The sequence below is a fragment of the Streptomyces sp. NPDC046977 genome (assembly GCF_040644455.1).
In the GTDB taxonomy this organism is placed as follows: Bacteria; Actinomycetota; Actinomycetes; order Streptomycetales; family Streptomycetaceae; genus Actinacidiphila.
In genome coordinates this window covers 55,262-166,854 of the sequence record NZ_JBEYWO010000020.1, presented here as the reverse complement: position 1 = coordinate 166,854, position 111,593 = coordinate 55,262, and the positions used below count along the sequence as shown (strand labels likewise).

The window sequence follows — 111,593 nt, the reverse complement described above, 5'->3', positions numbered from 1 at the left end:
GCCGGCCCCCTCGCACGGGGGGCCGGCCCGGTCCGCGCCGGCGCCCGTGGCGGCGCCGGTGCCGTCCCGCGGGTCAGGCCACGCAGACGCCCGGGACCGCGAGCCGCTCGTACAGGTGCGGGAGGGCCACCGTGCCGTCCGGGTAGCGCTCGGCGGCGTCGCCGAACTCGGGGCTGGTCAGCGCCGCGTGCAGATGCCCGGCGGACTCCCAGACCGCGATGTTCATCAGCGCGCGGCTACCCCCGACGCCCTTGTGCATCTGGGCGGAGATGAAGCCGGGCTGGCGCTTGAAGTACGCGGAGTCCTCGGTCCAGGCGGCCAGCACCTCCGCCATCTTGCCGTCCGGCGCCACGATGGTGTTGACCAGGACCACCGGCCCGGTCTCCTCCAGCAGCTGCTTGGGGTAGGGGGACGTCTCGTCGACGTCGGCGAGCTCAATCACGGCTGTTCCTGTCGTCGGGGAGCGGTGAGGGGTCGAGCGTCACGGGGAGTTCCGCCAGTCCGCGGAACGCGGGGAAGGGCACGGCCAGCCAGCGCGCCTCCTGCGGCGGCGTGACGGGCGCGACGTGCGGGAAGCGGCCGAAGAGCGTGGCCAGGGCGATCCGCGTCTCCAGCCGGGCCAGCGGAGCCCCGACGCAGTAGTGCGGCCCGTGCCCGAACGCCAGGTGGGAGCCGGCGTCGGCGCGGGTGACGGCGAAGCGGTCGGGTTCCCCGAAGGCCGCGGGGTCGCGGTTCGCGGAGGCGAGCGCGATCTGCACGAGCGCCCCCTTGGGGACGAGGGTGCCGCGGATCTCCACGTCCTCGGCGGCGTAGCGGAACGTGGCGTTCTCCACCGAGCCCTCGAAGCGCAGCACTTCCTCGACGGCCCGCGGCCAGAGCTCCGGGTCGCGCAGGACCGCGGCCGACTGGTCCGGGTGGGCCAGCAGGTGGTGGACGGCGTTGCCGATCAGGTAGGCGGTCGTCTTGTGTCCGGCGAAGAGCAGCACCCAGGCCGTCGAGACGAGTTCGTGGTCGGTCAGCGCCCCGCCCTCGTCCTGCGCCCGGACCAGCGCGCTCATCAGGTCCTCGCCCGGGTGCGCGCGCTTGCGCGCGACCAGCTCCACCAGGTAGTCGCGCAGCGCCCCCTCGGCCTCCTCCAGCGCCTTCCTGGCCTCGGGGCCGAAGCCGGTCTGCGCGACGGTGGCCGACCAGTGCCGGGCCTGCTCGCGCTCGGACTCGGGGACGCCGAGCAGTTCGCAGATCACGTTGAGCGGCAGCGGGAAGGCGAACCGCGGAAGCAGGTCGACGGGCTCCCGTGCCGGGCACCGGTCCAGCAGTTCGTCGGCGATGCGCTGGATGCGGGGGCGCAGCGCCGCCACGCGGCGCGGGGTGAAGGCGCTGTTGACGATCCGGCGCAGGCGGGTGTGCTTGGGCGGGTCGGAGAAGAGCATGTTGTCGTCGAGCGCGACGGAGGAGTCCCCGAAGATCCGCTGGTAGGCGTCCATCGCGCCGTACATGTCCTTGCTCAGCCGCGGGTCGGCCAGTGCCGCGCGGGCGTCGTCGTACCGGGTGATCAGGTACGTCTCCACACCGTGCGGGGGCCGCATCGGGCACACCGGTGCGGCCTGCCGCAGCGCGGCGTACACCGGGTGCGGGTCGACGCGGAACTCCGGTCGCCCCTCGGCGACGGCGGCCGCCGAGTCACCGGGGGTGGCTGCGTGGGTCATGGCTGGTCCTGACATTCGGGCTGCCGTCGGTCACTGCGGCACGTCGCGTCCGCCGGGTGCTCGGCGGACGCATCTTCGGAAACGCCACTTCGGCCATCGTAGGAAGACTCCCCGGGGTCCAAATCCGGGAGGAGCCAAATGGATGACGCACGCGAGCGGACCCCTCACGCCACCTCCGCCTCCCCCGTCACTTCCGTATCGGCGACGGGCACTTCGGAAAAGGCCCTACCCAGCGATGAGTGAAAGTTGTACGGTCCACGGGGCCACGTGTCGCCAGGGAGGTATGTCATGGCCCCGCCAGCATTAACCGCTGTACCCGCTGTGCTCAGTCGCGCCCGCACCACAGCCCCGCCCGGCTGGAGCCGGTGGCTCGTGCCGCCCGCGGCGCTCTCCATCCACCTCGCGATCGGCCAGGCCTACGCCTGGAGCGTGTTCAAGCCACCGCTGGAGGGCGCCCTCCACCTCAGCGGCACGCAGTCGGCGCTCCCCTTCCAGCTGGCGATCGTCATGCTGGGGCTGTCCGCGGCCTTCGGCGGCACCCTCGTCGAGCGCAACGGCCCGCGCTGGGCGATGTGCGTGTCCGCGCTCTGCTTCTCCTCCGGCTTCCTCATCTCCGCGCTCGGCGCCGCGACCAGCCAGTACTGGCTGATCGTGCTCGGGTACGGCTTCGTCGGCGGGATCGGCCTCGGCATCGGCTACATATCCCCGGTCTCCACCCTCATCAAGTGGTTCCCCGACCGCCCCGGACTGGCCACCGGCATCGCCATCATGGGCTTCGGCGGCGGCGCCCTGATCGCGTCGCCCTGGTCGACCCAGATGTTGTCGTCCTTCGGCACCGACACGTCCGGCATCGCCCAGACCTTCCTGGTGATGGGCCTGGTCTACGCCGTCTTCATGTCGTTCGGCGTGCTGCTGGTACGTGTACCGGCCGACGACTGGAAGCCGTCCGGCCTGCCCCCCGCCACCGAGTCGGCGCGCCCCCTGGTCACGACCGCCCAGGTGTCGGCCCGCACGGCGCTGCGCACGCCGCAGTTCTGGTGCCTGTGGGTCGTGCTCTGCATGAACGTGACGGCGGGCATCGGCATCCTGGAGAAGGCCGCGCCGATGATCACCGACTTCTTCGCGGACACCTCGACGCCGGTCGCGGCCACGGCCGCCGCGGGCTTCGTCGGCGTCCTGTCGCTCGGCAACATGCTCGGCCGGATCACCTGGTCGGCCACCTCCGACCTCGTCGGGCGAAAGAACATCTACCGCGTGTACCTCGGCGTGGGCGCCCTGCTCTATCTGCTGATCGCGCTCGTCGGCGACTCGTCCAAGCCGCTGTTCATCCTGGCGGCCGCGGTCATCCTGTCCTTCTACGGGGGCGGGTTCGCGACGATCCCGGCCTACCTGAAGGACCTCTTCGGCACGTACCAGGTCGGCGCCATCCACGGGCGGCTGCTCACCGCGTGGTCCACCGCCGGCGTGCTCGGGCCGCTGATCGTGAACGCGATCGCCGACCACGAGAAGTCGGCCGGGCGCACCGGCCCGGACCTCTACACGACGTCCTTCGTCATCATGATGGTCCTGCTGGTCATCGGCTTCGTCGCCAACGAACTCGTACGTCCCGTCAACGCCCGTCACCACGACGGCCCGTCGCAGACACCGGCCGTCGAGGCGGCCGGGCCCGAGTCGGAAGGAGCCGTCCGATGACCGAACCGTCCACGCCGGCCGGTACGGAAACGCCGGACCGCCGTCCCCTGATGGCGCTCGCCTGGCTGTGGGTGGGCGCGCCCTTCGCCTACGGGGTCTACGAACTGGCCCTCAAACTCAAGCAGTTGTTCGGCGGCTGAGGCGCGGCGGGCCGGAGCCCGCGGGCGCGCTCCTCCGCCCGCGGGCACGCCCGCCTCCCCGACCACTTCGCCGCCCGCGGGCGCGGGCGGCGGTGACGGAAACCGGGACGACATCGTGATCCAGTGCCCCCTAGGGTCGGCCCATGACCGTTGACCTCGCGCATCTCACCCGCCGTCCGATCGCCCCGGCGGACGCCGCCACCCTGGCCGAGCTGCTCAACGCCATCGAGGCAGTCGACACTTTCGGTGAGTACTACTCCGAGGAGGATGCCGCCGACCAGATCAACGCCCCGCTGCTCGACCTCGACCGCGGCACGGTCGGTGTCTTCGACGGCGACACCATGGTCGGCTACTCCTCCGCGGCGCACAGGCCGCTCGCCGAAGGGATCCACCGGGTGACGGTCAGCGGAGGCGTGCACCCGGACCACCGGCGCCGGGGACTCGGCGCGGAGCTGCTGTCCGCCGGGATCGCGAGTGCGAAGGCGCTGCATGCGATCCATCACCCCGTCCTGCCGCTTGCCGTCGACGTCCAGAACAACGCGCGCAACGCCGGCGCGCTCGCCTGCTACCAGGCCGCGGGCATGACGCCCGTGCGCTGGTACTCGCACCTGCGGCATCCGCTCGGAGCCGCCGTCGCCGACGTGCCGACGCCCGACGGCCTCGTCCTCGAGGGCTATTGCGCGGACAACGACGCCGATTTCCTCGCCGTCAGGAACGACGCCTACCTCGACCGCTGGGCCGCGATCCCGACGTCGGAGGACCAGTGGCGCGCGTCGCTCGGCTGGCGGGCCTTCCGTCCCGGCATCAGCTTCCTGCTGCGCGATGCGGACAACGGCACCGCTGTCGGCATGCTGCTGACCTTTTCGTGGGACGCGGACACCGAGGCGACCGGCGTCCGTGACGCGCACATCATGACCCTCGCGACCCGCCGCGCATACCGCAAGCGAGGCGTCGCCGGCGCACTCGTCCGCCACGCGCTGCGCTCCGCACAGGACGAAGGCTTCGACCGGGCGAGCATCGAGGTGGACGCCGACAGCCCGGCCGGCGGACACCGTCTGTACGAGCGGGCCGGATTCACCGTCGCCCGCACCGAGGTCCGTTACACCCTCGGCACGTGAACCCGATTCGGTCGATCAGGGATCGCCGGGTGCACATTCCGCAGCGCGACTCATCGTGAAACGATCAGTAAGCGGCCGTCGAGCGGGGTAACCGGATTCCGAACGAACGCGCGCCCGCACCGTCGAGCGCCCACCACGGAGGAAGCGAACCATGCCCCACAGCCCCCGGACGAGCACCCGCACCGACCGCGGCACGCTCGGCGTCATCGGTCTGATATGCGCCGTCGCCGGCTTCTTCGTCCTCGGCATCCTGCTCGGCCCGGCCGCCGTGATCTGCGGCTGGCTCGCCATGGGCCGCACTTGGCGGGGCGCCAAGCCGCTGCTGCCGCTCGTCGCCGTGGTCCTGGGGGCGATCGACACCCTCGTGGCACTGCTCTGGATGACCGGCCCGCACTGGAGCGGCGGCAGCGGCATCCTCTGACCCGGCGTCCGCCGCCCGTCCCCACCGTCCCGTCGCCGCGCCGGACGGCGGCTCTGCTGACCGCGGTGGTACTGGCCGCCGGATGCGGCACCGGCCAACGCCCCGGCGGGGGCGCCCCGGTCGTCGACGAGGAGTGGGACGAGGTGCTGTTCGACATCTCGACACCCGCCCGGCGCACCGCGTCGCGCGCGGTTTCCAGGCCGCCGAACCGGACAACCTCGACTCCTTCGAGCGCTCCCGGGGCCCGCTGACCCCCGCTCAGAACGCCGCGTACGCCCGGCTCCTGGTGGCACGGGCGCACGCGGCGGGACTCGCCGTCGCGCAGAAGAACACCGCCGAACTCCTCCCCCGGCGCGCCGATGTCGGCTTCGACGTCGCCGAGGAGTGCGGCGACCACGCCGCCGCGTACGCGAACCGCGTCCTGGTCGTCGCCCGCACCGCGGCCGGCTTCGGCCGGACCTGCCGCCGCCGGGGCGGCCGCCTCTCGGTGGTGCCGCGGGACCGGGACGTCAGGCCCGCCACCTGCTGAGCGGCGGCGGCCGCTTCACCCCGCGGACACCGCGTACCAGCGGCCGTCGCGCTGGTGCACGAGCTCGGCGGCGACCAAGGTGTCGATGTGGCGCACGATGGTGGCCGGCTGGTACCCCACGGTGGCGCTCAGGTCGTCGATGGTCGTGCCGTCGCCGCCCGCGGCACGCAACTGTTCCAGGGTCTTGAGCGCTGTGCGGGGCAGCGCGGGTTCGGGCTGGGGCTCCGGCCGGCGTTCCGGGCTCTGCTCCGACCGTGGAGCGGGAGCCACCGGCACGGCCGCCTCCACCGGCGCCGGACCGCGCGCGGGAGCCGCCGCGGGGGCGCTGGAAGGCGAAACCGGGCGGGCGACGGGCCGTCCGGCGACCGGGGCGGCGGCCGCGACGGGGCGGGGGGTGCGGTTGACCGTGCGGTGCTTGCGGCCCTTTTGGTTTCGTCGGGTGCTCATCTCACGCTCCTCCTTGGCTGCGATCTTGCAGGGCCAACGGGCGAACGCGGTTTCGGTCACGCGGATACGTGCATGCGGGGGACACCGCCCCGGGGAATGGGTTCCCCGTGAGCGGGGTTCCATCACGAGAGCCGAGTGAAAAGGGGAGCCTCATGGCGTCCACCGACAGCACGCGTGGCCACACCGTCACGGCGGTGCCCGGTACGCAGCACGTGACGGTCGAGATCGACGGACAGGTGGTGGCCGACACCCGGCGTCCGCTCCTCGTCCACGAGACGGGCCTGCCGGTCCGCTACTACATCCCGCCGGAGGACGTCGACCTGGCGCGGTTCCGGCCGACCGACACCCACACCACCTGCCCGTTCAAGGGCCTGGCCTCGTACTGGTCGTTCGGCGACCACACCGACGTGGCCTGGGCCTACCCGGAGCCGATCGCCACGGTGCCGGAGATCAAGGACCACCTGTCCTTCTACGACACGATCGCGGAGATCAAGGTCGCGGACGGCGCCTGACCGACCGGCCCGCCGGCGCCCTCCGACGGGGCGGCGCCGGCCGTGGCCGGCGCGGGCGGCGGCCGTGGCGGTGCGTGACAGCGCGCCACGGACCGTGATGCATCGCCCCACCAGGCACGAGTGTTCGTTTTGGGGCGCGCGGCGGGCTCCGGGGAGCAATGATGGTCACATGGCGAATCCGACCATCCTGACCGTCGACGACGACCCGGCAGTCTCCCGGGCGGTGGCCCGCGACATTCGCCGCCGGTACGGGGACCGGTACCGTGTGGTGCGTGCGACCTCCGGCGACGAGGCCCTGAGCGCGCTGCGCGAGATCAAGCTGCGAGGCGAGCAGCTGGCCGTCATGCTGGCGGACTACCGCATGCCGCAGATGAACGGCGTCGAGTTCCTCGAGGCCGCGATGGACCTGTTCCCGCTGGCCCGGCGCGTGCTGCTGACCGCCTACGCGGACACCGCGGCGGCCATCGACGCGATCAACATCATCGATCTGGACCACTACTTGCTCAAGCCGTGGAGCCCGCCGGAGGAGAACCTCTATCCGGTGATCGACACGCTGCTCGAATCCTGGCTGTCCACCCCCGACCCGACCGCCAGCGAGACCCGGGTCGTCGGGCACCGCTGGTCCGCGCCCTCGTTCAAGGTGCGCGACTTCCTCACCCGCAACCTGGTGCCCTACCGCTGGCTGCCCTCGGAGGACCCGGAGGCCGTCCAGCTGCTCACCGCCGCGGGCCTCACCCCGGACGACGTGCCGCTGGTGGTCACGGACGACGGTTCGACGCTGGTGCGGCCGAGCGAGGCCGAACTCGCCGCGCACGTCGGCCTGAGCACCACGCCGTCCGCCGACTTCTACGACCTGGTGGTGGTCGGCGGCGGCCCGGCCGGCCTCGGCGCCGCCGTGTACGGCGCGTCCGAGGGCCTGCGCACGGTGCTCGTGGAGCGCAGGGCCACGGGCGGGCAGGCCGGCCAGAGCAGCCGGATCGAGAACTACCTGGGCTTCCCGGACGGTGTCTCCGGCGCCCAGCTCACCGACCGGGCGCGCCGGCAGGCGCTGAAGTTCGGCGCGGAGATCCTGAGCACCCGCGAGGTGACGGGGCTGGAGGCGGCGGGTGCCGGACGGGTGCTGTCCTTCGGGGACGGCTCGGCGATCACGGCGCACACCGTGGTGCTCGCCACCGGCGTGGCGTACCGCAGGCTGGACGCGCCGGGGCTCGCCGAGTTCACCGGCGCCGGCGTCTTCTACGGCTCGGCCATGACCGAGGCCATGAACTGCGCCGGCCAGGACGTCTACATCGTGGGCGGCGCCAACTCGGCTGGGCAGGCCGCCGTGTACTTCTCGCGCAACGCCCGCCGCGTGCACCTGCTGATCCGCGGTGCCGACCTGGGCCGTTCGATGTCGCGCTACCTGATCGACCAGATCGCCGCGATCGACACCATCGACGTGCACCCCTGCACCGAGGTGGTCGGCGGCAAGGGCGGCGACCACCTGGAACAGTTGCTGCTGCGGGACGCGAAGACGGGCGCGGTGACGACCGTGGACGCGGAGTGGCTGTTCGTCTTCATCGGCGCGGAGCCGCGCACGGACTGGCTGGAGGGTGTCGTGGAGCGCGACGCGCGCGGCTTTGTCCTGACCGGCCCCGATCTGCTGACCGGCGGGCGGCGGCCGGGCCGCTGGCCGCTCCCCCGCGACCCGTACCACCTGGAAGCCAGCGTGCCCGGGGTCTTCGCGGCGGGCGACGTCCGCGCGGAGTCCGTCAAGCGGGTGGCGTCGGCCGTGGGCGAGGGCGCGATGGCCGTATCGCTCGTGCACCGTTATCTGGAGGCGCAGTGACCACCACGCCGGACCGGCTCGGACCGGAGCAGCTGAAGACCCTGTTCCTGTTCGAGGCGCTCGGGGACAAGCAACTCGCCTGGCTCGCCGAACAGGGCTCCGTGGAGCGGACGCCCGCCGGCAGCGACGTCTACTGCGAGGGCGAGCCCGCCACCTGCTTCTACATCCTGCTGAGCGGCACCGTGGCGATGACCAGGCTGCTCCACGGCGACCAGGTGGAGGTCAACCGCACCGACCAGCGCGGGGTGTACGCGGGCGCTACGCAGGCGTACCTCGGCGACCGGGTGGAGCAGGTCTACCCCAACTCGCTGCGGGCGATCACCGACTGCGAGTTCTTCGTGGTCCCGGCCGGCGAGTTCGCCGGGGCGATGCACCGGTGGTTCCCGATGGCCGTGCACCTGCTGGAGGGGCTGTTCTTCGGCGTACGCCAGCAGAACACGATCATGGGCGAACGCGAACGGCTGCTGGCGCTCGGCTCCCTCTCCGCGGGCCTGACGCACGAGCTGAACAACCCGGCCGCGGCCGCGGTACGGGCGACCTCCGCGCTGCGCGACCGGGTCGCCGGCATGCGGCACAAGCTCGCCCTCATCGCGGACGGTCGGCTCGACACCCGGCAGCTGCACGAACTGGTCGAGCTCCAGGACGCCGCGATCAAGCGCCTCGCCTCGGCACCGGAGTTGTCGGCGCTGCAGGCCTCGGACGCGGAGGACGAGCTGACGGACTGGCTGGAGGACCACGGCGTCAACGGCTCCTGGGAGCTCGCCCCGACGCTGATCGCGGGCGGCGTGGACGTCGAGTGGCTCGGCACCGTGGTGGAGACGGTCGGCGAGGACCGCCTGGAGGCGTCCGTGCGCTGGCTGTCGTACACCCTCGACACCGAACTGCTCATGGGCGAGATCGACGACGCCGTCACCCGGATCTCCGGGCTGGTCGGCGCCGCGAAGCAGTACTCGCAGCTGGACCGCGCCCCGCAGCAGACCGTGGACGTGCACGCGCTGCTGGACGCGACGCTGACGATGCTCCACGCGAAGATCCCCGGCGGGGTGCGGGTGGTCAAGGAGTACGACCGCACGCTGCCGCAGATCCAGGCCTACGGCGCGGAGCTCAACCAGGTGTGGACCAATCTGATCGTCAACTCGCTGGACGCCATGGCCGGTTCGGGCACCCTCAGCATCCGCACCCAGTGGGACGGCACGGAACGGCTGCTGGTCGAGATCGGCGACACCGGAGCGGGCATCCCCGACGAGATCCGGCCGCGGATCTTCGAGCCGTTCTTCACCACTAAACCGGTCGGCGAGGGTACCGGGCTGGGCCTCGACATCTCGTACCGCATCGTGGTCAACAAGCACCACGGCGACATCCGCGTCGAGTCCACCCCGGGCGACACGCGCTTCACCGTGTGCCTGCCGGTCGCCCTGAGCCACCCGGGCGACGCCTCGGTCCCGGACTGAACCGGCGGGGCCGTCAGCCGAGCGTCTTCCGCGACTTCCCGAAGCCGGTGGTGGGCAGCTGCTGGTCCGCGGCGCTCTTGAGCGACCGCAGGGCCAGCAGCAGCACCCCGATGTCGTCGATGAGGATCGGGTCGGGCAGCAGGTCCACCGGGCACACCAGGTAGATCAGCGCGGCCCAGAAGGCCAGCTTGCCCGAGCGCGGGACGTCGGCGCTGCGCAGCAGGTTCCTGACCCGTGCCATCTTCACCACCAGCACCACGGCGACCGCGAGCATGATCGCGACCGCCACCCCCGCGATGACCAGCGCTGTCGTGGACCAATCACCCATGGCTGCCTCCCTCGTTCGCGTCTACCCCTGACGGGTGCGCAGAAACGGTACCCGACCCGGCACGAAAGGCCGTCCACCGCATGATCGCGTCACACCGGATCGCCGACACCAGCGACATCCGCGACCGCCGGCTCGCCGGCCTCGCGCTCAATCCCGCGGCCCCCGAGGACGTGTTGCTGCGTCTGCTGTCCGACGGGCCGACGGTGGCGCGCCTGACACTGAGCGAAGGCCGGCCGCTGCCGGACGCCGTCGTCGAGGCGGTGATCACGCACCCGGACCGATCGGTGCGCGGCCGCTTCGCCTGCAATCCCCATGTCGACCCGGGACTGCGCCTGCGGCTGATCGACGACCCCGAGTGGATGGTACGGGCCCTGCTCAGCGACGGTCCCGCCCTCCCGCTGCACACGACCCCCGCACCGCTGCCGGACTGGGCCGTCCTCCACATGATCCGCACCTACGGGGACGAGCTCCAGGGCGGGTTGGGGTTCACCCGCCAGGTGTCCACCGGCTTCATGTGGTCGGCGCTCTCCCACCCGGACCCCAAGGTGCGGCGCATGGGCATCAGCTGGCGCGGCGTACCGGACGACGTCAGGGAGGCGCTGTTCGCGGATCCCGACGAGAAGGTCCGGAAGCGCGCCCGCGACTGGGTGCGGGACGAGGACCCGCAATGGGTGGAGCAGCAGTTGCCGGCGCACAGCTGCCACGGCCGCACCCACGGGCTCCTGAACGGCGCCCTCAGCCGGAGCGTCATCGAGAGCGTGCTCACCGCGCCGGCGGCCGAGGACGAGCGCGCCACGATCGCGCACAACCCCACTCTTCCCGCGGACGTGGTGGCGCTGCTCTCCGCCGATCCGGACGCCGAGGTCCGCCGGCTGATCGCCCGCCACCCCCGGCTCCCGAAGGAGCGGCGCCGGGCGCTCGGAACGGATCCCGACCCGGGGGTGCGGGTGAGTGCCGCCCACCGCCGCGACCTGGAACCCGACGAACTGCGGGCGCTGGCTGCCGACCCCGATCCCCGCGTGCGGCTCGCCGCGTCCATGCACCCCGCGCTGACCGACGCCGAACGGGCCGCCATCGACTACGAGGTCCCCATGGAAGAGCCGTTCGTTCCGGGGATCCCCTCACGGGTGCCCGGTGATCCGGCCGAGTTGCGGCGCGACGCCCTGTCCGGCCATCCGATGCTGCGCCGTCGGGCCGCCCGGGACCGCTTCCTGCCGTCCGACCTGGTCGCGCGCCTCGCCGCCGACGACGACCTCGGCGTCCGTGTCCTGCTCGCGCAGAACCACCCGGAGGCACCGGCGGCGCTGCTGCTGCGCAGCTTCCTGGAGTACACCGGTCGTGAGCGCGAACACCTTCTGCACCGGGCGGACTTCCCTACCGCCGGGCTGGCCCGGTACGCCGGCGACGAGGACCCGGCGGTGCGGGCGCTGGCCTGCCGGGACCCGGAGACCGCCGCGGAGACCGTGGACGGGCTCACCCGCGACCCCGATCCTCGGGTGCGGGCCGCCGCGGCAGCCCACCCGAAGCTGCCTCCCGCCCGGCTGGCGGAGCTCCTCGACGACGGGGAACTGGCCCATCACGCGGCGGCGAACCCGGCGCTGGACCCCGTCGTCATGCGTCGACTCGTGGCGTCCGCTGCCGGATGAAGGGGGTCAGCCGGTCGTACGCGGCGCGCAGTTCGGCGCGGGTGTACGCGTCCCGGACGGCGATGAGGGCGCCGTGGGAGGCGGAGTGGTCGACCGTGAAGCGGTCGTGCCAGCCGCCGCCCGAGGCGATGATCACGGGGGCGTCCACACCGTCGAACTGGTCGGCGGTGATGTCGACACGCAGGCCGTTCTTCTCGATCCACGCGTGGGAGGCGCCGTTCTCCCAGGCGCTGACGTACCTCCACACGCCCATGCCGTTCTGGTGGAGGTACTCGCCGAGAAGGACCGACGCGTCACCGCAGGAGCCGTGGGGGAAGCGCTCCAGGGAGACCAGGCCGGGGTCGGGGCAGTCCAGGATCGCCTGCCGGAGCTCCAGGGCGAGTGTGCGGAGTTCGGACACCCGCGGAGTGTAACGCGTGAAGATCATTAGTACGAGAGGTGGCGCGGGGGCATCCGCCACCGGGGGTCGGCCGGTTGCCGGAGCGGGCTCCGGTTGCCCGGGGCCGCAGTCAACCCAGCGGGGCCCGGACCGTCAAGAGTTCACATCAGCCATCCTGCGGGGACGTTTCGGCGGGCCGAGAAGCCCCCTTCATGTTCAACAAACGAAGGAAACGAACTCCTCGCAGGTCACGGACCGTTCGGGGCTCTCAACCCTTGAACGACTGTTGACCCGCCGGAAACAGTTCCTGTCGGAGCTCTTGACCGCGACTTCTCTCACGTCTTAACTCACGCCCTGAATTAAGTTGTGCGGCCGAGACAGGAGTTCCGATGAGACCCCACGTCAAGGAAGCCCACCGCAGACACTTAGGGCTGATAGCCCTGCTGTCCGTCCTACTGGCCCTGATCGCCGTCCCCGCCGGCCCGCTGGCCAAGGCCCACGCGGCGGCCTGCGGAACCGCCAACGTCGCCCAGGGCAGGACCGCCACCGCCTCCTCCACCGAGAACGCCGGCACCGCAGCGTCCAACGCGGTCGACGGCAACGCCGGCACCCGCTGGTCCAGCGCCTTCAGCGACCCGCAGTGGCTCCAGGTCGACCTCGGCAGTGCGCAGACGCTCTGCGAGGTCGTGCTCACCTGGGAGGCCGCCTACGCCAGCGCCTACCAGATCCAGATCTCGTCCAACGGCACCGACTGGACCACCGTCGCCTCCACCACGACCGGCACCGGCGGCACCGAGACCCGCGCCGTCAGCGGCACCGGCCGCTACGTGCGCATGAACGGCACGGCCCGGCACACCCAGTACGGCTACTCGCTCTGGGAGTTCGCCGTGCACACCACCGACGGCGGCACCGGCCCGATCCAGGGCGGTGGCGACCTCGGCCCCAACGTCCTGGTCTTCAGCCCCTCGACCACGGGCATCCAGGCCAAGCTGGACCAGATCTTCCAGCAGCAGGAGTCGGCGCAGTTCGGCACCGGCCGCTACGCGCTGCTGTTCAAGCCCGGCACGTACAACAACATCAACGCCAACATCGGCTTCTACACCTCGATCGCCGGGCTCGGCCTCTCCCCCGACGACACGACCTTCAACGGCGACGTGACCGTGGACGCCGGCTGGTTCAACGGCAACGCCACCCAGAACTTCTGGCGCTCGGCGGAGAACCTGGCCCTCAACCCCGTGAACGGCACCGACCGCTGGGCCGTCGCCCAGGCCGCGCCCTTCCGCCGCATGCACGTCAAGGGCGGCCTCAACCTCGCGCCCAACGGCTACGGCTGGGCCAGCGGCGGCTACATCGCCGACAGCAAGATCGACGGCACCGTGGGCCCGTACTCGCAGCAGCAGTGGTACACCCGCGACAGCTCGGTCGGCGGCTGGACCAACGGCGTGTGGAACATGGTCTTCTCCGGCGTCCAGGGCGCTCCCGCGCAGAGCTTCCCCAACCCGCCGTACACCACGCTCGACACCACGCCGGTCTCCCGTGAGAAGCCCTTCCTCTACCTCGACGGCAACGACTACAAGGTCTTCGTCCCGGCCAAGCGGACCAACGCGCGCGGCACCACCTGGGGCGCCGGCGCGCCGCAGGGCTCCTCGATCCCGCTGAGCCAGTTCTACGTCGTCAAGCCGGGCGCCACGGCCGCGACCATCAACGCCGCGCTCGCCCAGGGCCTCAACCTGCTGTTCACGCCCGGCATCTACCACGTCGACCAGACCATCAACGTCGACCGCGCCAACACGGTCGTGCTCGGCCTCGGCCTCGCGACGATCGTCCCGGACAACGGCGTCACCGCGATGAAGGTCGCCGACGTCGACGGAGTGAAGCTGGCCGGCTTCCTCATCGACGCGGGCACGGTCAACTCCCCGGTGCTGCTCCAGGTCGGCCCGCAGAACGCGGCCGCCGACCACTCCGCCAACCCGACCACCGTGCAGGACGTCTTCATCCGGATCGGCGGCGCCGGCCCGGGCAAGGCGACCACCAGCATGGAGGTCAACAGCGACGACACCATCATCGACCACACCTGGATCTGGCGCGCCGACCACGGGGCCGGCGTGGGCTGGGACACCAACGCGGCCGACTACGGCCTGCGCGTGAACGGCGACGACGTGCTCGCCACCGGCCTGTTCGTCGAGCACTTCAAGAAGTACGACGTCCAGTGGAGCGGCCAGAACGGCAGGACGATCTTCTACCAGAACGAGATCGCCTACGACGCCCCCAACCAGGCGGCCATCCAGAACGGCGCGACGAAGGGCTGGGCCGCCTACAAGGTGGACGACTCCGTCACCACGCACGAGGCCTGGGGCGTGGGCAGTTACTGCAACTTCACCACCGATCCGACGATCCGCATGGACCACGGCTTCGAGGTCCCGGTGAAGCCGGGGGTCAAGATGCACGACGTCCTGGTGGTGTCGCTCGGCGGCATGGGCCAGTACGACCACGTCATCAACAGCACCGGCAGCGCGACGTCGGGGACCTCGACCGTCCCGTCGAACGTGGTCTCGTTCCCCTGATCCGCGCATGAGGCATGCCTGAGCCACACGAAGGGGTGCCCCGCCCGCCGGCGGGGCACCCCGTCCGTCTCAGGCGGCCGGCCGGCGCCGGGAGTGCAGGAGCTCCCCCGCGGCGACCGCCGCCGCCATCGCCAGCCCGGCCGTCGGCACCGCCCAGGTACCGCAGAACGTGGCGGCCAGCACCAGCGCGGCGCAGAGCGGGAGCACCGCGTGCTCGGCGAACCCGCGCTTGGCCCGCCGGGAATGGATGAGCCAGACCATCAGCAGGAAGAGCGCGGTCGGCAGCGTCACCGCGGACGCGGCGGCCGTCTGCGAGATGTGCGCCTTGTGCACGGCCTGCTCGACCACCACCTCGATCCCCGCTCCGATGGCGGCGGCCGACCCGAAAATGACGTAGTGGCCGTAGCCCCACACGAACGACTGGACGCCGGTGGTCAGATGCTGGTGGACGGGGATGGCGAAGTAGAGCCAGTACGCCGTGAAGACGATGAGCAGTCCGCCGAAGGCGATGGGCAGCAGTTCGCCGAGCGCGGAGGACTCGTCCAGTGCGGACTGCACGGCCACCGTGGCGGCGGCGACGGACTCGCCGAGCACGATGATGGTGAACAGCCCGTAGCGCTCGGCGATGTGGTGCGGGTGCCAGGTGGTGCGCTCCGACCGCTCCGCCAGGACGGGCACCGCCAGCTCCGCGGCGGCCAGGATCACGAAACCCCAGGTGAACACGGTGCCGGGCACCAGCAGCAGCGCGACCCAGCCAACCTGGACGGCCACCAGACCGGCGACGTAGCGCAGCGCCGTCTTCCGCGCGGTCCCGGTCTGGTTGCGCGCCGCGCGCAGCCACTGGAAGGCGAGCGCGACCCGCATGATGACGTAGCCGGCCACGGCGACGGTGAAGTCGTTGCCGTCGAAGGCGCGGGGGACGCCGGCCGCCAGCACCAGGACGCCGGTGATCTGGACGAACGTGGCGATGCGGTACGGCACGTCGTCGGTGTCGAACGCCGAGGCGAACCAGGTGAAGTTCAGCCACGCCAGCCAGATCGCGAAGAAGACGAGGCAGTAGCCGAGGACCCCGTGCCCGGGACGGCCCTCGGCGACCGCGTGCACCAGCCGTACCCCGGCCTGGGCGACCGCCACCACGAAGCAGAGGTCGAACAGCAACTCCAGCGGGGTGGCGACCCGGTGCGGCTCGTGCGGGTCGCGGGCCGTCATCCGGACCAGCGGACGGAATCGGCGGTTCGGCGACACGTGATCGTGATCGGTCATCCGCGCATCGTAGGGCGACCGCCGTGGCCCGCGCACGGCTGTGCCCGCGCCCCGGCGGGGGCGCGGGCACCGAGAGGGGACGGCGTCAGCCGGCGGTACCTTCCTGGAGCATTCCGGCGCGCAGCCGCGCGATGGTCCGGGACAGCAGGCGGGAGACGTGCATCTGGGTGCAGCCCATGATCTCGCCGATCTGGGCCTGCGTCAGCTCCTCCACGTACCGCAGGTGGAGCAGTCGCCGGTCGCGCTCGCTCAGCTCGCTCATCAGCGGGGCCAGGGAGCGCAGATCCTCTATCAGTTCCATGCCCGGATCGGGCGCGCCGATGAAGTCGGCGAGCACGGTCTCGCCGTCACCGTCGTCGTCCGTGGTCAGCGCCGCGTCGAGGGAGGACGCGGTGTAGCCGTTGGACGCGACCTGCGCCTCGACGACCTCCTGCTCGCTGAGGTCCATGAGGGCGGCGAGTTCGGCCACCTTCGGGGCCCGGCCGAGCCGGGAGGACAGCTCGTCCCGGGCGCGCGCCAGTTCGACCCGGCGCTCCTGCAGCCGGCGCGGCACGTGCACGGCCCATGTGGTGTCGCGGAAGAAGCGCTTGATCTCCCCGACGATGTAGGGCACGGCGAAGGTGGTGAACTCGACCTCGCGCGAGATGTCGAAGCGGTCGATGGCCTTGATCAGGCCGATCGTGCCGACCTGCACGATGTCGTCCATGTCGTCGCCGCGGTCGCGGAAGCGCCGCGCCGCGAACCGGACCAGCGACATGTTCATCTCGATGAGGGTGTTCCGCGCGTACTGGTGGTCGGGCGTGCCCTCCTCGAGAACCGTCAGCCGGTCGAGGAAGAGTTTCGACATGGCCCGTGCGTCCGAGGGCGCGACACTGCTCGGGTCGCTGATCTGCGGGAGTCCGTCCACGACGGCCTTCTCCACTCCCGACCGGACCACCGTCCTGCTGACGTCCGCGATCACGATGCCTCCTCAACCCCTCGAACGGCGTGTACCCGTGTGCTGCGGTTCGGGTACCCGGTCCCGCGCCGGGCATGCCACCTGATTCCGGGGTGACGTAAATCTGTGGGCCGGGTCGCGTAGGACCGGCACGTCCGGGCAGACACACAGGGACCAGTGAGGCCTACGGGGTGATCGTACGTGTACAGCCTTCAAACGGGTGACGAAGGACAGGTACCCATCGCCGCACACGGCGGCGGGACCCTTCCCGCGTCCATCGGCGAGGCGCGTGACATGGCCCGTGCCCGTCTGACCGGACTCGATCCCGAACGGGTCGAGGACTGCCTGCTGGTGGTCTCCGAACTCGTCACCAACGCGTTCCGCTACGGCGACGGCGTCGCCGGCTTCGAGGTCCTGCCCGAGCCGGACGGCATCCGCGTCTCGGTCGGCGACCACAGCTCCCGGCTGCCCACCACGCCGCAGCCGGACGGCGGCTTCCTGCCCGGCGGCTACGGCTGGCGCCTGGTGCGCCGGCTGGCGCGGGACATCCGCGTGACCCTGCTCGCCCGGGGCGGCAAGGTCATCCAGGTCGTACTGCCGCGCTGAACGCGCGCGCCGCTCCGTCCCGTCCATCCCGCCTCCCCTCCTGTGCGCCTCGTCGTCCGGACACGTGTGCGTGGACCCACGGATCGCGGATACACGCACCGTAGACACGACAAGGGACCCGAAACAAGGTCAGATCCCCATTCCAGGACCCCCATGGGTCCCCAGGAGGCACACCATGACCACGGGCATCATCATCGGGGCGGTCGTCCTCGTACTCCTGATCGCCGCCGCGGCGCTGTACCTGACGCGCCGCGGGCAGGGGTCCGGACATCTGAGGCGCCGTTTCGGCCCCGAGTACGAACGGACGCTCGCCCGCCACGACGGCGACACGGCCGCCGCCGACAAGGAGCTGCAAGAACGCGTCGACCGCCACGGGCACCTGACGCAGCGCCCGCTGGAGGCCCGCAGGACCGAGGAGTACCGGGCCGAGTGGGCGGCCCTCCAGGAGCGGTTCGTGGACTCCCCCGCCCAGTCCGTGCGCGAGGCCGCCGGGCTGCTCGACCGGCTGGCCCGGGAGCGGGGATTCCCGGCGGCCGACTCCGGCGAGCAGATCGACGCGCTGTCGGTGCACCGCCCCCGCCACCTCCAGGCGTACCGCGACCTGCGCGGTGCCGCCGGTCCGGGGCGGCAGGACGGCGAGCGCCCCACGACCGACACCGAGAACCTGCGCGCCCGGCTGCTGGAGGCCCGCGCGCTCTTCGACGACCTCGTCGCGGAGGGCAAGGAGCCCCGGCACCCCGCGCGCGGCCGCCGCGACACCGCCCCGCGGGCCGGCACCCCGGCCGCGGGCACCGAGTCGGAAACCGAGACCGAGACGGGGAGCCACGCCTCCCACCGTTCGCATCTGCCCTCCGGGAGTGCCCGATGAAGCCCATGAACGAGACCGGCCACGACGACGCCACCGAGCCCAGGACCGTCGAGAAGATCGACGTCAAGAGCAATGACGTCACCCCCGGCACGGACAGGACCGGCCGGCGGCCCGAGCAGCCCTCGCAGGCCTCACAGCCCTCGCAGCCCTCGCAGTCCGGACGGACGAGCGAATCCGGTGCCGCGCGCGGTCCCGTGACACCTGATCGGACCGCCGAGCCGCGCGAGCCCGCCGAGCCGGAGCGTCCGGCGCGGGCCCCGCACACCCCGCGGGAGCCGGGTGCCCCCAAGGCGACGGCCGAGGACACCGACAAGCTGCGGCGCCGGCTCCAGCAGGCGGTCGGCGGCTTCGTCGACGAGCCGCGGCACGCGGTGGAGGAGGCCGACCACGTCCTGGAGGAGGCCACCGAACGGCTCGTCCGGGAGCTGGAGACCAAGCGCCACGAACTGCGCGCGGGCTGGGACGGCGGCCAGAGCCGCACCGACTCCGACACCGAGAAGCTGCGGCTGGCCCTGCAGGGCTACCGCGAGCTGGTGGACCGGGTTCTGCACGTCTGACCCCGCGTCACCCGTACGGAGGAAAGCCGTCGCGCATCGCGGCGGCTTTCGCCGTGCCCGCCTCCTCCCACGCCGTCAGTCGCCTTTGGCGTGGCCGGTCCGCGCCCACAGCGGCAGCCCGTACCAGCAGGCCAGATACCAGACGGCCACCCCGGCCACGACGTAGGGGACGTAGGCGCCGTGCGTCGCCACCCGCAGCACGAGCAGCACCGCCGAGGCCATCGTGGCCAGCAGGAGGACGAGCCCGGCGAACGTCAGCCGCGAGGCCCAACGCACGCTCTGCGGCTTGATCCGCCGGCCGGCCACGATCCGATGGAAGGACACCGGGCCGATCAGCGCCCCGGTCGCCGTCGCACCGAGCACCACGGTGACGATGTAGATGGTGTGGTCCACGACGCCCAGCCGCTGGTAGTGCGGGGTGAAGACCACGGTGAGCAGGAAGCCGAAGAGGATCTGCACGCCGGTCTGGGCGACCCGGACCTCCTGGATCAGCTCACTCCACATGCGGTCCGCGCGTTCGTCCTCCGTCTCGTGCCGGCCTCGTCCTTCGTGTCCGTCCCCGGTGTCGGCCATCGTTCCCTCCCGGTTCCTCTGCGCGCGGCTTCGAGCGATATGTGCTTAATATGCGTTTCGCTGAGCTATGTAACATCTCATCAGATTGGGACGACCGATGGCGAAGACGTACCTTCTCCGCGGCACCGCCGCCGCCTGCCTGGCGGCCGCGGCACTCGCGTGGCCGGCCTCGGCCGCGGCCGCCACCACCCCGGCCCGCCCGGCGGCGGTCCCCTCCGTCGTGCAGGACGACGGAAACGGCAACGGCGACGGCCGGGATCGGGGTGACGACGACAACCGCGGCGACTACAACCGCGACGACTTCGGCCGCGACGACGACCGTGGCGACGGACGTGACGGCGGACGTGACGGTGGACGCGGTGACGGCCGGGGCGGACGCGACGACGACCGGGGCGACGGACGCGACGGCGGACGCGGCGACGACCGCGGTGACGGCCGAGGCGGACGCGACGGACGCGACGGCGGACGCGGCGACGACCGGGGCGACGGGCGCGACGGACGTGGCGGACGCGGCGACGACCGCTGCGACGACGACCGCGGCTACGGGCGCGACGGACGTGACGGCGGACGCGGTGACCGGCGCGGTGGACGTGACGACCGCTGCCGCGACGACCGCGGCGGACGCGGCGACCACGGCCGGCACCACTGCAAGTGCGGCCGGCACCACCACGGCCGGGGCGGCCACGGCGGCCACGGCGGTGGCGGCAACTACGGCGGTGGCGGCGGCGGCAACTTCGGTGGCGGCGGCGGTGGCGGCATCGGAGGGATCGGTGGCGTCGGCGGCGTCGGCGGCTTCCCCGACAAGGACGCCGCGGTCGCCCCGGTCGCGGCCGGCCAGGGTGTCAGCAACCGCTCGCTGTTCGACCCGAGCCTGCTCGACGTGCTCTGAGCCGCCCGGCACACGACGGTCCGGCCGCCCCCTCGCGGGGCGGCCGGACCGTCGTGCTGTCACCACTCGATCCGGTCCACACCCTCGGTGTCCGTGGCGCCGGGAAGCCCGGCGACGATCCCCGCAACGACCGTCCGCGCCCGGCGCGTCCACGCGGGCCGGCCTCCCGGACAACGGCCCGCGCTGTTTCACCGGCCGGGTACGGGGCAGCCGACGGCTGCCGGGGGACCCCGGTACACAGGCCCGGTTCAGGGAGGTCGGCCATGGGGACGACGGGAGCGGCCGCCGCGGTGCGGCCCGGCAGTGCGGGGCGGCGCGCGATCCGGGCCGGCGCACGCGCGGGACTGACGGCCCGTGGGGTCATCTACGCACTGACCGGTGTGCTCGCCCTGCGCATCGCCTTCGACGGTTCCTCGCAGCAGGCCGACCGCGGTGGCGCGGTGGCCGAGCTGGCGGCCCAGCCCCTCGGCGGATTCCTGGTCTGGGCCCTGACGGCGGGACTCGCCGGAATGGCCCTGTGGCGGCTGTCGGAGGCCGCCTTCGGGGCGGCCGGGCCGGACGGCGGCAAGGCGTCCAAGCGCGCGCAGTCGGCGGCCCGCGCGGTCTTCTACGGCTTCGTCACCTACTCGGTGGCCAGCTTCGCGGTGAACGGGGGGTCGGGCGGTTCCGGCGGCGGGGCCGGGGGGTCGAGCGACCGGACGTCCAAGGACGTCACCGCCGAGGTGCTGGGTTGGCCGATGGGCCGCTGGCTGGTCGGCGCGGCGGGCCTGGTCCTGGTGGGGGCGGGTGGCTGGATCGCCGTACGGGCGATGATGCGTCGCTTCCGCAAGCACCTGCGCATCGGCGCCATGTCGCCGCGCACCCGCCGGGTGGTCGAGGCCCTGGGCGTGGGCGGGGGCACCAGCCGCGGGGTGGTGTTCGCCGCCGCGGGCTGCTTCGCCGTCGTCGCCGCGGTGCGCTTCGACCCCGGCCGGGCCAAGGGGCTGGACGACACGCTGCGCACGTTCCGTGAGACGCCCGCCGGGCCCTGGCTGCTGGCGGCGGTCGCCGCGGGCCTGGTGCTGTTCGGCCTCTTCTCCGGTGCGATGGCGCGCTGGCGCGAGGTCTGAGGGACGGCCGGGGCACCGGCCGCCGGCCGGTCAGCGCCCCGGCAGTTTCACCACGGTGACGAAGAAGTCGTCGATCTGCCGGACGACCTCGATGAACCGCTCGAAGTCGACGGGCTTGGTGACATAGGCGTTGGCGTGCAGCTTGTAGCTGCGCACGATGTCCTCCTCGGCCTCGGAGGTGGTGAGGACGACGACCGGGATGTCGCACAGCGAGGCGTCGGCCTTGACGTCGGCCAGCACCTCGCGGCCGTCGTAGCGCGGCAGGTTGAGGTCGAGCAGGATCAGGCCCGGCCGGGGAGCGTCGGCGTGCTGCCCGCGGCGGTGCAGGAAGTCCAGCGCCTCCTCGCCGTCCCGCACGACGTGCAGGACGTTGCGGATCTTGTGCTCCTCGAAGGCCTCACGGGTCATCAGCTCGTCCCCGGCGTCGTCCTCGACCAGGAGGACGACGATCGGTTCCGGCTGGGGCGGCACGGTCATGGCGTCATTCCTCCAGTGCGGCGGGCCGCGTGGCGGCGGGCAGGGTGAAGCGGATGCGGGTGCCCTCGCGCGGCGCGGGGTCGAGCCAGATCCGGCCGCCGTGGTGCTCCACGATCTTCTTGCAGAGTGCCAGACCGATGCCGCTGCCGTTGCTCCCGGGCTCCCCCTCGCGCGGGCGCGGCACGACGCCGAAGACCTTCTCGGCGTAGGCGGGCGGTACGCCGATGCCGTTGTCGGTGACGGCGAAGGCGAGCAGGCCGTCCTCGTCCGGCCCGTCGGAGGTGATCGCGATCCGCGGTGCGCGCTGCGGCGAGCGGAAGGCGACGGCGTTGCCGAGCAGGTTCTGCCAGAGCATCGTCAGGAGGGTCGCGTCGCCGATCGTGCGGGGCAGGGACGACGGCCGCTCGACCGCGGCGCCGCACTCCCCGATCGGCCCGGCGAGGTTGGCCAGTGCCCGGTCCAGCGCGTCGTCCAGGGCGACCACGACATCGCCCTCGTCGGGGCGGCCCGAGCGCGCGAAGGCCAGCAGGTCGCCGAGGAGTACCTGCATGCGCTTGGCGCCGTCCACCGCGTAGGCGATGTACTGCAGCCCGCGCTCGTCGAGGCGGTCGCCGTAGCGCTTCTCCAGCAGCTGGCAGAAGGAGATGACCTTGCGCAGCGGTTCCCGCAGGTCGTGCGAGGCGACGTAGGCGAACTGCTGGAGCTCGCTCCCGGCGCCGCGCAGCTGCTCCTCCCGCTGCCGGGCCTGCGCCAGTTCGGCGGCGGCGGACGAGCGGGAGCCCTCCAGTTCGCGCAGTGCCTCGCGCAGCGGGGCGAGCTGCCGCAGCGCCCTGCGGTGCACGAGGACGGCGAGGCCCGCCGCGGCGAGCAGGAGGACGGCGAGCACGGCGGCGACGGCCCAGTACGGCACAGTGATTCCGGCCCGGTCGTCGCCCGCGGCGGCGGTGGTGCGCGGCGGGGCGGCCACGGCCCGGTGGCGTACGGCGGTGCCGATCGGGGCCCGTGCGGGGGCCGGGTCGCCGGCGGCGGCCGCGTACCCGGCCGGCCGGTCCGCCGCCCCGGCGGGCGAGGGCGGGAGGGCGGTGACACCGGCGACCGCGCCCGCCACCACGAACAGGGCGGCGGGGGCGAGGGCGATCCGGCAGGTACGGGTGGGCCGTGCGGGCCGTGCGCCGGTCATGACGCGGTGTCCCAGTCGAGGCGGACGACGGCGACGTCGTCGTCGAAGCCGCCGTGCCCGGCGGCCAGCGACTCGGCGCGGTCGATCAGGGTGTCGACGAACTCCGGCGCCGGAAGCCCGGCGTGCTCCCTGGCCAGGGTGAGCAGTCCGGTCTCACCGAGCCGCCCGTTGCCGGCCCGGCCCTCGAACAGGCCGTCCGTGAAGAGGGTGAGGGACTGCCCGGGGCGCAGGTCGAGCCGGCCCTCGGGCCAGTGCCCGGCGCCGGGGATCATCCCGAGGGCGGGGCCGCCGGGGGGTTCGGCGTACTCGACCTCGCCGTCCGGTGTGCCGCGCAGCAGCCCGTGGTGGCCGGCCCGCCACACCGACGCGCCGCGGCGGTCCGGGCTGAGGGTGAGCACCGTGGCGGTGGCGAAGATCTCGGGCGCCGCGCGCTCGGCGACCAGCACTTCTTCCAGCAGGGAGAGCTGGCGTGCGCCCTGGACGCCGCTGAGTACGAGGGTGCGCCAGGCGATGCGCAGGCCGACGCCGAGCGCGGCCTCGTCGGGGCCGTGGCCGGACACGTCGCCGATGACGGCGTGGACGACGCCCTCCGCGGTCTCCACGACGTCGAAGAAGTCGCCGCCCAGCAGGGCGTCGGCGCGGCCGGGGCGGTACCGCGCGGTGACCGTGACGTCCTTGGTGCGCAGCATCGGCAGCGGGAGCAGGCCGCGTTCCAGCCGGGCGTTCTCCTCGGCCCGCATCTGGCTGGCGCGCAGGGCGACGGCGGCGCGTTCGGACTGCTTGCGCTCGACGGCGTACCTCAGCGCCCGGCCGAGCAGCTCCGGGTCCACGCGTCCCTTGACGAGGTAGTCCTGGGCGCCGGCGGACACCGCCGCGAGGCCCGTGCGCTCCTCGGCCAGGCCGGTGAGCACGACGACCGCTGCCCGCTGGGTGAGGGCCAGGGCCCGGCCGAGGGCGGCCAGCCCCTGGCCGTCGGGGAGATGCAGGTCCAGCAGGACGCAGTCGGCGGGACGGGCGCCGAGGGCGTCGCCGGCCTCGGCGAGCGAGCGCACCCAGCGCAGGTCGACCGGCACACCGCTGTCGGCCACCAGTTCCTCGACCAGGAGTGCGTCGCCGGCGTCGTCCTCGACCAGGAGCACGGCGAGCCGCCGGCCCGTGCTGTCACCCGGTCTGGGGATCAACCCCCCAGGCGGAGTCAGGGTGTTGCCTTCCACATCGTCTCCCCACCCCAGCGATGCCCCTTGCGGGGCGATGGGATCGTACGCGAAGGACACCCTGGCCGGGCGGCCTTTGCCACACTGCGGATCATCTTCGATCATTGCCGTTGGGCAACAGTAATACCCTGCAACGGATACACGGCACGCACCCGGGTCGGGAACAGCCCGTTCAAGAAGTGAGGATGCCGTGCGCGGCTACGCGCTGTGGCTCCGCCCGTCCGTCACGGCCGGGACGGCGGCCAGGCCCGTGGCGGACGCCGCGCTCCGGAAGGCCGCCAGTCCCTCCAGCAGGGCGCGCCGGGCCCGCTCGGGCATCGCGGCGACGACGGTGGCGAGCTCCCGCTCACGGCGTTCGCGCAGCTCGGTCAGGAGCGCGGCCCCCCGGGGGGTGAGCCACAGGCGCACCTCGCGGCGCGAGGTCGGGCTGATGTCCCGGGTGAGGTACCCCACTGCCTGCAGCCGGTCGCAGAGCCGGCTCATCGCGGGCGGCGCGGCGCCCAGCACCTCGCACAGGGTGCGCAGGTTGGCGCCCTCGTTCCCCTCCAGCGCGAACAGCAGCCGCAGCTGCGAGGGCGGGACAGGCGGGTCCCCCGCGTCCCTGCCCCGGCCCCAGAGCACCTCCAGCGCCTCGACCATCGACGACGCCTCGGCGACGACGTCCCGGTCGGGCGGGCGGCTCGCGGACAAGGTCATCTCCTGGGCGTCATGTCCTGGGCCCGGAGCGGGCAGGAAACGGATATAGGGGTACACATCACGGCTCCCCTCGGCCCTGCCACCGTAACCGACCCTCCCCTCCTCCCAGAAGGACCCCCGCGAACCGGTGAACACCTCCGCTCTCCACGCCGCCGAGCGCGCCCTGCGCGCCGCCGCTCCCCATGCCCTCGCCGACACCGTCCGCCGGATCCTGCGGCAGCACTACGGGGCGGGCGCGGTGGACGTCCTGCTGGCCGACTACGGCCAGACCGTGCTGCAGCCGGTGGCTGCCCAGCCCGGCGGCGACGGCCTCGTACCGATTGCCGGCAGTCCGGCGGGCCGGGCCTTCGGGGCGCAGGAGCCGGTCACCGAGGCCGTCGCCGGCGGTGTGCTGCTGCACCTGCCGGTGAGCGTGCGCGGCGACCGCATCGGCGTGCTGAGCGCCGGGTTCCCGGCGGAGACCGGCCCGGTGGACGCCGGGACGGTCGCGGACCTCGGCGAGATCGCCGAGATGCTGGGCCATCACATCCTGGTCGCCGACCGCGACACCGACCTGTATCTGCGGGCCCGCCGCCGCGACCGTCTCACCCTCGCCGCCGAGATCCAGTGGCAGCTGCTGCCCGGGCACTCGCTGGCCCGCCCGGGGTACGCGCTCGGCGCCCAGCTGGAACCCGCGTACGACATCCACGGCGACAACTTCGACTGGTCGGCGTCGGAGGACGACCTGACGCTCACCGTCACCAACGGCATGGGCCAGGGGATCGACGCGGCCCTGCTGACCAGTCTCGCCGTCAGCGCGCTGCGCAACGCGCGGCGGGCCGGTGTCCCGCTGGCCGACCAGGCGGCCCTCGCCGACCAGGCGGTCTTCGCCCGGTACCGGGGCGAGAGCCATGTGTCGGTGCTGCTGATGCGCTTCGAGCCGGCCACGGGCACCGTCGACGTGGTCGACGCGGGATCGCCGCGCGTGTACCGGCTGCGGGACGGGGCCGTGGACACCGTCCCCTTCGAGCCGCAGATGCCGCTCGGCATGTTCGAGGACACCCCGTACGTCGTCCAGCGGTTCGAGGTGCGCTCGGGCGACCGGCTCCTCGTCGTCAGCGACGGGGTGTACGAGACCGCTTCCGCGTCCGGCGAGAGATACGGCGAACAGGCCCTGGCGCGGGCGATGCTGGCCACCCGGCTGGTGCCGCCGGCCGATGTGCCGCGGGCCGTGCTGCGCGAGCTCCCCGGCTACCGGGCGGTGGCCGACGCCGAGGACGACGCGCTCGTCCTGTGCCTGGACTGGGACCGGGCCGGGCACCCGGCTCCGTGAAGGGGGCCGTACGCTGCGGCAACGGCCGACGGCGGCACGCGCGACCGGTCATACTGGTGTCATGACCAGGGCGGCGAGCGAGAGAGCGAGATCCCGCGCATGACGCAGTCCCGGGCCGCACGCCAGGAGGCGCCCGCAGCGGACGAACCGCGCCTGACGGTCGACGAGTTCGCGGCGCGCGCGGGGACGACCGTCCGCACGGTCCGGTTCTACAGCGCCAAGGGCCTGCTGCCGCCGCCGGAACTCGGCTCGCGCCGCGTCGGTCTCTACGGGCCGGACCATCTCGCGCGGCTGGCGCTGATCGAGGAGTTGCAGCACCAGGGGCTGACCCTCGCCGCCATCGGCCGCTACCTCGACCAGCTGCCCGGCGACATCACCCCGCAGGACCTCGCCCTGCACCGGGCGCTGGTGGCCACCTGGATGCCGGACACCGCGGAGGAGGTCCCGCGCGCCCGGCTGGAGCAGCGGGCCGGACGGGAACTGAGCGGCCACGACCTGGACCGGCTGGCCGCGATGGGGGTGCTGCACCCCACCGCGGACCCGGAGGTCCTGCTGGTCAACCCGGCGATGCTGCACCTGGGGGTGCGTCTGCTGGACGTGCCGATCCCGCTGGAGACGGTGCTGGCCACCCGGGAGATCGTGCTCAAGCACGCCCGCGCGGTCGCGCACGAGCTGCACCGGCTCTTCCAGCGCGAGGTGTGGCAGCCGTACGTGGCCGGGGAGCCCGACCGGGAGGACCGGGCGCGGATGCGCAGCCTCACCGAGGACCTCCAGCCGATGGTCGTGCAGGCCCTGGTCACCGCCTTCCAGCGGTCGCTGGCGGAGGAACTGCGGGCGACGGCGGCAGGGTTGGGCGGCACGGAGAGATGAGCCCCCGGGGGCGGCGGGCGCCGCCCCCGGAGGTGTGCGGGTCAGCCGTCGGTGAAGGTCCCACCGCGTTCGGCCGTGCGCACCAGCAGTCCGGGCGCCGCGAAGCGCTCGCCGTACGCGGCCCGCAGCTCCTCGGCGCGCGCGAGGAAGCCGGCCGGGCCGCCGGGGTAGCCGTTGATGTACTGCAGGACGCCGCCGGTCCAGGCCGGGAAGCCGATGCCGAGGATGGACCCGATGTTGGCGTCGGCGACTGAGACGAGGACGTTCTCCTCCAGGCAGCGGACGGAGTCCAGCGCCTCGACGAAGAGCATGCGCTCCTTGAGGTCCTCGAAGGGCACCTCCGCGGCACCGGGCCGGGTGAAGTGCTCGCGCAGCCCGGGCCACAGGCCCGTCCGCCTGCCGTCGGCATACTCGTAGAAGCCGGCTCCCCCGCTGCGTCCGGGACGGCCGAACTCGTCGACCATGCGGTCGATGACGGCGTCGGCGGGGTGCGGCTGCCAGCTGCCGCCGGCCTCCTCCACCGCGCGCCGCGACTCGTCGCGGATCTTGCGGGGCAGGGTGAGCGTCAGCTCGTCCATCAGCGACAGGACCTTGGCGGGGTAGCCCGCCTGGGCCGCGGCCTGCTCGACGGTGGCGGGGTCGACACCCTCGCCGACCATGGCGACGCCCTCATTGATGAAGTGCCCGATGACGCGCGAGGTGAAGAAGCCGCGCGAGTCGTTGACCACGATCGGGGTCTTGCGGATCTGCCGCACCAGGTCGAAGGCGCGGGCCAGCGCCTCGTCGCCCGTGCGGGCGCCCTTGATGATCTCCACCAGCGGCATCTTGTCGACCGGCGAGAAGAAGTGCAGGCCGACGAAGTCCTCGCGGCGCTGCACCCCTTCGGCGAGTAGCGTGATCGGCAGCGTGGAGGTGTTGGAGCACAGCAGGGCGTCGGGGGCGACGATGCCCTCGATCTCCTGGAAGACCTTGTGCTTCAGGGCCGGGTCCTCGAAGACCGCCTCGATGACGGCGTCGCAGCCCGCCAGGTCCTGCGGATCGGCGGTGGGGTGGATCCGGGCGAGCAGCGCGTCGCGCTTCTCCTGCGTCGTACGGCCCTTCGCCAGGGCCATGTCGAGCAGTCCCGCGGAGTACGCCTTGCCGCGCTCGGCGGCCTCGGCGGTGACGTCCTTGAGGACGACCTCGATACCGGCCTTGGCGCAGGTGTAGGCGATGCCCGCGCCCATCATGCCCGCGCCGAGGACGGCGACCTTGGTGACGGTGCGGGACGGGACGTCCTTGGGGCGGCTGGCACCGGAGTTGACGGCCTGCATGTCGAAGAAGAACGCCTGGATCATGTTCTTCGCGATGGGCCCGGTGACCAGCTCGGTGAAGTAGCGGGACTCGATGGTGAAGGCGGTGTCGATGTCGACCTGGGCGCTCTCCACGGCGGTGGCGAGGATGTTGCGCTGGGCCGGGTAGGGCGCGCCCGCGAGCTGCTTGCGCAGGTTGGCCGGGAAGGCGGGCAGGTTGGCGGCGAGGGCGGGGGTGCTGGGGGTGCCGCCGGGGATGCGGTAGCCCTTGGTGTCCCAGGGCTGCGCCGACTCGGGGTGCGCGTCGATGAAGGCGCGCGCCTTGGCGAGCATGTCCTCGCGGTCGGCGGCCACTTCGTGGACCAGGCCGTTCTCCAGGGCGCGCTTCGGGTCGTACTGGGTGCCCTGGAGCAGCACCTTCAGGAGCGCGTCGGTGATGCCGAGCAGCCGGACGGTGCGGACGACGCCGCCGCCTCCGGGGAGCAGGCCGAGCGTCGCCTCCGGCAGGCCGATCTTCGAGCCGGGCGCGTCGAGCGCGACGCGGTGGTGGCAGGCGAGCGCGATCTCGTAACCGCCGCCGAGGGCCGCGCCGTTGACGGCGGCGACAACCGGCTTGCCGAGGGTCTCGATGCGGCGCAGGTCGCGCTTGATCGCCATGCCGGCCTCGAAGATCTGCGGCGCGTCCTCGGGCCCGGCCTTGATCATGTCCTTGAGGTCGCCGCCGGCGAAGAAGGTCTTCTTGGCCGAGGTGACGACGACGCCGCGGACGGAGTCGCGCTCCGCTTCCAGGCGGTCGGCGACGGCCCGCAGGGACTCCCTGAAAGCCTGGTTCATGGTGTTCGCGGACTGGTTCGGGTCGTCGAGGACGAGGGTGACGACGCCGGTCTCGTCCTGCTCCCAGCGGATGGTGGTGTTCGTCGGAAGAGCGGTCATGTTCGGTCGGCTCCGTTGCGGGGTGCGGGACAGGAGGTCAGAGGCGTTCGACGACGGTGGCGATGCCCATGCCGCCGCCGACGCACAGCGTGGCGAGTCCGTACCGCTGGTCGCGGCGCTCCAGTTCGTCGATCAGGGTGCCCAGGATCATGGCGCCGGTGGCGCCGAGGGGGTGGCCGAGCGCGATGGCGCCGCCGTTGACGTTGACCTTGTCGTGGCTCAGGCCCATCTCCCGCATGAAGCGCAGGACGACGGCGGCGAAGGCCTCGTTGATCTCCACGAGGTCGATGTCGTCGATGGTGAGCCCGGCCTTGGCGAGCGCCTTGCGGCTGGCGGGAGCGGGGCCGGTGAGCATGATGGTGGGGTCGGAGCCGGAGACCGCGGCGGAGAGGATCCGGGCGCGCGGGGTCAGCCCGTAGCGCTCGCCGGTCTCGCGGTTGCCGATGGCGACCAGGGCCGCGCCGTCGACGATGCCGGAGGAGTTGCCCGCGTGGTGGACGTGGTCGATCTTCTCGACCCAGTGGTACTTCTGCAGGGCGACGGCGTCAAAGCCGCCCGCCTCGCCGATCGTGGCGAAGGAGGGCTTGAGGCCGGCCAGGCTCTCCGCGGTGGTGCCGGGGCGGATGTGCTCGTCGCGGTCGAGGACGACCAGCCCGTTGCGGTCCAGGACGGGGACGACGGACCGGTCGAAGCGGCCCTCCTTCCACGCCTCGACGGCGCGGGCCTGGGACTCGGCGGCGTAGCTGTCCACGTCGTGGCGGCTGAGGCCCTCGAGGGTGGCGATGAGGTCGGCGCCGACGCCCTGGGGGACGAAACGGGTGGTCCAGCTGGTCATCGGGTCCATGGCCCAGGGGCCGCCGTCGGAGCCCATGGGGACGCGGGACATCGACTCCACGCCGCCGGCCAGCACCAGGTCCTCCCAGCCGGAACGGATCTTTGCGGCGGCCATGTTCACGGCCTCCAGGCCGGAGGCGCAGAACCGGTTCTCCTGGACCCCGGCCACCGTCTCCGGCAGACCGGCGGCGATCGCGGCGGTCTTGGCGATGTCGGAGCCCTGGTCGCCGATCGGGGTCACGACGCCGAGGACGACGTCGTCGATCGCGGCCGGGTCGAGACCGGGCAGGCGGCGCCGCAGCTCGTCGATGAGCCCGGTGACCAGGTCGACGGGCTTGGTGCCGTGCAGGGAGCCATTGGCCTTGCCGCGCCCGCGCGGGGTGCGGATGGCCTCGTAGACGTAGGCGTCGGTGCTCAACGTCGGATGCCTTTCGGTGAGGGTGGTGGGGGGGGGCCGGGCGGGTCGGTGCCCGGCGTGCGCGCCCGCGGGTCGTGCGGGTCAGTCCAGCAGCGATCGGCCGATGATCTCCTTCATGATCTCCGTGGTGCCTCCGTAGATGGTCTGGACACGGCCGTCGGTGAATGCCCTCGCCACCGGGAACTCGGCCATGTAGCCGTATCCACCGTGCAGTTGGAGGCAGCGGTCGGCGACCCGCTTCTGCAGTTCCGTCGCCCACCACTTGGCCATCGACGCGTGCACGGCGTCGAGCCGGCCGGCGGCGTGCTCCGTCACGCAGCGGTCCGTGAACGCCCGGGTGACCGCGCACTCGGTCGCCATCTCGGCTATCTCGAAGCGGATGTGCTGGTGCCGGGCGAGCGGGCGGCCGAAGGCCTCGCGCTCCTTGACGTACCGGGTGGTGATCTCCAGCAGGTGCTCGGCGGCGGCCGCCGCGGCGACGGCGATGCCCAGGCGCTCCTGGGCGAGGTTCGCCATCAGGTGGAAGAACGCCTGGTTCTCGGCGCCGAGCAGGTTCTCCTTCGGCACGCGCACATCGGTGAAGAAGAGCTCGGCGGTGTCCTGCGCCTTCTGCCCGATCTTGTCGAGGTTGCGCCCGCGCTCGAAGCCGGGCATGCCGCGTTCGACGACCAGCAGGCTCAGGCCCCGCGCCCCGCCCTCGGGCGTGGTGCGGGCGACCACCACGACCAGGTCGGCGAGGATGCCGTTGGAGATGAAGGTCTTCGCGCCGTTCAGGACCCAGTGGTCGCCCGCGTCCACCGCGGTCGTGCGGATGCCCTGGAGGTCCGAGCCGGCGCCGGGCTCGGTCATGGCGATCGCGGTGATCAGCTCGCCGCTGCAGAACCCGGGCAGCCAGCGGCGCTTCTGCTCCTCGGTGGCGAGCCCCGTCAGATACGGGCCGACGACGTCGTTGTGCAGGCCGAGGGCGAGACCGTGCGCCCCGGCACGGGCGAACTCCTCGGCCAGGACGACCGCGTAACGGAAGTCGTCGGTGCCCCCGCCGCCGTACTCCTCGGGCACGGCGATGCCCAGCAGCCCCTGGCGGCCCGCCGCGAGCCATGCCTCGCGGTCGACGATGCCCGCCTTCTCCCACCGCTCGTGGTGCGGCAGGACCTCCTTGGCGAGGAACGTCCGCACCGTCGCCCCGAACGCCTCGTGCTCGGCCGAGAAGAGCTCGCGCTGCATGCTGCCCGCCTTCCGGGAGGGACGTCGTGGTCGGTCAGGGGTCAGGGCCGGGTGGACCGGTCGGCCTCGGTGGCCAGCGCCGGGACGTCCCAGTCGCGGGCGACCTCGGCGGTGTGGGCGCCGGGCCGCGCCGGCGGCCGGCGCAGGCTCGCGGGGGTGGCGGAGAAACGGGGGGCCGGCGCGGGCTGGGTGATGCCGCCGGTCGTGACAAAGGTGGTGCGGGCGGCCAGGTGCGGGTGCTCGGCCGCCTCGTACAACGACAGTACCGGCGCGACACACGCGTCGCTGCCCTCGAACAGCTCGGTCCACTCCTTGCGGGTACGCGTGGCGAAGCGCTCCGCGATCAGCGACCGCAGTTCGTCCCAGCGCGCGAGGTCGCCGCGGTCGGGCGCGTCGTCGGGCAGCCCGAGCAGCCGGGCGAACTCGGCGTAGAAGGCGGGCTCCAGGGCGCCGACCGTCATCCAGGCGCCGTCGGCGGTCTCGTAGACCGCGTAGTACGGGCAGCCGCCGTCCAGCAGATTGGCGGCACGGCGGTCCTGCCAGGCGCCCGCGGAGAGCATGCCCCAGATCATCGCGCCGAGGTGGGCGGCGCCGTCCACGATGGCGGCGTCCACGACCTGGCCCGCCCCCGTGGCGCGGGCGTGGTGGAGCGCGGCGAGCACGCCGGTCACCAGGTAGAGGGAGCCGCCCGCGTAGTCGCCGAGCAGATTGGCCGGGACGGCGGGCGGGCCTCCCGCGGAGCCGATCATGCCGAGGGTGCCCGCGGTGGCGATGTAGCCGATGTCGTGTCCCGCGCTCGCGGCCAGCGGCCCGTCCTGGCCCCAGCCGGTCATCCGGCCGTAGACGAGGCGGGGGTTGCGGGCATGGCAGGCGGCCGGGCCGACGCCCAGGCGCTCGGCGACGCCGGGGCGGTTGCCCTCCAGCAGGATGTCGGCCCGCTCGGCGAGACCGAGGACGAGCGCGGCACCGCCCTGGTCCTTGAGATCGATCACGACGGAGCGCTTGTTGCGATTGGTGAGATCGTGGTCCGGGTCGACGCCGAGGCGCGCGCCGCCGGGCCGGTCCACGCGGACGACGTCGGCGCCCAGGTCGGCGAGGAGCATCGAGGCGAAGGGAGCCGGTCCGATCCCGGCGAGTTCCACGACGCGCACCCCGGCGAGCGGGCCGCCCGCGTCCGGTCCGGGCGGATCGTTGCGTCCCTCGGCCATCGTTCCTCCGGCCCCGTCGACGGGACATGACAGTAATGGTGTAACACTGACGATGCTATGGAGACCCGGAGCGGGTGACAAGGGGTGACGGACGTGGCACGGCCGGATGACGACGTACGGGTGAAGGACCTCTGGCGGGAACTGGGGCTGCCGGGGATCGTCGACGTGCACACGCACTTCATGCCGGAGCGCGTGCTGGCCAAGGTGTGGGCGTACTTCGACGGCGTGGGCCCGCTGACGGGGCGGCCGTGGCCCATCGCGTACCGGGCGGACGAGGAGGAGCGTGTCGCCGCGCTGCGCTCGTTCGGCGTCCGGGCCTTCACCTCGATGCTCTACCCGCACAAGCCCGCCATGGCCGCCTGGCTCAACGCCTGGGCGGCGGACTTCGCGGCGCGCACGCCGGACTGCCTGCACACCGCGACCTTCTTCCCCGAACCGGAAGCGGCGCACTATGTGGGGCAGGCGCTGGAGTCCGGCGCGCGGGTCTTCAAGTGCCACGTCCAGGTGGGCGGCTTCGACCCCAACGACCCCCTGCTGGACGACGTGTGGGGGCTGCTCGCGGAGACCGGCGTCCCCGTCGTCACGCACTGCGGATCCGGCCCGGTGCCCGGCCGCCACACCGGCCCCGAGCCGGTCCGCCGGCTGCTGGCCCGGCACCCGCGGCTGCGCCTGGTCGTCGCCCACATGGGCATGCCCGAGTACGGGGACTTCCTCGGCCTGGCGGCCCGTCACCCCGGCGTGCACCTCGACACGACGATGGCCTTCACCGACTTCGCCGAGGCCGACGCCCCGTTCCCGGCCGCGCTGCGCGGGCAGCTGGCGGACCTCGGCGACCGCGTGCTGTTCGGCAGCGACTTCCCCAACATCCCGTACTCCTACCTGGAGGCGGTGGAGGCGATCACCCGGCTCGGCCTTGGCGACGCCTGGGTCCGGGGTGTCCTGCACGACAACGCGGCCCGTCTGTTCACCCTCGACTGAGCGCCCTCCGGGCCCCCTGACCATGGGGCGGCGGCGTGGAGGGCGGGCCCGCCGGGTGGCCACTCCATGTCGTCGAGGCCGGTGGCGGTGCCGCGCAGTGTGCTGTGGCGGATTCCGCGGTTGGCCAGGTAGGCGGCGGCTCTGTCGCAGGCCCGCTGGACTGCGGCGGCGGGTTGCCGGACGACGCAGCGGTAGGTGGAATTGCGTGCCTGCAGCTCGTAGATGAGGGTTCCTTCGTCGGTCAACGTGGCGTTGAGGAGGTTGTGTTCGGCGGCGTTCCCGATGAGTGCTGCACTCGGGCTTCGTTCTCGGTGAGCAGGGTGGCCAGTCCGTCGAGGAGGCGTTCGAGGCCGAAGGTGAAGCGGTCGTCCATGGACGGGGCGGTGAGGTCGCCGGCCAGGGCGACGAGGTTCGGGAAGGTCGTTTCCGGCAGTCCGCGCAGTCGGTCGGCCGCCGCCTGGGCGACTTCGGAACGGCTGGCGCCCTCGGTCTCGGATGCGGAGATGGGTGACTGTTCCTGGAGCACGAAGCCTTGGACGAAGGCACCGAGAAGGTAGTTGGCCAGGGCGGCGTCGGCGTCGGTGAATCCGGCTTCACGTAGCCGGTCCAATTGCTCTTCCATGAGACGCAGCAGGTTCGGGCCGAGTGCGAGCCGTCCTGCGACGACCTTGGCGGAGTCGCGTTTGGCCAGCAGGTGCCGTCGGTAACGCAGCGAGTACTCGCGGAGCTGCTCCCGCCAGTCGCCCTGTCTGGGGGGCGCCTCGGCATCAGCCATGAGCTCGTCGGTGAGTAGGTCCAGTAGCTGTTCCTTGTTGCGGACGTGCCAGTACAGGGAGGCTGCCTTCACTCCCAGTTCGGCGGCGACCTTGCGCATCGACAGCCCGCTGATGCCTTCACGTTCCAGCACTCGCAGGGCCGCCGCCACGAGGGTCTGGCGGGTCAGCCCCGGCTGTGCAGCGCCCTCGGCTGCGCTGTCCCGTGCCATCGGCCACCTCCGTCGAAGAAATCCGGCTTGCAATCTAACACCGTTAGGGGCAAGCTTTCGATTCCGATCGGCAAACTAACACTGTTAGGGTCTGTGATGGAGGAGTTCACCTCCCGGCGCAAGGGGCTCGTGCTTGCCACCTTGTGCGCCACGATGTTCATGGCGATGCTCGACAACGTCATCGTCAACAACGCCCTGCCCCGCATCGGGCAACAGCTGCACGCCGGTGTCAGCGGACTGCAGTGGGTGGTCGAGGGCTACAGCCTCGTCTATGCCGCCATCCTGCTCACCGGCGGCACACTCGGCGACCGATACGGCCGCAAACTGATCTTCCTCACCGGACTGGCGCTGTTCACGGCAGGGTCAGCGGCCGCGGCACTGTCCGGGACAGTCGGCCTACTGATCGCCGCACGGATGCTGCAGGGACTCGGCGCGGCACTGCTCACCCCGGGCAGCCTGTCGATTCTGCGGCACGTCTTCACCGATGAAAAGGAGCGGGCCCGGGCGGTCGGGCTCTGGTCCGGCGTCTCCGCCCTGGGCCTGGCGATCGGCCCGGTCCTGGGCGGGCCGATGGTGGATGCGTTCGGATGGGCCAGTGTGTTCTGGATCAACGTCCCGATCGGAGTGGCAGGGCTGCTGCTCGCCGCCCGAGCGCTCCCGGAGTTCGCAGGCAGGGCCAGGCGAGTGGACCTTCCGGGCCAGCTGCTCTCGGTGCTCGGCTTCGGCGCCCTGGTCTACGCACTCATCGAAGGACCGGCCCGCGGCTGGACCGACACCCGTGTCCTGACCCTCGCAACAGTGGCGACAGCGGCCCTGACGGCCTTCGTCGCGGTCGAACTCCGCACCACCGACCCCATGCTCGACCTGCACTTTTTCCGGGACCCGGTGCTCAGCGGAGCCGGGGTGACCGGATTCGTGATCAGCTTCGGCATGTTCGGGGCGTCGTTCTTCCTGCCGTTGCTCATGCAGGACGTGATGGGATGGGCGCCGTCGAGCGCGGGCCTGGCAGGGCTGCCCATGACCGCGATGATCGTCGTCGCCGCGCCGTTGTCCGGCACACTCACCGCGCGCTGCGGCCCCCGGATTCCGCTGGTGACCGGCCTGACCCTGTGCGCGGCGGCTCTCGCCGGCCTCTCGCTCTACGGTCAGCACGCCCGCTACCCGGAGTATCTGTGGGTGTTGCTCGCCATGGGAACCGGCATGGGAATGACCTTCACACCGGTGTCCGTCACCGTCATGAAACGCGTCCCTCTCACCCAGGCCGGTATGGCCTCCGCGACCCTCAACATGCTGCGCGAGATCGGCGGCGTCGTCGGCGTCGCCGCCCTGGGAGCCGTTCTCACCAGCCGTCTGGCCGCCACGTTGACCGGATCGCTCGACCGGCTCGGCGTTCCCCCTGAAGCCCGCCAGGGCATCGCAGACTCGGCCGCCGGCACCGGTGCAGACGCAATCCAGATCCTGCCCGCACCCGTCCACGACGCCGTGAACGCCGCCTTCGTCGAAGGGCTCCATCTGGCGCTGCGCTGCGGCGGCGCGGCCATGGCCACCGCAGCTGTGCTCGTGGCCGTCCTGCTCCGCTCGACATCGAGCCAGGTCACCGAGCCCGCCGACGAACCGGTACAGCAAGACGAACCGGCTTATCGGTAAGAGGAGGACAAGCGGGGGGATGGGGCGGGCGACGGCGGTTGTGATGCTGGACGAGGCCACTCGCAGGCGGTTGGAGCGGACCGTCGCGTCCGCATCCGGGCAGGTCCGGCAGGTACTACGGGCCAGGATCGTGCTGGGCGCGGCGGACGGACCGACGAACAGCCAGATCGCTGTTGCCTGCGCCACCAGCCCGACAGTAGGCAAGTGGCGTGGACGGTTCGCGGCCCGCGGCATGGACGGCATGCACGATGCCGAGCGGTCGGGACGGCCGAGATCGTACGGACCCGAGGTGCGGGTGGCGATCATGGCCACAGCGAGCGGCGCGGGCCCCATCCGGAGGCGACCTGGTCGCATCGGGCCATCGCCCGGAAGGTGGCCGGCACCTGCTTCGCGCCCGTCTCCGCTTCCCGGCTCGGTCGGATCCTGGCGGATCTGGACCTGAAGCCGCGCAAGGTCCGCGGCCGGCTCACCCGCCGGGACACCCCCGACTTTGGCAGCGCGCCGAGAGACCCACCTGTCAACAACCTTCGTCAGTTTTAGACGTAGACCATGGCCAGAAGGTGATCCGTCGGTCCGTAGTCGATCTTCCAGTCGGCGTAGATCCCGCAGAATCCGTCCTTGATACACCGAAGGCCCAGGGTCACCCAGCGCACCGAGCCGTCGTCGCCGAGCGAGAACGCGACCGCGGCCTCGAACTCCTCGCTTCCACACGGGCAGCCGGCCGCACCGGGCTCGTCGTCCTCCCAGGACTCCTCGTTCCAGTACTCCTCACTGTCAGCAATGAACGCGCGGGCGCCACAGCCCGAACACTCCCGTTCCGCTCCGGACTCGTTGACCAGCGCGAAGAACACGCGCACGCCACACCCCTCGCAGACGCAAGGAGCGATCTTCGCGGGGCGGCCGTCGACCGCACCCCGCAGGAACGCGGCGAGCTCAGCGGAGACACCCTCGCCAATCCGATCACCAACATGCACGGACACATCGTTGCAGGCACCCGACCAGCTTGACCGAACGCATGAGGCCCCCGCACGGCGGAGAGCCGCACATGCCCGGGGCCGGGGCGGGATCGCCCCCGCGCGACACGTTCGGGCGGTGCGGCGCGCGGGTGGGGGGTCGGGCGGCGCACGATGGGGTGTCACGATCGTCAGGCCACCCCCGGGAGCCCAGCCCGATGACACGCCGCACGCCCCGTCCGCACTGGCTGTTCGGCGACCAGTTGGGGCCGCATTTCCTCGACCCCGCGGGCGGTGGGCCCGATCCCGGGGCGCCCGTGGTGATGATCGAGGCGCGCTCGGTCCTCGCGCGCCGCCGCTTCCACCGGGCCAAGGCCCACCTGGTGCTCTCGGCGATGCGCCACCGCGCCGCGGAACTCGGCGACCGGGTCCACTACGTGCGGGCCGAGACCTACGCCGAGGGACTGCGCAAAGCGGTCGGCAAGGGGCCGGTGACCGTCTGCCGTCCGACCTCGCGCGCCGCGCTCGGCCTGGTGACCTCGCTGGACGGGGTCGAGGTGCTGCCCGACCGCGGCTTCCTGGTGCCCGCGGCCGACTTCGCCGCGTGGGTGGACGGCAGGGAGGGCGGGCGGCTGCGGCTGGAGGACTTCTACCGCTGGGTGCGCCGCTCGCACGACCTGCTCATGGACGGCGACCAGCCGGTCGGCGGCCGCTGGAACCTCGACCACGACAACCGCGAGCCCCCGCCGCGCGACCGCCGTGGCGCCGCGCTCGGCGCCCCGGAGCCGTGGCTGCCCGGCGAGGACGCCGTCGACGAGGAGGTGCGGCACGACCTGGACCGCTGGGAACGCGACGGCCTGGTCCGCTTCGTCGGCCGGGACGGGCCGCGGCGCTTCGCCGCCACCCGCCGGGAGGCGCTCGCCGCGCTGCGCCGGTTCACCACCCACCGGCTGCCGGACTTCGGCCGCCACGAGGACGCGATGCTGGCCGGCGACCCGGTCATGAGCCACAGCCTGCTCTCGGCGCCGCTCAATCTGGGCCTGATCCATCCGGCCGAGTGCCTGGACCGGGCCGAGCGGGCGCTGCGGTCCGGAAAGGCGCCGCTGAACAGCGTGGAGGGCTTCGTCCGGCAGATCGCCGGCTGGCGGGAGTATGTCTGGCACCTGTACTGGCACTTCGGTCCCGACTACCGGCACCGCAACGCGCTGCGCCACCGCGCCCCGCTGCCGGACTGGTTCCTCGACCTGGACGCGGACGCGGTGCGGGCCCGCTGCCTGGCGACGGTGCTGGCCCAGGTCCGGGACACCGGCTGGACGCATCACATCCCGCGGCTGATGGTGCTGGGCAGCCACGCACTTCAGCGCGGCTGGGACCCGGAGCAACTCACCGACTGGTTCCACCGCTGCTTCGTCGACGGCTACGACTGGGTCATGGCCCCGAATGTGACCGGCATGTCGCAGTTCGCGGACGGCGGCCTGATGACGACCAAGCCGTACACCTCCGGCGGCGCGTACATCCACCGCATGAGCGACCTGTGCGACGGCTGTATCTACCGCCCGACGGAGCGGACCGGGGAGCGGGCCTGCCCGTACACCACCGGCTACTGGTCCTTCCTGCACCGGCACCGCGCCCGGCTGGCGTCAAACCACCGCACCGCGCGGGCAGTTCAGGGGCTGGACCGGCTCGGCGACCTCCCCGACGTGCTGGCCCGGGAGGCCGGGCGCGGCGACGGGCCTCCGTAACGGGCCCCGTGACCGACATCGCACGGGGCGCACCCGTGACGGTGCGCAACCTTCGCCGCGCAGTGGGTACGCGAAGGGGGATGCGCCACGGCGCCCTCTACCCACCAGAGTCGAATTGTCACGGAGAGTAGCGAACTCAATGCACTCCAGGCACGTATAGTTACCTGCGTCACACCGGTAACAGGGAACGGTTAGGACTCCTGAGCGAGTCTCATACGTAGAGCCGCAGTTGGGCGCAGGGCCCGGAACCCGCCCGGCCCGGAGTGACAGTGAGGAGAAGCCATGCGACCGTTCGCGCTGATTCATGCCCGGCCGGCTACACCGGAAACGTTCACACCCAACTACACCTACGACTCCGCGCTTCAGCTGAACGTCCTGCCCGACGGACGTCCCGTCATCAGCGACCAGGGCCTGCTGCTGGCCACCGGCGCCACCGTCTCCACCGCGGGGTCCAAGACGCACTTCGACGACTGACCGCGCCTGCCCACCCGCTGCCCATGACCGTCCTGATCCTCACCTCCCCCGAGGACGTGACAGCCGACCTGGTGGTCGCCGCGCTGCACGACCTCGGGGCTCCTGTCGTGCGCCTGGACCCCGCCGAACTCCCCGGCGAGGTCTCCATGTCGGCCGAGTACGTCCGCGGCGACGTGCACGGATATGTGTCCGTCCAGGAGCGCATGGTCAGCATGGGCAGCGTGCGCTCCATCTGGATCCGCAGGCCGGGCACCCCCGGCTCCGGCGCCGTCGAGCAGTCCGAGTGGCTGTCGGCGGAGGCCGGGCGGGCGCTGTACGGGGTGCTGCGCTGCGTGCCGGCGCGATGGATGAACCATCCCTCCGCCGCGGAGCAGGCCCGGTACAAACCCTGGCAGTTGTTCACCGCCCACCAGGCGGGGTTCGCGGTCCCGGCGACGCTGATCACCACGTTCCCGCAGGCGGCACGGGAGTTCGCCGAGCAGCATCCGCAACTGGTGGTCAAGTCCGTCTCCGGTACGCACCCGGGCAATCCGCCGATGGCCCTGCCGACCACCCTGGTCGCCCCCGACGCCGACTTCTCCGCCGTCGCGGCGGGCCCCACCCTGCTCCAGGAGTACATCCGCAAGGCCGCGGACATCCGGCTGACCTGCGTGGGGGGCCGGTTGTTCACCGCCCGCAAGAAGTCCGGCCCCGATCAGGTCGACGGGCGCTTCGGCAGCCCGGACGACGCGCGGTGGGAGCCCGTCACGGCCCCCGCCCGGATCGCGCGCGCCGTGCGCGCGTACATGGACACCGCCGGACTGGCGTACGGCGCCTTCGACTTCGCCGAGGACGAGGACGGCACGTGGTGGTTCCTGGAGTGCAACCAGGGCGGCCAGTTCGGCTTCGTGGAGCTGGCGACCGGGCTGCCCATAACGGACGCGATAGCGGGCTGGCTGGCGCCCGAACCGGGCTGACGTATCGTCAGCATGTCGGGTCAGGACTCCCGGATGCCCCAGGGTGAGCCGTAGCCGGTCAGCAGGTCCAGGAAGGGCCGCGGCGCGAACGCCTCGGGCCCGAGCACCCCGGTGCCGGTCCAGGCGCCGGAGGCCATCAACTCCAGCGCCACCACGGGATTGACGGCCGTCTGCCAGACGACGGCCTGGGAGCCGTACTCGCGCATCGACCACTGGTTGTCGACCACGTGGTACAGGTACACCTCACGCGCCCGGCCGTCCCTCGTCCCCGTCACCCATGTCCCGGCGCACGTCTTGCCGTGCATGCGCTCGCCCAGCGCGGCGGGATCGGGCAGGCAGGCGGCCACGACGTCCCGAGGACTGACCCGGACCGGGCCGTCCTGCCCGGCGACCGTGACGGCCCGCGTGCGGTCGAGGCCCAGCTGGTGGAGCGTTTTGAGGGTGCCGATGAACTCCTCCCCCAGCCCGTACTTGAAGGTCACCCGCCGCGCGTCGACCCAGCGCGGCATCAGCAGCGCCTCCTCGTGCTCGACGTTGACGCAGCTGACCGGGCCGATGCCCTCGGGGAAGTCGAAGACCTCCGGCTCGCTGAAGGGCGCCGTGGTGAACCAGCCGCGGTCCTCCTCGTAGACCACCGGGGGGTTCAGGCACTCCTCGATCGTCGTCCAGATGCTGAACGAGGGCGCGAAGTCGTAGCCGTCGACGGTGAGGTTCGCGCCGTCACGCACCCCGAGTTCGTCGATGGTGTCGAAGAGCTCGTCGGCCGCGTAACGGGCGAAGACGTCCGACAGCCCGGGCTCGACGCCCATGCCGACCAGCGCCAGCCGTCCCGCGCTCTCCCACTCGGCGGCCCGCTCGAACTGGGCGTCGCCGAGCTTGACCCCGCACTCCTCGTACGGGCGCTCCGGATGCGGCCGGGACAGCGACATCGCCATGTCGAGGTAGTCCGCGCCCGCGGCGAGCGCCGCGCGGAACAGCGGCATCACGAAGCGCGGGTCGGTGGCGTTGAGCAGCACGTCGCAGCGGTGGGCGGTGAGCAGCGCCGTGACGGCGGCCTCGTCGGACGCGTCGACCCGGGCGGCGGTGAACCGGCGGTCGCCGGCGGCCGACACGGTGGCGACGGCGGCCTCCGCGCGCGCCGGGTCGTGGTCGGCGACCACCATCGCCTCGAAGAACTCCCGCCGGGCCGCGATCCGCGTGATCGCGGTGCCCACGCCGCCGGCTCCCACAAGCAGTACCCGCATGGCTGTCCAGTCTCCGTTTCCGAGGCGGTGCCGCCTCTGGCAGGGGCGCCCCGTTGAATCCGATGCACCCGATCGAACGCCCTGCCCGCTCCTACGGTCAATGGCGTTGGCATAAGCTCGGCTCAGCGTCCGGGAAGCGTGCGAGGGAGGCGGCCGTGCCGAAGAGACCGGTGTCCGAGGCGGAGCGCAGGCGCCGCCGCCCGACCCGCGGCGGAGCCGTCCTGTCGCACCGGCTGATCCTGGACACAGCGCTGCGCATGCTCCACGAGCACGGCAGCGCGGGACTGACCGCGCGGCGGCTCGGCACGGCTCTCGGCGCGGACCCCAGCGCCCTGTACCGCTACTTCCGCGGCATGGACGACCTGATCCTGGCCATCGCGGACGACCTCATGGGCCGCGCCGCGGACGGCTGGCAGGGCACGGGTGCCTGGCGCGACGACCTGCGCGACCTGGGCCTGCGGGTCCACGCCGCCTACCTGGCGCACCCGCAGGCGGCCGTGCTGACCGCCGGGCGCGTCTCCGGCCGCCCCCATGAGACCGCCGCGGACGAGACCATCCTCGGCATCCTGCGCACGGCCGGGTTCCCCGACCCCGACGCGGTCGCGGTCTACCAGGCCTTCATCGACCAGGCCCTCGCCTTCGCCGCCCTCGACGCGGCCACCCTCGCCCTGCCCGCGGCGGCCCGCGAGGCCGACCACGCCGTGTGGGGCGCCACCTACGCCCGGCTGCCAGCCCGCACCCACCCGCACATCGCCGCCACGGCGGGCCTGCTGGTGGCGCGCATGAACCGCAGCGCCTACCCCACCGCGCTGGAGATGTTCCTCGACAGCGCCGAGGGCCGCCTGACGCGGGCGCGCGCCGCCGCGGCGCAGGTACCGCCCGGCCGCCGTCCCTGAGACCGCGGCGGGGGCCGCGCGGGACTCACAGCCGGTTCACATCGCCTTTGCATACTGGGAGGCCCGGGAAGGCCGACGAAAGAGGTTCGCCGCGTGCGCGTGCTGGTGGTGGAGGACGAGGAGCTGCTCGCGGACGCGATAGCGGAGGGCCTGCGGCAGGAGGCGTTCGCGGTGGACGTGGTCCACGACGGCGAGGCGGCACTGGAGCGGCTGGCGGTCAACGAGTACGACGTGATGGTGCTCGACCGGGACCTGCCGCGGCTGCACGGGGACGAGGTCTGCCGGCGCACGGCCGCCTCGGGTGCGGACGTACGGATGCTGATGCTGACGGTGTCGACGACGGTCGCCGAACGCGTCACGGGGCTGAGTCTCGGGGCGGACGACTACCTGGCCAAGCCGTTCGCCTTCGCCGAGCTCGTCGCCCGGATCAGGGCACTGGGCCGGCGCGTCCGCCCGGCGGCGCCGCCCGTGCTGGAACGGGCCGGCATCCGGCTGGACCCGCATCTGCGGGAGACCTACCGCGACGGGCGGTACGTGCCGCTGTCGCGGAAGGAGTTCGCGGTGCTGGAGGAGCTGCTGCGGGCGCAGGGCGGCCCGGTGTCTGCCGAGGACCTGCTGGAGCGGGTCTGGGACGAGAACATCGACCCCTTCACGACCATCGTGCGCGTCACGATCCGCGGGCTGCGCCGCAAGCTCGGCGAACCGGGCGTCGTGGAGACCGTCACGGGAGTGGGGTACCGGATCCGTTGAGCACCGCACCCGGCCGCACCGCACCCGGCCCCCCGACCGGCCGCTCCTGGCGCGGCAGCCTGCGCGTCCAGCTCACCCTGGTCTTCGGTCTGCTGTTCTTCGTGGCGGGCGGCGCCGTGCTGGCGGGGTCCTTGATCCTGGTCCGCCACAGCATGCGCTTCAGCCTGGACCTCGCCTTCAGCCCGAAGGTCTTCCCGGGGTCGGAGGTGACGAAGACGATCATCGTGGAGTCGATGCAGTCGAACCTGCTCGCCAAGGGCGGGCTGACGGTGCTGGCGGTCGGGCTGCTGGCGACGACCGCGGGCTGGCTGGCCGCGGGCCGGTTGCTGCGGCCGCTCAACCAGATCACGTCCACCGCCGAGCGCATCGCCGGCCGGACCCTGCACCGCAGGATCGCCCTGGACCTGCCCTCGGGCGAGGTGAAGCGGCTGGCCGACTCCTTCGACCGGATGCTGGACCGCCTGGACGGCGCCTTCGCGGGGCAGGAGCGGTTCATCGCCAATGCGGCCCACGAGCTGAAGACCCCGCTGGTGATCAACCGCACCCTGGTCGAGGTGGCGATGAACCGCCCCGGCGCCACCGAGGAACTGGTGCGGCTCGGCGAGAACCTGCTCGCCGTCAACGCCCGCCACGAACGGCTCATCGACGCCCTGCTCACCCTGGCCCGCGCCGAGGACGCGCTCACCGACCGGGTGCCGCTGGACCTCGCGGACGTCGGCCGCACGGTGCTGGCCGCGACCGCGTCCGAGGCCGAACGGGCCGGTGTGCGGCTGGAGTCCGGCCTCGACCCGGCGCCCGTCGTCGGCGACCCCATCCTGCTGGAACAGCTGGTGCGCAATCTCGTCGAGAACGCCGTCCGCTACAACGAGCCCGGCGGCCTCGTGCGGATCACCTCCACCGATCTGCCGGGCGGCCCCCGGATCGTCGTCGGCAACACGGGTGCCGTGATCTCGGCGCACGAGATCCCGGTGCTCTTCGAGCCGTTCCGCCGGCTCTCCGACCGGGTCGGCTCCGCGCGCGGCAACGGCCTCGGCCTGTCGATCGTACGGGCCGTGGCGCAGGCGCACGGCGGCGACGTGACCGCCGAACCGCGTACCGGCGGCGGCCTGACGGTGACCGTCGCCCTGCCCGCCCAGCATCCCCGCGGCGGTGTGAGGAGGGCGTGAGCTCCGGCGCTCACCGCCGGTTCACCTGCCGGCGTGTGGAGTGGGGCGCATGAAGCCCAGTGCGAGCAGTGAGCGACGAACACCGGGGACCGCACGCAGTGTCGTGGTCCGGCGGCTGGCCGTGGGGGCGGTGTGCGCGGCCGGCCTGGCGCTGGCCGTGGCGCAGCAGCCGCTGCGCGAGTGGGCGGTGGCCGTGGCGTCGGGGCACGGGAGCTCCTCGTCGCTGGACGGCTCCGCGTCGTCCCGCGTCCCGCAGCACGGCGACGGCAGGTTCACCGCCGCCCCCGCCGGGACGGGGAGCATCGGGCACGGCACCTGGACGCTGCGCTACGCCGTGGAGGTCGAGGACGGCACGGGGTACAGCGCCGCGTCCGTGGCCCGCGAGGTCGACCGGATCCTCGGCGACCGGCGCGGCTGGACCGCCGAGGGCATCGTCTTCCGCCGCGTGGCCGGACCGCCGTACGACTTCGTGGTCAAGCTGGCCACCCCGGACACCACCGACCGCCTGTGCGGCTCGTACGGACTGGACACCGGAGGGGAGGTGAACTGCAGCGGCGGCAAGGACGTCGTGGTGAATCTCAGGCGCTGGGTGCTGCTCAGCCCGTTCTACGAGCACCGGACGGCCGACTACCACGCGCTGATCATCAACCACGAGGTCGGTCACCGCCTCGGGCACGGCCACCAGGACTGCCCGGGGCCGGGCCGGCCCGCACCGGCGATGATGCAGCAGATCAAGGGGCTGCACGGCTGCGTGCCGAACGCGTGGCCGTACGACACCAAGGGACGGCCGATCTCGGGCCCGGCGGTCCCGTGAGCGGGCAGCTGGTGCAGGTGCTGCGGGCGATGCCGCTGTTCTGGCCGGGGGCGCTGCTGTCGTCGGTCGCCGCGGGTGTGTGCGCCCCCCGGGTGGCACGGCGGCTGGGCACGGGGCCCGTCACCGCCTTCTGCCTGGTGCTGGCGCTGGGCGGCATCGCCGTGACCACGCTGCTGGCGGACATCACGACGGACCCGAACGCCATGCGGCGGTTCGGGGCGGGCACCTTCGCGACGGACTGGACCCCGCCGGGCCCGGCCGACCTCGCGGGGTTCAATCAGCGCAGCCTCAATGTGCTGCTGTTCGTACCGCTGGGGCTGGCCGTCGCCCGGGCGCGCCCGGCGCGGCGGGCCGTGGGCCTCGCGGCGGCGGCCGCCGTGCTGCCCTTCGTGATCGAGGCCGTGCAGTACGAGGTCGTGTGGCTGATGCGGGCCGCCGACGCCCAGGACATCGTCGACAACCTCTGCGGCCTGCTCGCCGGCCTGCTCCTGGGCACGGTCACCCGCCGCCTCGTCCGCAGGACCTCCCACCTTCCCGTCCCGCCCGACGCGGCCGCCGATCCCGCGGCCCCGCGCGGCGAGTTCCCGTCGAGGGCGTGACACAAGACACGTACGAAACGGTTTCGTTTCGCTGAGCACTCCCCTAGGCTCAGTCGAGTACGAAACCGTTTCGTTTAGATCGGTGGGACCCCATGTCCGAAGCCGCCGTGGAGCGCCGCTCCCGCCTCACCCCCGAGCGGGAGGCGGAGCTGTACACCAGCACGCTCGACCTGCTCCGCGAGGTCGGCTACGAGGCGCTCACCATGGACTCGCTCGCCACCCGCTCGCGCTGCAGCAAGGCGACCCTCTACCGCCAGTGGGGCGGCAAGGCCGAACTCGTGGCCAGGGCGCTGCGGCACCAGAAGCCGGTGCACGCCGCCGACATCGACACCGGGAGCCTGCGCGGCGACTTCCACGCGATGATCACCGTGGAGGACGACAGCGGACTGGCGCGCGACTTCGCGCTCATGCGCGGACTCGCGATGGCGATGCACGCCAACCCCGACCTGCTGCGCGCCTTCCGCGAGCTGATGGTCGAACCCGAGCGCAGAGGCCTGGACGTCGTCCTGCGGCGGGCCGTCGACCGCGGGGAGGTCCGTGCCGACAACCCCGCGCTCGGCTACCTGATGCACATGCTCGTGGGCGCCTTCGTCACCCGCGCCCTGATCGATGACCGGCCCGCGACGGTGGCCTACCTGACCGCGTACCTGGACGCGGTGATCCTGCCCGTGCTCGGCGTCGGCTCCGCGAACAACGGCCCGCCCGCCGGCTGACCCGCCGCACGCACATCCCCCGCCCCCTTCCACGACCCGACCGGGAGTACGTCCTCGTGGCCACTTTCCTCTACCGCATCGGCAGACTCGCCTATCGGCGACGGCACTTCGCCGTCCTGATCTGGGTGGCACTGCTCGCCCTCGCGGGCGTCGGCGCCGCCAACGCGCCCTCGGCCGGGAATTCGTCGTTCTCCGTGCCCGGGACGGAGTCCCAGAAGGCGTTCGACCTGCTGGACCAGCGCTTCCCCGGGTCCAGTTCCGACGGGGCGACCGCCCGCGTGGTCTTCAAGGCCCCCGCCGGCGGGCGGATGACCGACCCGGCGAACAAGAAGGCCGTCGCGGCGACCGTCGCGGAACTGCGCCGCGGCTCCGAAGTGGCCTCCGTGGACAACCCGTTCACCGCCAAGGCGGTCAGCAAGGACCGTACGACCGCCTACGCCCGGGTCGCCTACGACGTCCCCGGCATGCAGTTGAAGGACTCCTCGCGCGACGCGCTGGAGAAGGCGGCCGACCACGCCCGCGCGGACGGGCTGACCGTCGAGATCGGCGGTGACGCGCTCCAGGCCGCACCCGAGACGGGGGCCACGGAGGTGATCGGCATCGCGATCGCCGCCGTCGTCCTCGTGATCACCTTCGGCTCGCTGGTCTCCGCCGGCCTGCCGCTGCTCACCGCCCTCGTCGGCGTCGGCATCGGCGTCAGCTCGATCACGGCCCTGGCGAGCGCGCTCGACCTGGGCTCGACCACCTCCACGCTCGCGATGATGATCGGCCTCGCGGTCGGGATCGACTACGCGCTGTTCATCGTCTCCCGCTACCGCGCCGAACTCGCCGAGGGCCGTGAGGGCGAGGAGGCCGTGGGCCGGGCCGTCGGCACGGCGGGCTCCGCCGTGGTCTTCGCCGGCCTGACCGTGGTGATCGCGCTCGTCGGCCTCTCCGTCGTCGACATCCCCATGCTGACGAAAATGGGCATCGCCGCCGCGGGCACCGTCGTCATCGCGGTGCTCATCGCCCTCACCCTGATCCCGGCGCTCATCGGCTTCGCCCGGCGCCGCATCCGGCCCGCCGGCGCGCCCGGCGGTCTCGCCCGCCGCCGCGCGAGGACGGCCGAGCAGCACGCCCACCGCAAGACGCGCGACCTGGCCGCGCGGGGCACCGGACGGCCGAACATGGGCACCCGCTGGGCGCGCTTCGTCGTGCGGCGGCCCGTCGCCGTCCTGCTGCTGTGCACCGCCGCGCTCGGCGCGGTCGCCGTGCCCGCCGCGTCGATCGAACTCGGCCTCGGCGACGACGGGTCCCAGCCCGTCTCCACGACGCAGCGCCGCGCGTACGACCTGCTCTCCGACGGCTTCGGCCCCGGCTTCAACGGCCCGCTGGTCGTCGTCACCGACGCCCGGGGCGCCGCCGACCCGAAGGACGCGGTCAAGGAGGTCGGCACGAGCCTGGAGCGCCTCGCCGACGTCGCCACCGTCACCCCGGCCACCTTCAACGAGGCCGGGGACACCGCGGTCATGAACGTGGTGCCGGACTCCAAGCCGAGCAGCACCGAGACCGAGGGGCTGGTCAAGGCGATCCGCGCCACCGGCGACGGGATCACCGCGGACACCGGCGCGCGGATCTCCGTCACCGGCACCACCGCGCTGAACATCGACACCTCGCAGAAGCTCACCGACGCCCTGCTGCCCTACCTGGGCCTCGTCGTCGGACTGGCCTTCCTCCTGCTGATCGTGGTCTTCCGCTCGGTGCTCGTGCCCCTGAAGGCGGCCCTGGGCTTCCTGCTCTCGGTGATGGCCGCCCTCGGCGCCGTCGTCGCGGTCTTCCAGTGGGGCTGGTTCGCCTCGCTGATCGGGGTCGAGCAGACCGGCCCGATCATGTCGATGATGCCGATCTTCCTCGTGGGTGTGGTCTTCGGCCTGGCGATGGACTACGAGGTGTTCCTGGTGACCCGGGTCCGTGAGGCGTACGTCCACGGGGAGCGGCCCGGCCAGGCGATCGTGACCGGTTTCCGGCACGGCGCCCGGGTGGTCACCGCCGCCGCGGTCATCATGATCGCGGTGTTCGCCGGCTTCATCGGGTCCGGCGAGTCCATGATCAAGTCCATCGGCTTCGGGCTGGCGATCGCGGTCTTCTTCGACGCGTTCATCGTGCGCATGGCCATCGTCCCGGCGGTGCTCGCCCTGCTCGGCCGCCGGGCGTGGTGGCTGCCGAAGTGGCTGGACCGCGTCCTGCCGAACGTCGACGTCGAGGGCGAGGGGCTGCGGGCACCGTCCGCGGACGCAGGCCGCCACCAGGCGCCCGACCGGGAGGACGAGGGCGAGGGCGACCGGCTCCGGCCCGTGCGCGTCTGACCCCTGCTCGCCCGGCGGCGAAGCCCGCAGACCGACGCCCCCGCTGCGACCGCGCGGGGGCGTCAGTAGGTTGGTGGTGCCGGAGTCCGGACGACCACGAAGGGGACCGCACATGGCAGCGGAGGAGGACTCACCGCAGTTCCCGGTGCACGCCGCGGCGCGGGCCCCGGGTCTCGCCGCGCTGGACGAGGCGCTCACCGGCTGCCGCGCCTGCCCGCGCCTGGTGGCCTGGCGCGAGGAGACGGCCCGGGTGCGGCGCCGGGCGTACGCGGACGAGGAGTACTGGGCGCGGCCGGTGCCGGGCCTCGGCCCGGCCGACGCCGCCCTGGCCGTCGTCGGGCTGGCCCCCGCGGCCCACGGCGGCAACCGGACGGGCCGGATGTTCACCGGCGACCGCTCCGGCGACGTGCTGTTCGCCGCCATGCACGCGGAGGGGCTCGCCTCGCAGCCGACGTCCACCGCGCGCGGCGACGGACTGGAGCTGTACGGGGTGCGGGTGACCGCGCCCGTGCACTGCGCGCCACCCGCCAACAAGCCCACCACCGACGAGCGGCTGACCTGCCGCCCCTGGCTCGTGCGCGAACTGGAGCTGCTGCGGCCCACGTTGCGCGCGGTCGTCGTGCTCGGCGCCTTCGGCTGGCAGGCCCTGCTGCCGGTGCTCGCCGACTCCGGCCGCCGCGTGCCGCGCCCGCTCCCCCGCTTCGGGCACGGCACGCACGTCGAACTGCCGGGCCCCACCGGCGCGGAGCCGCCGCTGCACCTGCTGGGCTGCTACCACGTCAGCCAGCAGAACACCTTCACCGGACGGCTCACCCCCGCCATGCTCCGCGAGGTGCTGGCCCGCGGCGCCGCGTACGCCGGGCTGCGGCCCGGGGTGTGAGACCCGCGGCCGTCAGCGCCGGGCGGCTGCCACGATCGCCTCGGCGACCACGGGCATCGAGGCCGGGTGGAGGCCGAGGAAGAGGTTGGGCTCGATCAGTTCCAGCTCCATGACGCGCGGCGCGCCGTCCTCGTCGTCGACCAGGTCGACCCGCGCGTACAGCAGCTCCGACGCCTCGGGAACGGTGGCCAACGCGGCCTCGGCGGTGGAGAGTTCGGCCGCGGTCGGGGTCCAGGGGCGCACGCCCGGGTGGGCGACCTTGGTCGCGTCGTAGGCCGTTCCGTGGGAGAGGACGGCGTTCTTGGCGACGGCGTGCAGGAAGCGGCCGCCGATGAAGACCAGCGCCCGCTCCCCGGTGGAGTCGATGGCCGGCATGTACGGCTGGACCATCGCGGTCAGGCCCTCGGCGTGCATCCGCGCGATGTGCGCCCGTGCCGCATCGTCGCTGCCCGGGCGGTAGCGGCCGGCATAGCGCGCGCCCGCGCCGGCGGCCGGCTTCACCACGTACTCATGCTCGGCGGGAAGGCCGTCCGGCTCGGTCCCCGGCGGCAGATAACGGGTGGCGACGGTCGGGACACCGCGTGCGGACAACTCGCCGAGATAGCGCTTGTCGGAGTTCCAGCGGACGACGTCCGCCGGGTTGGCGAGCGTGGTCGCCGCCGCGCATCGGTCGGCCCACGGCAGGAACTCCCCGGTCCGCCAGGTGTAGTCCCAGGTGGAGCGTATGACCGCCAGATCGTGCGAGGCCCAGTCCACGTCGGGGTCGTCCCAGCGGACGACGGCGGCGTCGGCGCCCGCGGCGGCGACGGCGTCCCGCAGGAACGGCAGGTCCCGGTCGGTGGTGGCGCCCTCGCGCGGCGCGCACGTCACCAGCGCGACCCTCGGACCGCTCGTGCGGGTCGTGCGGGTCGTGCGGGTCGTGCTGGGCGGCACAAGGACTCCTCCGGGTCGGCTGCGTGACCCCGGCAGCGTATCCGGGCCGGGTCGGCACCGGCCGGGGGCCTCCCGCACGGCACAATTGCGGGCATGTCCAAGTCGCGCCCCGGCCGCCGTTCCGCCCCCCGCCCGCACACCCGGCCGGTCCTCCACTCCCCCGGCGCCCCCTGCCCCTGCGGCCTCCCCGCCGGCTACGCCGACTGCTGCGGCCGCTACCACGCGGGCCACGCCGCCGCGCCCACCGCCGAGGCACTGATGCGCTCCCGCTTCACCGCGTACGCGGTCCACGACGCCGCCTACGTCCTGCGCACGTGGCACCCCGACACCCGCCCCGCGGAGCTCGACCTCGACCCCCACCTGCGCTGGGAGCGCCTGGAGATCCTCGGCACGACCGACGGCAGCGCCTTCCACACCGAGGGCACCGTCACCTTCCGCGCGCACTATGCGCTGCGCGGCGAGCGCGACGCCATGGAGGAGCAGAGCCGCTTCGTCCGCCACGACGGGGCCTGGGTGTACGTCGCGCCACTGCCCTGAGCGCCGGCAGGGTCCCCGCCGGGCACCGCGAGCACCCAGACCGTGGTCCGCCAGTGGGCGGGCAGCAGCGCGGCCCGGTCACCCGCTGGGCGCCGGGCTCGTCCCGGATGAGGCCGACACGGGGTCAGGGCCGAGCGACGTCCACGCCCGGCGCGACGCCCCGTGCCACTCCGTGCGGCGTCAGCGCGAGCACCCCCGTGCCGCGCACGGGGGTCTGCGGGGTCAGGGTGAGGGGGGTGGGACCGAAGGTGGCGGCGATGTCGGGTGCCATGTCGAAGGCGGCCCGCTTCCACTCCTGTTCGTCCTCGTCGCTCTCCTCGGCGGCGTCCCATTCCGGTGACAGGCCCAGTTCCACCCGGCGGGCCCGCTCGTAGGGCAGCGGATCCCCGAGGGTCAGCAGTTCGTCCTCGCCCTCGCCCGTCTCGCAGTAACGCCGGACGACATCGCCGCCCTCGGCGACCAGCCACGCCGATCCGTCGTTCCGAGCGCCGTAGTAGTAGGCCTGGGCCCGGCCGTAACGGGCGCTGAGCATCGTGCAGATCCGCAGGACTTCCTCGCTGCGCTCCTCGTCGCAGGGGTTGCACCAGTCGCCGACGACCAAGGTCCAGCCGTCGAGCTCGGGCGACACGTAGACCCGCGTTCCGTAGGCCGCGTCCTCGCCGACCCCGTCGTGGGTGTCGGAATCGAGCACGTTGACAGCGTCGGCAAAGGTCACCGGGCTGGGGTGGACAAGGCCGAGAAGCTCCATGAGCCCGGACTGGTCGCCGGTGGGTACGGCCATCCAATAGTTCCAGCACGTCGTCAACGGCCCGGGGACGTCACCCTCGTTCACATGCACGAGCACACCCTCCCAGGTCGCCGTGCCGCTCCGGAACCGGGGTGCGGCGGGGTACGGGCACTTCCCAGGGAGCGGCGTACACGGCATCCTGCCGCGGGGGCCGCCGGACGAGGGGGTGGGGTGCGTGCGTCGGGGGTGGGTGCTCGGCGGGCTGGCGCTGACGTCCGGGCTGGTGTCGGCACTGCTGGCGGTGGCCGTCAATGTGGCGACCGGTGGCGTGCTGCCGGGCGGTCTGCGATGGCTCGCGCCCTGGTCCTGGCCGCTGGTCGGGGTGGGCACGCTGGCCGCGGCGGGGCTCGCCGTGTGGCAGCAGCGCCTGCAGACGGCGGAGGCCGCGCCGGTGGACCCGCCGGCGTCGCGCCGGCCCGTTCCCGGGCAACTTCCGCCGCTGGTGGCGGACTTCACGGGCCGGGAGGCCGACCTGACCGCGCTGCGGGCGGCCGTCGCGGGCGGCGCCCGTGTCGTCGCCGTCGCGGGTGCGCCGGGTGTCGGCAAGTCGACATTGGCGAACCAACTGGCCCACGAGCTGCGACCGGACTACCCGGACGGCCAGTTGTACGTGAACCTCGGCGCCGGCCGCGGCGACCCGATGCCGCCGGAGACGGCGCTCGCCCGCTTCCTCGGGGCACTCGGCGACGACGATCCGGACCGGGCCGGCGACACCGACACTCTGGCGGCCCGCTACCGGAGCCTGATGGCCGACCGGAGGGTCCTGGTCGTCCTCGACGACGCCCGCGACGCCGACCAAGTACGCCCGCTGCTGCCCGCCGGCGCCGGCTGTCTGACGATCGTGACGAGTCGTCCGCTGCCCGCCGACCTGCCGGAGGCCGCCGCGCACGAGCTGACGGCGCTCGGCACCGACGACGCGCTCGACCTGCTGGCCCGGGTCAGCGGGACGGGCGGTGCCGCCGCGGATCCGGAGGCCGCCGCCGCCGTGGTCAGGGCCTGCGAAGGCCTGCCGCTCGCGATCCGGCTGGCGGGCGCCAAGGCCGCCCGCTCCCGGCTCGGCATCGCCGAACTCGCCCGGCGGCTGGAGGACGAACGGTCCCGGCTGGACGAACTGCGCTTCCGCAACTGGGCGGTGCGCGCGACCCTCGCCACCGCCTACGAGGACCTGGCCGCCGGGGACCGGCGCCTGCTGCGGCGGCTCGGGGCGTTCCCGGGCGGCGATTTCGGGCCCGGGGCAGCGGCAGCGGCGGCCGGCCCGGCGGGCGGCGTCGACGACGGCGTCGACCGCCTGGTGGACGCGCAACTCGTGGAGTCCGTCGGCGGCGGCCGGCACCGCCTGCACGACCTGACCCGGCTGTTCGCGAAGGAACGTCTGGCGGAGGAGGAGCCGGACGAGCCGGAACGCGTCAGCGAACGGCTCCTGGACTGGTACGCGGCCGCCGCCCGCGGCAACCCGCCCGGCTGGATCGCCGACGAGGCCCCGAACATCGCGGCCGCCGCCCGGCAGGGCGCCGCCCACGGCGCATGGGAGCGGGTGTTCCGGCTCGCCGATGCGGCGGACCACGGCTGGCACCTCCAGCACTACCACGCGCAGCGGCTGCGGGTCTGGCTCGCCGCCGCGGAGAGCGCCGAGGCGCTCGGCGACCTCCGCGGGCAGTCGCGCGCCGCCCTGACCGTGGGGTCGATCCACGCCGCGGACGGCGACCTGGACCGGGCCGCCCCACTGCTGCTCGACGCGGTGGAGCTCGCCGGGGCGGCGGGCGACGGCGCGGGCGAGGCGCGGGCCCGCCTCCACCTCGGGGACGTCCTGCGCCAGAGCGGCCGCCACAGCGGCGCACAGGCGCAGCTGCGCCGGGCGCTGGAGCTCTGGCGGACGCTGGGGCGGACCGCGGAGGAGGCCGACACGCTGGGCAAGCTCGCGACGCTCCACCTCGTCATGGGCGAGTTCCGGCAGGCCGCCGACGACGCGGAGCAGGCAATCGCCCTCGTGGCCGACGGCGCCGGCTCCCCCTCCGACCGGGCCCACCTGCGAGGGCTGGCCGGGGCGGCCTACCTCCGGCTGGGACGGCTCGCGGAGTCCCGGGCGGCGACGGAGGAGGCCGTGGCGGCGCACCGCCGCGCCGGAAACCGGCTGAGCGAGGCCTACGCCCTGGGCGGTCTGGCCGCGCTGGCCCAGGAGGAGGGCGATCCCGAGGCGGCACTTCGCGCGCACCGCGCCGCGCTGCGGTTGTTCGAGCGGCTCGGCACCGTCCCGGGCATCGCGGGTGCGCACGGGGCCATCGGCGACCTGCTGCTCCTGCGCGGCGACGTCCCGGGGGCCAGGCGCGAACTGGAGGCGGCCGTGGGCCTGTTGAAGGACCTGGGCCACCCGGTGGCCGAGGGCACAATGCGGCTCAGGCTCGCCGCGGCCCTGGCGACGGCATCCGACGTCCCCGCGGCAGCCGAGCAGCAGCGCCTCGCGGACGCCCTGCTCACCGGCACGAGCACCGGCCCGGAACTCCACGCCCTCAGAACCCGCCTCACCACCCTCGGCCTGCCGGCCCAGGAGGCCTGAACGGCCCCGGCCCCCACGGCAGCGGCGCCAGGCGCGCCCACGAAGCGGTGGACTCCTCACAGTGACGGCCCCACACCGGGCCGCCTGCTGCGCGCGGTCCGGTGCGGGCCCCTGCTCTCCGGCGCAAGTACCGGCCCGGAGCCACAGGAGGGCACGGCCTGCCCACCCGAGAAGCCCGAGCCGGCCCGGCCCCAAGGCAGCAGCCACGAGCGGCGCCGCAGTTCGTCCCCGTGCCCCGAAAAACAACGCCAGGCACGGGGAACAGGACTGCCGGCCCTTCGGGCCGTCAGCGGGCGCCGCGGAGGCGCTCCATGTCACGGCGGTCGCGCTTGGTGGGGCGGCCGGTGCCGCGGTCGCGGACCACGGCGGCCGGCACCTCCTCCGGCGTGGGCGGCGGCGGGCTGTTGTCGACGAAGCACTCGGCGGCCACCGTCGCGCCGACACGCTTGCGGACCAGCCGGGACACGACGACGATCCGCTCCCGTCCGGTGCCGCGCAGCCGTACCTCGTCGCCCGGGCGGACGGTGTGCGCGGGCTTCACGCGCTCGCCGTTGACGCGTACGTGACCGGCCCGGCACGCCGTGGCGGCCATGGAGCGCGTCTTCGTGAGCCGGACGGACCAGATCCAGGCGTCGACCCGCACCGGGCCCTCGTCGTCAGCCATGGTCCGACCCTAGCGCGCCCGCTGCGCGGAACGCGGCGTCCGGTATGCGCCCTTGACGGAAGGCCCCGCCGTACACAGGATCTGCACAGGCATGTACGCGTCAAGAATCGCTCAAGAACGCCCCATCACCGCACGACTCCATCCCCCCACACACCGGAGTGACCTGTGCCCGCAATCAGACTCGTCGCGGCCGGCGCCGCCGGCGCCTTGGCCGCGGTCCTGCTGACCGCCTCCGCCACGCCCGTCGCGGCACGGCCCGCCCTCGCCGCCGCGCCGGACATCCCCGTCGCCAACGTCAAGGCGCACCTCAGCCAGCTGCAGTCGATCGCCACCGCCAACGGCGGCAACCGCGCGCACGGCCGGACCGGCTACCGGGCCTCCGTCGACTACGTGAAGGCCAAGCTGGACGCGGCCGGCTACACCACCGCCCTCCAGCAGTTCACGTCCGGCGGTGCCACCGGCTGGAACCTCATAGCGGACTGGCCCGGCGGCGACACCAACCACGTGATCATGGCCGGCTCGCACCTCGACTCGGTGACCGCCGGTCCCGGGATCAACGACAACGGCTCCGGCTCGGCCGCCGTCCTGGAGACCGCCCTCGCGGTCGCGCGCGAGAACCTGCAGCCCACGAAGCATCTGCGGTTCGGATGGTGGGGAGCGGAGGAACTCGGCCTGATCGGCTCCAAGGCGTACGTCAACAGCCTGTCCACCGCGGACCGCGGCAGGATCGACGGCTATCTCAACTTCGACATGATCGCCTCGCCGAATCCCGGCTACTTCGTGTACGACGACAACACCGCGCTGGAGAAGGTCTTCAAGGACTGGTTCACCGCCAAGGGGATCGCGACCGAGATCGAGACCGAGGGCGACGGCCGCTCCGACCACGCGCCCTTCAAGAACGCGGGCGTGCCCGTCGGCGGCCTGTTCAGCGGCGCCGACTACATCAAGACGGCGGCGCAGGCGCAGAAGTGGGGCGGCACCTCGGGTCAGGCCTTCGACCGCTGCTACCACTCCTCCTGCGACACGGCGTCCAACATCAACGACACCGCGCTGGACAACAACACCGACGCCATCGCCAACGCGGTCTGGACGCTCTCCAGCGCCGCGGCTCCCCCGCCGGGCACGGTGTTCGAGAACACCGCCGACATCGCCGTCCCCGACGCGGGCACGGCCGTGGAGTCGCCCGTCACCGTCAGCGGCATCTCGGGCAACGCGCCCGCCGCCCTCGCCGTGGGCGTCGACATCCGGCACACCTGGCGCGGCGACCTCGTCGTGGACCTGGTCGCCCCGGACGGGACCTCGTACCGGCTGAAGAACTCCAGCAGCAGCGACTCCGCCGACAACGTCATCACGACGTACACCGTCAACGCGTCCGCCGAGGTGGCCGCCGGCACCTGGAAGCTCCGCGTCCGCGACGTGGCGGCCCAGGACACGGGTTACATCAACAGCTGGAAGCTGACCTTCTGACCGGCTCAGGCACGGTGCGCGGGGCCGGCCAGGTCGCCGGCCCCGCGGTTCACCCCTGCGATCCGACACCGCGAAAAATTTGCAGGCGCCGACTATCGGCGGCCCGACTTACCATGGAGCCATGACCGCCACCACGGACTCCGCACCCACCCGGCTCGCGCAGAGCTGGTGCGCCCTGTCAGTGCTCCACAACCGGATCGAGGCGCACGTCGAGCGCGCGCTCGAGGCCGGGCACGGGCTGAGCGTGCGCGAGTTCTCCCTGCTCGACGTCCTCAGCCGGCAGCACCCGGGCGAGGGCGGCCATCTGCGGATGGCGCAGGTGGCCGAGGCCGTGGTGCTGAGCCAGAGCGCCACCACGCGGCTGGTGACGCGGCTGGAGGACCGCGGCCTGCTCACGCGCTACCTGTGCGCGACCGACCGCCGCGGCATCTACACCGATGTCGGCGAGGCCGGCCTCGCCCTGCTCGCGCAGGCCCGCCCGACGCACGACGAGGCGCTGCGCCAGGCGCTCGCCGACGCCGCCGCGGAGCCGGAACTCGCCCCCCTGGTCAAGGCGCTGGAGTCGCTCGACTGCGGTGCGTGACACCGGCCCGCCCGCTGCGGCCCGGCGGGCGCCGACCTACGCTGAGAGGGGCGCGGACCGCGGTCGCCCGCGGCGCCGCGCCGCAACGGGGCATCCCGCGAGAGGAGAATCGCCGATGACCACGCACCACTCCGACTCCCACCACGCCTCCCAGGTCGACGTCCTGCTCACCGACTGCGCCACGCAGGACGCGGGAGCCGTACTGGGCGCGCTGGAAGCCGCCTTCCCCACGCGACCCGGCGAGAGCCTCACCGAGGCCGTGGAGCCACGCCCCGGCGCCAAGCACCCGACCGTGTGGGCGGCCTCCGTCGACACGCGCAGCCACGGCCACGAGCTGGGGCCGGTCCACCTCGACGGCCCGCTCACCGCCGACCTGTCCGGCGGCCCGCGGCACGTCCGCGAGGTGAAGAAGGTCCTCGGCGACTGCTTCGAACTGGAGGAGCAGGGCAGCGTCTCCGGTGACCAGGAGGTCGAACTCCGCGTCCGCCTGACGGAGATGCCCGACCACTGAGCCGCCGCACCGCGTGAGCCCGAGAGCCCCCGGAGCCGTCGCTCCGGGGGCTCTCTCACGCCACGAACAGGCCGGTGCCCTCGGGCGTCTCCGCCACGCCGCCGTCGCGTACGGCCTGCTCGGCGGCGGCCAGCCGCTCGACGGCGTCGCGGGCCACGCTGCCGCCGACGGTGAAGGGCAGCCGGATGTAGGACTCGAAGGCCCCGTCGATGCCGAAGCGCGGACCGGACGGAACGCGGACGCCCAGCCGCTCGCCCGCCATCGCGAGACGCGAGCCGGAGACCTCCCCGGTGCGCACCCACATGGTCATCCCGCCGGAGGGCACGGCGAACTCCCAGCCGGGCAGCCGGTCCCGCAGGGCGGCGACCAGGTCGTCGCGGTGCGAGCGGGCACGTTCGCGCCGGGCGGCGACGGCGTCGTCCCAGACCTCGTTGCGCAGCAGCCAGGCGACCGCGAGCTGGTCCACGACGGGCGAGCCGAGGTCCAGGTAGGCGCGGGCGCTGACCAGCCGGCGCACGACGTCGGGCGTGGCACGGACCCAGCCGATGCGCAGGCCCGCCCAGATCGCCTTGCTGGCCGAGCCGACGGTGACGACCGTGCCGCCGCGGTCGAAGGCGGCCAGCGGGCGCGGCGCGGGGCCCCCGCCGGCGTCGAGGGTCAGCTCGGCCATGGTCTCGTCGGCGATCAGCACGGTCCCCGCCGCACGGGCCGCCTCGACCAGCGCGCGGCGCTGCTCGTCGGGGACGAGCGTGCCGGTCGGGTTGTGGAAGTCCGGCATGACGTACGCCATGCGCGGCGCCGCGTCGCGCAGGACGCGCTTCCAGTGGTCGAGGTCCCAGCCCGCGAGCCCTTCGCGCAGCGCGACCGGGACGAGCCGCGAACCGCTCTCCCGCAGCAGTTCCAGGACGTTGGCGTAGCTGGGGGACTCGACGGCCACCCGTTCGCCGGGCGCGACCAGCCGCCGGACGGCGGCGGCGATGGCCCCCATGGCACCGGTGGTGACCATGATCTGCTCGGGGAGGGTGGGGATGCCGCGCGCGGTGTAGCGCTCGGCGATGGCCTCCCGCAGTACGGGCAGCCCGGCGGGGAAGTCGCCGTGGGTGGCGGAGTAGGAGGGCAGGTCCGCCAGCGCACCGCCGACCGCGCGGGACAGCCACGGCTCGGGGGCGGGCAGGGCCGCGCAGCCGAGGTCGATGACCGTGCCGGCGGCGTCCGGCGGCAGCGGCTCCAGGCCGCGCGTGGGCAGGGCGTGCCCTTCGGGGACCGCGGTCCAGGTGCCGGCGCCGCGCCGGGAGCGCGCGAAGCCCTCGGCGCGCAGCGCCTCGTACGCCGCGGCGACCGTCGTCCGGCTGATGGTGAGGGCGAGGGCCAGTTCGCGTTCGGCGGGAAGCCGGGCGGCGACGGGGACGCGGCCCTCCAGAACCAGGACCCGGATGCCGTCGGCGAGGCCCCGGTAGGCCGGGACGCGGCGTCCCGTGGAGCGCTGCGGGCGGGGTTCGAGCAGCCGGGCGAGATGGGTGACACCCACGGTTGCGGTCCACTGCGACATGGTTACCGGTCCACCTTCCGCACATTGGCCATGGAATACGACCACGACCATGCCACACACTCTCACTTACATCGCCATCACGGCCAGAGGGGGGGTCCTGTGGAGGGCCAATCACACACCGGTGCACGCACGGCCCGCAGGCTGGTGCACCTCTACGCGGGACTGACCCTGTACGGCGCGAGCGCCGCCCTCCAGGTGCGCGCCGCGCTCGGTCTGGACCCCTGGGACGTGCTGCACCAGGGCATCGCGAAGCACACCGGCATCAGCATCGGCCTGGTGTCGGTGGCCGTCGGCGCGCTCGTCCTGCTGCTGTGGTGGCCGCTGCGCCAGCGGCCGGGCCTGGGCACGGTCTCCAACGTCTTCGTCGTCGGCCTGTCGATGGACGCGACACTGGGCCTGCTCCCCCAGCAGCACTCCCTCGGCATCCGTATACCGCTCCTGGTGGCGGGCATCGTGCTGGGCGGTGTGGCGACGGGCCTGTACATCACCGCCGGCTACGGGCCCGGGCCCCGCGACGGCCTGATGACCGGGCTGCACCGGCGCACCGGTCGCTCGATCCGGCTGGTGCGCACCGGGATCGAGGTGACGGTGCTGGCGGTGGGCTTCGTCCTGGGCGGCAGCGTGGGTGTCGGCACGGTCCTGTACGCCCTGTCGATCGGGCCGCTGGCCCAGTTCTTCCTGCGCGTCCTCGCGTTCCCGCCGCCCGCGGCGGAGCCACAGCCCAAGATCGTGGCCAAGGGAGGGCAGCCGGTGGCGGAGCCCGCCGGGGGACACGCGATACTGCACGAGTGACTGCAACGAGCCACCCGTACCTCGACAGCCCGGCACCGATCGCCTTCGCCCACCGAGGCGGTGACGCCGACGGCCTGGAGAACACCATGGCCGCCTTCCGGACCGCCGTCGACGGCGGCTACCGCTACCTGGAGACGGACGTCCACCTGACGTCCGACGGGGTGCTGGTGGCCTTCCACGACAGCTCCCTGGACCGGGTCACCGACCGGCGCGGGCGGATCGCCGAGCTGACCTGGGCCGAGGTCCGCGAGGCCCGTGTGGCGGGCAAGGAGCCGGTCCCGCTCTTCGAGGACCTGCTCGAGGCCTTCCCCGGCGCCCGCTGGAACGTCGACGCCAAGGTGGACGAGGCCGTGGCGCCCCTGATCGAGACGATCCGGCGCGCGGACGCCTGGGACCGGGTGTGCGTGGGCTCCTTCTCCGAGGCACGGCTCGTGCGGGCGCGCGCGCTGGGCGGTCCGCGCATGGCCAGTTCCCTGGGCACCCGCGGCGTGGCGGAACTCCGGCTGCTGTCGGTCGGCGGCCGGGTCGCCGAGCGCTTCCTGCTCGACAAGGTGGTGCGGCGCGGCGCGGTCTGCGTGCAGGTGCCGGAGCGCTCCAACGGCATCCGCGTGGTCGACGCCGCGTTCCTGCGGACCGCGCACCGCCTGGGCCTCCAGGTGCACGTGTGGACGGTGAACGACGAGAGCCGCGTGCACGCGCTGCTGGACCTCGGCGTGGACGCGATCATGACCGACCGGCTGGACATGCTGCGCTCGGTGTACGTCGAGCGCGGCGTCTGGACCGGCTGACGGTTCGTCACTTCGGTTCCGGTTTTTCCTCCTTGCCCGGGGTCGGGGTCGGGGCGGCCGTGCCGGACTTGTCGCCCTTGCCGGCGCCGGCCGCGGGTTCGGCCTTCTCCGTCTTCCCTGCCTTCTCGTCCTTTTCTGCCTTTGCTGCTTTCTCTGCTTTCTCGGCCTTCTCTGCTTTCTCATCGGCTGCCGACTTCGTCTTCGACATCCGGGCGAAGACGACGACGTTGCCGGAGTAGCCGCCGGCGCTGCTGTACGTACCGCCGCAGGTGATGACGCGCAGCTCGGGGTCCTTCGTGTCGCCGTAGACCCGGTGGGCCGGGAAACCGGTCCTGTTGAAGACCTCGATGCCGAAGATGGTGAACACCGCGGTAGTACCGTCGTCACGGGCGACCTCGATGGTCGAGCCCTTCTTCAGCGCGCCGAGGCTGTAGAAGACGGCGGGGCCACTCATGTTGTCGACATGGCCCACGATGACGGAGGCGCCGCGCGCCCCGGGGCTCACCGAGTCCTTGTACCAGGCGGCCTCGTTCTTCTCCTCGGGCGGGGGCGTCTCGATCACGCCGTCCTTGTCCAGACCCACGTTCATGAGCGGGGCGTCCACGCCGATCGACGGGATGCGCACACGCGTCGGCTGGGCCGGTGGCAACGGCGGCGGCACCTTAATGGCGGAGGCCCCACCGCTCCCCCCGCCCGCCAGGGCGGCGGCAGCCGAGGGCTGGGGCGGGCCGCCCGATCCCAGGAATCCGTCGAAGGTGAGCACGAGCCCGGACACCACGACCGCGCCCACCGCCACCCCGACGACCCGGCGACCGCGCCGCGTCAGACGCAACGGCTGCGGCTGCGGCTGACGACGGCGTGCGGCGGGCCGGGCGGCGGCGCCGGACTGCGGACGCCGGGCCCCGGTCGCACGGGCGGCGGGGCGTTGCGGATTCCCGTGCCCGGCACGGGCCTTCGATGCGGCGGCGTGGGTGCCCGGGGCCGCGGGACGGGCCTTCGGTGCCGGCCGGACGTGCGCCTCGGGTCGCGCCTTCGCCTCGGGCCGGTTCTTCGATGCCGGCCGTGCCTGCGGCTCGGGAGGGGCTGTGCGCTCGGGCCGGGCCTTCGCCTGGGGACGGGTCCGCGTCTCGGGCCGGGTCCTCGCCTCAGGGCGGGGCTTCGCTTCAGGACGGGGTTTCGCCTCAGGACGGGGCTTCGCCTCGGGACGGGCCTTCGGGGCCGGCCCGGCCTTGGCGTCCTCGCGGGCCCGGGTGGCGGGGGCCTTCCGGGTGCGTGGCTGCGGCGCGGGCTCGGACGGGCGGCCGGCCTCGGCCTTCTGCCGCCGGCGGGGCGCGGGCTCCGGCTTGCGGCGCTGCCGCGCGCTGCGGGACGGCGTCTTCGGGGCCGGGCCGGGGCGTGCGGGCCGGCGCGGCAGCTCGTCCTCCCACGTGCCCGGGAGCGGCTGACCGAACCAGGGGTCGGGCTGCCCGTACCAGGCATCGGGATGTCCGTACCACGGCACGGGAGCGGTGTGCTCCCCGGGATAGTGATGCATCACAGTCCTTCAGCTCCGGCGCCAGGTGCGTGACGGCACATGACGGCCCGTCATACAGGACCGTAGGACGGGTGCCTGCCGACCGCATTCGGAGGAGTGCGAACGGGGCAATCCGCACCTCACCCGATCGGGTAGAGCGGATGAGGCAGCGGGTCCAATACGGCGCCGCCGGGATGCGGAGCGCCCCCGGGGTACCGACCGTGGCCTGATGAACACTCAGCACCCACGCGCACAGGGCCTCGACGGTCTGCGTGCGCTGGCCGTGACCGCGGTCGTCGTGTACCACGTGCACGCTCCGTGGCTGCCGGGCGGCTTCCTGGGCGTGGACCTCTTCTTCGTCCTCTCCGGCTACCTGATCACCAGTCTGCTCGCCGCCGACCACTGGCGGGGCGGGCGCCTGCGGCTCGTCGCCTTCTGGCGTCGCCGCGCCCTGCGGCTGCTGCCCGTGCTGTGGCTGGTCCTCGCGGTGACGGCGTGCGCGGCGACGCTGGTCGGCGGGGACGGCCGGCGCGACCTGCGGGGGGCCGTCGCGGCCGCGCTCACCTACCGCAGCAACTGGTGGCAGCTCGGGCGGCACGACATGTACTTCGCGCAGTTCGGCGCCGAACCGCCGCTGCGGCACCTGTGGTCGCTGGCCGTGGAGGAGCAGTTCTACGTGGCGTGGCCGCTGCTGCTCTGGGCGGTGATGGCGGTCGTCCGCCGCCAGTGGGCGCAGGCGGCGATCGCGGCGGTGCCGGCCGCCGCGTCGTTCACGGCGATGGCGGTGCTCTACGTGCCGGGCACCGACCCCTCGCGGGTGTACTACGGCACGGACACGCACGGCGGCGGCCTGCTGCTCGGCGCGGCGGTCGCGCTCGTGCTGCCGCTGTCACGGGCCGGGACGCTGCGCAGGGCCGGGCACGTGCGGGCCATCGACGGGCTGGGCGTGGCGGGGCTGGCCGTGCTGGCCGCGACGGCGCTGCTCGTGTCCGGGACCTCGGCCTTCGTGTACCGCGGCGGTCTGGTGCCGGTGTGTCTCGCGGCGGCCGCGCTCACAGTGGCGGCGGGCGGTCCCGGGAGGGTCGCCCGGCTGCTGGCGTGGCGGCCGCTGGCCTGGACCGGGCGCCGCTCGTACGGGATCTACCTGTGGCACTGGCCGGTTCTCGCCTGCCTGGTCAACGCCGCCCCGGAAGCGCTGAGTTCGCCCTTCGTCCGCTGTGCGGCGCTGACGCTGCCGGTGGTCCTCGCGGCGGTGTCGTACCGCGTGCTGGAGGAGCCGCTGCTCCGGCTCGGCCTGCGCGGGTACGCCGAGTTGTGCAGCACGTTCCTGCGCCGCGCGTGGGGCGCCCGTCCACGGATGGTGCTGGGAGCGGTGGCGGCGGTCGTCGCGGTGGCGTGCGTGGCGTACGTCGGCGTGCTGCGGGCGCCGTCGGGCGGCGGCCTGCAGGCGCAGATCGCGTCGGGCGAACGCGTGGTCGCGGCGGCGCCGACCGTCAGGATCGCCGAGCCGCTCCACGCGGAACGCCCGCAACGGCCGGAGCAGCAGGACGGGCCGGACGCCGCGACCGGAGGCGCCCCGGACGTGACGGGCGCCGACATCACAGCGGTGGGCGACTCGGTGATGCTGGCCTCGGCGGACGCGCTGCGGGAAGCGCTCCCCGGGATCGCCGTCGACGCCGTGGTGGGCCGTCAGATGGATGCGGCGCCCGCGGTTTTGGAACGCATGCGGGACGCCGGGCGGCTGCGCCGCGTGGTGGTCGTCGGGCTCGGGACGAACGGGGACGTGACCCGGGAGTCCCTCGACCGGGTCGTGCGGATCGCGGGCCCGGGACGGCTGGTCGCGTTCGTGGACGTCCAGGCGCCCCGGTCCTGGGAAACCCGGGTGAACGACGCGTTGAGGGAGGCGGCGCGCCGGCACCCGGGGTGCGTGCTGGTCCCGTGGCGGGGCGTGATCGCCAGGCACCCCCAGTTGCTGTGGGGGGACGGCATCCACCCGCGCCCCGAGGGCGCGCGGCTGTACGCGGGGGCGCTCGCCCACGCCGTGGGAGCCGGGTACTGACGCACCGTCCGCGTCGCGTCGAGGACGTGGCTCTGACGGATCGTCGCCTGACGTATCGTCGGCAATTTCTCAAGTCAAGATCCTCTGACAGAGGGTCACCCGTTTGACCAGCTCTTCACATTTTTCTGACGCGGCTCCAAATGTGTCGCTGACCTGCGGTGACCGGGATCGGCCGGCTGACCTGATGCCCCGTCCGGAGCAACGCGGGAAGCCGTTCCGAGGTGCGGCCGTATCCCGGTCCTCGTGCCATGGGAGCAAGGACGCGGTCGCAGTTCGTGTCACGGGAAGCCAGTCCCACCTGCCCCGTCCGCAAGGAGGTTCACCTCATGCGTGCTCCACGCATCATGGCCGGGGCGGCGATGACCGTAGCCGCTGTCGTCCTGCCAACAAGCGCTGTCGCAGCCCCTGGCGTCGGGCTCTCGAGCTACCGGGTCTCCCCCGGTGACCTCGTCACGGTCACCGTCGCCAACTGCGTGAGCGACACGGTCATCACGACCAGCATCCCGGAGCGCCCCACCGTGGCGGTCAGCTCGACCGGCGGCGGCGCCAGCTTCACGGTCCCGGCGGCCACGCCCCCGGGCACGTACAACGTGACCGTCGACTGCACCGAGCCGGCCGGTCAGGACACCGGCCCGAGCGTCGTGCAGCTGACCGTCCGCGCCATCGACGGCAACGGCAGCGTCCCGGGCGGCGGTGCCGGCGTCGGCACCGGCTCGGGTGACGGCCGGGGCGACAACCGCGGTGACGACCGGGGCGAGGGCCGCGGCGACGACCACGGCGACCGCGACCGTGACCGCGGCGACCGCGACGACGACCGGGGCGACGACCGCGGCCGGGACCACGGCGACCGAGGCTACGGCGACCGGGGCTACGGCCACGGCGGGCACGGCGGTTACGGACACGGCCGCGGCGGCTACGGCGACAACTGCGACTCGTGGTGGGGCGGCGGCCGTGACGGCTACGGCCGCGGCGGAGAGGACGGCCGTGGCGGCGACGGCGGTTACGGCGGAGGCCGTGGCGACGGCGGCGGTCGCGGTGACGGCGGAGGCCGTGGCGACGACGGTGGTCGCGGTGACGGCGGAGGCCGTGGCGACGACGGTGGTCGCGGTGACGGCGGCGGTCGCGGCGAGGGCGGCGGCCGTGGCGAGGGCGGCGGCCGTGGCGACAACGGCAACGGCGGCGGCGCGGGTGCCGGCCTCAACAACACCGGCAGCCAGGGCCTGAACGACGACTTCGCCGCTCAGGGTGCGGGCACCGACCTGGCCGACGGCCGCAACATGGACGACAACGGCGGCTTTGGCCGTGGCGGCGAAGGCGGCCGCGGTGGCGACGACCGCGGTGACTTCGGTGGCCGTGGCGGCGAGGGCGGCCGCGGTGGCGACGGCGGTTACGGCGGCGGCCGCGGCGGCTGCTGGGGTGGTGGCGGCCGCGGCGGCGGTGGCGGGATCGGCGGCGGCATCGGCGGCGGCGGGATCGGCGGCGGCGGGATCGGCGGCGGTGGCCCGATCGGTGCCCCGAACACCGGTCTCGGCGGTTCGATCGGCATGAACACCCCCGAGACCATCGTGGGTGGCGCGCTGCTGGCCACGGGTGTCGGTGCCACCTTCTGGGTGCTGCGCCGTCGCCGTACGAACGGCGGCAAGGCCTGATCGTTGCGGACCTCCGCGATCCAGGCATACCGCCCTGCCCCCGGGCCGCCCCAGCGGCGCCCGGGGGCAGTCGTGTGTCCTGGCTCTCACCCGGCACCCGGCGGATGGCATCATGCCGATCACATCGGCACGGCGCACGGACACGGAACGGCGGGCACAAGTGGTGAGCACGGACGAGGCGCGGGACACAACGGCGGGCGGCGCCGTCGCGGCCGCGGGCGAAAGACGCCGCGAGCAACGCGGCTGGTACTTCTACGACTGGGCCAACTCGGTCTTCTCCACCAGCGTCATCACGGTCTTCCTGGGCCCCTATCTCACGGACATCGCCGAGGCGGCGGCCGATCCCGACGGCTTCGTCCGCCCGCTCGGGATACCCGTCCGCGCGGGCGCCTATTTCGCGTACGTCGTCTCCGCCTCCGTACTGCTGTCGGTGCTGGTGATGCCGCTCGCCGGGGCGATCGCGGACCGTACCGGCCGCAAGAAGGCGCTGATGGGGCTCTTCGCCTACATCGGGGCCGCCGCGACCACCGCCATGTTCTTCGTGGGCGGTGACCGCTACCTCCTGGGCGGCGCACTGCTGATCGTCGCCAACGTCGCCTTCGCGGCCTCGGTCGTCCTCTACAACGCGTTCCTGCCGCAGATCGCCGAGCCCCACGAACGCGACGCCGTGTCCTCGCGCGGCTGGGCTTTCGGCTACGCCGCGGGCGCGCTGATGCTCGTCGCCAACCTCGCCCTCTTCCTGGGCCACGACGCGGTGGGCATCTCGAAGGGCACGGCCGTGCGGATCTGCCTCGCCTCGGCGGGGCTGTGGTGGGCGGGCTTCACGATCATTCCGATGCTGCGGCTGCGCGACCGGCTCGCCCCGACGGCCGGCGCGGCCGGGGCCCGGCCCGGATCGGGGCCCGGGGCGCTGCGCCAGGGCTGGCGCCAGCTCGCGGACACCGTCCGGGACATGCGCCGCTATCCGCTCACGCTCGGATTCCTGCTGGCGTACCTCATCTACAACGACGGCATCCAGACCGTGATCTCCCAGGCCTCCGTCTACGGTTCGGAGGAATTGGACCTGGACCAGACGACGCTGATCGGCGCGATCCTGCTGGTGCAGGTGCTGGCGGTGTTCGGCGCCCTGCTGCTCGGCCGGCTCGCCGCGCGGTACGGCACGCACCGCACCGTGCTCGGCTCGCTGGTGGCCTGGACGATCACCCTTGCGGCCGGGTTCTTCCTGCCCGCCGGCCGGCCGGTGGGCTTCTTCCTCCTGGCCGCGGCCATCGGCATGGTGCTGGGCGGCAGCCAGGCGCTGTCGCGGTCGCTCTTCTCCCACCTCGTGCCGCGCGGCAAGGAGGCCGAGTACTACTCGGTGTACGAGGTGAGCGACCGGGGGACGAGCTGGCTCGGGCCCCTGCTGTTCGGGCTGACCTACCAGCTCAGCGGCAGTTACCGGGATGCGATCATCTCGCTGGTGGTCTTCTTCGCGATCGGCTTCGTGCTGCTGCTGCGGGTGCCGATGCGGCGGGCGGTGGCGGCCGCGGGCAATCCGGTCCCCGAGACGATTTAGCCCCTCCGAGTGCGACGCGGTAGTGTACGCGGTTGGTTCGACGGATGGGCCGTTACTGCGCGCTAAAGATATCAGAACGCAGGGTGACATCTTTCGTGAGATGTGACAAAACGGGCGCCGATGGGTACAAAAAGGGGCGGCACGACGGGCGACGCACCTCCCGATACGGGAATCTTCACCGCCGACCGGACGTTGACCGGATGACGACGACAGCGACACCTGTCCTGTGGGCGACACAGCCCGGGAGGCACGATTCATGAGTGAGCGAGCTCTCCGCGGCACGCGACTCGGGGCGACGAGCTACGAGACCGACCGCGGCATCGATCTGGCGCCTCGCCAGACCGTTGAGTACGCATGCCGGAACGGCCATCGATTCGAGATGCCGTTCTCGGTGGAGGCCGAGATTCCGCCGGAGTGGGAGTGCCGGGCCTGTGGCCAGGTGGCTCTTCTGGTCGACGGAGAGAGCCCGGAGGAGAAGACGAGCAAGCCCGCGCGTACGCACTGGGACATGCTCATGGAGCGGCGTACGGTCGAGGAGCTGGAGGAAGTCCTGGCCGAACGGCTGGCCGTTCTGCGCTCCGGCGCGATGAACATCGCGGTTCATCCGCGCGACAACCGCAAGACCGCCTGACAGAAGGTAGCGGGCCCGTGAGGGGCGGGCCCGATCCGACGTGCGCCCCGGGCGACGTGGCCTCAGTGCCGCGACCCGGGGTTTTCGTTGTCCTCGCCCGGGCCCCGGTCCACCACCTCGCCCTGGATGACCTTGCCGTCCGGGCGGTGGATGCGTATCTGCGTCTCCGCGTCGCGGGCCTGCCGGAAGAGGTCGCCGAGCGAACCCTGCTCCTGGGGCCGGGCGGCGACCCGGCGCTCCAGCGCGCGCCCGCCGACGCGGGTCAGCAGCGAGCGGGTGGGCGGGAAGAGGAAGAGCAGCCCCGCGACGTCCGAGATCAGGCCGGGCACCATCAGCAGCAGGCCGCCGGTCAGCAGCGCGCCCGCGCCGCCCTTCGCCCTGCCCTTACGGGCGGCGCCGCCCTTGCCGTCTTCCTTGGCGGCCCCGGATTCATCGGCCCCCGCCGTGTTCCCGTCCTGACCGGGCGGTGTCGCCGCGCGCACCGCCTCGCTGAGCGACCGCCACGCGCTGCGGCCCGCGTTGCGCACCGCCAGCCCGCCGAGGACCAGTCCGGCGACGAGCAGCAGCAGGACCGTGAAGCCGCCGGCCGCCCTGCCCACCAGGATCAGCAGCCAGATCTCCAGCAGCGCGTACGCGGCGACGGCCACCGGAATCCACCGCCGGCCGCGGGAACGCCCCTGCTGTCGCTGCTGCTGCGGTCCACCGGACCCGTCCGGCGGCGGGGTGCTGATCGTCATACGCCCCATTGTGCCTGGTCGCCCGCGGACGCCCCGAGGGCCCCGGTCAGCTCTTCCGCCGGGCCTCGGCCAAGCGGCGCACGCGGGACCCGACACCCCAGGCGGTGACCCGCCACAGGGCCTCCACCACGATGTCCCGGCTCATCTTGCTGTCGCCGCGCTCGCGCTCGACGAACGTGATCGGCACCTCGACGACGTGGAAGCCGGCCTTCACCGCGCGCCAGGCCAGGTCGACCTGGAAGCAGTACCCCTGCGAGGCGACCTCGTCCATGCCGAGCCCGAGCAGCGTCTCCTTGCGGAAGGCCCGGTAGCCGCCGGTCACGTCGCGCAGCGGCACGTCGAGCAGGAACCGGGAGTAGGTGCTGCCGCCGCGGGACAGGTACTCGCGGGACTTGGGCCAGTTCACCACCCGGCCGCCGGCGATCCACCGTGAACCGAGCACGAGGTCGGCGCCCTTGAGGGCGGTCAGCAGCCGCGGCAGTTCCTCGGGCTGGTGGGAGCCGTCGGCGTCCATCTCGACCAGCACGCCGTAGCCCTGGTCGATGCCCCAGCGGAAGCCCGCGAGGTAGGCCGCGCCCAGGCCCTCCTTGCCCTTGCGGTGCAGCACATGCACGTGGTCGTCGACCACGGCCAGCTCGTCAGCGAGCTTGCCCGTGCCGTCGGGGCTGTTGTCGTCGGCGACGAGGACGTGCGCCTCCGGAACGGCAGCCCGGACCCGGCTCACGATCGGCTTGATGTTCTCGGCCTCGTTGTACGTCGGAATGATCACGAGAACCGTGCCGAGCGGCCCGTAGGCGCTCCCCGGGGCCGTACCGCGGGTGACCCCACCGCCAACGCTCACTGCTGCTCCTCCATTTGCTTGCTGCCTCGCCTGCCCAGCACGAACGCCGCGACGCACGACAGGAGCCCCACCATAGCGAGCGCCCATTCGGGAGCGTCGCCGACGCGGTCGGCGACGGTCAGTTCGTCCCGCAGCGGAAGCCGGGCGCTCAGCACGTCCTGCGTGAACTCCCGGGTCTGCTGCTCGATCCGGCCGTCGGGGGCGACCACGGCCGTTATGCCGCTCGTGGCGGCCGTGACGACGGCGCGGCCGTGCTCCACCGCCCGGAGCTGCGACATGGCCAGCTGCTGCTCGGGCTGGCCGGTGCGCCCGTAGGTCGCGTTGTTGGTCTGGATGATCAGCGCGCGGGCGCCGGCGGCGACGGTGTCGTGCACGATGCCGTCGTAGGCCACCTCGAAGCAGATCACGTCGCCGAGCCGCGCCGGGCCGATCTGGAGCACCCCGGAGTGCTTGCCGGGGTAGAAGTCGCGCGGGATCTGGTCCAGGCGCTTGATGACCTTGGTCAGCTCCTGCCGGAACGGCACGTACTCGCCGAACGGCACGGGGTGCTGCTTGGTGTACGAGGCGCCGGGGCCGGTCACCGGGTCCCAGACGATGCCCTCGTTCTGCACATGGGTCTCGTCCGGGCCGTCGACCAGCGCGCCGACGAGGACGGGGACGCCGACGGCCTGGACGGCCTTGGTGATCAGCGCGTAGGCCTGCGGCTCGGCGAACGGGTCCATGTCGGAGGAGTTCTCCGGCCAGATCACCAGGTCCGGCTTGGGGGTGCGCCCCGCCTTGACGTCCGCGGCGAGCTTGAGCGTCGCCTCGACGTGGTTGTTGAGGATCTTCAGCGGACGGCCGAGGAAGTGCAGACCCGGCTGCTGGACGTTGCCCTGCACGATGGCGACCCGGACGCTGTCGTCGGCCTTCGTCGGGACCGGTACCGCCCAGCCCGCCGCGAACACGGCGACCGCCGCGACGGCCGCCCCCGCCGCGGGCAGGAAACGGCGCCGCCCGAACACGACCGGGCCCGTGCGCAGTCGCCACACGGCGACGGCCGCCCCGGCGAGCAGGGAGCCGCACAGCGCCACGGCGAAGGTCACCAGCGGGGCCCCGCCGAGCGCCGCCAGGGGCGTGAACGGCGAGGAGGTGTTGGCGAACGCCAGCCGCCCCCACGGGAAGCCGCCGAACGGCAGCCGGTCCCGGGCCAGTTCCTCGGTCACCCACAGGCAGGCGCCCCACAGGGGCCAGGCCCGCAGCCGGGACGTCACGGCCAGGCCGGCGCCGAGCAGCGCGACGAAGGCGGCCTCGATCAGGGACAGGCCGACGACGGCGTCGTAGCCGATGACCCGCAGCCACAGCAGCAGCCACAGGAAGAACGGCAGGCCGAAGGCGAAGCCGAGCCACGCGCCCTGGCCGCCGGTGCGGCCCCGGGTCAGCAGTGCCAGGCCCGCCACCGCCGCGATCGACAGCGGCCACAGTCCGTACGGCGGGAAGGCCGCCGCGAGCGCCAGGCCGCACACGGCCGCGAGCGCCGTGCGCCGCGCATGCCGGCGCACGGACCGGCGGACGCGGGCCGCCCTCCCGGGAGTGCCTGCGGCCGCCGGCGGGCGGGCCTCATCGGTGGTCGCCGTCGGCTCGGCGGTCGCCGTCGGGGCGTCGGAACGCGGTCGCACGTTCGCGGCCTTCCTTGCAGGTGGGCACTGTGTGAAGTGACCGTACCCCGGATGGCGGCCCCCGCGGACCTCGGGCGGGCAAAGCGGACGGCCCGACCGCGCGCGTGACGGGGCGGCAGGGTCCGGCGCCGCGACGGCGCTGCGGTCCCCCGGTGCTGGGGGAAGGGGGGAGGTGGGCTCGGGGCCCGGAGCGCCCTTCGGGCCGACCTGGGACCCGCTGGCTGCGGATCGGCGACAAGGCCGTTGTCTACTGGGCGTCCGGGCCCCTCCCGGTCACACCTGCCGGCCGGGCGAGCCCGTTCCGTACCGCGGGCGCTGGACCTGGCTTCCAGTGGCGCGTGCCAATGCGGCGCGACGCCCCGGGGCCCAGCGGCGGTCGCCGGACGCGTGGAGGCCTCCGGTCGGACGTCCGGTGGTGGACCCGGCCGAACCTACTCGCCCCCGACCGTCGCCTGTCAACAGCCGTTTGACCTGCGCAGATTGGCCAAATCAGCAGGTCAAGCGCGGGCCGCGGACCGTGCCACGCCATGCCGAGGGAGAACCGTTCGGCCGCATCGCGCGGGCTCGCGTCACTCGTTCGGCCGTGCGAACACCGTCCGGCCTCCGACGACCGTCCGCAGGGCGGTGGGCAGCGGCAGGTCCGGGCTGAGGTCGGGCAGGCCGGGGGTGCCGGAGCGCGGGTCGGTGGACCAGTTGGCGACGCGGTCGTCGGGGGCCTGGACGACCAGGTCGCCGGCCTGCCAGACGACGTAGTCGGCGGGCGCGCCCGGGACGAGGACGCCCGCGTCGTCACGGCCGGCGGCGCGCCATCCGCCGCGCGTGTGCGCGTTGAAGGCGCCCCGCGCGGAGATGCGGTGGTCCAGGGTCCGGTGGAACGCGGCGGCACGGACCGTTCCCCAGGGGTCGAGCGGGGTGACGGGGCTGTCGGAGCCGAGCGCCAGCGGCACGCCGGCGCGGGTCATCGCCGCGAAGGGGTTCAGCGTGCGGGCCCGGTCCGCGCCGAGGCGCCGGGCGTACATGCCGTCCTCGCCGCCCCACGCCGCGTCGAAAGCGGGCTGCACGGAGGCGACGAGCCCCAGTTCGGCGAAGGCGGCGATGGTGTCCTCGGTCATCATCTCGGCGTGCTCGACCCGGTGGCGCAGGGCGCGCACCCGGTCGAGGCCGACGCGCCGGGCGGCCTCGCGCACGCCGTCGGCCACGGCGGCGACGGCGGCGTCGCCGATGGCGTGGAAGCCGGCCTGCACGCCCGCCGCGGTGCACAGCGCCACGTGCTCGGCGACGGCCGCGGCGTCGAGGTAACCGGTCCCGCTGGTGCCGGGAGCGTCGGCGTACGGGGCGTGGAGGCAGGCGGTCCTGGAGCCGATCGAGCCGTCCACGAAGAGGTCGCCGCCCGCCCCGATCGCCCCCAGGTCGCGCAGCCGCTCGAGGTCCTTCGGGCCGGTGACGGCCTCGGCCCAGTAGCCGAGGACGGACGGGCCGGGCTCCTCGGCCGCCAGGCGCAGCAGTGCGGTCAGATCGTCCTCGGAGGAGATCTCGGGCCCCGCGCACTCGTGGAGGGCGCCGATGCCCAGCGAGGCGGCGTGCGCGAGCGCGGCGCGCTGGGCGGCGGCGCGCTGTTCGGGGGTGACGGCGGCGTACGCGGCGCGGCGCACCGCGTGGTGCGCGTCGCGGGTGAGCGGCCCGGCCACGTCGTGGCCGGCCAGCGCCTCGACGCCGGGGACCAGGGCCAGCAGGGCCGTGGTCACGACCGCGGAGTGCACGTCCGCGCGGGTCAGGTACAGGGGGCGGCCGCCGGTCGCCGCGTCGAGTTCGGCACGGGCCGGCGGGCGCTGCTCGGGCCAGCGGGACTCGTCCCAGCCGTGGCCGAGCAGCACGCGGTGGCCCGGGTGGGCGCGTGCGTGTGCGGCCACCCGGTCCAGGGCCTCGCTGAGTGTGCCGGCGCCGGCGAGGTCCAGGCCGGTGAGGGCGAGACCGGTCGCGGTGGTGTGCACATGGGCGTCGGTGAAGGCCGGGGTGACCAGCGCGCCGGCCAGGTCGACGACCTCGTCGACACCCTCCACGAAGGAGTCCGCGGCGCCCTCGGAGCCGAGCCAGGCGACCGTGCCGCCGTCGACCACCATGGCGGTGGCGAAGGGGTCGGCGGGGCTGTAGACGTTGCCGCCGCGCAGCAGCACGGTACGGGGGGTGGTCGGCTCGTTCGTGGTGTGCGGCACTGGTTTCGCCTCGCGGGGTGGTGCGGTGTGGGAGTGCTTCGGTGGGGCCGGGCTCAGACGCGTGGCGGCCGGGCCTCGTAGGGGGTGGAGAGCACGACCGTGGTCCGGGTGGAGACCCCGGCCAGGGTGCGGATCCGCGCCAGCAGGTGCTCCAGCTCGATCGGGGTGGCCACCCGGACCTTGAGGATGTAGTTCTCCTCGCCGGCCACGCTGTGGCAGGCCTCGATCTCCGGGACCTCGGCGAGCCGGTCGGCGATGTCGTCCGGGGCGCTGGGGTCGAAGGGCTTGACCGAGATGAAGGCGGTGAGCGACAGGCCCACCGCGTCGGGGTCGACGATCGCGGCGTACCCGCGGATCACCCCGCGCTGCTCCAGGCGGCGGACCCTCTGGTGCACGGCCGAGGTGGACAGACCGGTGGCCTTGCCCAGGTCGGTGTAACTCATGCGCCCGTCGGCCACGAGAAGTTCCACGATTTGCCGGTCCAGCTCCTCCACGACGCAAGAACCTACAGGGTCCGTGGTCGTCCGCGACATCCGGCCCGGTTCCCGGCGGTAGGTCCCCGGCCGGTGCACATGAAGGACAATTCACCCGAAGCTGTTGTTTCCGGCATCCGTCGCGGGGCAGCCGAACCGGTGCCGAAGAGCCACGGAGGTGATGCCGGTGCCGGAACCGAGCGGAAGCGGACGGCCGGACCCGGGGGCGCCGGACGGACAGCCGGAGCGGGACGACTCCCCCGCCGCCGGTGAACTCGACGAACTGCTGCGCTACGAGCGCGAGCACGCCGGCCGGCCCGCAGTGCTGCGCATGCTGCGGGCCCACCGCCGGCGCCTTTGCGGCAAGGAGGGCACCGAGGACCAGGGCCCATGACCCGTCACGCCGTGACGCGGACGCACAGCAGGCAGCTGTCGTCACCCGGATCGGCCGGGACGAGCGCCTCGGTCACCCGGAGCGCCACCGTGGCGGTGTCGTCGCCGTAGCTGCCGGCCACCGCCTCGGCCGCACGGCTCAGGCGTTCCAGCCCCGCGTCCAGGTCCTGGCCGCGCCGCCCGACCAGCCCGTCGGTGAACAGGAAGAGGCGGTCGCCGGCGCGCAGCTCCGCCGTCGCCTGCCCGTAGGCGCTCTCGTGGCTCGCCCCGAGGATGCGCCCGTCGGGCTGGGTGAGGAAGACCGCGTGGCCGTCGCGCAGGTGGAGGATCGGCAGGTGTCCGGCCCGCGCCCAGGTGAGGATGCCGGTGCCGGGCCGGTACTCGGCGAGCAGCATCGTCGCGGTGGCGGTGCCTCTGCTCATCAGCGCGTGGTTCAGCCGCTCCAGGACGCGCCGCGGGGGCGTGCCGCCCAGCGCCATGGCCTCGGCGCCGTGGCGCAGTGCGGCCATGGTGGCGACGGCCTCGATGCCGTGGCCCGCCACGTCGCCGACGCCGAGCAGGGTCGAGCCGTCGGGGAGTGCGACGGCGGAGAACCAGTCGCCGCCGATCTGGATCGAGGCCCCGGCGGGCAGGTAGGACACGTCGCAGTTGAGTCCGGGCAGGTCGAAGGAGCGGTCGGGCAGGGGCAGCAGCGCGTCCTGGAGGCGGCGGGCCAGTGCCTGCTCGGCGCTCGGACCGCGCTGCCGGGCGCCGAACGCGCGCCGCGCCTCGTCGAGGGCGATCTGCTCGTTCCGCTGCGCGGTCAGGTCCTGGTAGAAGCCGTGGACCGCGACCGGCCTGCCCTCGGCGCCGATCACGGCCTCGGCGACGAAGCGCAGGTGACGGGTGCCGTGGACGGTACGGATACGGAACGGCACGTCGACCGGCTGCCCCGAGGCGAGCAGCGCCTGCGCGGCGGCGCCGGCGGCCGGCAGGTCCTCGGGGAACAGCTGCCGGGCCAGCTCGTCCATGGGCATGGGGCCGAGCGCGGGATCGCGGTCGAAGATGGCGTAGACCTGCGGGGACCACTGGAGGGCGTCGGTCGCCAGGTCCCAGTCGGCCCAGCCGAGGTTGCCGAGGTACTGCAGCCGACGCAGCCGTTCGCCCTCCTGGCCGGCCGCGGCCTGTGGCGGCCAGGAGACGACGAGCGCGTCCCCGAGGCGCACCGCGCGCACCGCGTGGCGGACGCTGGGGTCGGGGCCGCCGCAGGCGATGCCGGGGTCGTCGGACGCGTCGCTCTCGAAGGGCTCGCCGGTCGTGAGCGTGTGCAGACAGCCGTCCCAGAGCGGGGTCCCGGCGACCGCGGGGTCGCACTCCAGCACCCGCAGCCCCACCAGCTCCCGCCCGGTGCGGCCCGCCGCGTCCACCGAAGCCGGGGCGGCGGCCTCGATCCGGAAGTCGGTCACCTCGCCGCCCCGGCCGCGCACGGGGACGAGGAGGACGACGGCCTCGCGCAGGCAGTCGAAGACGACCTGAAGGGCCGGGGACCGGTCCGCCGCGCCCTCCGGGGCGGACGCCGGTTCCGCGCAGGCGGTGCAGACGCGCGCGGCGGCCTGCACCAGGGCGCGGTCGGCGGCGTCGAACGCGTCGGGCCGCCGCCGCAGGAAGCCCACCACGCCGACGACGTCCTCCCCGCGGTGCATCGGCACCCAGGCCCGCGACGGCCAGGTCTCCGGGCAGTCGCCCACGAGCGGCCGTCCGGCGGTGCCCTTGTGGAGGTCGCTCATCCACACCGGGCGTCGCAGGTTCACCGCCTCGAAGGGCGCGAGGTCGCGGATCGGCGGCAGATGGCCCCAGGCGGAGGCGATGGCGGTGTCCACCCCGGCGTGGGCGACGAGGTCGAGCCCACCGCCCGGGGAGCGTACGTAGACCAGGAGCGCGTCGATTCCCGCCGAGTCCGCGAGCTGTTCCTCCAGGCGCTGGGCGAACTCGTCGGCGGTGTCGCCGCCGGCGTTCTGACGTGCGCCGGGGAGCGGCGTCCCCGCGGCGGAACGGGCGGGACTGTGCGCGGCGAGCAGCGCCCACGCCTCCTCCACCAAGGTGCGGCCCGCGCTTCCGGCCCGCGCCTGCAATTCCTCGCGGGCCTCGCGGGGTGTCATTCCCAGCCGTCCCATGAGTACGCCCCTGGCCCGCTCCACCGCGTCCCGGCCGGGGATCGTCCGCTGCTGGTCGTCCAGTTCCGTGCGGAGACGGGCGACGGTACGCGCCAATTGCTCGGCGGCGGTACGCGGCTCCTGCCGGCCACCGAACGCGGAAGCGTGTCCGTCGTGGCTCACCTTGCGAGCATCGCACAGGCCGGCCCCCGAACGGGCAGGTCGCCGTTCGGCCATTGCGCACCGGCAGGGCCGGGCGATCGGGCGACCTGGGTTAGGAGCATCTCCTCCGGGAAGCCGAACCACCGACCGTTCCACGAAAGGAGAACCCACATGGGCACCATCAGCGAATTCGTCGACGTCGACGTCCCGCTGCACACGGCGTACAACCAGTGGACGCAATTCGAGGAATTCCCACAATTCATGGAGGGCGTGGAGCAGGTCACCCAGGTCGACGACCGCCACAATCACTGGGTCACGAATGTCGCGGGCTCCCGACGGGAATTCGACACGGAGATCGTCGACCAGCTCCCCGACGAGCGCGTGGCATGGCGGACGCTGTCCGGTGACGTCAGGCAGCGCGGCGTCGTCACGTTCCAGCGGCTCGACCGGACGCGCACGCGCGTCAACCTCGCCATGGAGGTCGAGACCTCCGGGCTCGCCGAGAAGGCCGCCGACGCGCTCGGGGTGCTGGACCGGCGCACCCGGGGCGACCTGCGGCGTTTCAAGGACTGGATCGAGGAGCGCGGAACTGAGTCCGGTGGCTGGCGCGGCCGGGTAGCGCCGGGCGGGTGACGGTGCGACCGTGGCGCCATGACGGACCTGGACGCGGTGGCGGACGAGCTGTACGCGCTGGCGCCGGAGGACTTCACGGCCGCCCGCGACGCGCACGTCAGGAACGCCCGCCGGGCCGGGGACCGGGGGCTGGCCGCCCGCATCGCGGGGCTGCGCCGGCCCTCGGTCGCCGCGTGGGCGGGCAATCTGCTCGTGCGGGAGCACGCCGACGAGGTCACGGCCCTGCTCGGGCTCGGCGAGGCACTGCGGCGGGCCCATCGTGAGCTCGACGGCGCGCAGTTGCGGGCGCTCGGCCGGCAGCAGCGGGTCCTGGTCGAGGCCCTGGGCCGGCAGGCCGCCCGGCTCGCCGCGGACGCCGGGCGGCCGCTGGCGGACGCCGCGCTGGAGGAGGTCCGCGGCACCCTGCACGCCGCCCTCGCCGACGCCGGTGCCGCCCGCGCCTGGGCGACCGGGCGCCTCGTGCGGCCGCTGAGCGGCGCCGTCGACTTCGACCAGGCCGTCGGCGGCGCCGTTCCCGCGGCGGGGGCCCCGGCCGGAGCCGAGCACACGGCGGCTGCCCGGGAGACCGTCGTTCCCCTGCGGTCGCGGCCGCACGACGCGGCCAGGCGCCGTCGCCGGCTGGACGAGGCCCGTCGCCACGCCGAGCGCGCCCGCAACGAGGCCCTCGCCCGCGACGCGGACCTCGTGGAGGCCCGCACGGCACTCGACGCCGCGGAGTCCCGGCTCCGCACACTCACCGAAGCCGCACTGCGCGCGGAGGAGGACCGGCGGCGCGGCGCCGCCGACCGCGACCGGGCGCTCGGCCGGGTCGCGGAGGCCGAGGAGTCGGTGCGGGCCGCCGCCGGCCAGGCGGCCGCCGCCGCGGCGCGCGTCGGCGAGCTGGCGGTGGATCTCGCGGAACCCGGCTCGGGCGGGTAGACGCACGGCCATGAGCGCCCAGGAGGAGAACGCGCCCCCGCGGCGGCCCGCGACCGCTCCGGAGCCCGGCAGGACCCTCGGGGTCGAGGAGGAGTTCCTGCTCGTGGACGCGCGCACACGGCGCATCGCGGGGCTGGCGGGCCCCGTGATCGAACGGGCCCGCAGGTGGCCCCCTCCCGCGCCGGACGCCGTACTGCAGCGGGAGCTGTCCGCGGCGCAGGTCGAGGCGGCCACGGGTGTGACCACGGACCTGCCGGAACTGGTACGGCAACTCGACGGAGCGCGGCGCACCCTGGCCGCCGCCGCGCGGGCCGAGGGCGGACGTCTGGTGTCGACGGGCCTGCCCGTGCTCGACGGGGCGGCGCCGTTGAGCGGCGGGGAGCGCTTCGCCGCGATCGCCCGGCTCTACGAGCGGCAGGCCGCGGGATATCTGGCCTGTGGCTGCCATGTGCACGTCGGGGTGCCGGACCGGGAGACGGCGGTCGCGGTGGTCAACTGGCTGCGGCCGTGGCTGCCCGTCCTGCTCGCCCTGTCCGCGAACTCCCCCTGGGACCGGGGCCGGGACTCGGGGTACGCGAGCTGGCGGGTCATGGACCAGGCGCGTTTCCCCGGGTCGGGAATCCCGCCCCGGTTCGGCTCGGCGGCCGAGCACGACGCGGAGGTGGCCCGGCTCGTCGAGTGCGGCGTCCTCGTGGACCCCGCGATGACCTTCTGGCTCGCCCGGCCGTCGCCCCATCTGCCGACGGTCGAGGTCCGGGCCGCCGACGCGCTCGGCACAACATGGGAGACGGCGCTGCAGGCGGCCCTCACCCGGGCCCTGGTCTCGACGGCGCTCACCGACCTCGCGGCCGGACGCGAAGCGCCTGCCGTACCCGCGCAGCTCGCCTCCGCGGCGCTCTGGTCCGCGGCCCGCTTCGGTCTCGACGGCCACGCCGTCGACCCCGTGCGCGAGACCCGCGTCCCCGCCCGTGCGCTGCTCGACCGCCTCCTGGCACGCCTGGCCCCCGCGCTGGAGGCCACCGGCGACCTGCCCTTCGTCCGGGGGGCCGTCAGGGCCCTCCATCTGCACGGCACGGGCGCCGTCCGCCAGCGCCGGGCCGGCACGGTCTCCGGGCCCACCGCGGCGGTCGACATGCTCGCCGCCCAGACGGAGGGCGCGCGCCCGCCCGGCCGGCGGGTCCATGGCTGCCCGGCGCCTGGTTTGTCCGGGGCCGGAGAGGAAAGCCGCTCCCCATGAGGCTCCCGGCGGAGCGTGCGGACCGGGCACGGTCCTCCGGTGCCGGTCGACGTCCGCCGCGCGCGGACCCGAGCGAGGGAGGCCCGTCATGCGCCGGGACGTCCTGGGGATCTATCTCAACGACCATCTGGCGGGCTCGACCGCCGGCCTGCGGCTGGCACGCCACCTCGCCGAGCACCACCGCTCCTCGCCGTACGGCGGCGAACTGAGCCGTGTCGCCGACGAGATCACCGAGGACCGGCAGGCCCTTCTCGACGTGATGAACGCCCTCGACATACCGGTGCGCCGCCACAAGGTGTACGCCGGACGGCTCGCCGAGAAGGCCCGCCTGCTCAAGCTCAACGGGCGCGTGACCCGCCGGTCCGGACTGAGCACGATGATCGAACTCGAGACGCTCCGGCTCGGCATCGAGGGGAAGTCCCTGCTCTGGCGTACGCTGCTGTCGCTCACGCCGCACCGGGACCTGGACGAGGCACAGCTGAAGGGCCTGCTGGACCGGGCCCGTGAGCAGGCCGACACGGTGGAGGCGGTACGTCGTCACGCGGCCGTCGCCGCCTTCCGCTGAACGCCGAGGTGTGTGATGGCCCGACCCGGGGTGTGGTGGACGCTGCGGCATCCGCTCCGGGCATGGCGGCGTTCCACGGGCCACCGGGTGATGCGCCAGGGCGGCGAACTGGAACTGCTGCACCGGGCCATGGGGTTCGCGGCGCTGGGCATGGTGACACTGGTGCCGCTGCTGATCGTGGTGGCGGCCGCCGTGCCGTTCCAGCAGGCCGGGTTCGCGCAGTGGATCGTCGACGGGATGGGCCTGTCGCCGACCCCGTCGGAGGCGGTGCGCAAGCTCTTCGCGGCGCCGCGCAGGGTGTTGAGCAGTACCAGTGTGCTGAGCCTCGTGCTGCTGGGGCTCTTCGGTCTGTCCTTCGCGGCCGCCGTCGAGGTGGGGTACCTGCGGATCTGGGAGCTGCCACCGGCGCCGTGGCACCAGTTGTGGCGCCGGGCGGTGTGGCTGGTGGCGCTGACCGCGTACCTGTTCGCGGAGGCACAGAGCGGGACGGTGCTGAGGGAGGGCCTGCCGGCCGCGTTCGTGCGGGTGGCGCTGACGCTCGTCCTGGGGGTGCTGTTCTTCTGGTGGGGGCAGCACTTCCTGCTGGCCGGGCGGATCAGCTGGGGGGCGCTGCTGCCGGGGGCCATCCTCACCGTGGCGGGCCTGGTGGGGCTGCGGATCTTCTCCTCCCTGGTGTTCTCCCCGCTGATCGTCACGAACGCCGTCTCCTACGGTGCGGTCGGCACGGTGCTGATCGTCCAGTCGTGGCTGATCGGGGTCGGGTACGTCGTCTTCGGGGCCTGTCTGTTGGGGCGGCATCTGTCCGTCCCGATTGACAGGTTTTCGCACCATTCCGGCGGGCAGGCGCACGACGAGAACGAAGCTGCCGAAGCCTCGGAAGGAGACCCCCATGGGCGCCGAGAAGAAGGCCAAGCACACCGGTCAGAAGATCAAGGGCCAGGTCGAGGAGACCGCGGGCAAGGCCACCGGCAATGACCGGTTGAAGATGAAGGGCAAGGCCGATCAGGTCAAGGGCGACGCGAAGCAGGTCGTGGAGAAGTCGAAGGACACACTCGACCCCTGATGCGCACCGGCGACCGTACGGCGCCGGGGGCCGGCGACGCGCGACGGCGCGTCGCCGGCCCCCGCGGCCGTCCGCGTGCGGACCGGTCCGCGAGGTGACGCAGCATCAGCGGGGTGCGGGCCGTCCACACTCCCGCCGGGTCCCGCGTTGACAGGCAGCCGGGTGGCTGCCTATGGTCGACGGGACAGGCAGCCGGGCGGCTGCCTGTCCTGGACGGCGGGACATGGACGACGCGATCTTCAAGGCGCTGGCGGACGCCAGCAGGCGCAGGCTGCTCGACAGCCTCAACGCCCGCAACGGGCAGACCCTGCGGGAGCTGTGCGCCGGCCTCGACATGGCCAGGCAGTCGGTCAGCAAGCACCTCGCCGTCCTGGAGGCGGCGCACCTGGTGACGACCGTCCGTCGCGGCCGCGAGAAGCTGCACTTCCTCAACGCCGCCCCCGTCAACGCCATCGCCGAGCGGTGGATCGGCCAGTACGACCGCGAGCGCGCCCGCGCGCTGGCGGACCTGCACAGGGCATTGGAGCTGCCGGCGATGAGCGAGAGCGCGTTCGTCTACACGACCTACATCCGCACCACGCCGGAACGCCTCTGGCAGGCGCTGACCGATCCGGCGTTCACACGTCGCTACTGGGGTGTGGCGTTCGAGACCGACTGGCGGCCGGGGTCGCCCATGGTCTGGGAGGAGAAGGGCGCCCGGACCGCCGACCCGGAGCAGGTCGTCCTGGAGTCCGAGCCGCACCGGCGGCTGTCGTACACCTGGCACACCTTCACCCCGCGCTGGGCCGAGAACGCCGGCGTGGACGCGGACACACTCGCTCGGCTGGTCCGGGAGCAGCGGTCCCGGGTGACGTTCGAGATCGAACCGCTCGGCGACACGGTCAAGTTGACCGTGGTCCACGAGGCCCACGACCCCGGCAGCACCGTGCTCGGCATGGTCCGGCACGGCTGGCCCGCCCTGGTCTCGGGCCTCAAGACCCTGCTGGAGACGGGCGAGACCCTGGAGCGGCCCCGCTAGGGCCCTGACTGCAAGGCCCTACGCCGCGTGACGACCGTGTCAGATGCACAGCCGCAAGACCTGGGACACCTGCCGCTGGGTCCGAGCCCCGGGGAACCCGGCGCACCACCCGCGCCCGCCGCACCTCACGGGCCCCCGGCTACTCCCCCAGCCGCGACCGCAGGAACGCCAGGGCGGCCTCGTCGTCGTCGACGGCGCCGCCCTCGTGGCCGTTGTAGGGCCAGACGGTGATCGCCTTGGGCCCCGCGTAGGCGTTGTACGCGGCGAAGACCGTCGAGGGCGGGGTGATCTCGTCCATCAGGGCGGCCGAGAAACGGGCGGGAACGCGGGCGCGGGCGGCGAAGTTGACGCCGTCGAAGTACGAGAGGGTGCGGTGGACGCGGTCGGCGCTGCCGCGGTGCACGGCGAGGTAGCGGCCGATCTCGCGGTACGGGTCGGCGTCGGTGACAACGACGGCGCGCGGGAAGTCGCACAGGAACGGCACGTGCGCGACCAGGGCCGCGACGTCCGGGACCAGGGCCGCGACCGCGAGCGCGGTGCCGCCGCCCTGGCTGGCCCCGAGGACCGCCACGCGCTCGGGGTCGACGGAGGGCAGGGTGCGCACCGCGTCGACGGCGCGCACGGCGTCCGTGAACAGCCGCCGGTAGTAGTACTGGTGGGGGTCCTCGATGCCGCGGGTCATCATGCCGGGGGCCTGCGGGCCGGCCGGGCCCGAGTCCGGGGTCGCGCCGCGGCTCCACCCGGAGCCCTGGCCCCGGGTGTCCATGTGGAAGTGGGCGAAGCCCGCGGACGCCCACAGCAGGGATTCCAGGGCGTGTCCGCGGCCGCCGCCGTAGCCGACGTACGTCACGACCGCGGGCAGCGGGCCCTCGGCGCCGCGCGGGAGCCGCAGCCAGGCCCGCACGGGCTCGCCGCCGTGGCCGGGGAAGGTGACGTCGAAGACGTGCAGGGTGCGCAGGCCGGTGGCGACGGGCTCGACCGTGACGGCGCCGGGTGCCGCGGCGGCACGCGCCGCGGCGAGCGTGGCGTCCCAGAAGTCGTCGAAGTCGTCCGGCGCGGTCTGGCTGCTGCGGTGGGCGCGCAGTTCCGGTTCGGGTAGGTCGGTGAACAAGGCGGTGGCTCCGGATCGGTCAGGCGGTGAGGGGCTGGTAGTCGAACCAGTCGATGTCGGCGGCGGTGGCCGAGACGGCCCCGTGCGCGGTGGCGTAGGGGCCGAGCCACACTCCGAGGAAGCCTCCGGCGCGCGGGGAGCTGAGGAAGCCGCCGTCCACGACGGCCAGTTCGGTCTCCCGCGGCACGGCAGCGGCGCCGGCGCCCGCCGGAGCGTACCGCAGTCCATAGCGCTGGCCCTCCGCGTGGATGCGCAGGACCACCGGGCCCACGGGCAGCGGTGCCTCGGCGACGATCCGGTGCGCGCCGTGCTCGCGGACGGCGGCGAGCACACGGCGGCCGCCCCGGCCGTCGCCCGCGACGGCCAGCACAAGGTGGTCGGCCTCGGACTGCCGGACGGCCAGTCCCGCCCACTCGCCGGGCGTCCGCGGCGCCACGTCGAACAGCGCGCAGACGCTGACCCGTTGGTGCTGCTGCCGTCGCCCGAGGAAGCAGGGCGTGGCGGTGTCGGCGAGCGTCGCGGGACCGAGCGGCAGCCGTAGGAAGCCGGGCCGGGCGGTCTGCGACCAGAACGGCTCGCCGGTGCGCACCTGGTTCCAGGAGGGGCGCAGCGCCGGGCCGTCGAAGTCGTCGCGGACCGGCTCCCCGTACGGCTCACCGGCAGGGCCCGGGGTCCGCGGCCGGCGGAACGGCCCGAGAGTGGTGCCGACGCCCGGTGCGAAGACCGGCCAGCCGTCCTCCCAGGTCACGGGGACGAGGAAGGTTTCCCGCCCGAGGTTGGGGTGGTAGCCGCCGTAGGGGCGGCTGCCGAGGAGCACCGCCCACCACTCCCCCGCGGCGGTGTGCACGAGGTCGGCGTGGCCGACGCCGACGACGGGGAAGTCCCGGCCCAGGTGCCGGTGGGTGAAGACCGGGTTGGCGGGGTTGCCCGTCCAGGGCCCGGTGACGTGGTCGGCGCGAGCGACGCTGACGGCGTGCCGGTGCTCGGTGCCGCCCTCGGCGGCGAGCAGGTAGTACCGGCCGTCGACCTTGTACAGGTGCGGGCCCTCCGCCCACACCGCGCCGTGCAGCGCGCCGCGCCACAGCAGGTGCTCGGGCCCGGTGAGGGCGACCGCGACGGGATCGAACTCCCGCAGCCAGACGTCGGTCTGGCCCTCCCACTCCCCCGGTTCCGCGAGCCGCGTCCCCGTGCACCAGGCGCGGCCGTCGTCGTCGAAGAACAGGGAGGGGTCGATACCGGGGGCGTCGTCGAGCCACACCGGGTCGCTCCAGGGCCCCGCGGGTTCGGTGGAGGTGACGACGAAGGTGCCGTTCCTCCCGGTGCCCCCGACAAGGGTCGTGACGACCCAGAAGCGGCCCTCGTGGTGACGGATCGTCGCCGCGAAGATCCCCTGCGAGGATGCCACCGAGCCGAGGTCCACCTGCGAAGTGCGGTCCAGGACGTGGCCGATGGGCCGCCAGTGCAGCAGGTCGCGGCTGTGGAAGACGGGGATGCCGGGGAAGTACTCGAAGGTCGAGGTGATCAGGTAGTGGTCGTCGCCGACCCGGCAGACGCTCGGGTCGGGGTGGCAGCCCGGCAGTACGGGGGCAGCGGCCGCGAAGCCCGCGTCCGCCTCCCCCGTACCGTCGGACCGCGTCACGCGCCGGCCCCGGCGGCGGTGACCTGTGCGTGCAGCCTGCGGGTGTGGTCCACCTGCCGTGCAGGCCCGGTGAGTTCGGCCCGTACGGTGAGCCGGACGTCGGTGCTGGAGGCGGCCAGCCGCAGTTCCAGTGCGCCCGGCTCCACGACGCGCCGGCCGTCGCGGCCGGTGAACGCCGCGACGTCGGCGGGCACGGTCACCCGGACCCGGGACGCCTCGCCCGCCTCCAGCGGGAGCCGCAGGTAGCCGACGAGCCGCTGCACCGGCTGCACGACCGAGGCGACCGGGTCGTGCAGATAGACCTGGACGACCTCACTGCCCGCGCGGTCGCCGGTGTTGCGGACGGTGAAGGAGAGTTCGACCTCGCCGTCGGTGCCGGTGACGGCGCGGCCGTCCGGGCCGGTGCCCGTGCCCGGCACGTCGAGGCCGTCCCACGCGAAGGTCGTGTACGTCAGCCCGTGGCCGAACGCGAACGCGGCGGCCGGGTCGATGTTGGAGACCTCGCTGGCCCGGGCGAGCGGCGCGGCCAGATAGGTGGACGGCTGCACGGCGGGGTGGGCGGGCACGCTGACCGGCAGGCGCCCGGAGGGGGCGATACGGCCGCCGAGGACGCCGGCGAGCGCCGGGGTGCCCTCCTGTCCCGGGAAGAAGGACTGCACGATCGCGGCGGCCTCGGTGACGGCCCGGCCCAGGGCGTAGGGCCGCCCGGCGAGCAGGGTGAGCACCACGGGCGTGCCCGAGTCGAGGAGCGCGTCGAGCAGTTGCTGCTGCACACCGGGCAGGGTCAGCGACTCGGCGTCGCAGCCCTCCCCGCTGGTGCCGCGCCCGAACAGGCCCGCCCGGTCGCCGAGCGCGGCGACGACCACGTCCGCGTCCCGCGCCGCGCGCACGGCCGCCGCGAACCCCTGGGTGTCGGCGTCGTCGATGCCGCAGCCCGCGACGGTGACGATCTCGGCGCCGGGGAACTCCGCGACCAGCGCCTGGCGCAGTGTCGGCAGGTCGATGCCGGGCGGGGTGCCCGGGTGCTGCGATCCGACGTGGACGGGGAAGGAGTAGCAGCCCAGGACGGCGGACGGGGTCTCGGCCTGGGGGCCGACGAGGGCGATCCTGGCGGGCCGGTGCAGCGGCAGGACGCCGTCGTTGCTGAGCAGGATCACCGACTCCTCGGCGAGCCGCCGGGACAGCGCGCGGTGGGCCGCGGGGTCCAGGTCGACGGTGCCGCGCAGGCTCTCGGGGTCGGTGAGGTCGGCCCCGGCGAGGACGGGCGGCACCGGGCTCCACCCGGGGTCGAGCAGGCCGAGTTCGGCCTTCTGCGCAAGGACCCGGCGCAGGGCTCGGTCGACCAGCTTCTCGTCGATCCGGCCGGCGGCGACGGCCTCGCGCAGCGGCTGCCCGAAGGTCTTGACGGTCGGCAGCTCGATGTCGACACCGGCGGTGAGCGCGGTGCCGGCGGCGTCGGCCCAGTCGGCGGCGACGCCGTGCAGGGTCTTGAGGAAGGCGATGCCGAAGTAGTCGGCGACCACGGTGCCGTCGAAGCCCCAGGTGTCGCGGAGCAGTCCGGTGAGCAGTTCCTCGTCGGCGGCCGACGGCATGCCGTCGGTGTCGGTGTAGGCGTGCATCACCGAGCGCACTCCGCTCTCGCGGACCGCCATCTCGAAGGGCGGCAGGACGACGTCGGCGCGCTCGCGCGGTCCCATGCTCACCGGCGCGAGGTTGCGTCCGGCGCGGGAGGCCGAGTAGCCGGCGAAGTGCTTCAGGGTGGCGACGATGCCGGCCGACTCCAGTCCCTGGATGTACGCGGTGGCGACGGTGCCCACCAGGTAGGGGTCCTCGCCGATGGTCTCCTCCACCCGTCCCCACCGGGCGTCGCGCACGACGTCCAGGACGGGGGCCAGGCCCTGGTGGATGCCGACCGCGCGCATGTCGCGGCCGATGGCGGCGGCCATGACCCGGACCAGTTCCGGGTCGAAGGAGGCGCCCCAGGACAGCGGTACGGGATAGGTGGTGGCGCCCCAGGCGGCGAAGCCGGCGAGGCACTCCTCGTGCGCCATGGCGGGGATGCCGAAGCGGTTGGCGGCGGCGATCCGTTCCTGGGTGCGCATCAGGGACAGCGCGCCGAGTGCGGGGTCGACGGGGGCGGTGCCGAAGGGCCGGGTGAGCTGGCCGAGCCCGGTGGGCAGGAGGTCGTCGAGGCTCGGGGGCTGGTCCATGTCGTGCTGGTGCGGGGCGACTTCGGCGCCCTCGTTGGATGCGCCGACCCAGACGCCGTACAGCTGGGCGATCTTCTCGTCCAGGGTCATCTCGCGGATGAGCGCCTCGACGCGGGAGTCGGCGGTCACGTTGTCGTTCACTTTCCTCCGACACCCATCAGCCCTTGGACGAGGGCACGGCGGGCGAACAGGTAGACGAGCAGGACGGGAATGGTCGACAGCACCACGGCGGCCAGCAGGCCGGGGATGTTGATGCCGTACTGGGTCCGGAAGTTGTAGAGGCCCAGCGTGATCACCTTGGTCTCGTCCGACTGGGTGAGCACCAGGGGGAAGAGGAAGCCGTTCCAGGCCTGGAGCGCGGAGAAGACGACGATCGTCGACAGCCCGCTCTTGGAGAGCGGCACCACCAGCTGGAAGAAGGTGCGGCTGACGGAGGCGCCGTCCACGGCCATGGCCTCGAAGAGTTCGGTGGTGATGTCGCGCATGGTGCCGGTGAGGATCAGTGTGCAGACCGGCAGGCAGAAGGCGGCCGTGGGCAGGATGACGCCGACAAGGTTGTCGTAGAGCCCGGCCTTGCTGATGACGTAGAACATCGGGACGATCACCGCCTGGGCGGGGATGGCCAGCCCGAGCAGGAAGAGCCGGAACACCCCGGAGGTGCCGCGTCCCCGGTTGCGGACGATGGTGAACGCCAGCGGCGGCACGAGCAGCACGACGATGGCGACGACGCTGACGGTGACGACCACGGTGTTCAGGAAGTACTGCCCGAAGCCGTTGCTGAAGTCCTGGAGGTAGTTGTCCAGGGTGAAGGACTTCGGGAAGGACAGCGGGCCGTTCGCGCTGTACGCCGAGCGCGACTGCACGGTCGCGCCGAGCATCACGTACAGCGGCAGGCCGATCAGCGCGAGCCACACCAGGGCGCCGAGGCCCGCGAGATAGTTGGGGCGGCGCCTCATCAGAGCCCTTCCTTGGTGCCGGCCATCTTGTCGTAGCCGGAGACCTTGACCACGACCAGCGAGATCACGGTCGCGACGACGACGAGCATCAGCGCGATCGCGGCGCCCGCGCCGAAGTCGAAGCCCTTGAAGGCCTTGTCGTACATGTAGTAGGCGCTGATGGTGGTGTCGGTGCCGGGGCCGCCCTGGGTGAGGATCAGCACGGTGTCGAAGGTGGTGAGACCGCCGACGACCATGAGGATCACCGAGGTGATGATCGAGTTGCGCAGCTGCGGCAGCGTGATGTGGAAGAACTGCCGTACGGTGCCCGCCCCGTCGATCTCCGCGGCCTGGTAGAGCACCTGCGGAATGGCCCGGGTGGCGCCCTGGTAGATCAGGGCGTGGAACGGGGTGAACTGCCACGTGCTGACGAACACCAGCACCCCGATGGCGGCGGTCTGCGTACCGAAGAGATTGCCGTCGCCGAACAGCCAGCGCGCCTGGGAGGGCACGCCGAAGTTCGGGTCGAGCAGTGCTCGCCAGAGCACGGAGACCGCGGTGGCCGACAGCAGCAGCGGCACGAAGAAGATCGCGGACAGCACGGCCCGGTTGCGCTGGGGGCCGGCCGCCCACACGCCGAGCAGGATGCTCAGCGGGGTCTGGACGACGACGCCGAGCACGGTGAGCAGGACGCTCAGCCAGAGGCTCTTGATCATCACGGGGTCCTGGAAGAGCCGGACCCAGTTGTCGAAGCCGGCGTACTCCGGCGAGCCGAGGCCGTTCCACGCGGTGAAGGACAGTACGGCGACCATCACCAGCGGAACGAGGGCGAACAGGGCGAAGAACACGGTGGCGGGGAGCGCCCAGGCCAGGCCCGGCCGGCCGACGGTGCGGCCGGCCGGGCGCTGGGTCTGTCGCTTGCCCGTCACGGTGGCGGCGAGGGAAACCATGGGGGTCGTCGCTCTCAGGCGGTGGGCAGGGCCTGCATGGCCTTGATGAAGGCCGCCGCGTCCATCTGCCCGTTGAAGAACTGCTGGACGGCCTGGTGGATCGGGGTGATGGCCGAGGGCGGGTAGGCCTGGTCCCACGACAGCTGGAAGGACGGGGCCTTGTCGACCAGGTCGAACTGGTACTTCAGGTAGTCCGGGTTGTCGGCCGTGTCGAGGAACTTGGTGGTGTTCGTGGTGGTCGGCAGGTTGCCGATGGCCAGCTGCTGCTTCACGAAGTCGTCGGAGTACATGAGCTTGAGGAACTCGGCGACCGCTTCCGGGTGCTCGGTCTTCTTCAGCACCGAGTAGAAGTTGTTGGTGTTGCCGACGATGTCCGCGCTGTCGCCCTTGCCGCCGGTGACGGTCGGGAAGGAGGTGTAGCCGAGGTCGTTCTTCGCGAAGTCCGGGTTGGCGTCCTGCTGCGTGGAGTACTCCCAGGAGCCCATGAGCTCGAAGCCGGCCTTGCCGGCGGCCAGCAGGGCGGGCGAGCCGCCGTCGGTGAACTTCACCGAGTCGTAGTTGGTGCCGAAGGCGCCGGCGTCGATGAGCTGCTTGATCATGTCCAGTGCCTTCTTGCTGTCCTCGCTCTCCCAGGCGCTCTTGTCGCCGGACAGCGCCTTGGTGAACAGCTCCGGGCCTGCTATGCGGTCGTAGAGGTACTCGAACCACATGAGGGTGGGCCACTGGTCGCCGCCGCCGAGGGCGATCGGGGTGACGCCCTTGGCCTTGAGCTTCTTGACCGCGTCGACGAGCTCGTCCCAGGTCTGCGGGGGCTGGACGCCCGCGTCCGCGAGGACCTTCTTGTTGTTGAACATCAGGACGGGCTGGGTGCCGCGCATCGGGACGCCGTAGGCCTTCCCGTCGATCACCGCGGTGTTGAACACGGAGGACAGGAAGTTGTCCTTCAGGCCGGGGTCCTTGGCGATGAAGTCGTCGAGCGGCAGGAGCAGGCCCGCCTTGACGAAGGGCTGGATGCTGCCGCCGCCCCAGTTGAAGAAGACGTCGGGAGCCTGCTTGGTGTTGATGATCGTCTGCAGCTTCTGCTGGTAGTCCGCACCGGGGATGGTGTCGAGGACCGCCTTGACCTTGGAGGTCTTGTTGAACTCGGCCACGATCTGCTTCTCCACCTTGTTGGCGGAGTCGCCGTACACCAGGACGTGAATCGTCCCGGAACCACCGCCGGCGGAGGAGTCGCCACCGCCGCAGGCCGTCAGGGTCAGGCCCAGTGCCAGTGCCGCGCCACCGGCGACGGCACGGGGAAACCACGCACGCTTCTTCATCTTCGACCTCTCGAAAGTTTCGGCTACTTTGCCGAAATTCGCCTGACGACGGACCGTAGGCTTCCCTCAGCCCGGGGTCAACAGGGTGGAATCCCCGGGACCAAACCGTTATCGAACAGCGGCGAGCGGGGTGCTCTATCCTGTGCGCCATGCATGAAGATGAGATCGAGGGCGGCCGGATCACCCTGGCCGACGTGGCGTCGAAAGCCGGCGTGTCACTTTCGACAGTTTCGAAAGTCCTCAACGGCCGTCCCGATGTCGCCGCGCCGACCCGGAGCAAGGTCGAGCGGCTGCTGGAGGCCAACGGCTACCAGCGCCCGGCGCCCACCCAGCCCGAGTCCCGGCTGATCGAGATCGTCTTCCACGAGCTCGAGAGCATCTGGGCCATGGAGCTGATCCGCGGCGTGGAGAACGTCGCCAAGAGCCGCAACATGAGCGTGGTGCTCACCGAGAGCGGCACCCGGCACTCCCCCGGCCCGGAGTGGATCGAGGGGGTGCTGCGCCGCCGGCCGCTCGGCGTCGTCCTGGTCTTCTCCACGCTCCCGGACGACCTGAAGCGCAAACTCCGCTCGCGAGCCATCAACTTCGTGATCATCGACCCCGCCGGCGACCCCGAACCCGACGTGCCCTCCGTGGGCTCGGCCAACTGGGCCGGCGGGGTCGCCGCCACCCGGCACCTCATCGAGCTCGGCCACCGCCGCATCGGGATCATCACCGGCCCGGACGACATGCTCTGCTCGCTCGCCCGGCTCGACGGATTCCGCTCCGCGATGGGCATGGCGGGGCTCGCGGTGGACCCCGGTCTCATCCGGTACGGGGACTTCCATGTGCAGGGCGGCCACGACGGCGCGATCGAACTGCTGGAGCGGCCCGACCCGCCGACCGCGATCTTCGCGGGCAGCGACCTGCAGGCGCTCGGCGTCCTGGAGGCCGCGCGGGTCAAGGGACTTCAGGTGCCGCGCGACCTGTCCGTCGTCGGGTACGACGACATCCCGCTGGCGCAGTGGGCGAGCCCGGCACTCACCACCGTCAATCAGCCGCTGCTCGAAATGGCCGAGGAGGCCACGCAGATGCTGCTGCGGATGGCCCACTCCGGGGACGCGGGGGATCTCGGCACCATGCGCGTGGAGCTCGGTGTCCGACTGGTCGTCAGAAAAAGCACCGCCCCGCCCCGCGACGCCACAGGTCCGGACGCCGGCTGAGCGCGCGACGGCCGCGGGGAGGGCGCACGGCGGGCGCACGGCAGCGTCGGAGTGGGCACGGAAGTCTCCGCGGCGACGTCGTGTGACGAAGGCCACACCCAATGCCAACGGTCGTGGCAGTGACGGTGATTACCGCACCCGGGTGGCGGGAAATGCTCGCTATGGCCGCGGCCGAGAGCCCTGGCCGGCCCCACTGATGGGCGTTCTTCTGAGGGGGAGATGCACCCATGCGTACCCACGCACGACACAGCCGCGGCGAAGGCACGACAGCCGCGCTCGGGGAGGAGCACGAACGCACCCAGGTGCTCGCGCTCTTGACGGCGGACGACACGGACTCCGACGCCGACTCCGCTCCGGACTCCACCGATGACGCCTTCGACGACGAGGCGTACGAGATCTTCCGCCTGCACTGCCCCGACTGCGCCCGCCCGATCGCGCTGCTCGCCGACGAGGACGTGCTGCCGGAGCACGCGCTGTGCTCGTCGCCGTGGAATCCCTTCGTGCTGACGGTCTGCCCCGGCTCGGGCCGGCCCGCCGCGGACGCGACCCCGGCCGACGGGGACGACTCCGCCGAGGACCAGGACTGGGGGCAGCTGCTCACGCTGCCGGACGGCCTCGACTGGCGTATGCAGCCCTTCTCGCACGTCGGGGGCCCCGGCTCGCAGCCGATCCGGGTGCGGTTCCAGCACGCCGCCTGAGCTCGCGCGGCCGCGGTGCCGCGCCGGTCCTCACGGACGGCGCGGCCCCGGGGCGTCACGGGCCTGGGCGCGGGAGGACGGCTACGGGGCCTTGCTCTCCGGCCCGGCGAGGCTGCGGGCGATGACCATCCGCTGGATCTGGTTGGTGCCCTCGACGATCTGCAGGACCTTGGCCTCGCGCATGTACCGCTCGACGGGGAAGTCGGCGGTGTAGCCGTAGCCGCCGAGCAGCTGGACCGCGTCCGTGGTCACCTGCATCGCGGCGTCGGTGCAGAACAGCTTGGCCATGGCGGCCTGCCGGGAGAACGGACGGCCGGCGTCGCGCAGCCGGGCGGCCGCGAGGTACAGGGCCCGGCCGGCCTCGATCCGGGTCGCCATGTCGGCGAGCATGAAGCGCAGGCCCTGGAAGTCGACCACGGGCCGGCCGAACTGCCGGCGGGTCATGCCGTACGCGAGCGCCTCGTCGAGGGCGGCCTGGGCGACGCCGATCGCGCACGCGGCGATGCCGAGGCGCCCGGAGTCGAGGGCGGACAGCGCGATCGTGAAGCCCTGGCCCTCCTCGCCGATCCGGCGGGTGTCGGGCACGGTGACCCCGTCGAGGTGCAGCTGGGCCGTGGGCGAACCCTTCATGCCCATCTTCTTCTCCGGCGGCGCCGCCGACAGGCCTTCTGCGTCCCCCGGGACGAGGTAGGCGGTGATGCCGCGCGGGCCCTCGGCGCCGCTGCGGGCGAGCACGGTGTAGAAGTCGGCGACGCCGCCGTGGGTGATCCACGCCTTCGTGCCGTCGATGCGCCATCCCTCGTCCACCCGGGTGGCCCGGGTGCGCAGGGAGGCGGCGTCGGAGCCGGACGCCGGCTCGGACAGGCCGTAGGCGCCCAGCAGCGAGCCCTCCAGCATCGCGGGCAGGTACTCGGTGCGCTGCTCCTTGGCGCCGAAGTGGGCGACCGCGTGGCAGGCCAGGGTGTGCACGCTGACGCCGAGGCCGACCGTGAGCCGGGCGGCGGCCAGTTCCTCCAGTACCTGGAGGTACACCTCGTACGGCTGGCCTCCGCCGCCGTACTCCTCCGGGTAGGGCAGGCCGAGCAGGCCGGCCTCGCCGATCAGGCGGAAGGTGTCGCGCGGGAAGATGCCCGCGTCCTCTTCCCCGGCCGCCTTGGGCTTGATCTCCCGCTGGGCCAGCTCTCGCACGAGCGTGAGCAGGTCGCGGGCCTCCTCGGTGGGCAGTTGGCGTTCCACCGGCTGGGGGCCGTCGTGGGTCATGGCGGCGCTCTCCTCCCTGTCGGGCGCGGCGGCGGCGTCCGCCCAGGATGTGGCGGCGCTACCGGTATACGTACCCTCCGCCCATGGTCTCCCGCCGGGTCACGGCATGGTCCGACCTGCGGCTTCGGCGCGATGGAGTATGCCCGATCGGAGGTGCCCGCGTCACGGGTGGTCCGGCCTCCCCGGGGGCGGCGGCGGATTTTGTCATACCGGCTGCCGGACGGGCGCGGCTTTCGCAAGGCCGTACGGGTTCCACGGGGTCCGGGATACCGTCTGCGGGCGCGCGGTGCGCGTGGGCGGCTGTGCGATCGGTGCGGCCGGTGTGGACGCTGGGGAAGGGTGATGCGGGTGTCCGTGATCCGTACGTGGGGTCCGCGGGCGGCCGCCGCCGTGGCGGTGGCACTGCTCGGGACGGCCTGTGGCGGCCAGGACTCCGGGACGCCGGACGGCCCGGTGGCACTGGAACGGATCGGCCGGGCGATCGGCTGCACCCCGCAGGTGCAGACCGACGTCGACGAGCTGCGCCAGGGGGCGTGCACGACGGCACGGGGGGCGTATGTGATGGTCACCTTCGCCAGTGCCGCGGGGCAGAAGTCCTGGCTGGAGGAGGCGCAGCCGTACGGCGGTTCGTACCTGGTGGGCGAGCGGTGGGTGGTCGAGGCCGACCCCGACGCCCTGGAACCGGTCCGCAAGGAGCTCGGCGGCACGGTCGAGGAGGGCCAGCACCACGCGGGGCACGGCTCGCACTCGGCCGCCCCGGCCGGCTCCGCCCCGGCGAACGGCTGATCCCCCTTCGCACGGGACCGGCCCGGCACACGGCGGCGTCGCCTCGTGTGCCGGGCCGTCACCGGCCGCGGGTGCTCGGGTCGGGCGGGGTCAGATCTCCAGGTCGGACTCGATGCGCTTGAGCTGGTGGCGGGCCATCGCCAGGTTCGCGCGGTCCTTGTCCAGCGCGACGTAGAGGAAGAGGCCCTTGCCCGAACGCCCGGTCAGCAGCCGGATCATGTGGGTCTGGGTGTTGAGGGTGATCAGGATGTCCTCGATGTGCTCCTTGAGGTTGAGCATCTCCATCGTGCGCATCTTGGCGCGGACGACGTCGGTGTTGCCGGCGGCCGCGACGGTCAGGTCGAGGTCCTTGGAACCACCGAGGGTGCCCAGGGCCATGCCGCTGCCGTAGTCCACGAGAGCGACGCCCAGGACGCCCTCGATCGACGTCATTACATCCTTCAGCGCGGTCTCGGTGTTGGCCATGACGGTCTCGCTTCCTTGTCGTTGAGTTCTGTTGCGTGATGAATGCCTGGGACCCGTGGCGGCGCGGCCGCGTCCGGTGCCCGACGGCTTGTCGGCTGGTGAAGGCGGTCGTACGGTCATTTCCGCTCCTGACGTTGGAGCGCGAGGTCGACGAGATCCTCGATCCGTCGACTGGATCGGCGGGCCTCCAGGTGCAGCCGGCCCACGTTGGAGCCGGGGCCCGCGACCAGGGCGAGGGCCATCGCGCTGCCTGCCGCGTACGCCGCGACATATCCGCTGTCCCCGCGGACGATCAGCTCCCGGAAGGCCCCCCGCTCCGTCGCCTCCGTGATGCGCGCCGCCACGCCCAGCGCCGCGGCGGTGAGCGCGGCGACGCCCTCCGGTTCCGGCCCGCTGAGGTCGTGCGCCACGACCAGGCCGTCGGCGCTGGCGACGAGCCCGCCCGTCAGATGCGGCACCCTCGTGCGCAGACTCCGGAGTTCGGCCAGCACATCGGCTTCGAGTGCCACGAGCTGTCTCCTTCCGGCGAGCTGCCGCAGAGCCTTCCTCCACGGTCGGTCGGCGGGTGCCGGGCGGGTCGGCAGGGCGCTCACAGGCGGGCCTCCAGGGCGGCACGTAGTCGGAGCAAGAGGGCGACGGTGGGATCGGTGGACGCCGGTGCCGCGGGCTGCGGCCCGCCGACCACCGGGGGCGGGGCGGGTGGGGACGGCTCGGCCCGGGCCGCGGTGGCGATCCGGCCCCCGGCGGCCAGCCGCCGGACGTCCAGCAGCGTGGCGAAGGCGGAGCGGCCCAGGTGCCACGCGATCTGGACGGGGGTGCGGCGACCGTCGGCCGCCGCGAGCACGGCCAGCTGGCCCCGGGTGGGGGCGCGGGCCCGTCCGCCGCGGAACTCCTCGCCGGGGCGCGGGACGACGGGGCCCGCGTCGGTGTCGTCCCACGGCCAGGCGCGTTCCAGTTGGGTGCGCCGGCGCTGTGCCTCCCGGGCGATCCGCTGCGCCGGGACCGGCCGGGAGATCGGGCCGAGCCGCGAGGTGGCGCCCGGCTGGAACCGGTCGGGCTCCGAGTCGGGCAGCAGGGTGAAGTACGCGGCGTCGAACAGCGCCAGCAGATGGCACAGTTCGAGTTCGCCGCGGGCCACCCGGCCGGTGTCCACCAGGTGCCGGCCCACCCCGCGGCCGACGTCCGCGGTGGTGACCGCCTCACGCCACTGGTCGGGCGTCAGGCGGCCGCAGGCCATCAGCCGTACGCCCAGGTCGGGGGCGCAGGGGCTCTCGGCGTGCACGACGGCGCCGTCGCGCAGGTAGACCGCGCCCGCCGACCCGTACAGCGCCCCGCTGGCCCCCGCGTCGGCGAGCCGGGCGAGCGCCGCGCCGAAGGCGTACGCCCCGAACCGGCCGGGGCCGCCGGCGACAGGGGCGGGAGCGGTGGCGGGCGCCGTGACACCCCGGGACGGCGTACGGCGGGGCAGGGACCGCAGCGCGAGCGGAGGCCGCGCGGCCTCGGCCCCGGTCATACGAGCACCAGCCGGTCGGCGATCGACTGGAGCCCGATCCGGGCGACGGCCAGGTTGGCGACCGTCCTGTCCAGCCAGATGTACAGGAGGACGTCGCTGTCGAAGGACGTGTCCAGGAAGCGGATCAGGTGGTAGCTCCCCGGCGCGGTGATGATGATGTCCTCCACCGGGACGCGCCCCGGCTCCTTGGCCGTGAAGGTGGCCCCCTCCACGACCGCCCGGGCCGCCTCCGTGGTGTCCGCGGCCGCGGCCTCGTGGCCGTGTCCCGGTTCCTGCCCGACCGCCCCGAGGATCAGGCCGCTGCTCCAGTCGACCACGCTCGCCCCGAGCACACCGGGTATGGCCAACGCCTCGGAAAGGCATTCGTCGATGCCGGGCACGCGCACCCCTTCGCCGCCACGTCTGGTATACGGAACAGCACGGAACGTTACTCAAGCCGTACGCGAATCAGGTGAGTTACGGCATTTTCCATTGGCACGTGCGACGGACTCGCTAGGATTCCGAACCGCTTGCGCTCACTCGGCGGAATTGTCCTCCGGTGCCCCCTTGGCGATCACCGCGAGCGTGTCCAGCGCGGCCCCGAGGACCTGCGGGGACGGCGAGGCGAGGCCGATCCGCACGGCGTGCGGGGCGCTCCCCCGCCCGGCGGCGAAGGCGGCGGCCGGGGTGACGGCGATGCCGTGCCGGGCCGCCGCGGCGACGAAGGTGTCGGCGCGCCACCGGCCGGGCAACCGCCACCAGCGGAAGTAGGCGTGCGGGTCGCCGGACACGGCGAAGCCGGCCAGCCGCTCGGCGGCCAGCTCGCCGCGGGCGGCCGCGTCGCGCCGTTTGGCCGCCGCCACGGCGTCGAGCGTCCCGTCGGCGGCCCACCGGGTGGCGGCCTCCAGGGCGAAGCCCGTGGCGAGACTCCCGGCGGAGCGCAGGGCGGCGGCCACCGGGGCGGCGTGCGGCTCGGGGACGAGGGCGAAGCCGGCGGTGAGTCCGGGGGCGAGGCGCTTGGAGAGGCTGTCGGCGAGGATCACGCGATCCGGCGCGTACGCGGCGAGCGGGGCCGGCGCGTCCGGCCGCAGGAAGGTCCACACGGCGTCCTCCACCGCGTGCAGGTCCAGCCGCCCGAGGGTGTCGGCGAGTTCGGCGCGGCGGGCGCCGGACATGGTGACGCCGAGCGGGTTCTGCAGGGTGGGCTGCAGGTAGAGGGCGTGCAGCGGGGCGCGGGCGTGCAGTTCGGCGAGCGCGTCGGGGCGGATGCCGTCCTCGTCGCACGGGACGGGGACCAGGCTCACCCCCAGGCGTGCCGCGACCGAGGCGATCACGGGGTACGTCAACGGCTCGACGCCGAGCCGGCCGCCCGGCGGGACCAGGGCGGCGACGGCGGCGGCGATGACCTGGCGGCCGTTGCCGGCGAACAGCAGCCGCCGTGGGTCCGGGCGCCACGCGGGCCCGGACAGCAGCGCGGCGAACGTCTCGCGGGCCGCGGGGGTGCCATCGGCGGTGAGGGGGCGCAGGGCGGCGCCCAGGACGTCCGGGCGCAGCAGCGGGGCGAGTCCGGCGGCCAGCAGTTCCGGCTGGCCCTCTGTGACGGGGTAGTTGAGCTCCAGGTCGATGCGCTGCCGCGCGGGTTCGGCGAGCGCGGGGCCGGCTGCGGGCGCGGCGGCGCGGACGAAGGTGCCGCGGCCCACCTCGCCGACGGCCAGGCCGCGGCGGGCGAGTTCGGCGTAGACGCGGATGGCGGTTGAGTTGGCGATGCCGCGCTGCCGCGCGAAGACGCGCTGCGGCGCGAGCCGGTCCCCGGGGCGCAGCCGTCCCGCGGCGATGTCGGCCGCCACGGCGTCGGCGACCGCGCGGTAGTCCTCCGTCGGCATGTCCCCTCCAGAGCGCAGGTTGGATTGCACCGAGAGCAAAGATCTTATTGCACCGAGCCGGAGAGGGCACCTAGCATCACGTGCAACGCCCGCACATCGTGGGGCATTTGGGGAATCCGACAGAAAAGGGGAAGGCCCGTGGCGACCGCGCACGTCAATGGCATCACCGTCGCGTACGACGACGACCAGGGCGGGGGCGGGAAGGGGGTCGGGGGCGCTCCTGCCGTCCCGCTGCTGCTCGTCCACGGCCACCCCTTCGACCGCTCCCTGTGGGCGCCCCAGGTGGCGGCGGTGGCCGGCACCGGGCGCCGGGTGATCGCCCCCGATCTGCGCGGCTACGGGGCGAGCGAGGTGGTCCCGGGGATCACACCGCTCGGCACCTTCGCGCGGGACCTCGCCGCCCTGCTGGACCATCTGGGCGTGGCCCGGGTGGTACTCGGCGGGCTGTCGATGGGCGGCCAGATCGTGATGGAGTTCCAGCGCACCTTCCCCGAGCGCGTCGCCGCGCTCGTCCTCACCGCCACCTTCCCCGGCGCCGACACCGAGGACGGCAGGAAGGCCCGCGAGGCGACGGCCGATCGTCTGCTCGACGAGGGCATGGCGAAGTACGCCGACGAGGTGCTGGACCGGATGATCACGCCGTACAACGTCACCACGCGGCCCGACGTGGCCGCCCATGTGCTGCGGATGATGCGCGGCACCCCGCCCGAGGGCGCCGCCGCCGCACTGCGCGGACGCGCCCGGCGCCCGGACTACGGCCCCGTGCTCGCCGCAGTCCGCGTACCCACCCTGATCGTCGTCGGCCGCGACGACACCTTCACCCCCGTCGCCGAGGCCGAGGCCATGCACCGCATCGTGACCGGCTCGCGGTTGGCGGTGGTCGAGAGCTCCGGGCATCTGCCCAACCTTGAACGGCCCGAGGTCTTCACGGGCCTCCTGCGTGATTTTCTCGACGAGTTGGACGCATAGGAGCGAACCCGCGGCGTTCCGGCGCGGGTTGCGACAGCTTCGGCACGGCCGCTGTCCCGCGGGCCCGGCCGGGCGCCGGCCCGAGCCTGCGGGCAGCGTCGACACCCCCCGCGAACAAGCAGGTCGACGTCACACGCCCGGCCGCTCAGGCCGTCGCGTCCACCAACGAGAGCGAGTGCAGCCGGTCCGGCGGGCCCGGGCGGGCGTAGTACCAGCCCTGGGCGGTGTCGCAGCCGAGGGCCCGCAGGTACTCCGCCTGGGTGCCGGTCTCGACGCCCTCGACGGTGACCGACAGGCCGAGCGTGTGGGCGAGGTCGACGACGACCTCCACGATCTTCACGTCGACCGGGTCCGCCGGGTGCTGCTGCATGCCGCGCGTGAACGAGCGGTCCAGTTTCAGCGTGGTGATCGGCAGCCGGCGCAGCGACGCCAGGTTGGAGTAGCCGGTGCCGAAGTCGTCCAGCGCGATGGCCATGCCCAGGTCGGCGAACTCCCGCAGCGGGCGGAGCAGTTCCTCGTCGGCGCCGATGAAGGCGCTCTCGGTGACCTCCAGGCACAGCGCGGTCGGTTCCAGCCCGGCGTCCTTGATGACGGCGAGTGTCTCCGGGACCAGGCCGTGATGCCCCAGCTGCGCCGGGGACAGGTTGACATTGATCCGCAGCGGATGGCCGTCGCTGCGCGGGAACTGCCAGTCCCTGGCCTGCCAGGCGGCCTGCTGGAGCACCCAGTGGCCGAGCGGCACGATCAGCCCGGTGCTCTCCGCCAGCGCGATGAACCGGTCGGGGCCGAGCACCCCGTGCACCGGGTGGCACCAGCGCACGAGCGCCTCCGCGCCGCGCACGCTGCCGTCGGACAGCCGGACGAGTGGCTGGTACTCGATGAAGAACTCACCGCGCTCCAGGGCGACGGGCAGCTGGTTGGTGAGCCCGTGCCGGGTGATGGCGCGGGCGTCGGAGTCGGGGTCGGCGAGCTCGAAGCGGTTCCCGCCGGCGGCCTTGGCGCGGTACATGGTGATGTCGGCGCTGCGCAGCACCTCGGCCGGGCCGAGGCTGCCGGCCTGGCCCTCGACGATGCCGATGCTGCACCGTACCGTCAGTTCGCGGCCGTCGACGCGGATGGGGTCGGCGAGTGCGGCGAGGACGAGGTCGGCGAGGCCGGTGACGTCCGCGCGGCTGGCCGGGTTGACGACGAGCGCGGCGAACTCGTCGCCGCCGATCCGGGCGACGAGCTGGTCGGGCGAGGTGACGCAGGCCTTCAGCCGCTCCGCGACGGCCACCAGCAGCCGGTCGCCGACCGCGTGGCCCAGGCTGTCGTTGACGTCCTTGAAGCCGTCGAGGTCGAGGTAGCAGACGCCGACGCGGGAACCTTCGGCGCCGCCGAGCACCTGCTCCAGACGCTCGAAGAACAGGTTCCGGTTGGCCAGCCCGGTGAGGGCGTCGTGCGTGGCCTCGTACCGCAGCCGCTCGCTGAGCAGGCGCTCCTCGGTGATGTCCTCCATCAGCGCGAGCATGTACTGCGGGACCCCCGCGGGGTCGCGGAGCAGCGAGACCGTCAGGTTGGTCCACAGGGCGGTGCCGTCGGGGCGGTAGTACGCCTTCTCCACGCTGTAGCGGTCGCGTTCGCCCCGGTTGAGCTGGCGCTGCATCTCCCAGACCTCGGGGGCGTCCTCCGCGTGCACCCAGTCGTAGACGTTCCGGCTGAGGATGCGGCGTTCCAGGCCGCCGAACATGGCGGTCAGGGCGTCGTTGACGTCGAGGATGCGGCCCTCCATGTCGGCGATGCCGATGCCTATGGAGGCGCCCTGGAAGATGGCGCGGAAGCGCACCTCGCTCTCGTGCAGGGCCTGTTCGACGGCGGTGCGGGCGGCGAGCGCGGCCCGGGACAGGGCCTCCTGCTCCGTCCGGGTCCGTTCGCGCAGCGCGCCCGTGTAGCCGTAGGCGATCCAGTGCTGCAGCCGGGCGGAGCGGGTGCGGCCCTCGTCGGCGGGCAGGGCCGGGTCCAGCGGGGAGTACAGCAGCAGGTAGGCGTCCACGACGCCGAGGATGCGGGGCAGCGCCTCGGGGTCCGTGCAGTGGGCGGCCACCAGGGCCGAGCCGATCTCCGCGGCGGCGCGCGGGTCGAAGGGCCGGGCGTGCAGGGCCGCCTCCAGCCGCGCGGCGAGGGGGAGCAGGTACTCCTCGAACTCGCCGCGGGTCATGGAGGTGGCGGTGGCCGGGTAGATCGCCCGGCTCCAGATGATCGCGAAGCGCCGCAGGCCGTCGGCGGGCTCGGGCTCCGGGTCGGGTTCCGCGGCCACGGTCACGCCTTGCGGCCGACGCCCGCGAACCCGCTGAAGACCACCGGGTCGAGTTCGTCGTCGTCCGAGCCGTCCGGCCGCCACAGCGGCGGCGAGACCAGGCCGGGTTCGACGAGTTCGAAGCCGTCGAAGAACGCCTCCACCGCGGCCCGCGAGCGCATGATCAGCGGCGAACTGGCCTTGCGGTAGACGCTCTCCACCCGCTCGCCCTCCTCCGGCCGGCGCGGGCCGCCCTCCACGGAGGCGTGGGTGAGGACGAGCAGGCTGCCCGGTGCGAGCGCGTCGCGCAGTTCGGCGACGGCCTTGGCGGGGTCGTCGGCGTCCTCGACGAAGTGGAGGACGGCCACCAGCAGCAGCGCCACCGGGCGGTCGAGGTCCAGCAGCCGGCGGGTCTCCTCGCTGTCGAGGATGTCGCGCGGGGACCGCAGGTCGGCGGCGACGATCGCGGCGTTCTCGTGCCCGTCGAGCACGGCGCGGCTGTGGGCGACCGCGACGGGGTCGTGGTCGACGTAGACCACGCGGGCGGCCGGGTCCGCGGCCTGGGCGACCTCGTGGACGTTGCCGAAGGTGGGGATGCCGGAGCCGATGTCGAGGAACTGGGTGATGCCCTCGTCCACCGCGAAGCGCACGGCCCTGCGCATGAGGGCGCGGTTGGCCTGCATGATCTTGGGCAGGCCCGGGAAGGCCTCGATGGCCCGCCGCCCCGCCTCCCGGTCGACCTCGAAGTTGTGCGATCCGCCCAGGTAGTAGTCGTAGATGCGCGACACGCTCGGGACGGACAGGTCGATGCCTTGGGGGGCCCAGGCGGGACGCTCCATCAACGGCTCCAGCTCGTCGGGATCAGGGCACGGCTCCGTGGGGACGGCCGCGTGGCTCAGAGGCTACTGATCGTTCGATCGAGAGGAAACCAGAAATGGAAATATTCGATCCGTTTTCGGTCACTCGCCAACGGCACGTGCCCTGCCCCCGCGGTGCGGGGAACAGGGCACGTACTACCGCCGGATGACGGGCAGTCAGGTTGTTCAGACGCTGACGCCGTGCGCGCGCAGGTAGGCGAGCGGGTCGATGTCGGAGCCGAACGACGCGGTGGTGCGCACCTCGAAGTGCAGGTGCGGGCCGGTGACGTTGCCGGTGGCGCCCGACAGGCCCAGCTGCTGGCCCTCGGAGACGGTCTGGCCGGCCGAGACCGACAGCGAGGACATGTGGGCGTACTGCGAGTACTTGCCGTCGGCGTGCTTGATGACGACCTGGTTGCCGTACGAGCCGCCCCAGCCCGCGGAGACCACGGTGCCGGAGGCGATCGCCTTCACCTTGGTGCCGGTGGAGGCGATGAAGTCGACACCGGTGTGGTAGCCCTTCGACCACATGGAGCCGGCCTGGTGGTACGGGGTGCCCAGCGTGACGTGGTCCAGCGGGGCCGTGTAGCCGGAGGCGGACGAGGTGGAGGGCTTGGCCGGCGCGGGCGTGCTCGCGGGCTTGTCCGGGAGGGCGACCTTGACCTTGCCGCTCAGCGCCAGGACCTGGCCCGGGCGGATCAGGTTGGGGTCGCCACCGATGACGGACCGGTTGGCGGCGTAGAGCTCGTGCCAGCCGCCGGCCACGTCCTGGGCGTCCGCGATGGAGGAGAGGGTGTCTCCGCCGACGACCGTGTAGCTGCCGCCGGTGCCCGGCTTGGAGGAGGAGCCGGCGGGCTTGCCGGCCGTCGTGTCCTTCGCGGGGGTGGCGGGCTTGGGGGCGGTGGTGCCGGCGACGCTCTCGGGGGTGGCCGAGGTGTCGGCCATGTCCTTGGTCAGACCGGCCTTGGGACCGCACACCGGCCAGGCCTGCGGACCCTGGACGGCCAGGACCTTCTCGGCGACCGCGATCTGCTCGGCCTTGGTCGCGAGGTCCGCGCGGGCGGCGTACTTGGTGCCGCCGAAGCCGGCCCAGGTGCTCTGGGTGAACTGGAGGCCGCCGTAGAAACCGTTACCGGTGTTGATGGACCAGTTGTTCGTGCTCTCGCACTGGGCGACCTTGTCCCAGACGCTCACCGGAGCGGCATGGGCACCGGTGGCGCCGACAACCGGAAGGGCAATCGCGGCACTCGTGGTGCCGGCGAATGCGCCGATGCGGACGAAACGGTTGGTCCGCTGACGACGGTGCTTTCCCTTTGCGGGCATGGGGAATTCCTCTCCGACGCCTACGAGGTGAGCTGTCGGGTTCGGGCTGGAGATGCCCGGCCGCATGGAGGCATGCCAAACAAAGGCACGTCGCTGCGACTTCACCCCAAGCCGTCCCGTGACACGGAACGGCACTTACCTGGGTCCCCCGCTCCTGCCGTGCGGTCTTGTCATCCGGCTTACGAGTGGCGGCAGGATTAGGCGTTCCACTCGGAAGAATTCCCGCCGGCATCCGGCCTGCGGGACTTGGAAGCTAAACGACGCAATCGCGCCCCGGCAAGGTCCTGAATCACAGCAATTGCCGACCGGCAAGTCGATCAATGAATTCCGTGACGTTACGTGAGATGTGTCCGCTCTGTGTAGGCGAATTGATGACCCCGGGCGAACGGCCGCACACGAGTGGTGAATATGGGGGGCATAAATCGACGCTCGGTCGCCGCGAGGCGCCGCAGCGTGTTCGCCGCGTGACACCCATCACGCACCTATTGCCTACGCATGCACTGTGGATACATATGTCCGCTTACGACCCTCGATGCCGGATAAGACAGGACATGGGGCGTTCCAACCCGCCCTCCAGGAAGGCGCCATGGGGCCCGGAACCCGGGTGACAGCGCGGAACCCCCAGGGGTAGCCTCCCAATCCCGAACATTTTCTTACATCGACACCTCAGTGCACCGCCGTACCCACACCTCGACCGGGAGCCCCCGCGTGCCCTACCTCGCCGCCGAAGACCGCTACGCCTCCATGCAGTACCGCCGCACCGGCCGCAGCGGGGTCCTGCTCCCCGCCGTGTCCCTGGGCCTGTGGCACAACTTCGGCGACACCTCGCCGCTGGAGACCCAGCGCGCGGTGCTGCGCCGCGCCGTCGACCGCGGGGTCGTCCACCTCGACCTCGCCAACAACTACGGCCCGCCCGCCGGCTCGGCCGAGGCCAACTTCGGCACCCTCTTCGCCCAGGACCTGCGCCCGTACCGCGACGAGCTGTTCATCGCCAGCAAGGCCGGGTACGACATGTGGCCCGGCCCGTACGGCGAGTGGGGCAGCCGCAAGTACATGCTGGCCTCCCTGGACCAGTCCCTCGGCCGGATGGGCCTGGACTACGTCGACGTCTTCTACTCCCACCGCTTCGACCCGGACACGCCCCTGGAGGAGACCATGGGCGCCCTGGACACCGCGGTCCGCCAGGGCAAGGCACTGTACGCGGGCATCTCCAACTACCCCGCGGACGCCCACCGCCGGGCCACCGAGATCCTGCGCGGACTCGGTACCCCGCTGCTGATCCACCAGGCCGCGTACAGCATGCTGCAGCGCGGACCCGAGGCGGGCGTCCTCGACGCCGTCGGGGAGACCGAGACCGCTCTCATCGCCTACTCGCCGCTCGCCCAGGGCCAGCTGACCGACCGTTACCTCGACGGCGTCCCCGCGGACTCCCGGATGGCGCTCGGCCACTTCCTCAAGCGCGACGCCCTCACCGACGAGAAGCTGACCCTGCTCCACGCCCTCAACAAGCTCGCCGGCGAACGCGGCCAGACCCTCGCGCAGCTCGCCCTCACCTGGGTCCTGCGCGACCCGCGGGTGGTCTCCGTGCTCATCGGCGCGAGCAGCGTCGCGCAGCTCGACCAGAACCTCGCGGCCCTGGACGCGGAGCCCCTCACCGAGGCCGAACTCGCCGAGATCGACCGTCTGTCGGCCGAGGCGGGCGTCGAGATCCCGTAGTTCCCGCAGGCGTCGCCGCCCCGGGGGTCCCGCCCGTCAGGACCCCTGGAGGCGGCCCCGCAGAGCGTCGCGCACACCCGGCCACTCGTCCTGGAGGACGGAGTAGTAGGCGCTGTCGCGGACGGTGCCGTCGGTCGCGCGCACATGGGCGCGGCGGATGCCCTCGAAGCGTCCGCCGATGCGCTCGATCGCGGCACGCGAGCGGGCGTTGCGGGCATCGGTCTTCAAGGTGACGCGCAGCACGCCCCAGGTCTCGAAGGCGTGGGTGAGCAGCAGCAGCTTGGCCTCGGTGTTGCAGGGCGTGCGCTGGGCCGAGGCGGAGAGCCAGGTGCTGCCGATCTCGGCGACCGTGGGCGCCCCCGCCGGGCGCGGTGTGGTGCGGCCCGCGGGCCAGGCCGGGACGGCGGACCAGTAGTCGAGGTCCAGGAAGCGCGTCGAGCCGACCACGGCGCCGCGCGCGGTGTCGACCACGGCGAACGGGAGCGCGGCACCGGTGACCTGCTCCGCCAGCGCCTCCTCGACGTACCGCCGCATCGCGGGCAGGTCGTCCGGCACCATGGTGAAGCCATAGGTCTCGCGGGACTCCTGGGCGGCACGCAGCAGCCCGTCCGCGTGGTCCGCGGTGAGCGGCTCCAGACGGACGTGTCCGCCCTGCAAGGTCACGGTTTCCGGCATGTCCCGGATGGTATGCGCACCGCCGCGCGGCTGGTCAACTGCGTGTTCCGCGCGGGGCGCGGTCGGCAGCGGTGACCGGGGATGTGAAAATGTCGGCATGAGCAACAACGACGTGTACTTCGACATCACGATCGACGGCGAGCCCGCCGGACGGATCGTCTTCACCCTCTTCGACGACGTGGTGCCCAAGACCGCGCGGAACTTCCGCGAGCTGGCCACCGGCGAGAACGGCTTCGGCTACGAGGGCTCCCACTTCCACCGCGTCATCCCGGACTTCATGCTCCAGGGCGGCGACTTCACCGCCGGCAACGGCACCGGTGGCAAGAGCATCTACGGCGCGAAGTTCGCCGACGAGAACTTCACGCTCAAGCACACCAAGCCGGGCCAGCTGTCGATGGCCAACGCGGGCAAGGACACCAACGGCTCGCAGTTCTTCATCACGACCATCGTCACCGACTGGCTGGACAACAAGCACGTCGTCTTCGGCGAGGTCGTCGAGGGCATGGACATCGTCAAGAAGATCGAGTCGCTCGGCTCGCGCAGCGGCACCCCCAGCGCCCGCGTCGAGATCGCGAAGTCCGGCACGGTCGCCTGACCCAGGTCCCGCCGCCCGGCACCCCGGCCGCCCCGTGCGGCCTCCGGTGCCGGGCGCCCGGCCCGCCGGCACGGAGGCGGCGTACGATCCTCATCGGCGCCGATCACCCCTGGTGGGGCCGTTCGGCCGGCGGCCGCACGGCACGCCGGGCGCCGCACGACGGAAAGGAACGTCCACGATGTCCGCGGAACGGAACTGGGGCGGCAACATCGCCTTCCACGCACGGCGGCTCCACACCCCGGAGACCGTCGGCGCGCTGCAGGAGATCGTGGCCCGCTCCGAGCGGATCAGGCCGCTGGGCACCCGGCACTCCTTCAGCACCGTCGCCGACACCGAGGGCGACCACGTCTCCACCGCCGCGCTGCCCGCCGTGGTCGACATCGACACCGCCGCGCGCACCGCGACCGTGAGCTCGGGCCTGCGCTTCGGCGAGATCGCCGGGACCATCGACAGGGCCGGTTTCGCCCTGCACAACCTGGGCTCGCTGCCGCACATCTCCGTCGCCGGCGCGTGTGCCACCGGCACCCACGGCTCGGGGACCACCAACACCTCCCTGGCCGGCGCCGTCCGCGCGCTGCGCCTGGTCACCGCCGACGGCGAGCACGTCGAGATCCGCCGGGGCGACCCGGACTTCGAGGGCTCCGTCGTCGCGCTCGGCGCGCTCGGCGTCGTGACGCACCTGACGCTGGACCTGCTCCCCGCGTTCTCCGCGCGCCAGTGGGTCTACGACGACATGCCCCGCGAGGAACTCGGGCGCAACTTCGCCGAGGTGATGTCCGCCGGCTACAGCGTCTCGGCGTTCACGCGCTGGCAGGACCCGGTGCTGGAGCAGGTGTGGCTCAAGGAGCGCGTCGAGGACCCCGCCGCGCCCCCGGCCCCGGCCCCGCGCGAGTGGCACGGCGCCGTCCTGGCCGACGGCCCCCGGCACCCCGTCCCCGGCATGCCCGCCGAGCACTGCACGCCGCAGAACGGCGACGTCGGCGCGTGGTACGAGCGGCTGCCGCACTTCCGCATGGAGTTCACGCCCAGCAGCGGCGAGGAGATCCAGTCCGAGTACTTCGTGGACCGCGCCGACGCGGCGGCGGCGTTCGACGCCCTGTGGCAGGTGCGCGAGCAGTTCGCGCCCGCCGTGCAGATCGGCGAGATCCGCGCCATCGCGGCCGACGAACTGTGGCTGAGCCCGGCCTACGGGCGCGACAGCGTCGCCTTCCACTTCACCTGGGTCCCCGACACGGCCGCCGTCCTGTCCGCCCTGAAGGCGGTCGAGCAGGCCCTGCGCCCGTTCTCCGCCCGCCCGCACTGGGGCAAGCTCTTCACCGTCCCGGCCGCCGACCTGCCCGGGCTGTACCCGCGCTACGACGACTTCCGCGCACTCGCCGCCCGCCTGGACCCCACGGGCACGTTCGGCAACGACTACCTGCGGGAGTACTTCCCCCGCCACTGACCGGCAACGCCGCGAGGGTGCCGGGGACCGCGACGACGCGCTCGCCCTCGGCCGGCCAGGCCGGAACGTTTCGCCCTGGAAGCGCGGGCAGGTCCGGCGCCGGTCCTCCTCGCCGCGGCGCACCGTTGAGGCTGCGGTGACCGGGCGACGAGTACGGCACGATGCCGAGGCCGAGTGCGCCTCGCGGTTGTGCACCACGTGCGCCCGGAGGGGGGTGCCAGGACGGGTCCGGGGTGGTTGGCCCCGCGGCCCGAAGGGCTCGCCCCCGGCAGTCGCCGTCGGTCTGCCAGGGGACGCCGTTCGGGCGGAGCCGGAATTCGCCCGCGTCGGCGTGCCGTCAGCTCGCCCTGGCCCGGCGGCCCCCGTCGTCCTCCCCGAGCACGCGCTCGATGTCGGCCCACGAGGCGCCGAACTCCGCGAGCACGTCCGCCACCACGCCCGGACCGGTCGCGAGGGCGAGCAGCATGTGCTCGTCGCCGATGTGGCGGTCCCCGCGCGCCAGCGCGGCCCGCAGGGAACGTTCCAGCACGGTCTTCGCGCCCCGGGTGAGGGGCGGGCGCCCGGCCGGCCGCCACCGCCGGGGCGTGCGTCCGGCGGCCAGCGCCCCGGCGCCGTGCGCGTCCTCGACGCGGGCGACGATCGCGGCCACGTCAATGCCGAGCCCGGCCAGCGCCTCCGCGTCGGCCCGTGACACCCCGCCCCGGCGCCGGGACTCGGCGAGCGCGTCCTCCAGTGCCCCGCGACGCCGGTCCACGCCCAGCGCGGCCAGGACGCCGGAGGCCCGGGTGCCCTCCGCGTCGAGCAGGGAGAGGAGCAAGTGCTCCTCGGCGACGGCCTCGTCCCGGGCCTTCCCGGCATGCCCGAGGGCGCCCTCCACGACGTCGCGCGCGCTCTTGGTGAACCTCTCGAACATCCTCAGTTCCTCCCGTACTTCTTGTGCACGGCCTGCCTGCTGACGCCCAGTTCGTGGGCGATCTCCTGCCAGGACCACCCCTTGGCCCGCGCGCTCCTGACTTGCACGGCCTCGAGCTGCTCCAGCAGCCGCCGCAGCGCGGCGACGGCCCGCAGCCCGATCCGCGGATCACGGTCTCCCGCCCGTTCGGCGAGATCGGTTGCCTCGGTCATGCCTGTCAATCTACGTTGACAGGACCCTTGCGTCAACCGAGGTTGACGCAAGGGCCGGGGAGAACGCACACGCCCGGCCCTCCGTGACGGAGGGCCGGGCGCGCGGCGGAACGGGCAGGGGCAGGGGTGCCGGTCAGCCGAAGGCCTTGACCGCCTGGTAGTAGGTCCATGCGGTGCCGTTGCACGCGGTCGCGGTGGCACCGCTGTAACCGGCGCAGATGCGCTTCAGGTCCTCGTAGAAGGCGCTGTCCAGCCGGCTCTTGTTGGCGGAGAAGCTGCCGGCGGCCTTGTAGTTGCGGTACCCGAAGTCGTGCCGGGCACAGGAGTTCGCGAACGGGAAACCGAAGGGGTTGTCCGGGGAGGTGCTGCAGTAGTCCGTGGACCAGTCGAAGGCGTAGGCCGACCAGGCGCCCTGGTTCTGGCGCGCGGCCGACCAGGCGTTGTAGCTGGAGGCGCTGGTCTGGGTCCAGCTCGACAGCACCTGGGCCTTGTCGGCGGGGACGGCGTTGGCGGGCGTGGTCAGAACGACGGTGGCGACAACGGCGGCCACGGTGGCGGCGAAGCCGGTGGTGATTCGGCGCATGGGGTCTCCAGAGACGGGCGCGCGGCGGCGCGCGGGTACGGGGGTGGCACCGGATGCGGAATCTCACGGGTGGTGCGGAAGTTGCCGGATCAGCTTCGCGCCGGGCGGTCTATGCGAGTAGACGCGGGACGGCAAAATCTGCATGAACATGCCTAAGCGCCGCCGACGTCAGTCGTCGACGGCGCATCACGAACGGTTCAGGAGCGGGGGGAACGGTCCCCCGGCGCGACCCCGGACGCCTCACGCCCGACGTCCTCGGCCTCCACGGCCTCCGCCGCCTCCTTGGCGTGGTCCCAGTGCGGATGGTGCAGCCGCGCCCAGGCCGGCGTGACGAACCCCGTACGCATGCCCTGCCGCGCCTCCGGGTCGTGGTACGCCATCCACCAGTGGCCCGCCACCGCGAACGCGACGGCCAACGCCAGCCAGTCGTGGACGAAGGTCGCCCCCGTACGCCACACCACCGCCGTCAGGTGCGGGAACATCATCAGCAGCCCGGTGCCCAGCATCACCAGCACGGCGCCGGCCGCGAACGCCGCGTAGAGCTTCTGCCCCGCGTTGAACTTGCCCGCCGGGCGCCCCCGGTAGAGACGGCCGCGCACGGCGGCCCGCAGCCAGGTCCTGTCGTACGGCATGAAGCGGTTGAGCCGCCGCAGGTCGAGCCGGAACGCGCGGGAGGCCAGACCGGCGAGCGCGGGCAGCGGCAGCGCGATGCCGGACCACTCGTGGACGGTGACGACCAGCCGCCTGCGGCCCACGATCTCGGCGAGCGGCGGCAGGTAGAGGCAGGCCGCGGTGAACAGGCAGACCGTCATCAGCGTCGCCGTGGAGCGGTGCACCCAGCGCTCGGCCGGGGTGAACCGGCGTACGGACTCAGGAAGTCGGGGCATCGTGGCGTCCGTTCGAGCGGCCGACCCAGGCGTCGACGTCATAGCCGTAGTGCTCCCAGTAGCCGGGCTGCACGTCCTTGGTGACCTCGATGCCCGAGAGCCACTTGGCGGACTTGTAGAAGTACATCGGCGCCACGTAGAGCCGCACCGGACCGCCGTGCGCCGCCGTCACCGGCTTGCCCTGCATGCTCAGGGCGACCAGCACGTCGTCCCTGC

109 protein-coding genes and 1 riboswitch (1 of these 110 cut by a window edge) are annotated in these 111,593 nt (G+C 73.1%); of the genes, 57 read left to right on the top strand and 52 right to left on the bottom strand.

The window, feature by feature from the left end; genetic code table 11:
• Nucleotides 1-73: 73 nt before the first annotated feature.
• Both ABZ883_RS27640 and ABZ883_RS27635 read right to left on the bottom strand, forming a co-directional pair.
• A complete protein-coding gene (locus ABZ883_RS27640; protein WP_360910671.1) occupies nt 74-442 on the bottom strand; it encodes an antibiotic biosynthesis monooxygenase family protein in 369 nt (122 codons plus the stop codon).
• On the bottom strand, nt 435-1,706 hold the full coding sequence (locus tag ABZ883_RS27635; RefSeq protein ID WP_360910669.1) for a cytochrome P450: 1,272 nt from the start codon (nt 1,704-1,706) through the stop codon (nt 435-437). Before ABZ883_RS27635 ends, ABZ883_RS27640 begins: the two co-directional genes overlap by 8 nt.
• 288 nt (nt 1,707-1,994) lie before the next feature.
• Here ABZ883_RS27635 and ABZ883_RS27630 point away from each other — a divergent pair, with 288 nt between their 5' ends.
• The 5 genes from ABZ883_RS27630 (at nt 1,995) to ABZ883_RS27610 (ending at nt 5,606) form a co-directional block, all read left to right on the top strand.
• The gene (locus ABZ883_RS27630) at nt 1,995-3,398 is read left to right on the top strand and encodes an OFA family MFS transporter (RefSeq protein ID WP_360910667.1); all 1,404 of its coding nucleotides are present in this window, start codon (nt 1,995-1,997) and stop codon (nt 3,396-3,398) included.
• Nucleotides 3,395-3,538: a hypothetical protein gene (locus tag ABZ883_RS27625; protein ID WP_360910665.1), complete on the top strand. Its 144-nt coding sequence runs from the start codon at nt 3,395-3,397 to the stop codon at nt 3,536-3,538. The genes ABZ883_RS27630 and ABZ883_RS27625 overlap by 4 nt, the downstream gene beginning before the upstream one ends.
• A gap of 143 nt (nt 3,539-3,681) precedes the next feature.
• Nucleotides 3,682-4,656 (top strand): GNAT family N-acetyltransferase, encoded by a 975-nt coding sequence (locus ABZ883_RS27620; RefSeq protein WP_360910663.1) that lies wholly within the window; start codon nt 3,682-3,684, stop codon nt 4,654-4,656.
• 151 nt (nt 4,657-4,807) lie between these two features.
• Complete coding sequence (locus tag ABZ883_RS27615) at nt 4,808-5,077, top strand: hypothetical protein (RefSeq protein ID WP_360910661.1); 270 nt, start codon at nt 4,808-4,810, stop codon at nt 5,075-5,077.
• 133 nt (nt 5,078-5,210) lie between these two features.
• Nucleotides 5,211-5,606 carry an endo alpha-1,4 polygalactosaminidase gene (locus ABZ883_RS27610; RefSeq protein WP_360910659.1) on the top strand — a complete coding sequence of 132 codons (396 nt, stop codon included), beginning with the start codon at nt 5,211-5,213 and terminating at the stop codon, nt 5,604-5,606.
• 15 nt (nt 5,607-5,621) lie between these two features.
• Here ABZ883_RS27610 and ABZ883_RS27605 read toward each other — a convergent pair whose 3' ends face one another.
• On the bottom strand, nt 5,622-6,053 hold the full coding sequence (locus ABZ883_RS27605) for a hypothetical protein (RefSeq protein ID WP_360910658.1): 432 nt from the start codon (nt 6,051-6,053) through the stop codon (nt 5,622-5,624).
• Between the two features lie 152 nt (nt 6,054-6,205).
• Here ABZ883_RS27605 and ABZ883_RS27600 point away from each other — a divergent pair, with 152 nt between their 5' ends.
• The 3 genes from ABZ883_RS27600 to ABZ883_RS27590 all read left to right on the top strand — a co-directional run bounded on the left by ABZ883_RS27600 (nt 6,206) and on the right by ABZ883_RS27590 (nt 9,844).
• Nucleotides 6,206-6,565: a DUF427 domain-containing protein gene (locus ABZ883_RS27600; RefSeq protein ID WP_360910656.1), complete on the top strand. Its 360-nt coding sequence runs from the start codon at nt 6,206-6,208 to the stop codon at nt 6,563-6,565.
• 169 nt (nt 6,566-6,734) lie between these two features.
• Nucleotides 6,735-8,393: an FAD-dependent oxidoreductase gene (locus tag ABZ883_RS27595; RefSeq protein WP_360910654.1), complete on the top strand. Its 1,659-nt coding sequence runs from the start codon at nt 6,735-6,737 to the stop codon at nt 8,391-8,393.
• Nucleotides 8,390-9,844 (top strand): ATP-binding protein, encoded by a 1,455-nt coding sequence (locus ABZ883_RS27590; protein WP_360910652.1) that lies wholly within the window; start codon nt 8,390-8,392, stop codon nt 9,842-9,844. Before ABZ883_RS27595 ends, ABZ883_RS27590 begins: the two co-directional genes overlap by 4 nt.
• 13 nt (nt 9,845-9,857) lie before the next feature.
• Here ABZ883_RS27590 and ABZ883_RS27585 read toward each other — a convergent pair whose 3' ends face one another.
• On the bottom strand, nt 9,858-10,172 hold the full coding sequence (locus ABZ883_RS27585; protein ID WP_360910650.1) for a YkvA family protein: 315 nt from the start codon (nt 10,170-10,172) through the stop codon (nt 9,858-9,860).
• Between the two features lie 80 nt (nt 10,173-10,252).
• On the opposite strand from ABZ883_RS27585, the gene ABZ883_RS27580 reads away from it, so the two are divergent.
• The gene (locus ABZ883_RS27580) at nt 10,253-11,818 is read left to right on the top strand and encodes a hypothetical protein (protein ID WP_360910648.1); all 1,566 of its coding nucleotides are present in this window, start codon (nt 10,253-10,255) and stop codon (nt 11,816-11,818) included.
• Here ABZ883_RS27580 and ABZ883_RS27575 read toward each other — a convergent pair.
• Nucleotides 11,784-12,218: a hypothetical protein gene (locus ABZ883_RS27575; protein ID WP_360910646.1), complete on the bottom strand. Its 435-nt coding sequence runs from the start codon at nt 12,216-12,218 to the stop codon at nt 11,784-11,786. The genes ABZ883_RS27580 and ABZ883_RS27575 overlap by 35 nt on opposite strands.
• Nucleotides 12,219-12,586: 368 nt before the next feature.
• Between ABZ883_RS27575 and ABZ883_RS27570 the strand changes: the two genes are divergently transcribed.
• Nucleotides 12,587-14,761 (top strand): discoidin domain-containing protein, encoded by a 2,175-nt coding sequence (locus ABZ883_RS27570; protein WP_360910644.1) that lies wholly within the window; start codon nt 12,587-12,589, stop codon nt 14,759-14,761.
• Nucleotides 14,762-14,830: 69 nt separating this feature from the next.
• On the opposite strand, the gene ABZ883_RS27565 is transcribed toward ABZ883_RS27570, so the two are convergent.
• Together ABZ883_RS27565 and ABZ883_RS27560 are read right to left on the bottom strand one after the other, a co-directional pair.
• A complete protein-coding gene (locus ABZ883_RS27565) occupies nt 14,831-16,024 on the bottom strand; it encodes a low temperature requirement protein A (RefSeq protein WP_360910642.1) in 1,194 nt (397 codons plus the stop codon).
• Nucleotides 16,025-16,109: 85 nt separating this feature from the next.
• Nucleotides 16,110-16,961, bottom strand: coding sequence for a SigB/SigF/SigG family RNA polymerase sigma factor (locus ABZ883_RS27560; protein ID WP_360910734.1), 852 nt, complete (start codon nt 16,959-16,961; stop codon nt 16,110-16,112).
• A 201-nt stretch (nt 16,962-17,162) separates the two neighbouring features.
• Here ABZ883_RS27560 and ABZ883_RS27555 point away from each other — a divergent pair, with 201 nt between their 5' ends.
• The 3 genes from ABZ883_RS27555 to ABZ883_RS27545 all read left to right on the top strand — a co-directional run bounded on the left by ABZ883_RS27555 (nt 17,163) and on the right by ABZ883_RS27545 (nt 18,992).
• Entirely contained in the window at nt 17,163-17,567 is a 405-nt protein-coding gene (locus tag ABZ883_RS27555; protein WP_360910640.1) for an ATP-binding protein, read from the top strand.
• A gap of 175 nt (nt 17,568-17,742) precedes the next feature.
• Nucleotides 17,743-18,435, top strand: a complete 693-nt coding sequence (locus ABZ883_RS27550; protein WP_360910638.1) for a hypothetical protein — start codon at nt 17,743-17,745, stop codon at nt 18,433-18,435.
• On the top strand, nt 18,432-18,992 hold the full coding sequence (locus ABZ883_RS27545; protein WP_360910636.1) for a hypothetical protein: 561 nt from the start codon (nt 18,432-18,434) through the stop codon (nt 18,990-18,992). Before ABZ883_RS27550 ends, ABZ883_RS27545 begins: the two co-directional genes overlap by 4 nt.
• A 75-nt stretch (nt 18,993-19,067) precedes the next feature.
• Here the strand turns inward: ABZ883_RS27545 and ABZ883_RS27540 are convergent, their stop codons facing one another.
• Nucleotides 19,068-19,565: a DUF6328 family protein gene (locus tag ABZ883_RS27540; protein ID WP_360910635.1), complete on the bottom strand. Its 498-nt coding sequence runs from the start codon at nt 19,563-19,565 to the stop codon at nt 19,068-19,070.
• Between the two features lie 97 nt (nt 19,566-19,662).
• On the opposite strand from ABZ883_RS27540, the gene ABZ883_RS27535 reads away from it, so the two are divergent.
• Together ABZ883_RS27535 and ABZ883_RS27530 are read left to right on the top strand one after the other, a co-directional pair.
• Nucleotides 19,663-20,454, top strand: coding sequence for a hypothetical protein (locus ABZ883_RS27535; RefSeq protein WP_360910633.1), 792 nt, complete (start codon nt 19,663-19,665; stop codon nt 20,452-20,454).
• Between the two features lie 263 nt (nt 20,455-20,717).
• A complete protein-coding gene (locus ABZ883_RS27530) occupies nt 20,718-21,563 on the top strand; it encodes a DUF1206 domain-containing protein (protein ID WP_360910630.1) in 846 nt (281 codons plus the stop codon).
• A gap of 30 nt (nt 21,564-21,593) precedes the next feature.
• On the opposite strand, the gene ABZ883_RS27525 is transcribed toward ABZ883_RS27530, so the two are convergent.
• The 4 genes from ABZ883_RS27525 to ABZ883_RS27510 all read right to left on the bottom strand — a co-directional run bounded on the left by ABZ883_RS27525 (nt 21,594) and on the right by ABZ883_RS27510 (nt 25,130).
• Complete coding sequence (locus tag ABZ883_RS27525; protein ID WP_319665948.1) at nt 21,594-22,040, bottom strand: response regulator; 447 nt, start codon at nt 22,038-22,040, stop codon at nt 21,594-21,596.
• Nucleotides 22,041-22,044: 4 nt separating this feature from the next.
• Complete coding sequence (locus ABZ883_RS27520) at nt 22,045-23,220, bottom strand: ATP-binding protein (RefSeq protein WP_360910627.1); 1,176 nt, start codon at nt 23,218-23,220, stop codon at nt 22,045-22,047.
• Complete coding sequence (locus ABZ883_RS27515; RefSeq protein ID WP_360910625.1) at nt 23,217-24,401, bottom strand: SpoIIE family protein phosphatase; 1,185 nt, start codon at nt 24,399-24,401, stop codon at nt 23,217-23,219. The genes ABZ883_RS27520 and ABZ883_RS27515 overlap by 4 nt, the downstream gene beginning before the upstream one ends.
• Nucleotides 24,402-24,632: 231 nt before the next feature.
• A complete protein-coding gene (locus ABZ883_RS27510) occupies nt 24,633-25,130 on the bottom strand; it encodes a MarR family winged helix-turn-helix transcriptional regulator (RefSeq protein WP_360910623.1) in 498 nt (165 codons plus the stop codon).
• Between the two features lie 127 nt (nt 25,131-25,257).
• On the opposite strand from ABZ883_RS27510, the gene ABZ883_RS27505 reads away from it, so the two are divergent.
• The gene (locus ABZ883_RS27505; protein ID WP_360910621.1) at nt 25,258-26,442 is read left to right on the top strand and encodes a PP2C family protein-serine/threonine phosphatase; all 1,185 of its coding nucleotides are present in this window, start codon (nt 25,258-25,260) and stop codon (nt 26,440-26,442) included.
• 99 nt (nt 26,443-26,541) lie between these two features.
• On the top strand, nt 26,542-27,312 hold the full coding sequence (locus tag ABZ883_RS27500) for a MerR family transcriptional regulator (RefSeq protein WP_360910619.1): 771 nt from the start codon (nt 26,542-26,544) through the stop codon (nt 27,310-27,312).
• A 41-nt stretch (nt 27,313-27,353) separates the two neighbouring features.
• Here the strand turns inward: ABZ883_RS27500 and ABZ883_RS27495 are convergent, their stop codons facing one another.
• The 4 genes from ABZ883_RS27495 to ABZ883_RS27480 all read right to left on the bottom strand — a co-directional run bounded on the left by ABZ883_RS27495 (nt 27,354) and on the right by ABZ883_RS27480 (nt 33,221).
• Nucleotides 27,354-29,537: a 3-hydroxyacyl-CoA dehydrogenase NAD-binding domain-containing protein gene (locus tag ABZ883_RS27495; protein ID WP_360910617.1), complete on the bottom strand. Its 2,184-nt coding sequence runs from the start codon at nt 29,535-29,537 to the stop codon at nt 27,354-27,356.
• Between the two features lie 37 nt (nt 29,538-29,574).
• On the bottom strand, nt 29,575-30,789 hold the full coding sequence (locus ABZ883_RS27490) for an acetyl-CoA C-acetyltransferase (protein WP_360910615.1): 1,215 nt from the start codon (nt 30,787-30,789) through the stop codon (nt 29,575-29,577).
• 81 nt (nt 30,790-30,870) lie between these two features.
• Nucleotides 30,871-32,013, bottom strand: coding sequence for an acyl-CoA dehydrogenase family protein (locus ABZ883_RS27485; protein WP_360910613.1), 1,143 nt, complete (start codon nt 32,011-32,013; stop codon nt 30,871-30,873).
• A gap of 41 nt (nt 32,014-32,054) precedes the next feature.
• Nucleotides 32,055-33,221, bottom strand: a complete 1,167-nt coding sequence (locus tag ABZ883_RS27480) for a CaiB/BaiF CoA-transferase family protein (protein ID WP_360910611.1) — start codon at nt 33,219-33,221, stop codon at nt 32,055-32,057.
• Nucleotides 33,222-33,314: 93 nt separating this feature from the next.
• Between ABZ883_RS27480 and ABZ883_RS27475 the strand changes: the two genes are divergently transcribed.
• Complete coding sequence (locus tag ABZ883_RS27475) at nt 33,315-34,199, top strand: amidohydrolase family protein (RefSeq protein WP_360910609.1); 885 nt, start codon at nt 33,315-33,317, stop codon at nt 34,197-34,199.
• Here the strand turns inward: ABZ883_RS27475 and ABZ883_RS27470 are convergent.
• Together ABZ883_RS27470 and ABZ883_RS27465 are read right to left on the bottom strand one after the other, a co-directional pair.
• Nucleotides 34,097-34,444 (bottom strand): DUF6204 family protein, encoded by a 348-nt coding sequence (locus ABZ883_RS27470; protein ID WP_360910607.1) that lies wholly within the window; start codon nt 34,442-34,444, stop codon nt 34,097-34,099. The two genes, ABZ883_RS27475 and ABZ883_RS27470, sit on opposite strands and share 103 nt — an antisense overlap.
• Nucleotides 34,441-35,184 (bottom strand): TetR/AcrR family transcriptional regulator C-terminal domain-containing protein, encoded by a 744-nt coding sequence (locus ABZ883_RS27465; RefSeq protein WP_360910605.1) that lies wholly within the window; start codon nt 35,182-35,184, stop codon nt 34,441-34,443. The genes ABZ883_RS27470 and ABZ883_RS27465 overlap by 4 nt, the downstream gene beginning before the upstream one ends.
• A 27-nt stretch (nt 35,185-35,211) precedes the next feature.
• On the opposite strand from ABZ883_RS27465, the gene ABZ883_RS27460 reads away from it, so the two are divergent.
• Nucleotides 35,212-36,831 (top strand): MFS transporter, encoded by a 1,620-nt coding sequence (locus tag ABZ883_RS27460; protein ID WP_360910603.1) that lies wholly within the window; start codon nt 35,212-35,214, stop codon nt 36,829-36,831.
• Nucleotides 36,832-36,850: 19 nt separating this feature from the next.
• Nucleotides 36,851-37,273: a helix-turn-helix domain-containing protein gene (locus tag ABZ883_RS27455; protein ID WP_360910601.1), complete on the top strand. Its 423-nt coding sequence runs from the start codon at nt 36,851-36,853 to the stop codon at nt 37,271-37,273.
• Between the two features lie 94 nt (nt 37,274-37,367).
• Here ABZ883_RS27455 and ABZ883_RS27450 read toward each other — a convergent pair whose 3' ends face one another.
• The gene (locus ABZ883_RS27450) at nt 37,368-37,688 is read right to left on the bottom strand and encodes a hypothetical protein (protein WP_360910599.1); all 321 of its coding nucleotides are present in this window, start codon (nt 37,686-37,688) and stop codon (nt 37,368-37,370) included.
• A 314-nt stretch (nt 37,689-38,002) separates the two neighbouring features.
• Here ABZ883_RS27450 and ABZ883_RS27445 point away from each other — a divergent pair, with 314 nt between their 5' ends.
• From ABZ883_RS27445 to tgmB, 3 genes are all read left to right on the top strand, one after another.
• Entirely contained in the window at nt 38,003-39,526 is a 1,524-nt protein-coding gene (locus ABZ883_RS27445; RefSeq protein WP_360910597.1) for a cryptochrome/photolyase family protein, read from the top strand.
• Nucleotides 39,527-39,808: 282 nt separating this feature from the next.
• Nucleotides 39,809-40,000: a putative ATP-grasp-modified RiPP gene (gene tgmA / locus ABZ883_RS27440; protein ID WP_360910595.1), complete on the top strand. Its 192-nt coding sequence runs from the start codon at nt 39,809-39,811 to the stop codon at nt 39,998-40,000.
• Between the two features lie 23 nt (nt 40,001-40,023).
• Complete coding sequence (gene tgmB / locus ABZ883_RS27435; RefSeq protein ID WP_360910593.1) at nt 40,024-40,956, top strand: ATP-grasp ribosomal peptide maturase; 933 nt, start codon at nt 40,024-40,026, stop codon at nt 40,954-40,956.
• 20 nt (nt 40,957-40,976) lie between these two features.
• Here the strand turns inward: tgmB and ABZ883_RS27430 are convergent, their stop codons facing one another.
• Complete coding sequence (locus ABZ883_RS27430; RefSeq protein ID WP_360910591.1) at nt 40,977-42,200, bottom strand: saccharopine dehydrogenase C-terminal domain-containing protein; 1,224 nt, start codon at nt 42,198-42,200, stop codon at nt 40,977-40,979.
• Nucleotides 42,201-42,355: 155 nt separating this feature from the next.
• On the opposite strand from ABZ883_RS27430, the gene ABZ883_RS27425 reads away from it, so the two are divergent.
• The 8 genes from ABZ883_RS27425 to ABZ883_RS27390 all read left to right on the top strand — a co-directional run bounded on the left by ABZ883_RS27425 (nt 42,356) and on the right by ABZ883_RS27390 (nt 50,363).
• Complete coding sequence (locus tag ABZ883_RS27425; protein WP_360910589.1) at nt 42,356-43,096, top strand: TetR/AcrR family transcriptional regulator; 741 nt, start codon at nt 42,356-42,358, stop codon at nt 43,094-43,096.
• 93 nt (nt 43,097-43,189) lie between these two features.
• Nucleotides 43,190-43,846 (top strand): response regulator transcription factor, encoded by a 657-nt coding sequence (locus ABZ883_RS27420; RefSeq protein ID WP_360910587.1) that lies wholly within the window; start codon nt 43,190-43,192, stop codon nt 43,844-43,846.
• Nucleotides 43,843-45,012, top strand: a complete 1,170-nt coding sequence (locus ABZ883_RS27415; RefSeq protein ID WP_360910585.1) for an ATP-binding protein — start codon at nt 43,843-43,845, stop codon at nt 45,010-45,012. Before ABZ883_RS27420 ends, ABZ883_RS27415 begins: the two co-directional genes overlap by 4 nt.
• A gap of 49 nt (nt 45,013-45,061) precedes the next feature.
• Complete coding sequence (locus ABZ883_RS27410) at nt 45,062-45,826, top strand: DUF3152 domain-containing protein (protein WP_360910583.1); 765 nt, start codon at nt 45,062-45,064, stop codon at nt 45,824-45,826.
• A complete protein-coding gene (locus ABZ883_RS27405; protein WP_360910581.1) occupies nt 45,823-46,425 on the top strand; it encodes a VanZ family protein in 603 nt (200 codons plus the stop codon). Before ABZ883_RS27410 ends, ABZ883_RS27405 begins: the two co-directional genes overlap by 4 nt.
• 92 nt (nt 46,426-46,517) lie before the next feature.
• A complete protein-coding gene (locus ABZ883_RS27400) occupies nt 46,518-47,138 on the top strand; it encodes a TetR/AcrR family transcriptional regulator (RefSeq protein ID WP_360910579.1) in 621 nt (206 codons plus the stop codon).
• Between the two features lie 56 nt (nt 47,139-47,194).
• Nucleotides 47,195-49,483, top strand: coding sequence for an MMPL family transporter (locus ABZ883_RS27395; protein WP_360910577.1), 2,289 nt, complete (start codon nt 47,195-47,197; stop codon nt 49,481-49,483).
• Nucleotides 49,484-49,595: 112 nt separating this feature from the next.
• Nucleotides 49,596-50,363: a uracil-DNA glycosylase gene (locus tag ABZ883_RS27390; protein WP_360910575.1), complete on the top strand. Its 768-nt coding sequence runs from the start codon at nt 49,596-49,598 to the stop codon at nt 50,361-50,363.
• A gap of 12 nt (nt 50,364-50,375) precedes the next feature.
• Here the strand turns inward: ABZ883_RS27390 and ABZ883_RS27385 are convergent, their stop codons facing one another.
• Nucleotides 50,376-51,296, bottom strand: coding sequence for a hypothetical protein (locus ABZ883_RS27385; protein WP_360910573.1), 921 nt, complete (start codon nt 51,294-51,296; stop codon nt 50,376-50,378).
• 93 nt (nt 51,297-51,389) lie between these two features.
• Between ABZ883_RS27385 and ABZ883_RS27380 the strand changes: the two genes are divergently transcribed.
• Nucleotides 51,390-51,833: a YchJ family metal-binding protein gene (locus ABZ883_RS27380; protein ID WP_360910571.1), complete on the top strand. Its 444-nt coding sequence runs from the start codon at nt 51,390-51,392 to the stop codon at nt 51,831-51,833.
• A 124-nt stretch (nt 51,834-51,957) separates the two neighbouring features.
• Here ABZ883_RS27380 and ABZ883_RS27375 read toward each other — a convergent pair whose 3' ends face one another.
• On the bottom strand, nt 51,958-52,614 hold the full coding sequence (locus ABZ883_RS27375; RefSeq protein WP_360910569.1) for a hypothetical protein: 657 nt from the start codon (nt 52,612-52,614) through the stop codon (nt 51,958-51,960).
• 181 nt (nt 52,615-52,795) lie between these two features.
• Between ABZ883_RS27375 and ABZ883_RS27370 the strand changes: the two genes are divergently transcribed.
• A complete protein-coding gene (locus tag ABZ883_RS27370) occupies nt 52,796-55,174 on the top strand; it encodes a tetratricopeptide repeat protein (RefSeq protein WP_360910567.1) in 2,379 nt (792 codons plus the stop codon).
• A gap of 286 nt (nt 55,175-55,460) precedes the next feature.
• Here the strand turns inward: ABZ883_RS27370 and ABZ883_RS27365 are convergent, their stop codons facing one another.
• The gene (locus ABZ883_RS27365) at nt 55,461-55,838 is read right to left on the bottom strand and encodes a S4 domain-containing protein (protein WP_360910565.1); all 378 of its coding nucleotides are present in this window, start codon (nt 55,836-55,838) and stop codon (nt 55,461-55,463) included.
• A 207-nt stretch (nt 55,839-56,045) separates the two neighbouring features.
• Between ABZ883_RS27365 and ABZ883_RS27360 the strand changes: the two genes are divergently transcribed.
• The 3 genes from ABZ883_RS27360 to ABZ883_RS27350 all read left to right on the top strand — a co-directional run bounded on the left by ABZ883_RS27360 (nt 56,046) and on the right by ABZ883_RS27350 (nt 58,399).
• Nucleotides 56,046-57,305 carry a M28 family metallopeptidase gene (locus ABZ883_RS27360; protein ID WP_360910733.1) on the top strand — a complete coding sequence of 420 codons (1,260 nt, stop codon included), beginning with the start codon at nt 56,046-56,048 and terminating at the stop codon, nt 57,303-57,305.
• Nucleotides 57,306-57,426: 121 nt separating this feature from the next.
• On the top strand, nt 57,427-57,888 hold the full coding sequence (locus tag ABZ883_RS27355) for a MarR family transcriptional regulator (protein WP_360910563.1): 462 nt from the start codon (nt 57,427-57,429) through the stop codon (nt 57,886-57,888).
• A 115-nt stretch (nt 57,889-58,003) separates the two neighbouring features.
• On the top strand, nt 58,004-58,399 hold the full coding sequence (locus tag ABZ883_RS27350; RefSeq protein ID WP_360910561.1) for a hypothetical protein: 396 nt from the start codon (nt 58,004-58,006) through the stop codon (nt 58,397-58,399).
• Between the two features lie 55 nt (nt 58,400-58,454).
• Here ABZ883_RS27350 and ABZ883_RS27345 read toward each other — a convergent pair whose 3' ends face one another.
• Nucleotides 58,455-59,948, bottom strand: a complete 1,494-nt coding sequence (locus ABZ883_RS27345) for a PLP-dependent aminotransferase family protein (RefSeq protein ID WP_360910559.1) — start codon at nt 59,946-59,948, stop codon at nt 58,455-58,457.
• A gap of 99 nt (nt 59,949-60,047) precedes the next feature.
• Here ABZ883_RS27345 and ABZ883_RS27340 point away from each other — a divergent pair, with 99 nt between their 5' ends.
• Both ABZ883_RS27340 and ABZ883_RS27335 read left to right on the top strand, forming a co-directional pair.
• Entirely contained in the window at nt 60,048-60,740 is a 693-nt protein-coding gene (locus ABZ883_RS27340) for a hypothetical protein (protein WP_360910557.1), read from the top strand.
• Nucleotides 60,737-61,528: a glycerophosphodiester phosphodiesterase gene (locus tag ABZ883_RS27335; protein WP_360910555.1), complete on the top strand. Its 792-nt coding sequence runs from the start codon at nt 60,737-60,739 to the stop codon at nt 61,526-61,528. Before ABZ883_RS27340 ends, ABZ883_RS27335 begins: the two co-directional genes overlap by 4 nt.
• Before the next feature lie 7 nt (nt 61,529-61,535).
• On the opposite strand, the gene ABZ883_RS27330 is transcribed toward ABZ883_RS27335, so the two are convergent.
• Complete coding sequence (locus ABZ883_RS27330) at nt 61,536-63,062, bottom strand: class F sortase (RefSeq protein WP_360910553.1); 1,527 nt, start codon at nt 63,060-63,062, stop codon at nt 61,536-61,538.
• Between the two features lie 208 nt (nt 63,063-63,270).
• Here ABZ883_RS27330 and ABZ883_RS27325 point away from each other — a divergent pair, with 208 nt between their 5' ends.
• From ABZ883_RS27325 to ABZ883_RS27310, 4 genes are all read left to right on the top strand, one after another.
• The gene (locus ABZ883_RS27325; protein ID WP_360910551.1) at nt 63,271-65,100 is read left to right on the top strand and encodes an acyltransferase family protein; all 1,830 of its coding nucleotides are present in this window, start codon (nt 63,271-63,273) and stop codon (nt 65,098-65,100) included.
• A 326-nt stretch (nt 65,101-65,426) separates the two neighbouring features.
• Entirely contained in the window at nt 65,427-66,749 is a 1,323-nt protein-coding gene (locus ABZ883_RS27320) for a hypothetical protein (protein ID WP_360910549.1), read from the top strand.
• 112 nt (nt 66,750-66,861) lie between these two features.
• Entirely contained in the window at nt 66,862-68,304 is a 1,443-nt protein-coding gene (locus ABZ883_RS27315) for an MFS transporter (protein ID WP_360910547.1), read from the top strand.
• A gap of 256 nt (nt 68,305-68,560) precedes the next feature.
• Nucleotides 68,561-68,935 carry an RNA polymerase-binding protein RbpA gene (locus tag ABZ883_RS27310; RefSeq protein WP_319658303.1) on the top strand — a complete coding sequence of 125 codons (375 nt, stop codon included), beginning with the start codon at nt 68,561-68,563 and terminating at the stop codon, nt 68,933-68,935.
• 62 nt (nt 68,936-68,997) lie between these two features.
• Here the strand turns inward: ABZ883_RS27310 and fxsA are convergent, their stop codons facing one another.
• From fxsA to ABZ883_RS27285, 5 genes are all read right to left on the bottom strand, one after another.
• Nucleotides 68,998-69,672 carry an FxsA family membrane protein gene (fxsA, locus tag ABZ883_RS27305; protein ID WP_360910545.1) on the bottom strand — a complete coding sequence of 225 codons (675 nt, stop codon included), beginning with the start codon at nt 69,670-69,672 and terminating at the stop codon, nt 68,998-69,000.
• 46 nt (nt 69,673-69,718) lie between these two features.
• Nucleotides 69,719-70,513 (bottom strand): polyprenol monophosphomannose synthase, encoded by a 795-nt coding sequence (locus ABZ883_RS27300; protein WP_360910543.1) that lies wholly within the window; start codon nt 70,511-70,513, stop codon nt 69,719-69,721.
• Nucleotides 70,510-72,171 carry an apolipoprotein N-acyltransferase gene (gene lnt, locus ABZ883_RS27295; protein WP_360910541.1) on the bottom strand — a complete coding sequence of 554 codons (1,662 nt, stop codon included), beginning with the start codon at nt 72,169-72,171 and terminating at the stop codon, nt 70,510-70,512. Before lnt ends, ABZ883_RS27300 begins: the two co-directional genes overlap by 4 nt.
• A 569-nt stretch (nt 72,172-72,740) precedes the next feature.
• On the bottom strand, nt 72,741-74,291 hold the full coding sequence (locus tag ABZ883_RS27290; RefSeq protein WP_360910732.1) for an amidohydrolase family protein: 1,551 nt from the start codon (nt 74,289-74,291) through the stop codon (nt 72,741-72,743).
• A 146-nt stretch (nt 74,292-74,437) separates the two neighbouring features.
• Nucleotides 74,438-74,878 (bottom strand): Lrp/AsnC family transcriptional regulator, encoded by a 441-nt coding sequence (locus ABZ883_RS27285; protein WP_319658299.1) that lies wholly within the window; start codon nt 74,876-74,878, stop codon nt 74,438-74,440.
• 166 nt (nt 74,879-75,044) lie between these two features.
• On the opposite strand from ABZ883_RS27285, the gene ABZ883_RS27280 reads away from it, so the two are divergent.
• On the top strand, nt 75,045-75,251 hold the full coding sequence (locus tag ABZ883_RS27280) for a hypothetical protein (RefSeq protein ID WP_360910539.1): 207 nt from the start codon (nt 75,045-75,047) through the stop codon (nt 75,249-75,251).
• Between the two features lie 4 nt (nt 75,252-75,255).
• On the opposite strand, the gene ABZ883_RS27275 is transcribed toward ABZ883_RS27280, so the two are convergent.
• On the bottom strand, nt 75,256-77,565 hold the full coding sequence (locus tag ABZ883_RS27275; protein ID WP_360910537.1) for a SpoIIE family protein phosphatase: 2,310 nt from the start codon (nt 77,563-77,565) through the stop codon (nt 75,256-75,258).
• A gap of 150 nt (nt 77,566-77,715) precedes the next feature.
• Between ABZ883_RS27275 and ABZ883_RS27270 the strand changes: the two genes are divergently transcribed.
• The 7 genes from ABZ883_RS27270 (at nt 77,716) to ABZ883_RS27240 (ending at nt 82,978) form a co-directional block, all read left to right on the top strand.
• On the top strand, nt 77,716-78,177 hold the full coding sequence (locus ABZ883_RS27270; protein ID WP_360910535.1) for an SRPBCC family protein: 462 nt from the start codon (nt 77,716-77,718) through the stop codon (nt 78,175-78,177).
• Nucleotides 78,178-78,195: 18 nt separating this feature from the next.
• Nucleotides 78,196-79,095, top strand: a complete 900-nt coding sequence (locus ABZ883_RS27265) for a hypothetical protein (protein WP_360910533.1) — start codon at nt 78,196-78,198, stop codon at nt 79,093-79,095.
• A 10-nt stretch (nt 79,096-79,105) separates the two neighbouring features.
• Nucleotides 79,106-80,332 (top strand): glutamate--cysteine ligase, encoded by a 1,227-nt coding sequence (locus ABZ883_RS27260; RefSeq protein ID WP_360910530.1) that lies wholly within the window; start codon nt 79,106-79,108, stop codon nt 80,330-80,332.
• 88 nt (nt 80,333-80,420) lie between these two features.
• Entirely contained in the window at nt 80,421-80,897 is a 477-nt protein-coding gene (locus ABZ883_RS27255; RefSeq protein WP_360910528.1) for a hypothetical protein, read from the top strand.
• Nucleotides 80,898-80,912: 15 nt separating this feature from the next.
• Entirely contained in the window at nt 80,913-81,872 is a 960-nt protein-coding gene (locus tag ABZ883_RS27250; RefSeq protein ID WP_360910526.1) for a ribonuclease BN, read from the top strand.
• On the top strand, nt 81,826-81,960 hold the full coding sequence (locus tag ABZ883_RS27245) for a CsbD family protein (RefSeq protein ID WP_319658357.1): 135 nt from the start codon (nt 81,826-81,828) through the stop codon (nt 81,958-81,960). Before ABZ883_RS27250 ends, ABZ883_RS27245 begins: the two co-directional genes overlap by 47 nt.
• Before the next feature lie 223 nt (nt 81,961-82,183).
• Nucleotides 82,184-82,978, top strand: a complete 795-nt coding sequence (locus tag ABZ883_RS27240) for a metalloregulator ArsR/SmtB family transcription factor (protein ID WP_360910524.1) — start codon at nt 82,184-82,186, stop codon at nt 82,976-82,978.
• 139 nt (nt 82,979-83,117) lie between these two features.
• On the opposite strand, the gene ABZ883_RS27235 is transcribed toward ABZ883_RS27240, so the two are convergent.
• The 6 genes from ABZ883_RS27235 to ABZ883_RS27210 are packed head-to-tail and all read right to left on the bottom strand — an operon-like array spanning nt 83,118 to nt 91,142.
• Nucleotides 83,118-84,089: an acetylxylan esterase gene (locus ABZ883_RS27235; protein WP_360910522.1), complete on the bottom strand. Its 972-nt coding sequence runs from the start codon at nt 84,087-84,089 to the stop codon at nt 83,118-83,120.
• A gap of 19 nt (nt 84,090-84,108) precedes the next feature.
• On the bottom strand, nt 84,109-85,728 hold the full coding sequence (locus ABZ883_RS27230; RefSeq protein ID WP_360910520.1) for a glycoside hydrolase family 43 protein: 1,620 nt from the start codon (nt 85,726-85,728) through the stop codon (nt 84,109-84,111).
• On the bottom strand, nt 85,725-88,028 hold the full coding sequence (locus ABZ883_RS27225) for a glycoside hydrolase family 3 N-terminal domain-containing protein (protein ID WP_360910730.1): 2,304 nt from the start codon (nt 88,026-88,028) through the stop codon (nt 85,725-85,727). Before ABZ883_RS27225 ends, ABZ883_RS27230 begins: the two co-directional genes overlap by 4 nt.
• A 47-nt stretch (nt 88,029-88,075) precedes the next feature.
• The gene (locus ABZ883_RS27220) at nt 88,076-88,894 is read right to left on the bottom strand and encodes a carbohydrate ABC transporter permease (protein ID WP_360910518.1); all 819 of its coding nucleotides are present in this window, start codon (nt 88,892-88,894) and stop codon (nt 88,076-88,078) included.
• Entirely contained in the window at nt 88,894-89,823 is a 930-nt protein-coding gene (locus ABZ883_RS27215; RefSeq protein WP_360910516.1) for a sugar ABC transporter permease, read from the bottom strand. Before ABZ883_RS27215 ends, ABZ883_RS27220 begins: the two co-directional genes overlap by 1 nt.
• A gap of 14 nt (nt 89,824-89,837) precedes the next feature.
• Entirely contained in the window at nt 89,838-91,142 is a 1,305-nt protein-coding gene (locus ABZ883_RS27210; protein WP_360910514.1) for an extracellular solute-binding protein, read from the bottom strand.
• 137 nt (nt 91,143-91,279) lie between these two features.
• On the opposite strand from ABZ883_RS27210, the gene ABZ883_RS27205 reads away from it, so the two are divergent.
• Both ABZ883_RS27205 and ABZ883_RS27200 read left to right on the top strand, forming a co-directional pair.
• Nucleotides 91,280-92,344, top strand: coding sequence for a LacI family DNA-binding transcriptional regulator (locus ABZ883_RS27205; protein ID WP_360910728.1), 1,065 nt, complete (start codon nt 91,280-91,282; stop codon nt 92,342-92,344).
• 227 nt (nt 92,345-92,571) lie between these two features.
• On the top strand, nt 92,572-93,042 hold the full coding sequence (locus tag ABZ883_RS27200; protein WP_360910512.1) for a hypothetical protein: 471 nt from the start codon (nt 92,572-92,574) through the stop codon (nt 93,040-93,042).
• Between the two features lie 81 nt (nt 93,043-93,123).
• Here the strand turns inward: ABZ883_RS27200 and ABZ883_RS27195 are convergent, their stop codons facing one another.
• Complete coding sequence (locus ABZ883_RS27195) at nt 93,124-94,302, bottom strand: acyl-CoA dehydrogenase family protein (RefSeq protein WP_360910510.1); 1,179 nt, start codon at nt 94,300-94,302, stop codon at nt 93,124-93,126.
• Nucleotides 94,303-94,650: 348 nt separating this feature from the next.
• Here ABZ883_RS27195 and ABZ883_RS27190 point away from each other — a divergent pair, with 348 nt between their 5' ends.
• A complete protein-coding gene (locus ABZ883_RS27190) occupies nt 94,651-95,088 on the top strand; it encodes a hypothetical protein (RefSeq protein ID WP_360910508.1) in 438 nt (145 codons plus the stop codon).
• 90 nt (nt 95,089-95,178) lie between these two features.
• Here ABZ883_RS27190 and ABZ883_RS27185 read toward each other — a convergent pair whose 3' ends face one another.
• The 5 genes from ABZ883_RS27185 to ABZ883_RS27165 form a co-directional block, all read right to left on the bottom strand.
• Entirely contained in the window at nt 95,179-95,553 is a 375-nt protein-coding gene (locus tag ABZ883_RS27185; protein WP_360910506.1) for a hypothetical protein, read from the bottom strand.
• Nucleotides 95,554-95,669: 116 nt separating this feature from the next.
• On the bottom strand, nt 95,670-96,062 hold the full coding sequence (locus ABZ883_RS27180; RefSeq protein WP_319658275.1) for a roadblock/LC7 domain-containing protein: 393 nt from the start codon (nt 96,060-96,062) through the stop codon (nt 95,670-95,672).
• Between the two features lie 80 nt (nt 96,063-96,142).
• Nucleotides 96,143-97,066 carry a transcriptional regulator gene (locus ABZ883_RS27175; RefSeq protein WP_360910504.1) on the bottom strand — a complete coding sequence of 308 codons (924 nt, stop codon included), beginning with the start codon at nt 97,064-97,066 and terminating at the stop codon, nt 96,143-96,145.
• Nucleotides 97,063-97,446 (bottom strand): hypothetical protein, encoded by a 384-nt coding sequence (locus ABZ883_RS27170; protein ID WP_360910503.1) that lies wholly within the window; start codon nt 97,444-97,446, stop codon nt 97,063-97,065. Before ABZ883_RS27170 ends, ABZ883_RS27175 begins: the two co-directional genes overlap by 4 nt.
• Nucleotides 97,447-97,581: 135 nt before the next feature.
• Nucleotides 97,582-98,928: a PLP-dependent aminotransferase family protein gene (locus ABZ883_RS27165; RefSeq protein WP_360910501.1), complete on the bottom strand. Its 1,347-nt coding sequence runs from the start codon at nt 98,926-98,928 to the stop codon at nt 97,582-97,584.
• Between the two features lie 138 nt (nt 98,929-99,066).
• Here ABZ883_RS27165 and ABZ883_RS27160 point away from each other — a divergent pair, with 138 nt between their 5' ends.
• On the top strand, nt 99,067-99,897 hold the full coding sequence (locus ABZ883_RS27160) for an alpha/beta fold hydrolase (RefSeq protein WP_360910499.1): 831 nt from the start codon (nt 99,067-99,069) through the stop codon (nt 99,895-99,897).
• Between the two features lie 145 nt (nt 99,898-100,042).
• Here ABZ883_RS27160 and ABZ883_RS27155 read toward each other — a convergent pair whose 3' ends face one another.
• The 3 genes from ABZ883_RS27155 to ABZ883_RS27145 all read right to left on the bottom strand — a co-directional run bounded on the left by ABZ883_RS27155 (nt 100,043) and on the right by ABZ883_RS27145 (nt 104,352).
• Nucleotides 100,043-102,199: an EAL domain-containing protein gene (locus ABZ883_RS27155; RefSeq protein WP_360910497.1), complete on the bottom strand. Its 2,157-nt coding sequence runs from the start codon at nt 102,197-102,199 to the stop codon at nt 100,043-100,045.
• Entirely contained in the window at nt 102,196-103,011 is an 816-nt protein-coding gene (locus ABZ883_RS27150) for an SAM-dependent methyltransferase (protein WP_360910495.1), read from the bottom strand. The genes ABZ883_RS27155 and ABZ883_RS27150 overlap by 4 nt, the downstream gene beginning before the upstream one ends.
• A 204-nt stretch (nt 103,012-103,215) precedes the next feature.
• The gene (locus ABZ883_RS27145; protein ID WP_360910493.1) at nt 103,216-104,352 is read right to left on the bottom strand and encodes a transglycosylase family protein; all 1,137 of its coding nucleotides are present in this window, start codon (nt 104,350-104,352) and stop codon (nt 103,216-103,218) included.
• Between the two features lie 4 nt (nt 104,353-104,356).
• Nucleotides 104,357-104,566, bottom strand: a riboswitch (cyclic di-AMP (ydaO/yuaA leader).
• 494 nt (nt 104,567-105,060) lie between these two features.
• On the opposite strand from ABZ883_RS27145, the gene ABZ883_RS27140 reads away from it, so the two are divergent.
• Nucleotides 105,061-106,068, top strand: a complete 1,008-nt coding sequence (locus tag ABZ883_RS27140; RefSeq protein ID WP_360910491.1) for an aldo/keto reductase — start codon at nt 105,061-105,063, stop codon at nt 106,066-106,068.
• Nucleotides 106,069-106,104: 36 nt separating this feature from the next.
• On the opposite strand, the gene ABZ883_RS27135 is transcribed toward ABZ883_RS27140, so the two are convergent.
• Entirely contained in the window at nt 106,105-106,743 is a 639-nt protein-coding gene (locus tag ABZ883_RS27135; protein WP_360910489.1) for a GNAT family protein, read from the bottom strand.
• Between the two features lie 97 nt (nt 106,744-106,840).
• Here ABZ883_RS27135 and ABZ883_RS27130 point away from each other — a divergent pair, with 97 nt between their 5' ends.
• Nucleotides 106,841-107,338, top strand: a complete 498-nt coding sequence (locus ABZ883_RS27130; protein ID WP_360910487.1) for a peptidylprolyl isomerase — start codon at nt 106,841-106,843, stop codon at nt 107,336-107,338.
• A gap of 178 nt (nt 107,339-107,516) precedes the next feature.
• On the top strand, nt 107,517-108,782 hold the full coding sequence (locus ABZ883_RS27125) for a D-arabinono-1,4-lactone oxidase (RefSeq protein ID WP_360910485.1): 1,266 nt from the start codon (nt 107,517-107,519) through the stop codon (nt 108,780-108,782).
• A 337-nt stretch (nt 108,783-109,119) separates the two neighbouring features.
• Here ABZ883_RS27125 and ABZ883_RS27120 read toward each other — a convergent pair whose 3' ends face one another.
• From ABZ883_RS27120 to ABZ883_RS27100, 5 genes are all read right to left on the bottom strand, one after another.
• Nucleotides 109,120-109,695: a Clp protease N-terminal domain-containing protein gene (locus ABZ883_RS27120; RefSeq protein WP_360910483.1), complete on the bottom strand. Its 576-nt coding sequence runs from the start codon at nt 109,693-109,695 to the stop codon at nt 109,120-109,122.
• Between the two features lie 2 nt (nt 109,696-109,697).
• Nucleotides 109,698-109,907 (bottom strand): HTH domain-containing protein, encoded by a 210-nt coding sequence (locus tag ABZ883_RS27115; protein WP_319658245.1) that lies wholly within the window; start codon nt 109,905-109,907, stop codon nt 109,698-109,700.
• 133 nt (nt 109,908-110,040) lie between these two features.
• Nucleotides 110,041-110,490: a phospholipase gene (locus ABZ883_RS27110; RefSeq protein WP_360910480.1), complete on the bottom strand. Its 450-nt coding sequence runs from the start codon at nt 110,488-110,490 to the stop codon at nt 110,041-110,043.
• Nucleotides 110,491-110,687: 197 nt separating this feature from the next.
• The gene (locus ABZ883_RS27105; RefSeq protein WP_360910478.1) at nt 110,688-111,377 is read right to left on the bottom strand and encodes a cytochrome b/b6 domain-containing protein; all 690 of its coding nucleotides are present in this window, start codon (nt 111,375-111,377) and stop codon (nt 110,688-110,690) included.
• A protein-coding gene (locus ABZ883_RS27100) for a molybdopterin-dependent oxidoreductase (protein ID WP_360910476.1) crosses the window boundary here: on the bottom strand, nt 111,361-111,593 show its 3' end. 478 nt of this gene lie beyond the right edge of the window; the window shows 233 of its 711 coding nt (coding positions 479-711); the start codon falls outside the window, past its right edge — the gene reads right to left on this strand; the stop codon is at nt 111,361-111,363. The genes ABZ883_RS27105 and ABZ883_RS27100 overlap by 17 nt, the downstream gene beginning before the upstream one ends.

What these genes read in the sequence shown, in the direction of transcription:
- ABZ883_RS27635 (WP_360910669.1), bottom strand. Translation starts at nt 1,706, where the DNA reads ATGACCCACGCAGCCACCCCCGGTGACTCGGCGGCCGCCGTCGCCGAG.
- ABZ883_RS27630 (WP_360910667.1), top strand. Translation starts at nt 1,995, where the DNA reads ATGGCCCCGCCAGCATTAACCGCTGTACCCGCTGTGCTCAGTCGCGCC.
- ABZ883_RS27625 (WP_360910665.1), top strand. Translation starts at nt 3,395, where the DNA reads ATGACCGAACCGTCCACGCCGGCCGGTACGGAAACGCCGGACCGCCGT.
- ABZ883_RS27620 (WP_360910663.1), top strand. Translation starts at nt 3,682, where the DNA reads ATGACCGTTGACCTCGCGCATCTCACCCGCCGTCCGATCGCCCCGGCG.
- ABZ883_RS27615 (WP_360910661.1), top strand. Translation starts at nt 4,808, where the DNA reads ATGCCCCACAGCCCCCGGACGAGCACCCGCACCGACCGCGGCACGCTC.
- ABZ883_RS27605 (WP_360910658.1), bottom strand. Translation starts at nt 6,053, where the DNA reads ATGAGCACCCGACGAAACCAAAAGGGCCGCAAGCACCGCACGGTCAAC.
- ABZ883_RS27600 (WP_360910656.1), top strand. Translation starts at nt 6,206, where the DNA reads ATGGCGTCCACCGACAGCACGCGTGGCCACACCGTCACGGCGGTGCCC.
- ABZ883_RS27595 (WP_360910654.1), top strand. Translation starts at nt 6,735, where the DNA reads ATGGCGAATCCGACCATCCTGACCGTCGACGACGACCCGGCAGTCTCC.
- ABZ883_RS27585 (WP_360910650.1), bottom strand. Translation starts at nt 10,172, where the DNA reads ATGGGTGATTGGTCCACGACAGCGCTGGTCATCGCGGGGGTGGCGGTC.
- ABZ883_RS27580 (WP_360910648.1), top strand. Translation starts at nt 10,253, where the DNA reads ATGATCGCGTCACACCGGATCGCCGACACCAGCGACATCCGCGACCGC.
- ABZ883_RS27570 (WP_360910644.1), top strand. Translation starts at nt 12,587, where the DNA reads ATGAGACCCCACGTCAAGGAAGCCCACCGCAGACACTTAGGGCTGATA.
- ABZ883_RS27565 (WP_360910642.1), bottom strand. Translation starts at nt 16,024, where the DNA reads ATGACCGATCACGATCACGTGTCGCCGAACCGCCGATTCCGTCCGCTG.
- ABZ883_RS27550 (WP_360910638.1), top strand. Translation starts at nt 17,743, where the DNA reads ATGACCACGGGCATCATCATCGGGGCGGTCGTCCTCGTACTCCTGATC.
- ABZ883_RS27545 (WP_360910636.1), top strand. Translation starts at nt 18,432, where the DNA reads ATGAAGCCCATGAACGAGACCGGCCACGACGACGCCACCGAGCCCAGG.
- ABZ883_RS27540 (WP_360910635.1), bottom strand. Translation starts at nt 19,565, where the DNA reads ATGGCCGACACCGGGGACGGACACGAAGGACGAGGCCGGCACGAGACG.
- ABZ883_RS27535 (WP_360910633.1), top strand. Translation starts at nt 19,663, where the DNA reads ATGGCGAAGACGTACCTTCTCCGCGGCACCGCCGCCGCCTGCCTGGCG.
- ABZ883_RS27530 (WP_360910630.1), top strand. Translation starts at nt 20,718, where the DNA reads ATGGGGACGACGGGAGCGGCCGCCGCGGTGCGGCCCGGCAGTGCGGGG.
- ABZ883_RS27525 (WP_319665948.1), bottom strand. Translation starts at nt 22,040, where the DNA reads ATGACCGTGCCGCCCCAGCCGGAACCGATCGTCGTCCTCCTGGTCGAG.
- ABZ883_RS27520 (WP_360910627.1), bottom strand. Translation starts at nt 23,220, where the DNA reads ATGACCGGCGCACGGCCCGCACGGCCCACCCGTACCTGCCGGATCGCC.
- ABZ883_RS27510 (WP_360910623.1), bottom strand. Translation starts at nt 25,130, where the DNA reads ATGACCTTGTCCGCGAGCCGCCCGCCCGACCGGGACGTCGTCGCCGAG.
- ABZ883_RS27500 (WP_360910619.1), top strand. Translation starts at nt 26,542, where the DNA reads ATGACGCAGTCCCGGGCCGCACGCCAGGAGGCGCCCGCAGCGGACGAA.
- ABZ883_RS27495 (WP_360910617.1), bottom strand. Translation starts at nt 29,537, where the DNA reads ATGACCGCTCTTCCGACGAACACCACCATCCGCTGGGAGCAGGACGAG.
- ABZ883_RS27485 (WP_360910613.1), bottom strand. Translation starts at nt 32,013, where the DNA reads ATGCAGCGCGAGCTCTTCTCGGCCGAGCACGAGGCGTTCGGGGCGACG.
- ABZ883_RS27480 (WP_360910611.1), bottom strand. Translation starts at nt 33,221, where the DNA reads ATGGCCGAGGGACGCAACGATCCGCCCGGACCGGACGCGGGCGGCCCG.
- ABZ883_RS27465 (WP_360910605.1), bottom strand. Translation starts at nt 35,184, where the DNA reads ATGGCACGGGACAGCGCAGCCGAGGGCGCTGCACAGCCGGGGCTGACC.
- ABZ883_RS27455 (WP_360910601.1), top strand. Translation starts at nt 36,851, where the DNA reads ATGGGGCGGGCGACGGCGGTTGTGATGCTGGACGAGGCCACTCGCAGG.
- ABZ883_RS27445 (WP_360910597.1), top strand. Translation starts at nt 38,003, where the DNA reads ATGACACGCCGCACGCCCCGTCCGCACTGGCTGTTCGGCGACCAGTTG.
- tgmA (WP_360910595.1), top strand. Translation starts at nt 39,809, where the DNA reads ATGCGACCGTTCGCGCTGATTCATGCCCGGCCGGCTACACCGGAAACG.
- tgmB (WP_360910593.1), top strand. Translation starts at nt 40,024, where the DNA reads ATGACCGTCCTGATCCTCACCTCCCCCGAGGACGTGACAGCCGACCTG.
- ABZ883_RS27430 (WP_360910591.1), bottom strand. Translation starts at nt 42,200, where the DNA reads ATGCGGGTACTGCTTGTGGGAGCCGGCGGCGTGGGCACCGCGATCACG.
- ABZ883_RS27410 (WP_360910583.1), top strand. Translation starts at nt 45,062, where the DNA reads ATGAAGCCCAGTGCGAGCAGTGAGCGACGAACACCGGGGACCGCACGC.
- ABZ883_RS27400 (WP_360910579.1), top strand. Translation starts at nt 46,518, where the DNA reads ATGTCCGAAGCCGCCGTGGAGCGCCGCTCCCGCCTCACCCCCGAGCGG.
- ABZ883_RS27390 (WP_360910575.1), top strand. Translation starts at nt 49,596, where the DNA reads ATGGCAGCGGAGGAGGACTCACCGCAGTTCCCGGTGCACGCCGCGGCG.
- ABZ883_RS27380 (WP_360910571.1), top strand. Translation starts at nt 51,390, where the DNA reads ATGTCCAAGTCGCGCCCCGGCCGCCGTTCCGCCCCCCGCCCGCACACC.
- ABZ883_RS27375 (WP_360910569.1), bottom strand. Translation starts at nt 52,614, where the DNA reads ATGGCCGTACCCACCGGCGACCAGTCCGGGCTCATGGAGCTTCTCGGC.
- ABZ883_RS27365 (WP_360910565.1), bottom strand. Translation starts at nt 55,838, where the DNA reads ATGGCTGACGACGAGGGCCCGGTGCGGGTCGACGCCTGGATCTGGTCC.
- ABZ883_RS27355 (WP_360910563.1), top strand. Translation starts at nt 57,427, where the DNA reads ATGACCGCCACCACGGACTCCGCACCCACCCGGCTCGCGCAGAGCTGG.
- ABZ883_RS27350 (WP_360910561.1), top strand. Translation starts at nt 58,004, where the DNA reads ATGACCACGCACCACTCCGACTCCCACCACGCCTCCCAGGTCGACGTC.
- ABZ883_RS27345 (WP_360910559.1), bottom strand. Translation starts at nt 59,948, where the DNA reads ATGTCGCAGTGGACCGCAACCGTGGGTGTCACCCATCTCGCCCGGCTG.
- ABZ883_RS27330 (WP_360910553.1), bottom strand. Translation starts at nt 63,062, where the DNA reads ATGCATCACTATCCCGGGGAGCACACCGCTCCCGTGCCGTGGTACGGA.
- ABZ883_RS27325 (WP_360910551.1), top strand. Translation starts at nt 63,271, where the DNA reads ATGAACACTCAGCACCCACGCGCACAGGGCCTCGACGGTCTGCGTGCG.
- ABZ883_RS27320 (WP_360910549.1), top strand. Translation starts at nt 65,427, where the DNA reads ATGCGTGCTCCACGCATCATGGCCGGGGCGGCGATGACCGTAGCCGCT.
- ABZ883_RS27315 (WP_360910547.1), top strand. Translation starts at nt 66,862, where the DNA reads ATGCCGATCACATCGGCACGGCGCACGGACACGGAACGGCGGGCACAA.
- ABZ883_RS27310 (WP_319658303.1), top strand. Translation starts at nt 68,561, where the DNA reads ATGAGTGAGCGAGCTCTCCGCGGCACGCGACTCGGGGCGACGAGCTAC.
- fxsA (WP_360910545.1), bottom strand. Translation starts at nt 69,672, where the DNA reads ATGACGATCAGCACCCCGCCGCCGGACGGGTCCGGTGGACCGCAGCAG.
- ABZ883_RS27290 (WP_360910732.1), bottom strand. Translation starts at nt 74,291, where the DNA reads ATGGTGGTCGACGGCGGCACGGTCGCCTGGCTCGGCTCCGAGGGCGCC.
- ABZ883_RS27270 (WP_360910535.1), top strand. Translation starts at nt 77,716, where the DNA reads ATGGGCACCATCAGCGAATTCGTCGACGTCGACGTCCCGCTGCACACG.
- ABZ883_RS27265 (WP_360910533.1), top strand. Translation starts at nt 78,196, where the DNA reads ATGACGGACCTGGACGCGGTGGCGGACGAGCTGTACGCGCTGGCGCCG.
- ABZ883_RS27260 (WP_360910530.1), top strand. Translation starts at nt 79,106, where the DNA reads ATGAGCGCCCAGGAGGAGAACGCGCCCCCGCGGCGGCCCGCGACCGCT.
- ABZ883_RS27255 (WP_360910528.1), top strand. Translation starts at nt 80,421, where the DNA reads ATGCGCCGGGACGTCCTGGGGATCTATCTCAACGACCATCTGGCGGGC.
- ABZ883_RS27250 (WP_360910526.1), top strand. Translation starts at nt 80,913, where the DNA reads ATGGCCCGACCCGGGGTGTGGTGGACGCTGCGGCATCCGCTCCGGGCA.
- ABZ883_RS27240 (WP_360910524.1), top strand. Translation starts at nt 82,184, where the DNA reads ATGGACGACGCGATCTTCAAGGCGCTGGCGGACGCCAGCAGGCGCAGG.
- ABZ883_RS27225 (WP_360910730.1), bottom strand. Translation starts at nt 88,028, where the DNA reads ATGACCCTGGACGAGAAGATCGCCCAGCTGTACGGCGTCTGGGTCGGC.
- ABZ883_RS27220 (WP_360910518.1), bottom strand. Translation starts at nt 88,894, where the DNA reads ATGAGGCGCCGCCCCAACTATCTCGCGGGCCTCGGCGCCCTGGTGTGG.
- ABZ883_RS27215 (WP_360910516.1), bottom strand. Translation starts at nt 89,823, where the DNA reads ATGGTTTCCCTCGCCGCCACCGTGACGGGCAAGCGACAGACCCAGCGC.
- ABZ883_RS27210 (WP_360910514.1), bottom strand. Translation starts at nt 91,142, where the DNA reads ATGAAGAAGCGTGCGTGGTTTCCCCGTGCCGTCGCCGGTGGCGCGGCA.
- ABZ883_RS27200 (WP_360910512.1), top strand. Translation starts at nt 92,572, where the DNA reads ATGCGTACCCACGCACGACACAGCCGCGGCGAAGGCACGACAGCCGCG.
- ABZ883_RS27195 (WP_360910510.1), bottom strand. Translation starts at nt 94,302, where the DNA reads ATGACCCACGACGGCCCCCAGCCGGTGGAACGCCAACTGCCCACCGAG.
- ABZ883_RS27185 (WP_360910506.1), bottom strand. Translation starts at nt 95,553, where the DNA reads ATGGCCAACACCGAGACCGCGCTGAAGGATGTAATGACGTCGATCGAG.
- ABZ883_RS27175 (WP_360910504.1), bottom strand. Translation starts at nt 97,066, where the DNA reads ATGACCGGGGCCGAGGCCGCGCGGCCTCCGCTCGCGCTGCGGTCCCTG.
- ABZ883_RS27165 (WP_360910501.1), bottom strand. Translation starts at nt 98,928, where the DNA reads ATGCCGACGGAGGACTACCGCGCGGTCGCCGACGCCGTGGCGGCCGAC.
- ABZ883_RS27150 (WP_360910495.1), bottom strand. Translation starts at nt 103,011, where the DNA reads ATGGAGCGTCCCGCCTGGGCCCCCCAAGGCATCGACCTGTCCGTCCCG.
- ABZ883_RS27145 (WP_360910493.1), bottom strand. Translation starts at nt 104,352, where the DNA reads ATGCCCGCAAAGGGAAAGCACCGTCGTCAGCGGACCAACCGTTTCGTC.
- ABZ883_RS27135 (WP_360910489.1), bottom strand. Translation starts at nt 106,743, where the DNA reads ATGCCGGAAACCGTGACCTTGCAGGGCGGACACGTCCGTCTGGAGCCG.
- ABZ883_RS27130 (WP_360910487.1), top strand. Translation starts at nt 106,841, where the DNA reads ATGAGCAACAACGACGTGTACTTCGACATCACGATCGACGGCGAGCCC.
- ABZ883_RS27125 (WP_360910485.1), top strand. Translation starts at nt 107,517, where the DNA reads ATGTCCGCGGAACGGAACTGGGGCGGCAACATCGCCTTCCACGCACGG.
- ABZ883_RS27120 (WP_360910483.1), bottom strand. Translation starts at nt 109,695, where the DNA reads ATGTTCGAGAGGTTCACCAAGAGCGCGCGCGACGTCGTGGAGGGCGCC.
- ABZ883_RS27115 (WP_319658245.1), bottom strand. Translation starts at nt 109,907, where the DNA reads ATGACCGAGGCAACCGATCTCGCCGAACGGGCGGGAGACCGTGATCCG.
- ABZ883_RS27110 (WP_360910480.1), bottom strand. Translation starts at nt 110,490, where the DNA reads ATGCGCCGAATCACCACCGGCTTCGCCGCCACCGTGGCCGCCGTTGTC.
- ABZ883_RS27105 (WP_360910478.1), bottom strand. Translation starts at nt 111,377, where the DNA reads ATGCCCCGACTTCCTGAGTCCGTACGCCGGTTCACCCCGGCCGAGCGC.